This is a genomic window from Cohnella soli, assembly GCF_042655525.1.
GTDB classification, from domain to species: Bacteria; Bacillota; Bacilli; order Paenibacillales; family Paenibacillaceae; genus Cohnella; species Cohnella soli.
On sequence record NZ_JBHSMI010000028.1, the window covers coordinates 670,550 to 785,892 of the forward strand.

The 115,343-nt window shown below is 52.3% G+C and carries 87 protein-coding genes and 4 riboswitches (1 of these 91 cut by a window edge); of the genes, 66 read left to right on the plus strand and 21 right to left on the minus strand.

Going from position 1 to position 115,343, the window contains the following annotated elements; all coding sequences use genetic code 11:
- The 4 genes from ACFPOF_RS18890 to ACFPOF_RS18905 form a co-directional block, all read left to right on the plus strand.
- On the plus strand, positions 1–241 hold a 241-nt coding region (locus ACFPOF_RS18890; RefSeq protein WP_378135438.1), incomplete at its 5' end, for an S-layer homology domain-containing protein.
- Positions 242–401: 160 nt separating this feature from the next.
- Positions 402–2,609: a cadherin-like beta sandwich domain-containing protein gene (locus ACFPOF_RS18895; RefSeq protein WP_378135440.1), complete on the plus strand. Its 2,208-nt coding sequence runs from the start codon at positions 402–404 to the stop codon at positions 2,607–2,609.
- Positions 2,610–2,614: 5 nt separating this feature from the next.
- On the plus strand, positions 2,615–5,917 hold the full coding sequence (locus tag ACFPOF_RS18900) for a cohesin domain-containing protein (RefSeq protein ID WP_378135442.1): 3,303 nt from the start codon (positions 2,615–2,617) through the stop codon (positions 5,915–5,917).
- Between the two features lie 172 nt (positions 5,918–6,089).
- A complete protein-coding gene (locus tag ACFPOF_RS18905; protein WP_378135444.1) occupies positions 6,090–6,413 on the plus strand; it encodes a DUF4870 domain-containing protein in 324 nt (107 codons plus the stop codon).
- Positions 6,414–6,468: 55 nt separating this feature from the next.
- Here the strand turns inward: ACFPOF_RS18905 and ACFPOF_RS18910 are convergent, their stop codons facing one another.
- From ACFPOF_RS18910 to ACFPOF_RS18930, 5 genes are all read right to left on the minus strand, one after another.
- Positions 6,469–7,080, minus strand: a complete 612-nt coding sequence (locus tag ACFPOF_RS18910) for an RNA polymerase sigma factor (protein ID WP_378135446.1) — start codon at positions 7,078–7,080, stop codon at positions 6,469–6,471.
- Entirely contained in the window at positions 7,077–8,270 is a 1,194-nt protein-coding gene (locus ACFPOF_RS18915) for an efflux RND transporter periplasmic adaptor subunit (RefSeq protein WP_378135448.1), read from the minus strand. Before ACFPOF_RS18915 ends, ACFPOF_RS18910 begins: the two co-directional genes overlap by 4 nt.
- A gap of 24 nt (positions 8,271–8,294) precedes the next feature.
- Positions 8,295–11,399: an efflux RND transporter permease subunit gene (locus ACFPOF_RS18920; protein ID WP_378135450.1), complete on the minus strand. Its 3,105-nt coding sequence runs from the start codon at positions 11,397–11,399 to the stop codon at positions 8,295–8,297.
- Positions 11,400–11,569: 170 nt separating this feature from the next.
- Complete coding sequence (locus tag ACFPOF_RS18925; protein WP_378135452.1) at positions 11,570–12,940, minus strand: sensor histidine kinase; 1,371 nt, start codon at positions 12,938–12,940, stop codon at positions 11,570–11,572.
- Entirely contained in the window at positions 12,937–13,623 is a 687-nt protein-coding gene (locus ACFPOF_RS18930; protein ID WP_378135454.1) for a response regulator transcription factor, read from the minus strand. Before ACFPOF_RS18930 ends, ACFPOF_RS18925 begins: the two co-directional genes overlap by 4 nt.
- A 214-nt stretch (positions 13,624–13,837) precedes the next feature.
- Between ACFPOF_RS18930 and ACFPOF_RS18935 the strand changes: the two genes are divergently transcribed.
- The 13 genes from ACFPOF_RS18935 (at position 13,838) to ACFPOF_RS18995 (ending at position 32,709) form a co-directional block, all read left to right on the plus strand.
- Positions 13,838–15,343, plus strand: a complete 1,506-nt coding sequence (locus tag ACFPOF_RS18935) for an alpha-N-arabinofuranosidase (protein ID WP_378135456.1) — start codon at positions 13,838–13,840, stop codon at positions 15,341–15,343.
- A 55-nt stretch (positions 15,344–15,398) separates the two neighbouring features.
- Positions 15,399–17,195, plus strand: a complete 1,797-nt coding sequence (locus ACFPOF_RS18940) for a cache domain-containing sensor histidine kinase (RefSeq protein ID WP_378135458.1) — start codon at positions 15,399–15,401, stop codon at positions 17,193–17,195.
- 16 nt (positions 17,196–17,211) lie between these two features.
- On the plus strand, positions 17,212–17,886 hold the full coding sequence (locus ACFPOF_RS18945) for a response regulator transcription factor (protein WP_378135460.1): 675 nt from the start codon (positions 17,212–17,214) through the stop codon (positions 17,884–17,886).
- 260 nt (positions 17,887–18,146) lie between these two features.
- The gene (locus tag ACFPOF_RS18950; protein ID WP_378135462.1) at positions 18,147–19,505 is read left to right on the plus strand and encodes an ABC transporter substrate-binding protein; all 1,359 of its coding nucleotides are present in this window, start codon (positions 18,147–18,149) and stop codon (positions 19,503–19,505) included.
- Positions 19,506–19,510: 5 nt separating this feature from the next.
- The gene (locus ACFPOF_RS18955) at positions 19,511–20,398 is read left to right on the plus strand and encodes a carbohydrate ABC transporter permease (RefSeq protein WP_378135464.1); all 888 of its coding nucleotides are present in this window, start codon (positions 19,511–19,513) and stop codon (positions 20,396–20,398) included.
- A gap of 1 nt (position 20,399) precedes the next feature.
- A complete protein-coding gene (locus ACFPOF_RS18960) occupies positions 20,400–21,215 on the plus strand; it encodes a carbohydrate ABC transporter permease (protein WP_378135466.1) in 816 nt (271 codons plus the stop codon).
- 39 nt (positions 21,216–21,254) lie between these two features.
- Positions 21,255–24,842 (plus strand): carbohydrate binding domain-containing protein, encoded by a 3,588-nt coding sequence (locus ACFPOF_RS18965; RefSeq protein ID WP_378135468.1) that lies wholly within the window; start codon positions 21,255–21,257, stop codon positions 24,840–24,842.
- 61 nt (positions 24,843–24,903) lie between these two features.
- Positions 24,904–25,332: a VOC family protein gene (locus ACFPOF_RS18970; RefSeq protein ID WP_378135470.1), complete on the plus strand. Its 429-nt coding sequence runs from the start codon at positions 24,904–24,906 to the stop codon at positions 25,330–25,332.
- A 4-nt stretch (positions 25,333–25,336) separates the two neighbouring features.
- A complete protein-coding gene (locus tag ACFPOF_RS18975) occupies positions 25,337–25,939 on the plus strand; it encodes a TetR/AcrR family transcriptional regulator (RefSeq protein WP_378135472.1) in 603 nt (200 codons plus the stop codon).
- A gap of 171 nt (positions 25,940–26,110) precedes the next feature.
- A complete protein-coding gene (locus tag ACFPOF_RS18980; RefSeq protein WP_378135474.1) occupies positions 26,111–26,467 on the plus strand; it encodes a BlaI/MecI/CopY family transcriptional regulator in 357 nt (118 codons plus the stop codon).
- 8 nt (positions 26,468–26,475) lie between these two features.
- Positions 26,476–28,137: a M56 family metallopeptidase gene (locus ACFPOF_RS18985; RefSeq protein WP_378135476.1), complete on the plus strand. Its 1,662-nt coding sequence runs from the start codon at positions 26,476–26,478 to the stop codon at positions 28,135–28,137.
- Positions 28,138–28,185: 48 nt separating this feature from the next.
- Positions 28,186–28,314 carry an S-layer homology domain-containing protein gene (locus tag ACFPOF_RS18990; protein WP_378136052.1) on the plus strand — a complete coding sequence of 43 codons (129 nt, stop codon included), beginning with the start codon at positions 28,186–28,188 and terminating at the stop codon, positions 28,312–28,314.
- 300 nt (positions 28,315–28,614) lie between these two features.
- Positions 28,615–32,709: an S-layer homology domain-containing protein gene (locus tag ACFPOF_RS18995; protein ID WP_378136054.1), complete on the plus strand. Its 4,095-nt coding sequence runs from the start codon at positions 28,615–28,617 to the stop codon at positions 32,707–32,709.
- A gap of 154 nt (positions 32,710–32,863) precedes the next feature.
- Here the strand turns inward: ACFPOF_RS18995 and ACFPOF_RS19000 are convergent, their stop codons facing one another.
- The 4 genes from ACFPOF_RS19000 to gcvT all read right to left on the minus strand — a co-directional run bounded on the left by ACFPOF_RS19000 (position 32,864) and on the right by gcvT (position 38,408).
- Positions 32,864–34,093, minus strand: a complete 1,230-nt coding sequence (locus ACFPOF_RS19000) for an aminopeptidase (RefSeq protein WP_378135478.1) — start codon at positions 34,091–34,093, stop codon at positions 32,864–32,866.
- 363 nt (positions 34,094–34,456) lie between these two features.
- The gene (gene gcvPB, locus ACFPOF_RS19005) at positions 34,457–35,935 is read right to left on the minus strand and encodes an aminomethyl-transferring glycine dehydrogenase subunit GcvPB (RefSeq protein ID WP_378135480.1); all 1,479 of its coding nucleotides are present in this window, start codon (positions 35,933–35,935) and stop codon (positions 34,457–34,459) included.
- 2 nt (positions 35,936–35,937) lie between these two features.
- Positions 35,938–37,293, minus strand: coding sequence for an aminomethyl-transferring glycine dehydrogenase subunit GcvPA (gene gcvPA / locus ACFPOF_RS19010; RefSeq protein ID WP_378135482.1), 1,356 nt, complete (start codon positions 37,291–37,293; stop codon positions 35,938–35,940).
- 5 nt (positions 37,294–37,298) lie between these two features.
- A complete protein-coding gene (gcvT, locus tag ACFPOF_RS19015) occupies positions 37,299–38,408 on the minus strand; it encodes a glycine cleavage system aminomethyltransferase GcvT (RefSeq protein ID WP_378135484.1) in 1,110 nt (369 codons plus the stop codon).
- A 90-nt stretch (positions 38,409–38,498) separates the two neighbouring features.
- Positions 38,499–38,604: riboswitch (glycine riboswitch) on the minus strand.
- A gap of 3 nt (positions 38,605–38,607) precedes the next feature.
- A riboswitch (glycine riboswitch) is annotated at positions 38,608–38,708 on the minus strand.
- Between the two features lie 141 nt (positions 38,709–38,849).
- A riboswitch (glycine riboswitch) is annotated at positions 38,850–38,957 on the plus strand.
- Between the two features lie 3 nt (positions 38,958–38,960).
- Positions 38,961–39,038, plus strand: a riboswitch (glycine riboswitch).
- 74 nt (positions 39,039–39,112) lie between these two features.
- On the opposite strand from gcvT, the gene gcvH reads away from it, so the two are divergent.
- The 7 genes from gcvH to ACFPOF_RS19050 all read left to right on the plus strand — a co-directional run bounded on the left by gcvH (position 39,113) and on the right by ACFPOF_RS19050 (position 44,734).
- On the plus strand, positions 39,113–39,502 hold the full coding sequence (gene gcvH, locus ACFPOF_RS19020; protein WP_378135486.1) for a glycine cleavage system protein GcvH: 390 nt from the start codon (positions 39,113–39,115) through the stop codon (positions 39,500–39,502).
- Positions 39,503–39,513: 11 nt separating this feature from the next.
- Entirely contained in the window at positions 39,514–40,182 is a 669-nt protein-coding gene (gene sdaAB / locus ACFPOF_RS19025) for an L-serine ammonia-lyase, iron-sulfur-dependent subunit beta (protein WP_378135488.1), read from the plus strand.
- Between the two features lie 19 nt (positions 40,183–40,201).
- Positions 40,202–41,092 (plus strand): L-serine ammonia-lyase, iron-sulfur-dependent, subunit alpha, encoded by an 891-nt coding sequence (gene sdaAA / locus ACFPOF_RS19030; RefSeq protein WP_378135490.1) that lies wholly within the window; start codon positions 40,202–40,204, stop codon positions 41,090–41,092.
- A gap of 29 nt (positions 41,093–41,121) precedes the next feature.
- Positions 41,122–42,564, plus strand: coding sequence for a dihydrolipoyl dehydrogenase (lpdA, locus tag ACFPOF_RS19035; protein ID WP_378135492.1), 1,443 nt, complete (start codon positions 41,122–41,124; stop codon positions 42,562–42,564).
- 6 nt (positions 42,565–42,570) lie between these two features.
- The gene (locus tag ACFPOF_RS19040) at positions 42,571–43,410 is read left to right on the plus strand and encodes a lipoate--protein ligase family protein (RefSeq protein WP_378135493.1); all 840 of its coding nucleotides are present in this window, start codon (positions 42,571–42,573) and stop codon (positions 43,408–43,410) included.
- 242 nt (positions 43,411–43,652) lie between these two features.
- Complete coding sequence (locus ACFPOF_RS19045) at positions 43,653–44,207, plus strand: DUF4256 domain-containing protein (RefSeq protein ID WP_378135495.1); 555 nt, start codon at positions 43,653–43,655, stop codon at positions 44,205–44,207.
- A gap of 95 nt (positions 44,208–44,302) precedes the next feature.
- Positions 44,303–44,734 (plus strand): MarR family winged helix-turn-helix transcriptional regulator, encoded by a 432-nt coding sequence (locus tag ACFPOF_RS19050; protein ID WP_378135497.1) that lies wholly within the window; start codon positions 44,303–44,305, stop codon positions 44,732–44,734.
- A gap of 66 nt (positions 44,735–44,800) precedes the next feature.
- Here the strand turns inward: ACFPOF_RS19050 and ACFPOF_RS19055 are convergent, their stop codons facing one another.
- Entirely contained in the window at positions 44,801–45,229 is a 429-nt protein-coding gene (locus tag ACFPOF_RS19055; RefSeq protein WP_378135499.1) for a cupredoxin domain-containing protein, read from the minus strand.
- A gap of 521 nt (positions 45,230–45,750) precedes the next feature.
- On the opposite strand from ACFPOF_RS19055, the gene ACFPOF_RS19060 reads away from it, so the two are divergent.
- The 8 genes from ACFPOF_RS19060 to arfA all read left to right on the plus strand — a co-directional run bounded on the left by ACFPOF_RS19060 (position 45,751) and on the right by arfA (position 56,193).
- Positions 45,751–47,487 carry a pyrroloquinoline quinone-dependent dehydrogenase gene (locus tag ACFPOF_RS19060; RefSeq protein WP_378135501.1) on the plus strand — a complete coding sequence of 579 codons (1,737 nt, stop codon included), beginning with the start codon at positions 45,751–45,753 and terminating at the stop codon, positions 47,485–47,487.
- A 68-nt stretch (positions 47,488–47,555) separates the two neighbouring features.
- Positions 47,556–48,725 (plus strand): carboxypeptidase-like regulatory domain-containing protein, encoded by a 1,170-nt coding sequence (locus ACFPOF_RS19065; RefSeq protein ID WP_378135503.1) that lies wholly within the window; start codon positions 47,556–47,558, stop codon positions 48,723–48,725.
- Between the two features lie 81 nt (positions 48,726–48,806).
- Positions 48,807–49,325, plus strand: coding sequence for a cupin domain-containing protein (locus ACFPOF_RS19070; RefSeq protein WP_378135505.1), 519 nt, complete (start codon positions 48,807–48,809; stop codon positions 49,323–49,325).
- A 173-nt stretch (positions 49,326–49,498) separates the two neighbouring features.
- On the plus strand, positions 49,499–50,179 hold the full coding sequence (locus ACFPOF_RS19075; RefSeq protein WP_378135507.1) for a response regulator transcription factor: 681 nt from the start codon (positions 49,499–49,501) through the stop codon (positions 50,177–50,179).
- Positions 50,176–51,564, plus strand: coding sequence for a sensor histidine kinase (locus ACFPOF_RS19080; protein ID WP_378135509.1), 1,389 nt, complete (start codon positions 50,176–50,178; stop codon positions 51,562–51,564). The genes ACFPOF_RS19075 and ACFPOF_RS19080 overlap by 4 nt, the downstream gene beginning before the upstream one ends.
- Before the next feature lie 71 nt (positions 51,565–51,635).
- Entirely contained in the window at positions 51,636–53,330 is a 1,695-nt protein-coding gene (locus tag ACFPOF_RS19085; protein WP_378135511.1) for a S41 family peptidase, read from the plus strand.
- A gap of 100 nt (positions 53,331–53,430) precedes the next feature.
- Positions 53,431–54,480: a LacI family DNA-binding transcriptional regulator gene (locus ACFPOF_RS19090; protein ID WP_378135513.1), complete on the plus strand. Its 1,050-nt coding sequence runs from the start codon at positions 53,431–53,433 to the stop codon at positions 54,478–54,480.
- Between the two features lie 171 nt (positions 54,481–54,651).
- Positions 54,652–56,193, plus strand: coding sequence for an arabinosylfuranosidase ArfA (arfA, locus tag ACFPOF_RS19095; RefSeq protein WP_378135515.1), 1,542 nt, complete (start codon positions 54,652–54,654; stop codon positions 56,191–56,193).
- A 147-nt stretch (positions 56,194–56,340) separates the two neighbouring features.
- Here arfA and ACFPOF_RS19100 read toward each other — a convergent pair whose 3' ends face one another.
- On the minus strand, positions 56,341–56,424 hold the full coding sequence (locus ACFPOF_RS19100) for a putative holin-like toxin (RefSeq protein WP_378136056.1): 84 nt from the start codon (positions 56,422–56,424) through the stop codon (positions 56,341–56,343).
- Positions 56,425–56,672: 248 nt separating this feature from the next.
- On the opposite strand from ACFPOF_RS19100, the gene ACFPOF_RS19105 reads away from it, so the two are divergent.
- The 3 genes from ACFPOF_RS19105 (at position 56,673) to ppdK (ending at position 60,027) form a co-directional block, all read left to right on the plus strand.
- Positions 56,673–56,921 carry a hypothetical protein gene (locus ACFPOF_RS19105; protein ID WP_378135517.1) on the plus strand — a complete coding sequence of 83 codons (249 nt, stop codon included), beginning with the start codon at positions 56,673–56,675 and terminating at the stop codon, positions 56,919–56,921.
- A 249-nt stretch (positions 56,922–57,170) separates the two neighbouring features.
- Positions 57,171–57,344, plus strand: coding sequence for a GapA-binding peptide SR1P (locus ACFPOF_RS19110; protein WP_378135519.1), 174 nt, complete (start codon positions 57,171–57,173; stop codon positions 57,342–57,344).
- 1 nt (position 57,345) lies between these two features.
- A complete protein-coding gene (gene ppdK, locus ACFPOF_RS19115) occupies positions 57,346–60,027 on the plus strand; it encodes a pyruvate, phosphate dikinase (RefSeq protein WP_378135521.1) in 2,682 nt (893 codons plus the stop codon).
- A gap of 127 nt (positions 60,028–60,154) precedes the next feature.
- On the opposite strand, the gene ACFPOF_RS19120 is transcribed toward ppdK, so the two are convergent.
- Positions 60,155–61,606 carry a sensor histidine kinase gene (locus ACFPOF_RS19120; protein ID WP_378135523.1) on the minus strand — a complete coding sequence of 484 codons (1,452 nt, stop codon included), beginning with the start codon at positions 61,604–61,606 and terminating at the stop codon, positions 60,155–60,157.
- A complete protein-coding gene (locus ACFPOF_RS19125; protein ID WP_378135524.1) occupies positions 61,603–62,289 on the minus strand; it encodes a response regulator transcription factor in 687 nt (228 codons plus the stop codon). Before ACFPOF_RS19125 ends, ACFPOF_RS19120 begins: the two co-directional genes overlap by 4 nt.
- Positions 62,290–62,693: 404 nt before the next feature.
- On the opposite strand from ACFPOF_RS19125, the gene ACFPOF_RS19130 reads away from it, so the two are divergent.
- The 3 genes from ACFPOF_RS19130 (at position 62,694) to ACFPOF_RS19140 (ending at position 64,176) form a co-directional block, all read left to right on the plus strand.
- Complete coding sequence (locus ACFPOF_RS19130; RefSeq protein ID WP_378135525.1) at positions 62,694–62,888, plus strand: hypothetical protein; 195 nt, start codon at positions 62,694–62,696, stop codon at positions 62,886–62,888.
- Between the two features lie 184 nt (positions 62,889–63,072).
- Complete coding sequence (locus ACFPOF_RS19135) at positions 63,073–63,777, plus strand: hypothetical protein (protein ID WP_378135526.1); 705 nt, start codon at positions 63,073–63,075, stop codon at positions 63,775–63,777.
- Positions 63,778–63,822: 45 nt separating this feature from the next.
- A complete protein-coding gene (locus ACFPOF_RS19140) occupies positions 63,823–64,176 on the plus strand; it encodes a hypothetical protein (RefSeq protein WP_378135528.1) in 354 nt (117 codons plus the stop codon).
- 557 nt (positions 64,177–64,733) lie between these two features.
- Here ACFPOF_RS19140 and ACFPOF_RS19145 read toward each other — a convergent pair.
- The gene (locus ACFPOF_RS19145) at positions 64,734–66,149 is read right to left on the minus strand and encodes a chymotrypsin family serine protease (protein WP_378135529.1); all 1,416 of its coding nucleotides are present in this window, start codon (positions 66,147–66,149) and stop codon (positions 64,734–64,736) included.
- A gap of 144 nt (positions 66,150–66,293) precedes the next feature.
- Here ACFPOF_RS19145 and ACFPOF_RS19150 point away from each other — a divergent pair, with 144 nt between their 5' ends.
- On the plus strand, positions 66,294–66,779 hold the full coding sequence (locus tag ACFPOF_RS19150; RefSeq protein WP_378135531.1) for a hypothetical protein: 486 nt from the start codon (positions 66,294–66,296) through the stop codon (positions 66,777–66,779).
- Between the two features lie 171 nt (positions 66,780–66,950).
- Here the strand turns inward: ACFPOF_RS19150 and ACFPOF_RS19155 are convergent, their stop codons facing one another.
- Positions 66,951–67,976, minus strand: coding sequence for an aldo/keto reductase (locus ACFPOF_RS19155; RefSeq protein ID WP_378135533.1), 1,026 nt, complete (start codon positions 67,974–67,976; stop codon positions 66,951–66,953).
- Positions 67,977–68,100: 124 nt separating this feature from the next.
- Here ACFPOF_RS19155 and sigZ point away from each other — a divergent pair, with 124 nt between their 5' ends.
- Positions 68,101–68,688, plus strand: coding sequence for an RNA polymerase sigma factor SigZ (sigZ, locus tag ACFPOF_RS19160; protein ID WP_378135535.1), 588 nt, complete (start codon positions 68,101–68,103; stop codon positions 68,686–68,688).
- 46 nt (positions 68,689–68,734) lie between these two features.
- Here the strand turns inward: sigZ and ACFPOF_RS19165 are convergent, their stop codons facing one another.
- Positions 68,735–69,640, minus strand: a complete 906-nt coding sequence (locus ACFPOF_RS19165) for an alpha/beta hydrolase (protein ID WP_378135537.1) — start codon at positions 69,638–69,640, stop codon at positions 68,735–68,737.
- A 337-nt stretch (positions 69,641–69,977) separates the two neighbouring features.
- Positions 69,978–74,873, minus strand: a complete 4,896-nt coding sequence (locus tag ACFPOF_RS19170; RefSeq protein ID WP_378135539.1) for a discoidin domain-containing protein — start codon at positions 74,871–74,873, stop codon at positions 69,978–69,980.
- Between the two features lie 266 nt (positions 74,874–75,139).
- On the opposite strand from ACFPOF_RS19170, the gene ACFPOF_RS19175 reads away from it, so the two are divergent.
- The 7 genes from ACFPOF_RS19175 to ACFPOF_RS19205 all read left to right on the plus strand — a co-directional run bounded on the left by ACFPOF_RS19175 (position 75,140) and on the right by ACFPOF_RS19205 (position 89,824).
- On the plus strand, positions 75,140–76,123 hold the full coding sequence (locus ACFPOF_RS19175) for an ABC transporter permease (RefSeq protein ID WP_378135541.1): 984 nt from the start codon (positions 75,140–75,142) through the stop codon (positions 76,121–76,123).
- 29 nt (positions 76,124–76,152) lie between these two features.
- On the plus strand, positions 76,153–77,034 hold the full coding sequence (locus tag ACFPOF_RS19180; protein WP_378135543.1) for a carbohydrate ABC transporter permease: 882 nt from the start codon (positions 76,153–76,155) through the stop codon (positions 77,032–77,034).
- Between the two features lie 56 nt (positions 77,035–77,090).
- Entirely contained in the window at positions 77,091–78,704 is a 1,614-nt protein-coding gene (locus tag ACFPOF_RS19185; protein WP_378135545.1) for an extracellular solute-binding protein, read from the plus strand.
- A gap of 78 nt (positions 78,705–78,782) precedes the next feature.
- On the plus strand, positions 78,783–80,186 hold the full coding sequence (locus ACFPOF_RS19190) for an extracellular solute-binding protein (protein WP_378135547.1): 1,404 nt from the start codon (positions 78,783–78,785) through the stop codon (positions 80,184–80,186).
- A gap of 37 nt (positions 80,187–80,223) precedes the next feature.
- The gene (locus ACFPOF_RS19195) at positions 80,224–82,068 is read left to right on the plus strand and encodes a sensor histidine kinase (RefSeq protein ID WP_378135549.1); all 1,845 of its coding nucleotides are present in this window, start codon (positions 80,224–80,226) and stop codon (positions 82,066–82,068) included.
- Between the two features lie 3 nt (positions 82,069–82,071).
- Positions 82,072–83,136, plus strand: a complete 1,065-nt coding sequence (locus ACFPOF_RS19200) for a response regulator (protein WP_378135551.1) — start codon at positions 82,072–82,074, stop codon at positions 83,134–83,136.
- 169 nt (positions 83,137–83,305) lie between these two features.
- Complete coding sequence (locus ACFPOF_RS19205; protein ID WP_378135553.1) at positions 83,306–89,824, plus strand: discoidin domain-containing protein; 6,519 nt, start codon at positions 83,306–83,308, stop codon at positions 89,822–89,824.
- 184 nt (positions 89,825–90,008) lie between these two features.
- Here ACFPOF_RS19205 and ACFPOF_RS19210 read toward each other — a convergent pair whose 3' ends face one another.
- Entirely contained in the window at positions 90,009–90,158 is a 150-nt protein-coding gene (locus ACFPOF_RS19210; RefSeq protein WP_378135555.1) for a hypothetical protein, read from the minus strand.
- 462 nt (positions 90,159–90,620) lie between these two features.
- On the opposite strand from ACFPOF_RS19210, the gene ACFPOF_RS19215 reads away from it, so the two are divergent.
- Genes ACFPOF_RS19215 through ACFPOF_RS19225 form a run of 3 tightly spaced genes read left to right on the plus strand, consistent with a single transcriptional unit; the run spans position 90,621 to position 92,047 of the window.
- Positions 90,621–90,992 carry a winged helix-turn-helix transcriptional regulator gene (locus tag ACFPOF_RS19215; protein WP_378135557.1) on the plus strand — a complete coding sequence of 124 codons (372 nt, stop codon included), beginning with the start codon at positions 90,621–90,623 and terminating at the stop codon, positions 90,990–90,992.
- A gap of 22 nt (positions 90,993–91,014) precedes the next feature.
- Positions 91,015–91,368: a CidA/LrgA family protein gene (locus ACFPOF_RS19220; RefSeq protein ID WP_378135559.1), complete on the plus strand. Its 354-nt coding sequence runs from the start codon at positions 91,015–91,017 to the stop codon at positions 91,366–91,368.
- Positions 91,355–92,047: an LrgB family protein gene (locus tag ACFPOF_RS19225; protein ID WP_378135561.1), complete on the plus strand. Its 693-nt coding sequence runs from the start codon at positions 91,355–91,357 to the stop codon at positions 92,045–92,047. Before ACFPOF_RS19220 ends, ACFPOF_RS19225 begins: the two co-directional genes overlap by 14 nt.
- 7 nt (positions 92,048–92,054) lie before the next feature.
- On the opposite strand, the gene ACFPOF_RS19230 is transcribed toward ACFPOF_RS19225, so the two are convergent.
- Positions 92,055–92,207 carry a hypothetical protein gene (locus ACFPOF_RS19230; RefSeq protein ID WP_378135563.1) on the minus strand — a complete coding sequence of 51 codons (153 nt, stop codon included), beginning with the start codon at positions 92,205–92,207 and terminating at the stop codon, positions 92,055–92,057.
- Positions 92,208–92,624: 417 nt separating this feature from the next.
- Positions 92,625–93,503: a helix-turn-helix domain-containing protein gene (locus ACFPOF_RS19235; RefSeq protein ID WP_378135565.1), complete on the minus strand. Its 879-nt coding sequence runs from the start codon at positions 93,501–93,503 to the stop codon at positions 92,625–92,627.
- Positions 93,504–93,632: 129 nt separating this feature from the next.
- Here ACFPOF_RS19235 and ACFPOF_RS19240 point away from each other — a divergent pair, with 129 nt between their 5' ends.
- From ACFPOF_RS19240 to uraA, 10 genes are all read left to right on the plus strand, one after another.
- A complete protein-coding gene (locus ACFPOF_RS19240) occupies positions 93,633–95,150 on the plus strand; it encodes an arabinose isomerase (RefSeq protein ID WP_378135567.1) in 1,518 nt (505 codons plus the stop codon).
- A gap of 20 nt (positions 95,151–95,170) precedes the next feature.
- The gene (locus ACFPOF_RS19245) at positions 95,171–96,337 is read left to right on the plus strand and encodes an autoinducer 2 ABC transporter substrate-binding protein (RefSeq protein WP_378135569.1); all 1,167 of its coding nucleotides are present in this window, start codon (positions 95,171–95,173) and stop codon (positions 96,335–96,337) included.
- The gene (locus ACFPOF_RS19250) at positions 96,327–98,186 is read left to right on the plus strand and encodes a cache domain-containing sensor histidine kinase (protein ID WP_378135571.1); all 1,860 of its coding nucleotides are present in this window, start codon (positions 96,327–96,329) and stop codon (positions 98,184–98,186) included. Before ACFPOF_RS19245 ends, ACFPOF_RS19250 begins: the two co-directional genes overlap by 11 nt.
- On the plus strand, positions 98,155–99,813 hold the full coding sequence (locus tag ACFPOF_RS19255; protein ID WP_378135573.1) for a response regulator transcription factor: 1,659 nt from the start codon (positions 98,155–98,157) through the stop codon (positions 99,811–99,813). Before ACFPOF_RS19250 ends, ACFPOF_RS19255 begins: the two co-directional genes overlap by 32 nt.
- Positions 99,797–100,168, plus strand: a complete 372-nt coding sequence (locus ACFPOF_RS19260) for an L-rhamnose mutarotase (protein WP_378135575.1) — start codon at positions 99,797–99,799, stop codon at positions 100,166–100,168. Before ACFPOF_RS19255 ends, ACFPOF_RS19260 begins: the two co-directional genes overlap by 17 nt.
- Positions 100,169–100,358: 190 nt before the next feature.
- Positions 100,359–101,894, plus strand: coding sequence for a sugar ABC transporter ATP-binding protein (locus ACFPOF_RS19265; RefSeq protein WP_378135577.1), 1,536 nt, complete (start codon positions 100,359–100,361; stop codon positions 101,892–101,894).
- Positions 101,891–102,928, plus strand: coding sequence for an ABC transporter permease (locus ACFPOF_RS19270; protein ID WP_378135579.1), 1,038 nt, complete (start codon positions 101,891–101,893; stop codon positions 102,926–102,928). Before ACFPOF_RS19265 ends, ACFPOF_RS19270 begins: the two co-directional genes overlap by 4 nt.
- Before the next feature lie 3 nt (positions 102,929–102,931).
- Positions 102,932–103,921 carry an ABC transporter permease gene (locus tag ACFPOF_RS19275; protein WP_378135581.1) on the plus strand — a complete coding sequence of 330 codons (990 nt, stop codon included), beginning with the start codon at positions 102,932–102,934 and terminating at the stop codon, positions 103,919–103,921.
- Between the two features lie 100 nt (positions 103,922–104,021).
- Positions 104,022–105,098, plus strand: coding sequence for a rhamnose ABC transporter substrate-binding protein (rhaS, locus tag ACFPOF_RS19280; protein ID WP_378135583.1), 1,077 nt, complete (start codon positions 104,022–104,024; stop codon positions 105,096–105,098).
- Positions 105,099–105,281: 183 nt separating this feature from the next.
- Positions 105,282–106,574: a uracil permease gene (uraA, locus tag ACFPOF_RS19285; RefSeq protein WP_378135585.1), complete on the plus strand. Its 1,293-nt coding sequence runs from the start codon at positions 105,282–105,284 to the stop codon at positions 106,572–106,574.
- 110 nt (positions 106,575–106,684) lie between these two features.
- Here the strand turns inward: uraA and ACFPOF_RS19290 are convergent, their stop codons facing one another.
- Positions 106,685–106,903, minus strand: a complete 219-nt coding sequence (locus ACFPOF_RS19290) for a hypothetical protein (protein ID WP_378135587.1) — start codon at positions 106,901–106,903, stop codon at positions 106,685–106,687.
- A gap of 121 nt (positions 106,904–107,024) precedes the next feature.
- Here ACFPOF_RS19290 and ACFPOF_RS19295 point away from each other — a divergent pair, with 121 nt between their 5' ends.
- From ACFPOF_RS19295 to ACFPOF_RS19320, 6 genes are all read left to right on the plus strand, one after another.
- The gene (locus ACFPOF_RS19295; protein WP_378135589.1) at positions 107,025–107,948 is read left to right on the plus strand and encodes an ABC transporter permease; all 924 of its coding nucleotides are present in this window, start codon (positions 107,025–107,027) and stop codon (positions 107,946–107,948) included.
- A 40-nt stretch (positions 107,949–107,988) separates the two neighbouring features.
- Positions 107,989–108,882, plus strand: coding sequence for a carbohydrate ABC transporter permease (locus tag ACFPOF_RS19300; RefSeq protein ID WP_378135591.1), 894 nt, complete (start codon positions 107,989–107,991; stop codon positions 108,880–108,882).
- 161 nt (positions 108,883–109,043) lie between these two features.
- Positions 109,044–110,681 (plus strand): extracellular solute-binding protein, encoded by a 1,638-nt coding sequence (locus tag ACFPOF_RS19305; protein WP_378135593.1) that lies wholly within the window; start codon positions 109,044–109,046, stop codon positions 110,679–110,681.
- A gap of 80 nt (positions 110,682–110,761) precedes the next feature.
- The gene (locus ACFPOF_RS19310) at positions 110,762–112,318 is read left to right on the plus strand and encodes a helix-turn-helix domain-containing protein (RefSeq protein WP_378135595.1); all 1,557 of its coding nucleotides are present in this window, start codon (positions 110,762–110,764) and stop codon (positions 112,316–112,318) included.
- Positions 112,309–114,069 (plus strand): cache domain-containing sensor histidine kinase, encoded by a 1,761-nt coding sequence (locus ACFPOF_RS19315; protein WP_378135597.1) that lies wholly within the window; start codon positions 112,309–112,311, stop codon positions 114,067–114,069. Before ACFPOF_RS19310 ends, ACFPOF_RS19315 begins: the two co-directional genes overlap by 10 nt.
- Before the next feature lie 212 nt (positions 114,070–114,281).
- On the plus strand, positions 114,282–115,343 hold the 5' portion of the coding sequence (locus ACFPOF_RS19320; protein ID WP_378135599.1) for a sensor domain-containing phosphodiesterase. It continues 1,743 nt past the right edge of the window; 1,062 of the gene's 2,805 nt are visible here — the first part of the coding sequence; its start codon is at positions 114,282–114,284; its stop codon lies beyond the right edge, outside the window.

A 115,343-nucleotide genomic window follows, 5' to 3' on the forward strand; every position in this document is an offset into this window, starting at 1 on the left:
AGCGATGAAGATTACAGGATTGAAGGCGAAACTGTCCACGCAATCGGAAGATGCAACACTTCAAGCGTATGCAGATGCATCTGACGTATCTGGCTGGGCGCGCAGCAGCGTTGCTGACAGCGTGCAGGCCGGTCTCGTATCCGGACGAAGCGCCACCGCGCTCGCATCGAAGGCGTTCATCACCCGTGCCGAGGTTGCGACGATTATTCAAAGACTCTTGCAAAAATCGGATTTGATTTAAGATGAGCGACAAAAGGAACCTATGATCCAAATGCGGATCGGGTTCCTTTTTGTTTTGCAACAAGTTTGCAACATCGCTCCAGTTATACTGTCACCGTAGAATAAATCATCATGAAAGCGAGTGACAGCAAACAATGCTAAAACGTTGGGTTTCGATCGTCATGGTTTTATTTTTAGTTACGGCCAATTTTTCTCAGTATGCATCTGCAGATCCCCTTGACGAGTGGAATATCCGCAGTCCGTTGCCTACGGATCGTTCCCTACTTGACGTCATCTACGGAGACGACACGTATGTGGCGGTAGGGGGAGATGGAACGATTGTGACCTCCGGCGATGGAACGAGTTGGACGAGCCGGTCGAGCGGCACTACGAATGATCTATATAGCGTCACCTACGGAAACGGCAAGTTTGTGGCGGTAGGTTCAGGCGGAACGATTGTGACCTCCAGCAACGGAGCGGACTGGACGAGCCGAACGAGCGGCATTACGGATGATCTGAATGCTGTCACCTACGGAAACGGCAAGTTTGTGGCGGTGGGTGGAGGGGACACGACAACGATTTTGACTTCCGGCGACGGAGCGGGCTGGACGAGCCAAACGAGTGCAATCGGATATACTCTAAATGGCGTCACCTACGGAAGCGGCAAGTTTGTGGCAGTGGGGGTATTTGGAACTATTGTGTCCTCCAGCGACGGAGTGAGCTGGACGAGCCCAGGGGGCGAAACTGCGTATCATTTATATCGCGTCAGCTATGTAAACGGCAAGTTTGTAGCGGTAGGGAACGGCGGAGCATTTATGGCGCCCAGCAAGATTATGATCTCCAGCGATGGAACGAACTGGACGGACGGAACGAGTAACACTACCGATGAAGTGTATGGCGTTGCCTATGGAAACGGCCAATACGTAGCGGTTGGGAACAGTGGAACGATTAGGGTCTCTACCGACGGAGTGGACTGGGAGAGCGAAACGAGCGGCACTACGAACGGTCTATTTGGCATCGCTTATGGGGACGGAACGTATGTGGCGATAGGGAGCATTGGCACGATTTTGACTTCCAGCGACGGGGAAAACTGGACGAACCGAATGAACGGTACTACAAATCATCTACATGGCATCGCTCACGGAAACGGCATGAACGTGGCGGTGGGTGCAGACGGAACGATAGTGACATCGAACGATGGAGCGAGCTGGACGAGCCGAACAAGCGACATAGAAGAAGATCTGAATGGCGTAGTCTACGGAAACGACCAGTATGTAGCGGTCGGGGACAGCGGAACGATTGTGACTTCTAGCAGCGGTGCGAGCTGGGAGATTCAAACGAAAGATGATTTGCCGACTCTACTTGGCGTTGCTTACGGAAACGGCAAGTTTGTGGCGGTGGGATACGATGGAACGATCGTAACCTTCAGCGACGAAGAGAACTGGAAGATCCAAACGCTAGACACTGGGGATGATCTTTACGGCGTCGCCTACGGAAACGGCAAGTACGTAGCGGTAGGTTTAAGAGGCAGCATTTGGTCCTCCAGCGACGGAGAGAGCTGGACGAGCCAAACGAACGGCACTGAGGATGATCTATATGGCGTCGTCTACGGTAACGGCAAGTTTGTGGCTGCGGGCTTAAGCGGAAGCATTTGGACCTCAAGCGACGGAGCGAACTGGACGAGCCGTACGAGCGGTGCTTCAGTCAATTTGCTTGGCGTCAGCTACGGCGGCGGCAAGTATGTGGCGGTGGGGGAGAGCGGAACGATTGTAACCTCCGCCGACGGAACGAGCTGGACGACCCGGGAGAGCGGCACTGCGTATGATCTGAATGGCGTCGCTTACGTAAATGGCACTTATGTGGCGGTGGGGTACAGCGGAACGATCGTGCAATCCGGAGAAATGACGTTAAGCAGTAATGCGAACTTGAGCAATCTGGAACTAAGTAAAGGGATTTTGTCTCCAGCCTTCGCGAGCGCAACGACAAGCTACACGACGGGCTTGGTCAACAGCGTGAGCAGCATCACGGTAACGCCAACGACGAGCGACAGCAATGCGACGGTGACGGTAAACGGCATGATGGTAGCGCGCGGCTCAGCATCGGGAGCGATTAACCTGAATGTGGGAAGCAACGTGACCACAATCGTAGTGACGGCGCAGGACGGAACGACGATGACGTATACGGTAACAGTAACGCGCGGGCCGAAGGGCGACGCGAACGGGGATGGCGCTGTAACTCCTGCGGATGCCCAGATCATCTACCTTTATGTGAAGGGGCAGGCTACCTTAACGAACGAACAATTGCAATCGCTGGACATGGATGGCGACGGTAAAGTCGATGCCAACGATGCCAAAATCATCATGAACATTTACTTAGGTAAAGGAGTCTGAGGTGCGTGAAACATTGGACATGGGCAGGACAAGCTTTTCATTTTAGACGGATCGTTTCGAGTATCTTAGTATTTTGCATGATGTTTTCATTCTGTGCGTTGGTCAGTGCCGGTCCAGCTCCCACGCCTGCTGCTGCGATTGAGGTGGGCAGCGTAGCGGGAGCTCGAGGGGACACCGTCAGTGTACCCGTCTATTTGGATCCCGGCAGTCATGAAGTCATTTACTACAAAATTAGATTAGAATTCGATTTTAACGTACTTGAAGTTTCATCGAGCAACCCTGTTACGGATCAAACCTCGACGGATCCAGATTTTGATTCATTTGATTACGAAACCACAAGCAGCGGTATCGTCAAAGTTGAGTTCTCAGGTGGACTAGCGACCACCATCACGCAGAAGCAGCAGGTGTTTACGATTAATTTTAAGATTAAACCTGGCGCCGCATCCGGAGATTCGATTGTGACTATCGATTATTATCAGATACAAGATGACAATGCCCAAATACTAACGGCGCAAACGAAGACAGGCAAAGTAACTGTAACCGTCAACACTGCGCCGACAGCAAGCGCTGTGAGCATTGCCGGAACGGCGAAAGCGGGTTATGAGCTGACTGGAAACTATACGTACGCCGACGCGAACGATGATGAGGAAGGAGCGACCACGTTCCAGTGGTATGCAGCGGATGACGCAAGCGGAACGAACAAAGCGGCAATCCCAGGCGCGACCAATGAGACGTTCGTACCTACGTTCGCTCAGCAGGGCAAGTATATTACGTTTGAAGTGACCCCGGTAGCTTTGACAGGCGAAACGACGGGGACGGCAGTTTCCAGCGCGGCGGTAGGGCCCGTGTCGATGAATACAGTAACAGTGGCCATCGGCAGCGTAAGCGGAGCAGTAGGGCAAACGGTCGATGTGCCGGTTTCCGTAACCGCCGCATCACCAGGCGTCGGTGCATACGGCATGCAAATTGATTTTGATAAGAACGCGCTTGAAGTGGCGAGTATTAGGCAAGAGTCTGGCGGGGAACTGTTTGGAACCAATTACAGCAACACTGGTGGGTCGTTGACAGTTGCTTGGGCGGACGCATCGGGCGGCGATAGCCCGATTGCCGCAGGACGGAAACTGTTTACGGTAACGTTCAAAATTAAAGATACGGCAACGCTTGGAGATAAAGCTTTGACAGTGGCGACTGAAGACGCGACTCATTTTACGTTCACGGATCCGGCGGCAGTTGAGATGGACAAAACGTTGAACCAGGGGAAAGTGACTGTAACGCTACCCGTCAACACCGCACCGACAGCAAGCGATGTGAGCATAACCGGAACTGCGAAAGCGGGCTACGAACTGACAGGAAATTATACGTACACCGACGCGGACGATGATGAGGAAGGAGCGACCACGTTCCAGTGGTATGCAGCGGATGACGCGAACGGAACGAACAAAGCGGCGATCGCGGGAGCGACCAATGGGACGTTCGTGCTTACGTCCGCGCAGCAGGGCAAGTATATTACGTTTAATGTGACGCCGGTAGCTTTGACCGGCGAAACGACGGGGACGGCAGTTTCCAGCGCGGCGGTAGGGCCCGTGTCGATGAATACAGTAGCAGTGGCCATCGGCAGCGTAAGCGGAGCAGTAGGACAAACGGTCGATGTGCCCGTTTCTTTAACAGCCGCATCACCAGGCGTCGGTGCATACAACATGCAAATTGATTTTGATAAGAACGCGCTTGAAGTGGCGAGTATTAGGCAAGAGTCCGGCGGTGAACTTTTTGGAACCCATTTCAGCAACTTCGACGGGTGGCTGGCAGTGGCTTGGGCGGACGCCGCAGGTGGCGATCACCCTATTGCCGCAGGACAGAAGCTGTTTACGGTAACGTTCAAAATTAAAGACACGGCAACGCTCGGAGATAAAGCTTTGACGGTGGCGACCGAAGACAAGACGCATTTTACGTTTACAGATCCGGCTACTATTGAAATGGGCAAAACGTTGAACACGGGAAAAGTGACTGTAACGCCTTACGTTCCGAGCAGTAATCCCAAACCCTCCGATAGCTCAGGCATCCGTGTCATCGTGAATGGCAAAGAGCAGGAGCAAATCGCCACTGGCGCAACAACGCAAGAAGACGGGAAAACAGTGTTGACGGTAACGGTGGATACGGCCAAATTAACGGCCCAGCTTGCCAAAGAAGGTGACAAACCGGTCATCGTCATCCCTGTAACGACGTCGGGCGCAGACAAAGTATCGGCCGTGCTGACCGGGGATGCGGTGAAAGCGCTGGAAAACAAGATGGCTATATTAGAATTGCAAACGCCTAACGGGAAATACAAGCTGCCCGCAGCGCAGATCGACATCGACCGCTTGGTCGCGCAGTTTGGCGGGAAAGTAAACCTGTCAGAGATCGTTGTCCACGTGGACATTGCGATAAGCAACGACGCTGCAGCAAAACTTGCGGAAAGTGCGGCGGAGAAAGGCAAGTTCAGCATCGTGGTGCCGCCTGTCGATTTCACGGTGACCGCTTCGTACAATGGAAAGACAGTAGAAGTGAACAAGTTCAGTTCTTACGTGGAGCGCGAAATACCGCTTCCTGAAGGAGTGAACCCGAACAAAATAACGACGGGCGTCGTCGTTGAACAGGATGGGACTGTTCGGCATGTACCTACGAAAGTTATCGTCATCAATGGCACGAGCTATGCCAGCATCAATAGCCTGACGAACAGCACATACACAGTCGTCTGGCACCCGCTCGAATTCCTGGATGTCGCAAACCATTGGGCGAAAGCTGCAGTAAACGACATGGGATCGCGGATGGTTATTGAGGGCACCGGAGAAGGTCTTTTCAGTCCTGATCGTGATATCACCCGCGCCGAGTTTGCAGCCGTTCTTGTGCGCGGCTTGGGTCTAAAAATGGAAAACAGCTCGGCGGAGTTCTCTGATGTGAACACGTCTAATTGGTTCAGCAGCGCGATTAACACAGCATATGCGTATAAGCTTATTAGCGGTTACGAGGATGGTACGTTCCGACCGAACGATAAGATTACGCGAGAACAGGCAATGACGATTCTAGCAAGGGCGATGAAGATTACTGGATTGAAGGCGACACTGTCTGCGCAATCGGAAGACGCAACACTTCAAGCGTATGCAGATGCGTCTAACGTATCCAACTGGGCGCACAGCAGTGCTGCAGACAGCGTACAGGCCGGCCTTGTATCCGGACGAAGCGCCACCGAGCTTGCGCCGAAGGCGTTTATTACACGAGCCGAGGTTGCGACTATTATCCAAAGGCTTTTGCAAAAATCGGACTTGATATAAGATAAGAAATCCCTTCCTGGCACGATCATTCGATGCTGGGAAGGGATTTCTATATGTCTCTCGAGTCAATTATTGATAATAACGAAAATCGTCAAAAGGACTCTATCGGAGCACGTATTGGCTAATATATAATAAAACTAATGACTAATAATCCCAAGGAGAGGTGCTGTTTATGCAACATTCCCCCTCATTCGATCCATCAGACGTTCAAACCAACAAAGGGATGGCGATCCTCGCATACATCCTGTTCTTCGTTCCATTAATTGCAGCGCCTAATTCGCCGTTCGCGAAATATCATGCAAACCAGGGGCTAACGTTGTTTCTGACTTGCGTCGCGCTTAACATCGTGCTCGGCTTCATCCCGTTCCTGGGTTGGGTGCTTCTGCCGTTCGCAAACCTGGGATGTTTCGTTCTCCTCATCATCGGTATTCTTAGCGCAGCTCAAGGCGGCGCAAAGCCTCTTCCGATCATTGGCAAGTACACGCTAATCAAGTGAAGACTGAAGAGCCGCGTCCTTCAAGGGATCGCGGCTCTTTTTACATTTATGAAAGTTAAGGTTGGCTTACGTAGATGGAGTGGGGGTGATCCAGCAATACCGCCGTAGACCACCGCTCCACTTCCGGGGGCAGCGGGCTGCGGCAGGCTTTGAGTTCGGGCTTTCTGCGCAGCATGTCCCTTGTACGGAACAGCGAAGACTTGACGGACGACACGGTAACGCCAAGCGCTTCCGCAACCTCCTGCATGGAATAACCGAAATAGTTGAACAGCAGCCACATTTCGATGCTTCGACGAGGAAAACGTTCAGCCAGCCATTCCAGTGAACCGCGGATTTCGGCGTAGTTGCTGTCCGTATGAGTCGTTTCGGGCACATCTAGTGCCATCGAGCGCTTGTTCTTGCGTCTCCGGTAATCGTCGATCCACAAATTACGCGCGATTCGGAAAATAAAGGGCTTCATGTTCGCCCTAGGTTCAGCCTGAACGATGTAGACGAGCGATTTCAGCAGCGTATCCTGAAGCAAATCCTCCGCATCCCATCTGGAGCCGGCCAAATAGTAGCAGTATTTTTTCAAATCGAGCAGGTGGGGACTCACCCAAGCTTCATACGCCGATGCGGCATCCAAACGATCGTCCCCATTCCCGGCATGGATGAACGCTCCGCTCATTGTTCTACGGTCTGCCCCTCTTTCAATGCGTGCTGGCCGCTTACGATGATAGACTCGCCTGCGGCTACCCCGCCGAGCACTTCCTGATAAGATCCGTTTACCCGTCCAAGTTCGATCTTTCGTTTGCTCGCTTTATTCCCGTTCAGAACGAATACGAAAGCGTCGGTTCCTTCCTTCAAAATGCTGAGCGTCGGAACGGCTACGACATTTTCCTCCTCCGATGTCGTCAGCTGAATGCGAACGCGCGAAGCAGGCTTCAGCGCTCCGTCGGCATTGTCCGCCTCAAGCTCAAGCGAGTAGAGCTTTGTGCTCGCATCGGGTATTCCGGCCAAATAAACGACTTTCGCTTTCTTCGGTTTACCTTTCCCGTTGGAGTCGATGTACGTCAGTTCCTTTTTGTTGCCGACGAGTTCTACTGCCGATCGTGTCAACTGCGCTTTCATTTTCACTTTGTCGGTGTTCTGGACGATGCCGAACATGCTGCCTTGCTGAATGCTCATGCCGATATCTGCGTTAACATCGGTTAATACGCCGTTCGCGGGAGCGACGATCTGGCCGCCGTTCCATGCCTTCTCCGCCTGTTCCAGCGCAAGCCTTGATGTTGCCACGTTTGCTTCCAAAGAAGCAAGAGATTTACCGGAGTTTAAAATATTCAGTTGTTGCACCGCAGCCTGGCGAGAGCGCTTCGTCTTGTCGATATCCGCCTCCGAGGCACCCTGTGCTATTTGCAGTTTCAGTTCATTTTCAAGATCCTTGATCGTATTCGTAAGCGTAACCTGAGTGGAAGAGACCTCCAGCCTTGTTTTCTCTAGCAACGCTTCGTCGGCAATCAGTCTCGCCTTGGCGCTCTCTCGCTCCAATTTCCCGTTCTTGCTTTCGAATTCGGCGATCACGTCGCCTGCCTTCACGAGCTCCCCGTTGCGCTTCGCCAATTTTAACAGCTTACCGCCGGCATCGGCTACGATCTCCGTCCTCGTCGAGGCGCTCACCTCCGCGATTTGCTCGCGCGGCTCGCCCATACTCTGCTTGGCGACCTTTTCCACTTTAATTGTCGCCTTCGCGTCATTTGCGGTTTCGGCAGCCGGAATAGGGGCTGCCGAGCAGCCAGCGATATAGGCCGCGCATATTAAAACGAATGAAATTCGCGCCGCTCTGCCGTAAACGGTTATTTTTGAACTTTTCGCATTCATGTACAATCGCTCCCGTATCTCGATTTATACGTTGATCCCTTGTTCTGGCGATGCTTTTCTTTTCCGATGAAGCAAACGGCCTGCGCGCGCCTTGAACGATTCGATCATCTCGTATATGATCGGCACGACGACTAGCGTCAAGACCGTAGATGTGATCAGGCCGCCGATGACGACAACGGCGAGCGATTTAGAGATCAACACGCCTTTGGTTAATCCAAGCGTTAATGGAACCATCGCAGCGATCGTAGCTCCCGCAGTCATAATGATCGGGCGAAAACGTACTTTGCCGGCTTCGATGAGAGCAGGCCGCGCCAAGTAGCCTTCTTTCCGCAACTGTTGGGCACGATCCAGCAACACGATTGCATTCGTTACGACGATGCCTATCAACATAAGGAATCCGATCATCGACGTCATATTAAGCGATTCCCCGGCCACGACAAGTCCCAGCAAGCCGCCGATGATCGCCAGCGGCAAGGAGAACAGGATGGCGAACGGAGTACCCGCATTGCCGAAGCAGAGAACCATGATCAGATAGACGATTGCAACGGCAACGCCCATGGCGGCGAACATCTGCCGGAAACCTGCCATCATATCGATGTTCGTTCCTCTAACCGTGTTCGTTACCCCCGGCGGAAAATCGACTTGCCGGATCGCGCTCATCACCGCGTTCGTGACCTCCGCTTTGTCGGCAGAGTCAATCTTGGCCGTCAACGATACCATCAGCTTCTGACTTTCCCGTTGGAAGCTCGTCGGGGCATCCACTTCTTCGAGATTGGCGACTTCGTTCAAATACACGATGCTGCCGTCGGCCGTCCGAATCGGCATTTGTCCGAGCTGCTCCAGCGAGTTTTTATCTTCCGGCGCGAGCTCAACGGCCGCCTGATACAACGTGTCGTCCAAGCGAACGTCGCCGAGCGGGGATCTGCCGATCCATTCGGCCGTCAAGCCCTGAATGCTCGTCACGTCCAACCCGAACTGACGCGCCTTGTTCGGATCGACCGTAATCTGTACTTCCTTTTTCCCGTCTCCCAAGTTATCCTTAATTTCTTTGAGCTCGGGAAATGATTTCATTTTGTCTTTGATTTGCCTGGCGACCTGTGCCAGCGTTTTCTGGTCGTCCCCGAAAATGACATACGTAAAATCGGGACCCGTCGGTCCGCTTCCTCCCTCCGAGAACGAACCGGGCATGACTTCCGTGCCTATCGGGAGTTGGGCAAGAATGAGCTTCTGATAGCGATCCTGAACGGCTTTCGTATCCGCTTCCGCATCGACCTCCGTAATGATCTGCAAATAACTCGGCACGCGTTCTTTCGCGTCGCCCGCATATCCGACGAGCGCCTCCACGAATGTAAATTGCGGTTCGCCGCTCTCGTCTTTGGCTTCGCGCAGCAGCGTTTCAATCTGCCTGGCCTGAAGATCGGTACTGGCGAAAGTCGTGTCGTTCGGCAGTTGGATCGAATAGTTCATTTGTTTCGGCGGCGGCGTGTACGGCAGAAGTTCCATCGGCAGGAATGGAATGGTGCCCGCGATCGTTGCGACTAGCAGGAATCCTGATAGAAGCAACGTGACGGCCCTATGCTTCAAGCTCCATAAGAGCGTCTTTTCATACCAACGCTCCATTTTACTCCCATCGTGTTCCTTGATGTCCGTCGCCTTGACATTGTTCAACACCATGAGCTTGGCCAACATCGGAATGACTGTTAACGAAACGAGCAGCGATGCCAGCAATGCGATCGACACCGTTATCGCGAACGGACGGAACAGGGCTCCGATAAAGCCGGTAACGAGACCGATTGGCAGAAACACGCCGACCGTGACTAACGTGGACGAACTGATCGCCATGGCCACCTGCTTCACCGCGAGAATAATGACCGACTCGTTTCTCTTCTGAGCCTTCTGTAAACTCGCGTATATGCTTTCGATGACGACGATGCTGTCGTCCACGACCCGGCCAACCGCAATGAACATGCCGCCAAGCGACATAATATTCAACGTAATGTTCATGTATTTCATCATGACTAGAGTCAGGAGGATGGATAACGGGATGGACACGACGACGATTAACGTCATCCTCAGGTTGCGCAAGAAAAACAAGATCATCAGCGCGGCCAGAACGATGCCCATAATCCCTTCCTTGACCAATCCTTTTATCGAGCCTTTTACTTCGCTGGCGCTGTCATAGAGCGTCTTGAACGTCACTTCCGGATTCGTCTGCTCCAATTCGCGGATCATAGTTCGAACGGCATCGGAAAATTCGGTAGCGTTCGCGTCGGCCGTCTTGAACAGATGGATGCCGATAGCGGGCTTATCGTCCAGACGGGCGACAAAGTTGGACTCGTTCACCGCTTCGATCTTCGAGATGTCCTTGAGCTGTACGATCGTTCCCGTAGCCGTCGCGATTTCCAGGTTTTCCAGCTCGTACAGGCTTTGCAGCTTTCCCGTGACGCGAGTCATTTGAGTGTTTCCGTTAAACTGCACGACGCCTACCGAACCGTTAGCCACGGCGGACTGGATCGAAGCGTTCACGTCCGAAGGGCGTAATTGATAAGCGGCTAAAGCGCCTGCGTCCAATTGAATATCCAGAGAAGATTTGCGTGCTCCTATCGCATCCATATGGTCGATTCCGCCAATGGCATCGAAACGGGGTTTCATTTCCCTCTCGAACAATCGATCCAACTCGGGTTGGGACATCGAATCCGTCGCATACATCGCCAAATAATACACCGGCTCCGATGACATACCGAATGTAGAAACTTTAGGTCTGCTTGCCGATTGCGGCAGACTTACGTCCTGAACGAGGCTCTCCAAATCCCGCTTCGTCTTATCGATGTCCACCTTTTCGTTGAACTGAAGAGAGATCGTCGAGAAATTATCGCTTGAAAAGGAGGAGAGCATTCTCAGTCCCGGGATATTCGCGATTTTGTCTTCAATCGGTTTCGTCACCTGGCTCATGACGTCCTGAGGCGAGGCTTGATATGTCGTCGAGATCGCGACGAACGGAAACGAAAATTCCGGCATGTTCTCTACCTTCAAGGAACTCCCCGAAAAGGCCCCCGCTCCGAACACGATGACGATCATAATGACCATTGCCGCTACTTTGTTCATGGAAAAATGAATGATTGCCTTCAATCGGCGACCCTCCTGCATGTACAAATTCGATCGATCCTTAGATCTCAGGTATAACTTTCCTGCGGTCTGATTCCAGCGTAATACACGAATATGAATAAAGTATGACGTAACAAAAAAAGCCAATGCGAAGGGAGTAAGACTCCCTTGCACATCGGCTTATTACTGTTCGATTAATTTTGGGGCAATGTGACGCAGACGGTCGTACCCCCTCCGGGACTATCTCCCAGAACGACGGAGCCTTGGTGTCTCGCGACGATTTTTTGGACGATTGCAAGGCCGAGACCGTTGCCGGCCTTCATTTTGTTATGGGAAGGATCCACCTTGTAAAATCTTTCGAACACTTTGGAACGTTCCGCAACCGGAATGCCGATTCCCGTATCCGAAATGAAGACCTCGATCAGTTCGGAGCGCTGAACGATGCGGATGCCGATCTTGCCGCCCTCCGGCGTGAACTTGATCGCGTTGCCGAGCAGATTAAACCAGACCTGATTGAGCTGGTCCTCGTCAGCCGCGATCTTCGTTAACGGAAGGTGAAGCTTCCATTCGATCGCCTTGGCGGACCATTGCGGTTCGCAGGCTACGACGGCTTTGCGAAGTTGCTCATCCAGATCGTATACGCGCGGCTCGAACGGATGGTGCTGGCTATCTAGGGACGCCAGCTTCAGCAAGTTATCGCTTAAACGGGATAGCCGCTCGCTCTCGTTTTGAATAATGGCTAGGTAACGGTTCTTCTCCTCCTCGGAAAGGCCGCTTTGCTGAAGCGCCTTGGAGAAGCCGGAAATCGAAGTTAGCGGCGACTGGATTTCGTGAGAAACGTTCGATACGAAGTTTTGCCGCATCGTCTCCAATTGTCCGACTTGGTTGGCCATGCCGTTGATGCTCTGCGCAAGCTGGCCGAGTTCGTCCTTGCGCTTGGCCCATTTCAGCTCGATATTGAACTCGCCCTTGGCCATTCGTTCCGCGGCGGCTTTCATGCCGAGCAAAGGTTTCACGATATAGCGGGCAGCCACCAGGATGATCAATCCCCCTGCGAGCAGGTTGATTGCCAATGCGAACAGAAGCAGCTTCGAGATCAGCGATATGGCCGTTTTCTCCGATACTTGCACGAACAACGCATAACGTTCGCCGTTCCGTTCGTACGGCAGCCCGACGAACAGTTCGTCCGCGGAAATGTCAGCACCGAGATAAGTCCCCCCGTCCAGCACGACGCGGATCGCCTGGTTGGATATGCTGTACAGCTCTCGAGGCGTTTTTCCGTCGGCATCCTTCATCAGACGGCTGGCCGAGTCGTAGAGCAGAATATCATACTTTTTCTCCAGATTCGTCTCCTTTAATTCCTCTTTGGCCTTTTCCATTCCGCTCGAGTTGTACAGTTCCTGAATCGCCTTGCTGTCCTTAAGCAAATGGTTTTGCAGCTTCTCGCTATACTTTTCTCCGAACGAGTCGATAAGCCAAAGCGTTAAAAAATACGTGGTTACCAAACCGATGATGACCGCGACCATATAAGAAAGAACGACTCTCACGTACAGAGATTTGATCATTCCGTGACCTCTAGCTTGTAACCAAGCCCTCGCTTCGTTTCGATGACGAACTGGCAGTTCAGTTCCACAAAACGGTCCCTGATCCGCTTGACATGAACGTCTACCGTCCGGTCGTCGCCTTCGAAGTCCGCTCCCCACACCTGCTCGATCAGATCGTTCCTCGTAAAAATTTGCCCTGGATGACTTGCTAGCTTAAACAGGAGATCGAACTCTCGCAATGGAAGTGAGAGAGGGTTGGCCTCCCCTTCGACAATTGCAGTGTAACGATGCTTGTCCAGCAGGACGTTACCGATCTGGATCTTCATTTGGGATTGAATGCGGTAACGCCTTAACAGCGAATTGACTCGGGCTGCCAGTTCCAGCGGCTCGAACGGCTTGGACAAGTAATCGTCCGCACCGAGATGGAAGCCCTTCAGCTTATGGCCGGTTTCTCCTTTGGCGGTCACCATCATGACGGGCATGTTAGGAAAGTCGGCTTTCAATTGCCGGCAAAGCGCCCACCCGTCCATTCGCGGCATCATAATATCGATGACGGCCATATCCACTTTCCCTGCCTCGGTAGCCTTTATCGCCTCAAGACCGTCGGCTGCCGCGATGACTGCGAGTCCTTCCCGCTGCAAGTAAAATCGTATCAACTCCAATATATCCGGGTCGTCGTCGACAATCAGGACGTTGGCAGTCATATAAGAAAACCTCCTAAACCGAATTACCCCTTCTTAATACGGCAAAGTTTGACAATCGGTTCCAGTTGGACCCGGCAAGGGCAATGGCGTCCCAAAGAAGTGGATTTGAGACTATAAAAGTACATACAAACTATTTAACCAAGCTTGGATTCTTTATAAAATATGCTCAAATGTAGCTGACAACTCTAAACCAATTAGAAAAGAGAGAACAGAAATGCATGAAATAAGCGTGATCGTTCCGGAAAAAATCGGCGTCATTAACCCGCACATTTATGGACATTTTGCCGAGCATATAGGCGGTGTCATTTATGATGGCATTTGGGTTGGGGAGGACTCTACAATACCGAATATCCGAGGTTTCCGCAAAGACTTTGTGGACATGTTCCGGAAAATCAAGCCCGCTGTACTCAGATGGCCTGGTGGAAGCTTTGCAGAGACTTATGACTGGCGAGACGGAATTGGGCCAAGGCATGAGCGCCCGACGACGGCGAACTTCTGGTATCCTCTGGACGGTAAATTGGAATCGAACGAAATGGGAACTCATGAGTTCATTGAACTTTGTCGCCTAGTAGGCGCAGAGCCTTATTTGGCCGCCAATGTGACAGCGTTAACGCCAATGGAAATCAGAAACTGGGTGGAGTATTGCAATTATCCGAAGGGGAGCACTTCACTCGCTAAGTTGCGAGGTGAAAACGGCAACCCCGAACCATTTCATGTGGCTTACTGGGGAATTGGCAATGAAAACTGGGGCAGCGGCGGCAACATGACACCTGAGGATTATGGATTTGAATTCAGAAAATACGCCAGTATCGTAAAATATCCTGATCAGAAACATACGCGAGTCATCGCTTGCGGTCCTAATGGAAATGACCTGAACTGGACACGGAGATTTTTCGACAAGATGAAGGACCGCACTCATCCTGCTTCTTTTGATATATACGGCTATTCCTTACATTACTACTGCATGACGTCAGAGGATCCTCTGGCATTTGATGCGGATCAATGGTACGCGCTTCTGGGGAAGGCCGCTTATATGGAGGATGTCATTTGCGGGCAGCGTGCGTTGATGGATGCCTATGATCCTGAACGGAAGATCGGCATCATTGTCGACGAATGGGGATGCTGGCACCCTCAAGGATCGGGGCCGTCCGCAAGTAATAATCTTTTCGAGCAACAAAGCACGATGCGTGATGCGTTAGTCGCCGCCACCACATTAAATATCTTTAACAATCACTGCGATAAGGTCGTCATGGCTAACGTTGCGCAAGCGGTGAATTGTCTTCACTCCTTGTTTCTGGCATCAGGGGACAAGTTTGTGGCGACCCCTAATTATCATGTGTTCGATATGTTCAAAAGCCATCAAGGGGGAGAGGCTGTCAAAGTACTAGTTGATGCAGGCAAGATCAGTTACCGCAATGCAGCAGATGAAGAGGGGCAATTGGATCGGGTATCCTGCTCCGCTTCTATTAAAGATGGCAAACTCACGCTTACTCTTGCCAACTGTCACTACTCGGAGGAAACTGAAGTCAGATTGACTTTTCATGGCGGGAAATTTGCAGGGACCTATACGAAAACGGTTCTTCATGCTTCCAGTCCGCAGTCGTATAACAGTTTCGAAGAGCCAGACACGATCAAACCTTATTCAGAAGAATGTAACTTTCCTGATAGGAAAGCTATTCTCCTCCTGCCGCCGGCATCTGTTGTCACAATTCAGGTTTGATTTTGCTTACGGATATAGTAGACTGTGGGCATATCGGACATAGGGTGTATTGAAAATGGGCGCGACGAATCGATGGGATAGATGGATGAAATGGATTACGATGCAAAATATGAATATGGCGAAGAAATTCATTATTGTTTTTCTTCTCTTATTCGTTGTACCTACTTTTATTATTGGATTGATTTCTTATCGGAACTACACGGCAACGATTAAGAAGACGACCACTGAATATACCGCCCAAATCTTCAGCGAAATGATGAATAAGCTTAATGGCTATATCAACGATATGAAATCGATCACGTTAATCCCGTATTACATACCGGATATGCAGAAGTTATTGCAGCAAGCAGGTAATAGTCCCGATAAGTCCCGCGCTATAGATGGTTATCTTCGTTTAATGAAAAGGGATAGGAAAAATAAGGGGCTCATTTACGTTTATGATGCTCAAGGGAAAATCTTTTACTACGGTATCCGAACGGAAGATATTCGAAGCGATATCGACTCCTTGTATAAGAAATATAAAGCGCTTACCGAACAATCGAAAGGCAGCCCTGTTTTGCTCGATACGCAAATCGTGACCGATATGGGAGGAAAGCAAAGGCGATTTTTGACTGTATTGAGGAACATAAAGGATTTGTCGGATTTTAATACCGTTGGCATTGCTTGCGTAGATATGGATATTGACGAAATGGACAGCATGGTGCAACAGTTGGAGACGTCTACGAAAGGAAAAATGTATATCCTTAATGAACGGAATGAGGTCATCTACGACAGAGGACGGACATTGCTGACGAAGAAGTTCGATGACCCTAAAGTTCTGGAAATGATGAAGGGAAATAGCGGGAATGTCCTGATGAAGCGTAGTGGAGAAAGTTTATTAACGATATATAAGGTGTCTCAAGATACAGGCTGGAAGTTTATCATTTCAATACCCACGAAGGAAATGTACAAAGATGCGGTAAAAACGACAAGATTCAATTTGATGATTTCTCTCCTTGCAGGAGGCGCTGCTTTAGCTATTTTTATCCTTCTGTCCTATTCGATTACGAAACCGTTAAGAAGACTTGTTCAACTCATGAAAAAAGTCCGGGGAGGAGACTTGGATGTCAGCTTCTCTATACGAGGCAACGATGAAGTAGGGGCAGTCGGATTGAGTTTCAACAATATGGTGAAAAATCTGAAGGCTCTCATCCAAGAGATTTATGTGACCAACCTGAGGAAGAAGCAAACGGAGTTAAATGCGTTACAAGGGCAAATAAACCCTCACTTTATTTATAACACATTGGAAACGATACGGATGATCTCTGTACTTCACAGGGTGAATGAACTTTCGGATTTGACGATCAAATTCGGTAAGCTTCTGAGGTACAGCATAAACGAGATGAATGAATTAGTTACCATTCAGGATGAATTCGATCATTTGAACAACTATATTTATATTCAGAACAAGCGATTTACGAATAAATTTACGCTTAACATCAATGTCGATCATTCCCTCACGATGATCAAGACGATTAAGCTTATTTTTCAACCGATCGTGGAGAACTCTATTTTTTATGGCTTGGAACATATCGATGATGCAGGAGTAATCACCATTACCGCAGAGCATGTGGACGGTTATGTTATTTTCAAAATCATCGATAACGGAAGCGGGATTGATGCCGAAAAATTAACGGAAATCAACCGCAGAATAGAAGAAAATAGCTCGAATTTGCAGGCAAAAGGAAGTATAGGCCTGACCAATGTCAATGAGAGGATCAAGCTCTTTTTTGGCGAGAAATATGGTTTAACGATAAGCAGCGAGTTGGGAAAAGGGACGGAGGTCACGCTGAGGCTTCCATTCATAGAGTGAGGAGAGGAACATACAAATGCTCAAGATTGCCATTGCAGACGACGAGGAGCTTGTCCGAAGAGGGCTGGAAGTCATTATTTCGGATTCAGGACGCGGCGATCGGGTAACCGGATGTTACAGTAACGGGGAAGAGGCTCTGGGAAACCTGCTGAGCGCCGACATAGATGTGTTGATTACGGATATTCGCATGCCCAAATTGGACGGCTTGGGGCTTATTAAAGGCTTGCGCGAAATGAATGTTGACATTCCATGCATCATTGTGAGCGGTTACAACGATTTCGAGTATGCAAGAAAAGCGATTCAATACGGTGTCTACGACTATCTGCTGAAGCCGATCGACCCCGATGAGATGTTTCAGTGCCTGGACGTTATTAGTGCCAAAAAGTACGGAGCAAAAGCAAAAAACGATTCCGATGACACGAATATGAAAAAAGTCGTTTTGATGGTAAAGCAAATTATTGATAAGGAATATATGAAAGAATTCAAGTTGCCGGAGTTGTCCCAGCAAGTTTATCTTAATCCCAATTATTTAAGCCGGCTTTTCAAAATAGAGACGGGTATCAATATTAGCGATTATTTGATTCATGTCAGAATGGAAAGAGCCAAGGAGATGTTAAGAAGAAATGTCGGGCAAAAAATTTATGAGGTAGCAGACGCGGTTGGATATACCGATTCTGTTTTTTTTCAATAAGCTTTTTAAGCGCAAAGTCGGAGTGACGCCTAAAGAATATCGTGATGGACTAAGAAGTTAACCGTCTTTCGGAGGGCTCCTTTAGCTTTCATTCGGGCATTTATGAAAGCGTATACAATTTGATGAATGTATGCCCTTTCAAGAAGTGAATATAAGACTATGAAAGTCAGTTGAGGCCATTTATATGAATGTTGATCCTCTATACAATGACGATAGTTACACGAACCGCTTTTCGACAATTCATCTTGGGGGTATGGAAAATGAAAAGGAAAGTCAGCGTTTTTGCAGCGATTTGTTTGATCTTTACGTTGCTCGTGACAGCTTGCGGCTCAAGTAAAAATGAACAGAATCAAGCTGCGACAGGAAGCTCGCCAGAGCCAAGCTCGGCACAACCTAGTACGGCCGCTGCAACCTCTGAAGCAACTCCGGCAACTCCGACGATCAAAGGCAAAATTACTTTTGTGAACAGCAGAGTCGATTTTGAAGACAAATTCAAGGAGATTGCCGCTGCCTTCAAGGCCAAGTACCCTGAAGCAGAAGTTGATGTTGAATTGGTAAAGGAAATAGACCAAGTCCTGAAAATAAGGCTCGCTTCGGATGAGGCTCCGGATGTGTTCCAATACACAACGAATATTATTCCAGCCGGCAGCGACAAATTGGCCGAGTATCTTCTTCCCTTGGACGATATGGGGTACACGAAGGATACGATTGCGTTCTATGATTTGCCGTACCATATGTACGAAGGCAAACATTACGGATTGACGGAGGGCGTATACGTTACCGGCATTCTGGCCAGTAAAAAAGTGCTGGAAAGCGTTGGAGTGACGACCTATCCGAAAACATTGGATGAACTGTACGCTCTAGCCGACAAGCTCAAAGCAAAAGGAATCGTTCCATTCGGCTCCATGCTGAAGTCGGGATGGCCTTTAGGGTCTTGGAATGCGGTTGCCTTTGCCAATCTTACGGGAACAGTCGATGACTTCTATAAGCAAATGAATGAAAGCGATACGCCTTTCGCTTTGGATACCCCTCTCGGCAAAGCTTTCTCATTCGTGCGTGCGCTTAAGGATAAAGGTTACTTCGATGAAGATTTGATGTCTTCCGACTGGGATGTACTGAGGCTGCACATGGATAAAGTCGGCATGCTGATGTTGGCGAACTACGGCATTGGCGCTCTGGAAGGACTGGACCCTAAAGATGTCGCCTTCTTCCCGCTGCCGATTGACAATAGCGGCACGCCCATTGCGCAAAGAAATTCAAGCTGGGACATCGGAATCAGCAAAAACACCAAAAACCCGGAGACGGCAAAAGCATTCGTCAAATTCCTGCTTGAGGAATCCGGCTACGCCGACCTTGTCGGAGAAGCGCCCTCGGTTGCTTCCGTAGGCTCCAAAAACCCTGCGCTAAATGAATTCCTGCAACAGAACATCAAATACGTGGATTCAACAAGCAGCGATTCGAAAATTTATGGCCGGTATCAAGAAATTATGAATAAGGCGCAAATTAACGAGGGCATGATCTACCAAGATGTTCTGATGAACAAGGACAGTGACATCAAGCCGGTCCTGGACAAATATAACAAGAAATTTGCGGATTCCCGAAAGGCTTCAGGGAAGTGAATATTGTGAAGGGGCTTACCTATCGTTCTCAGAAAAAAGCGATTATTTTCCTGTTCTTGCTGACTCCGGTGCTTTTGCTTCTGGCTTTTACCTACTATCCTGCGGTGAACTTGTTTTATTACAGTTTTACTTCATGGGACGGGGGGCTGAGCCGGAAGCTCTGGATCGGCTTGGATAATTACAAACAAATCTTTCGCGATCCGAGCATCTACAAAGTTTTTTACAATAACTTCATTTACTTGATAGTAGGGCTCGTTCAGGTTGCCATCGCTCTGTATTTTGCGGTCGTGCTCGATGCGAAATTGAAGGGCAAAAACTTTTTTAAGGTCAGTTTGTTTTTGCCCTATATTGTCAACAGCATTGCCATCGGTTACATGTTCAATTATATGTTCGACAATCAGTACGGAGCGATCAATGTATTTTTAAGAAATGCAGGGCTTCATGGCATGACGGTGAATTGGCTTGGCGATCCCAAGGTTGTCAATTATGTGCTGGCATTCATGGCGCTATGGAAGTACATGGGTTTCATGATGGTTATTTTCATCGGCGCCTTGCAGTCCATTCCGAAAGAAATCTATGAGGCCGCTGCAATCGATGGAGCCAACCGTATTCAAACTTTCAAGTCTATTACGCTTCCATCTATCCGGAAAGTGTTCGAAATGATGATGTTTCTGAATTTGAACGGAGCAATAGCGGCGTATGAATTTTCCTTTGCCATTTATCCGCAAGGATCGCCGCTTGGCATAAGCGATACGTTTGTCACGAAGACGCTGAACACTGCATTCAAGTTTCAAAACTTCGGATTGGCTTCCGCCATGGGAATTGTGCTCATGCTGATGACGGCCGTACTCGTGTTGGCGCAAAATAAAATATTGTTCAGGGGGGGAGATTGACATGCCCAGGATCGCCCGGTGGCTATCCCTGATTGTCGGCGTATTGGTCGTGTTCACCCCCCTGTATATTTTATTGGTAACCGCCTTCAAGACGAAAAAGGAGCTCTCGTCTTCCTTCCCTTACGAATTGCCCAACAGTTTCTTGAATATGGACAACTTTACGTTAGTGTTGGAGAAAGGGCATGTGGGGCTTGCGTTTCTGAACATTATTTACATTATTGCACTGGCCGTCATAGGGAACATGATGATCGGCACGATGGCGGGTTATGTGCTCGGCAGGTTTAATTTCCGGCTTAAAGCTTTAATCCTATCGGCGTATGTAATCTCTATCATTATCCCCAATGTCACCACTCAAGTTGCTACGTTTGGATTAATTCAATCGCTTGGACTTTTTAATACGCATTACGCCATGGTCGTATTGAATTTGGGCACGGATTTTATCCAGATTTATATTTACATCCAGTTCATACGCAATATCCCGTATGAGCTTGATGAGTCTGCAATCGTGGAAGGGGCTTCGCTCTTTAGAATATACAAGAGCATCATCTTTCCGTTGCTGACTCCGGCCATCGCTACAGTGGCCATCTTGAAAATCATCGGCATCTACAACGATATTTACAGTCCCTTTTTGTACATGCCAAGCTCGAAGCTGGCGGTGATCTCGACCATATTGATGAGATTTACGACGAACGTTGCGGTGGATTGGAATTCGGTGTCGGCTGCCATCATGATCATCTTGATTCCAACGGTAACCATCTTTCTTTTCATGCAGAAATATATCATCAGTTCAATCGCCGACGGGGCGGTTAAAGGCTGAACGTTGAAACGCAAAATCAGCGACAAGGAGTTGCAGGCTATGAGATTCCGAAATGCAATGATTGCGTTTATGGCTTTAACGTTGTCTTTCTGTTACTTCCCTCCTCAGGCAGTGCATGCTGCAGGCAATATTGCGTTTTCTTATGACCTTAACCATGTAGGGAAAGTCGTAACGAACAAATCAAGCAATGTAGACGCCTGGGGATTGGGAAAATGGTCGACGGTAGCAGCCGATTTGCCGCCCGACTCCTATTCTGCCAACGACCCCTACACCAAAACCGTTGAATTGATGATCGCGACGGGAGGCAGTACGGGAAGAGATCTTTTCGTAGACACGGACGATATCACGGATTTGACGGATTACAAATTCAAGGCTCTGGTTGAGGCATGCGCGAATATTCTCCGCCAAGGCTTAAAGCCGAAAATCAAACTGGGGAATGTGCCGCTCAAATTCAGTGCCGATCCCCTTCTGAAAATTTTCGAAGTCAATGTCAGACCGCCCGATGATTACAAAGCGTATTACAACTATGTAAAAGCGATCGCCGATCAACTGAAAAATCATTTTGGTATCGATGAAGTCAGAACATGGACGTGGGGCGTTCTTACGGAATACGATAACAGCGATTGGTTTGACGCCGGCGATGCCAACAGTACCAAAATCGCCTATTACAAGTTATACGACTATTCCGTGGCTGCGCTGGAGGACTCGTTAGGTGCCGAAAATGTTGACGTTGGCGCGCACAGTATGTTTCTTGGCGGAGGCTATTGGGATGCAAGAGATTTCCTTAACCATTGCAAGAACGGGACCAATTATGCCAGGGGAACGGTCGGCACGCAAATCGACTATGCTTCCATATCGTTCTATGATAATTATCCGATCGGGTTCGATACGCCGGTATTTCTGAATACGATCAACGCTATCCGGAATTATGCGAATTCCATTGGGCTCACCGGCATGAAGTTCGGGGTTGACGAAGGCAGAATCCTAATGGGATGGGACGGCAAAGGACTTCCAACCCGCGATGTGCAGCATCCTATGCAAGGTTCAAGCGATGCCAAAATGTTCAAAGTGCTGGTGGACAACGATGTGGATTGGTTTGCGCAATGGGATGGAGGAAACATAACGGATAATGGCGTGAGAACGCTATCCGGTAATATGCGCAACTTGCTGTATAAGATGACGAACGGCAGAGTTGCCGAGGTGACTCGCACAGGTACGCCAACCGGTTCCACGGACGAAGTCGACAGCATGGCGAGTTATAACGATACAACCCATTCCATTCATGTATTTGCGTACAATAATAATGCGGATAAGGATGCGAATACCGTTGAACCGGTTACAATCAACCTGAACCATATTGAACCTGTAAGCGGCAATACGGTCACTGTGAAGAAGTGGATTGTGGATGATACTCACGCCAACTGGTGGGCAACGTGGTGGCAGGATCAGACGAACCGCGGCCTGACGGATAGCGACTATCTTGCTGCCTGGTCCAAGTATTCAGGCTTGCCCTTTGTGTTATTGAACCAGTCCGACAAAGATTACTTTAATTCCAGAGGAAGCGTGTATAAGAGTTTGGGAGACTTGGCGTACACGACGCAAAATGTCGCAATTAACGGAAATGCGTTGACGTTTACCGACAATATCGAGCATCATGGCGTGGTGTTTTATGAAATTACGAATGTCAAGAATGCGCCGGTGAGTTTACCTGGACAAGCCGGGACGCCTAGCCCGGCCAGCGCAGCGACCAATGTAAGTACTGCGCCCCAGATTTCCTGGACAGCGGGTTCCGGGGCCGTCTCCCACGATATTTACTTTGGCACGAGCAGCACGCCGCCTTTTGTGCAAAACCAAACAGGCACGGTGTACAATCCGGGAAAATTAAAGGCTGGGACGACCTATTACTTGCGAATCGATGAAAGAGGTACTGGCGGGACCGCCCAAGGTGCGGTATGGAGCTTTACGACGACTGCCTATTCGGACGAGCTGTTAAACAATCCGGGATTCGAAAATGGAACGACTGGGTGGACCATAGATTCTTCTACCCTGACGAGCGTTACGAGTCCTGTGCATGGAGGAAGCAAAGCTGTCAAAGTAACAAACCGCGCTGACAGGTACACGGGGCCAAGGCAGAACATCAAAGATCTGTTGGCAGCTAGCGGGAAAGGCAATTACGCCGTATCGACCTGGCTTAAAGCCGGAACAGGCAGCATGGACGGTCTGATTCAAATCTGGATCAAATCCAATGGCGGTCAAGAATCCTATTATTATCAGGATTTGAAGAGCTTTAGCGATTGGACGCAGGTATCAAGCACGCTAAACCTGACTTGGACAGGAGCCCTTGAAGACGCCCAAATGCGGATTTTCACAGGCGACGGCCAGGTCGAAGACTTTTATGTGGATGATGCGAGCATGAAGAAAGTGGCAAGGACGTCGCCATTAATCAACAACCCGGGATTTGAAAATGGAACGACGGGGTGGCTCACCGATTCCTGCGTTCTGACGAGTGTAACCAGTCCGGTGCATGGCGAAAGCAAAGCTGTTAAAGTAACGGACCGCGCTGACAGGTATACGGGGCCAAGACAGGATATCAAGGATGTGTTGGCGGCCAATGGGAAAGGGTACTATACCGTATCCGCATGGCTGAAAGCCGAGACGGGCAGCATGGACGGACTCATTCAAGTCTGGGTCAAATCGAATGGCGGTCAGGAGAACTATTACTACACCCCGCTGACGAACTTTAAAGATTGGACAGAGGTTGCAAGCAGAATCAACGTGACTTGGACCGGAAACCTTGAAGCTGCCCAATTGCGGATATTGACGGGCAACGGTCAGACAGGCAATTTCTACGCAGACGATGTCGCTCTCAAGAAGGTCGGAGAGAAAGCGTCGCCCGACAAAGCGACGAACCCGTATCCGTCAACCGGCAGAACGCGTACAATTCTCGCGCCCGAGCTGACGTGGACAGCCGGCTCCAGATCTGCATCGCATGATGTGTATTTCGGCACGAGCAGTTCGCCGCCTTTTGTACGCAACCAGACAGGAACAACATATACACCCGGCACTTTGGAGGCAGGGACAACCTACTATTGGAGAGTTGACGAGAGGAACGATAGCGGCATTACGGTAGGCCCGGTATGGAGCTTCACAACGTTGGACGCAGCTCCCGAATTGCTGAACAACCATGGATTCGAGGCGGATACGAACGGTTGGGTAACGGATGGAGCAAGTACCCTGACCAGCGTCACTGATCCCGTTCATGAAGGCGCCAAATCAGTTCATGTTACGAGTCGACTGGACGAGTATGGAGGGCCAAGGCAGAATATTAAAGATATTTTGACTGGGAGCGGCCAAGGCGACTATGATTTGTCCGCGTGGCTTAAAGCGGGGACAGGGAATATGAACGGAGTCATTCAAATTTGGGTGCAGTACGACGGGGGCAAACAGACCAGCTACACGCAAGGCTTATCCGGATTCGGCGATTGGACAAAGCTATTTTACAAGCTCAATGTGACTTGGACCGGAACCCTGGAAGCGGCCCAACTGCGAATCTTTACGGGCTCGGGTCAATTGGGAGATTTCTATGTAGACGATGTAAGTCTGAAGAAAGAAGGGCCGACAAAGTAATCTTAGATGAGGTTAAGCAGCAACTGGCGTCTGTAATTTACGGGCGTCAGTTTTTGTCTTAATGAGAGTATCGAGTTTCTATCCGGTCATCCTAACGGAGCAAGTTGCGGCCACGGCTGCATTTTATGTGGAACACTTCGGGTTCGAGAAGGTTTTTGAGGCGGATTGGTATGTCAGCTTGAAAATGTCCGGCAGTGATATCCCATTCGAGTTGGCCATTCTCGATGCGGCTCATTCGACCATTCCGGGCGCGTACAGGACGCAAGTGAAAGGGCTCATCCTTAACTTTGAAGTAGACGACGTTGATGCTGATTACGAGCGATTGATTAGAGGAGCGGGGCTTCCTCTCGAACGAGAGATTCGAAGCGAGGATTTTGGACAGCGGCATTTCATCACTTCCGATCCGAACGGAGTGTTGATCGATGTTATTTCCATCATCCCTCCGACAGGGGATTTCAACAATCAGTATACCGAGGAAGTGTGGAAATAAGGGCATGAGAAGAAGCAAAGCGGACACAACGGAAACGATACGGAAATTGATCGAGATCGCTAGAGTCCATTTTACCGAGCATGGTTATGCGAATGCGGCGTTGGAGTCGATCGTTCATGAAGCGCAACTGACGCGCGGCGCTGTCTACCATCATTTTCGCAGCAAAAAGGAATTGTTTCGAGCTGTACTGGAGGATGTCCAGCGCGAGGTCGCCGAGCGAGTCGAGGGAGACGCTGCGACAAGCGAAGATCCATGGCAGCAGCTTTATTTAGGATGCCGAGGGTTCATTCTGGCTGCCGTTGAGGAGAGCAATCGGCGAATTATGCTGATAGACGGTCCGGCGATTCTCGGCTGGGAAACGTGGCGGGAGATGGACAAGAGCCACTCCATGCGTTTGTTGAGGGGGCAGCTTGAGATGATGCAGGAGCAGGGAAATATTCGAATGCTCCCCCTCGACGCTCTGACCCATTTTATATCGGGCGGCTTAAACGAGACGGCGCTTTGGCTTGCTAATGAATCCGCGAAGCCGGAAGCTTTGGATGAGACGATGAAGGTGCTTGATGCTTTCTTGGAGGGGTTTAGAACAGTCGAAATGGAGGCTAAATGAAGGGGGTTCACAAAATGCATTGATGATGTATTTCAGACGTCGGGTCACCCGGCGTTTTTTTGTTGGGGGAATAACAGTTGTCACTAGACAAGGTCGTTCTACTGAAGTAGAATATAATTGTATTCTAATGCAGTAGAATGACTGTTAATGTGAGTGGGAGGTTACCGTTTAATGATGAAGCTTTTCGACAGCGAGCTTAATATTATGGAAATCTTATGGAGGGATGGCGATACCGCCGCGAAGAGGATTGCAGAAATAACCAAAGAAAAAATAGGCTGGAGCAAAACAACAACCTATACCATTATCAAAAGGTGCCTTGATAAAGGGGCGATCGAACGGAAAGAGCCTAATTTTGTATGTCATGCACTGGTAACACGGGAGCAGGCGCAGGAGCACGAAACAACAGAACTTATCAATAAAATGTATAATGGGGCCCCTGACAGGCTGATTGCTTCGCTTCTAGGTCAGAAACGGCTGACGGCTGAGGAGATTACCCGCTTGAAGCAACTGATTGAGAGTTTGGAATGAGGTGGGGGATGCCGTTACTGGAAACAAGTCTGTCGGTTTCCATTTTAATTGTTGCGATCCTGTTTTTTCGTTGGATACTCCTTCACAAGTTGCCGAAAATGACTTTTATGTTTCTCTGGAGTGTTGCGTTAGTTCAACTGCTGGTACCTGTTTCCGTTCATTCGCAATTTAGCATCTTTACGGTGCTCGACTATTTAAGCGGCAGAATGTTTGCAGGAAAAGAAGGAACTCCCGTAACAGAAAGCCCCCTCCTTACTGATGGAGGCACGGTTAGCATGCCGCCGGTAAAAGAAAATATGACTTTTCCAACCGAGCCCTTGCAGATAGCTTCGCAGCTATCGCCTATTGTATGGGCATGGCTTATCGGCTTCACGTTATGTGCTTTATACTTTATCATCCCGCATTTAAGAAGTCGCAAAAATTACAAAATGTCATTGCCTATCAACAATAATTTTATTAGAGAATGGCAACAATCCAATCGTTTATGGCGAAAGGTTCAAATCCGGCAAGCGGATCACATTTCGACTCCGCTCACCTACGGGATTTTACGGCCGGTTGTCCTCTTGCCGAAAGCTTTAGACTATACCGATGAAAACCAACTTGCCCTTATCCTGACTCACGAATTTACGCACATTAAACGATATGACACACTTAAAAAGTGGCTGTTTGCCGCAGGCGTAAGTGTTCATTGGTTCAATCCTGTCGTGTGGGTGATGTACGTTTTCGCCAACCGTGACATCGAGCTGTCATGCGATGAAACAGTGATACGGACATTTGGGAATAGCACGAAGTCAGCTTACGCTTTGGCACTTGTCAGTTTGGAAGAAAAGAGAAGCGGGATGTTTCCAATGATGAGCCATTTTGCTAAAAAGCCGATCGAAGAAAGGATTATTTCGATTATGAAAACAAAGAAAACCTCCATTAGGACAATGCTGCTTGCAATTACAATTGCAGTTAGCGTCGTTACCGTCTTTGCGACTTCTGCACGGGACGAAACGGAAGCTGCAACGGGAGGCGACGAACCTGTAGCCGAAGTCGTACCCAACCTGTACCAAGGTCAATCCACGACAGTGCTCATGCCAATCGATTTAACCTTCAGGCAAGCCGATGTGCCGATGTTGATCGACAACCTTATTGCTTCCAAATATCGGGCAATATATATCGATAACGAGATATATGTGCGCGTCATGAATGATAACTCTGTAATGATTAGCAAGGACAATGGGAAGGCTTGGGGAAAATATGACACGGATGACGTCGAAACGAAAGATTTTGCTAAATGGCTTTTGGAAAATGATCCTAACCCGGGTTATTCGATGAAAGAAGTACAGAGCCGGTTGGCAAACGGGGCAGAAGTCAAACATATAGCGTTTGAAAACGGGAAGGAAATGTACTTTATTATGGACGCGAGGGGCGTACAGATTGAGCTTGTGCAACCTGCAAAACTAGCCTCCGTTCTGATTGACGGCCAAAGAATGATGATTACTTGCGAAAGACTTCCTATGTATATATCAGACCAGATACTGAGTATATCAGCCCCGATGCTGAGGACATTTTATGACTTGTTAGTTTCCAGTAACATATTGACGAAAGCCGATGCAGATCAAGACTATTCGCAGAGAATGAAGTATCTGAAAAAAAACGATACGATCTTTACGGTAACAGATTAAAAAAAATTCCGTGAACGAGGAAGAAGCATCGAAGACAGGACCGTCGCTCTGATTGTCACGCTGCAAATCATGTCCGGCACCAACGCGAACACGTTCAGCCCTCAAGGTAAAACAACACGCGCACAAGCTGCGGCCGTACTTGTAAGGACGCTGAAAACGCTTGGTTGGATAGATTGATGAATTGCTTTTATAGTAACAGGTTAAGGTGGGCGAAAATCGCCCTCCTTTATTTGTGTCAAAACAAAATGAAGATAGGCATCCCTTCTTTTTGCAACAAATTTGCAACATCGCACTGGTTATAATGTCGTATGTACCATCAATATGTCGAAAAATTCCAAGAAAGGCGGTCATGATGAGAATGATTACAGAAAGTCATCGGGGACTAGCAATTCCCATGATCGGCATTGTCGCGGTTCTTCCAACGGTGGTAATGACGGAAAAATCATACCTAGCAAAGGTGGGTTATAGGTGAAGAAAATGAACGGTACGAAGAGAATTGCGGTTTCGCCCGGCAGACAGCTTAAGTTCATGTTGTCCGGGTTGCTTCTGGTGTTGTCGTTACTCTCGCCATTGGCAGGAAAAGTGGCGTATGCAGCTCGTGATCCATTGTCAGGGGAAGGTACGGAGGAGAATCCGTGGAAAATCACCAAAGCGGCGGATTTGCATGCAATCGGGCAAGGTGATTATCTTTGGAGCGGTCATTATCTTTTGGTGAATGACATTATTCTTACATACGATTTCTATCCGATTGGTTTTGGAGACGACTCCGGCTTCTCCGGAACATTCGACGGAAACGGCAAAAAAATCAGCGGTTTGCAGATCAATAGGCCGGATGACGACAATGTCGGTTTGTTCTCCAAAATCGAAAACGGGCATGTTTTCGATTTAACGGTTGAAACCGGTAACGGAGGCATTATCGGTCACGATAATGTAGGCATCATTGCCGGGTTAATGGAACAAACGGAAGAAGACAGCTGGGCATCCTTGATGTTCGTTTCCGCCAAGGGAGACGTAAAAGGAAATAAAAATGTCGGCGGTTTGGTAGGCAGTGCCAGCGGAGTTGACGACAATTCGAATCTGGTATTCGCTTACAATCATATGGGTCGGGGTACCGTGACTGGTGCAAATTCGGTTGGTGGACTGGCAGGGTTTTTGATGACCGGAACGGTATATAACTCTCATGCCGAAGCTGCGGTTACAGGAGGAGGTTTGGATCCAGACGAAATAGGCGATTCTATGGGAGGGCTGCTCGGATATGCCGATGATGCGCAAATTCTCAGAAGCTATTCAACAGGGACAGTCGGATCGACCATTTTTACCATAGACAATATTGGCGGTCTAATAGGCGCGTCGTCAAATAGCAAAATCTATCATTCTTATTCCACTAGCAATATCATCGGCACACGTTTTGTCGGCGGCTTGATGGGATTCTCTTTCGAAGACTTTGTTCAGAATAGTTATGCCGCAGGTTATGTAGGCACCACGTTTGGTCCAGCGAACGGGTTAATTGGCATTAATTACAATGAACTTTCAAATGTCATCGCGTCCTATTGGGATACGCAAGCGTCGGGCCAACCGGATGGCGATGTGTCCGATGCCCATCTGTATGGCATTGGACGAAACACTAATCAGATGAAAAACAAGGCAACATTCACATCCGATTCGGAAGACGAAGACAACAACTGGGATTTCGAGCATGTGTGGTATATGGAGAACGGCCGTTATCCGCAGTTATACGCCGGCATGGACATCCGTTTTAATATGGAACCTTTATACGTATCCGTCAAGAACGTAAGCGAGCAAAATATTCAAATCAACATGGATTCCAGGTCGTTGGGCTACGGCCATAGGATTAGCGTATACCGAGCAGATAACAATGATACGCCTGTAGATACTTTTCACGCAGGAACATATGCATCCGCGTCATTCACACTCCATACGAGCGGCATAAACGATGGATGGCATGAATTAGACGACGGGTATTATTTCGTGAACCAGTACGGTAATCGAACTAGCGTCTTTTATCCTCGCATCTTCATCGACAGTACGTCGCCTGTATGGGGGAACGACGCTTCTATCACCCAAGATGAGGACAGCGCCGGTGATGTCGTTTTATCATGGGACGAGGCCACCGATGGCACGGGCAGCGGCGTTCGTTATTATCATATGTATGTCAATGGGGTGCCTGAGCTTAACCCGGTTTACGGTACGACATACACGCTAACCGCCCCCTCGACATCCGCCGCTTATGAGGTCGAGGCAGTTGACTGGGCGGGCAACAAAAGTACCACCAGGCTTTCGATCGGCGGAACGCCTTCGACGACATCGGTAAGCGGTACGAGGAATGTCGTAATCGGGACAATGAACATCCCAAGCTATACCGCGACCGTATTGGGTGCCCCATCCTATATGCAGCCGCCGTTTTCCTCGTCTGTATATGGGGGGACGCTGACCTTCTACGTTGACGGCGTTGTTAAAACGGACAACGTGCAGTTATCGTCGGTCATATCAGCACTACCTCCATACGGGATGTTTCCTTTAAACAACTACAACGATTTAACGGAAGGCGTTCATACCCTTAAAGCGGTTTACTCCGGTTATTCGGGTAATTTTCATGGAACCGATTATAAGGTCAATCCAAGCGAGGGAACCTTCGACATTACGGTAAGCGGTTTGAATGTAACGTCGAGCGACCCGAGCGGTGCGGAGAACGACGGCAAGACGAAGCTAGTAGTGGCGCCCGCCGTGACGACGGGTCACAAGCTGGTGTATCGCAACTTCGGCAGCAGCGATGTGATTGTGCCGAACATAGGAGACGTTCTCGATCTGACCGATTATACGGATCTCCCTGAAGGCGGTATCGTTTCCGCGACGAGCTTCGATAAGATCGGAGTCGTGGAGCTGGATACGGGTACGGGAAAAGTGATTCATATCGGTCAAACGTTTGCTATTGTGATGAATGAGCCTGAGGGACCGGGTGCGGCAACGGGCTTGACGGTCACGTCCAGCGACCCGAGCGGCGCGGCGAATGACGGCATGACGAAGCTGACGGTGACGCCGGGTGCAACGACGGGCCATAAGCTGGTATACCGTAATTTCGAGAGCGGGAACGTGATCGTGCCGAACGTGGATGAGGTGCTAACAGGATACGCGAACCTTCCTGCCGAAGGTCTTATTCCGGCTGCGAACGGCGATAAAATTGGCGTTGCGGAGGTCGACACGTTAACAGGCAAAGTGGTCCGCTTCGGACAGACAACGGCTGTGGTGGCAGCAGAGCCACCGGTAATAACGCCAGGACCTTCAACATCTATACCAGTCACGAATGATATTGAAGTTCTCGTTAATGGCAAGGTCGAAAATCTGGGCAAGTCAAAGACGTCCGAGTTCGGCGGCGTGAAGACGACGACCGTGACCATTGATCCTGTCAAGCTGCAAGCGAAGCTGGATGCGGAAGGCAGCCATGCGGTTGTGACTATACCGGTCAAAACAGCAGCGGATTCGATCATCGGCGAGTTGAATGGACAGATTGTCAAAAGTATGGAGAAAGCATCGGCTACGCTTGTTCTCCAGACGGAAAAAGCGACTTACACGCTGCCTGCGCAGCAAATCAATATCGACGCGCTTTCCGAAAAATTAGGTAAGTCGGTGGCGCTGGCAGACATCAAGGTACAGATCGAAATTGCCGTTCCGGCCGCAGATCAGATCAAATGGGTGGAAAATGCGGCAGCGAAAGGCACATTCACGCTTGTCGCTCCGCCGGTTGAATTTACGGTGCGCGGGACTTATGGGGACAAGACAGTTGAAGTTACCCATTTCAACGCATACGTAGAGCGGACGATTGCGATTCCGGAAGGTGTCGACCCGAGCAAGATTACGACGGGCGTCGTCGTCGATCCGGACGGTACGGTACGCCACGTTCCGACGAAGGTGGTCGTCATCGACGGCAAATCTTATGTGAAGATCAACAGCTTAACGAACAGTACGTACTCCGTTGTCTGGCACCCGCTTGAATTTGCCGATATGACAAAGCATTGGGCGAAGGATGCGGTCAACGATATGGGATCGCGGATGGTTATCGAAGGGACGGGCAATGGTCAATTTAGTCCCGACCGCACGATCACGCGCGCAGAGTTCGCTGTAATTGTCGTTCGCGGTCTTGGACTGAAGCTGGAGAGCGGAGCATCCGCCTTCCCGGACGTGAAAGCTTCGGACTGGTACGGCAGTGCTGTGAACACTGCAGTCAAGTATGGGTTAATCAGCGGCTTCGAAGACGGCACGTTCCGTCCGAACGAACAAATCACGCGGGAACAAGCAATGTCGATCATCGCCAAGGCGATGAAGGTTACTGGTTTGAAAGGCAAGCTGCCGGCACAATCGGTAGACGCGGTGCTTCGTTCGTTCGCGGACGCGGCTGCGGCATCCAATTGGGCGAAGAACGGCATCGCCGATAGCGTACAAGCCGGCATCGTATCGGGCAGAGGCGAAGCAGGTTTGGCGCCGAAAGCCTTTGTTACGAGAGCCGAAGTTGCGATGATGGTTCGAAACCTGCTTCAGAAGTCCGATTTGATTTAATTTAAGGAGCAAGGGGATGTACTTCCCCATGGCCTAGAGGCCGCCACTATGAATGAAAATGTAATAGGCCTGTGTATCTGCATACTCCTTAATGGAGTTGCAGGTCACAGGCCGTTACTTTTTTGCTCACTATCTACCTTCCTCAACCACGATCCTAGAACGCCCAATTACCCTTGCGGAACACCGGCTCGACCCGGCCATCCTCTGTGATGCCGTCGATATCCATATCGGCCGAACCGATCATGAAGTCGACATGGAGGATGCTTTGATTCAGTCCGGCTTGTTCCAGTTCCTCGCGAGACATGGTCGTGCCGCCTTCCACGCAGGTTGGGTACGCGTTACCTAAGGCTAGATGGTTGGAAGCATTTTCGTCGAATAATGTGTTGAAGAAAATGATGTTCGAATCCGAGATCGGAGACTGGTGCGGAACGAGTGCGGCTTCTCCCAAGTATCGCGAGTGGTTGTCCAAGTCTAACATTTGTTTCAGGGAATCGTATCCCTTCTCGGCTTTGAAATCTACTACGCGACCGTTCTCGAACGTAAGGCTGAAATTCTCGATCAAGTTCCCTTGATGGCTCAGCGGCTTGGTGCTGCGTACGACTCCGTTCGTGCCGTCTCTATGCGGCGCCGTATAGACTTCTTCGGTAGGCACGTTCGGGTTGAACGTATTGCCGTGTTCGTTCTTCGAGATGCCGCCGTTCCAGAGGTGATAGTCCGGCAGCCGGATAACAAGATCTGTACCAGGGGCTCTGTAGTGGAGCTTCTTGTACTGTTTGTCATTCAGATAAGCGCGCTTGGCGAGCAGGATGCGATTATGCTCTTCCCAAGCTTGGACAGGATTGTCGGCTTTGACGCGAACAGCTTGGAAAATCGCGTCCCACAACGCTTCGACGGCTGCTTTCGTATCGAGCTCGGGGAAAACGAGCTTGGCCCAACTGTCCGAAGGAGCGGCAACGAGAGACCAGGTCATTCTCTTCGCAGACATGTATTTTCTGAAAGTGGCAAGAGCGGCCGAAGAGACTCGCGAGTAATCGGATAACCGCTTAGGATCAATCTCCTTGAGCAGCTCAGGGTCGTCGGAAACGATGAACAGATAAGCCCCGCCTTGCTCCGCCAACGACGTCATGGCCTGCGCCCGCCAAGCCGGATACTGCTCTAACGCTTCGTCCGGCGCAAGGCTGTACATTAGCTTTGTCACCTGCTCGTCTCGCCATTCGACATGGACTTGTTTCGCTCCCTCTTCATAGGCGCGTTTAACGATCAGACGAACGAGTTCCGGGTTATGGATAGAGGCGTTGATCCACAAATCCTGACCCTGCTGAATATGTACAGCCGTTCTAACAATAAGGTCGGCGTATTTGGCCAAGTCAACCATTGTAGGCATTATTTATTCCTCCTGGGCTAATTTGAGTTTGTTCAAAGGGGCTATCTCATAAGTAAGTGGCGTATTATCTCGGTTCTAGAGGTGCTTTGGTCGCTCGATTTAATGCGTTTGGCGCACTATCTCCAGCACGGAGGCACCTTGTGAGCTCGAGTGAATGCATTTGGCGCACTATCTCCAGCACGGAGGTGCCTTATGTGCTCGATTTAATGCGTTTGGCGCAGTATCTCCAGGCTGCAACTGGCAACCGGGCTGGAGTTGCAGCCGGAAAAAGATACATTTCCGCAAGATTTATATCGTGAGCACAAAACAAGGGATGCCCCATCAGTCATCTCGTATGACTTATGGGACATCCCCCATCGGGTATCAACCGCAGGCGCAGTTCAGCACCGGCTTTCGAGCCGCCGTCGTTTCGTCCAGCCGTTGCACGACTGTCGTATACGGAGCATTAAGAACAAGCTCAGGATTCGTCTTCGCTTCCTCGGCGATCTGGATCATCGTGTCGATGAAGCCATCGAGCGTTTCTTTGCTTTCCGTCTCGGTCGGCTCGATCATGATGCATTCCTCAACGTTAAGCGGGAAGTAGATCGTAGGCGGATGATAGCCGAAATCGAGCAATCGCTTGGCGACGTCGAGCGTGCGGACGCCGTAAGGCTTCAAGCCGCGCCCCGACATGACGAATTCGTGTTTGCACACGCCGGGATATGGAATTTCAAAGTGCGGAGCGAGCCTATGCATCATATAGTTGGCGTTCAGCACTGCGCATTCGGATACGCGGCGAAGCCCTTCCGGACCATACGTAAGAATATACGTATACGCCCGAACGAGAATGCCGAAGTTGCCGTAGAACGCCTTCACCCTGCCGATCGATTCCGGACGGTCGTAATCGAAGAAATACGTCCCGTCTTCGCGCTTGCAGACGACCGGTTTCGGCAAATAAGCGATCAGCCTGCTCTTAACGCCGACCGGCCCGGCTCCGGGACCGCCGCCGCCGTGAGGGGTACTCATCGTTTTGTGCAAATTCAAGTGTACAACGTCGAAGCCCATGTCGCCAGGACGGGTAATGCCCATGATGGCATTGGAGTTCGCCCCGTCATAATAGAGCAGCCCGCCAGCCTCATGGACGATCTGCGCGATCTCTACAATTTGTTCTTCGAAAAGGCCGAGAGTGCTCGGGTTGGTGAGCATAAGCGCGGCCGTGTCGCTGCCGACTGCGGCGCGGAGCGCGTCTAGGTCGACGTGTCCTCGCTCGTTCGACTTGATCGTAATCGTATCGAATCCGGCGATCGTAGCGCTCGCAGGGTTCGTTCCGTGCGAGGAATCGGGGACGATGACCTTGGTACGCGTCTCTCCGCGGCTTTCGTGATAAGCACGAATCATCATCAATCCTGTCCATTCGCCGTGCGCTCCGGCGGCTGGCTGCAGCGTTACCTGATCCATACCGGTCAATGCAGCTATGTCGTTTTGCAAGACGTATAGCAGCTCAAGCGCGCCCTGAATGCTTTCTTCCGGCTGATAAGGATGGATTTTGGCGAAGCCGGCGAACCGGGCAGTGTCTTCGTTGATTTTCGGATTGTATTTCATCGTACAGGAGCCGAGCGGATAAAATCCGTTGTCGACGCCGAAGTTCCGTCGGGACAGCTCCGTGTAATGGCGGATCACGTCCACTTCGTACACTTCAGGTAATGCAGCGGGCTTCTGTCTCAGCATAGCCGCCGGAATGTATTCGGAAGGCTCCACCTCAGGTACGTCGCAGGGAGGAAGCGCGTAAGCGACGCGTCCGGGTTTGCTTAATTCGAAAATGAGCGCTTTTTCCGGTTTGGCGGTAGTTGTAGCGGTCGTCATGCCTATTCCCCCAGTCTGTTCGCGAAGCTGTCGATTTCGGCTTTGGTGCGTTTCTCGGTGACGGCGACAAGCATATGGCCTTTTAGCTCGGGATATGCGACTCCCAGGTCGTAGCCGCCGATGAACCCTGCCTCCAGAAGCTTCAAGTTGATGTCCTTCGCGGAAACACCATCAGGAAGCCGAACGACGAATTCGTTGAAGAACGGTGCGTCGAATGCAAGCGAGAAGCCGTTCAGATCAGCAAGCTGGCGGGATGCATAGTGCGCTTTCTGCAAATTCAGGTTGGCAGCTTCCCGCAAGCCCTCCTTGCCCATCGTCGATAAGTAGATCGAAGCGCACAGAGCGAGCAGAGCCTGGTTAGAGCAAATGTTGGACGTGGCCTTCTCGCGCCGGATATGCTGTTCGCGGGCTTGAAGCGTCAGCACGAAGCCGCGTTTGCCGTTGATATCGGTCGTCTGGCCGACGATTCGGCCGGGCATCCGGCGCATGAGCGGTTCCGCGACCGCGAAGAAACCGCAAGTCGGACCGCCGAGCGATTGGGAGATGCCGAGCGGTTGCGCATCTCCGACAACGATATCGGCGCCGAGTTTACCTGGTGGTTCAAGCAAACCGAGCGACATCGGATTCGTGCTGACGACGAGCAGTCCTTTGACACCATGAATGAGAGGTTCAATCGCGGCAATATCTTCGACGCAGCCGAAGAAGTTCGGCGATTGGACAAGCACAGCTGCCGTCTCGCCGGTTACGGCTTCTTTCAGAGCGTCCAGATCCGTCACGCCGTTCGCATAGCCGACCTCGACAAGCTCAAGGTTCAAGCCGTGGGCCATCGTCCGCAGAGTTTCACGTGCTTCCGGGTGAAACGTGCGGGAGACGACGAGCCGTTTCCTTTTCGTCGCACCGGCCGCCAATGCCCCTGCTTCGGACAGCGCGGTTACTCCGTCGTACATACTGGCGTTGGCGATCGCCATGCCGGTCAGCTCGCAAATATAAGATTGAAATTCGAAGATGGCCTGTAGTTCGCCTTGGCTGATTTCCGGTTGATAAGGCGTGTAAGCCGTATAAAATTCCGATCTGGAAATCATGTGATTAATAATGACGGGAATATGATGATCATAGATTCCGGCGCCGAGGAAGCTGGCATACCGATCCGTGTCCGCGTTGCGACCGGACAATTCTTTCATATGCTGCAGCAACGAAATCTCGTCAAGCGCGGATGACATCGGCAGGACGCCGCGATAACGAATCGATTCGGGAATATCACGGAAAAGATCTTCGGTCGACTCGACGCCGATCGTCCGGAGCATGTCGATCTGGTCTTGCTCGGTTACGGGGATGTAGCGATGTTGTTTAACGGCCACCAATCTCACTCCTTAGGCATTCTTTTGTAAAATGGCGTCTTTACGACTTCGGCTTTCAGCCGTTTGCCCCGAATTTCGACCCAAAGCTCGGTACCGAGCTCGGCATAACCGGCATCGATCAAGGCGAGACCCAGATTGCGCTTGAGCGTCGGGGACTGTGTTCCCGTAGTCACTTCGCCGATCAGCTTGTCGTCCGCATAGACCGGATAATGCGTACGCGGGATACCGCGGTCGATCATCTCAATGCCGACCAATTTGCGCGGCACGCCGTTCGTTTTCTGCGCCAGCAGCGCGTTGCGGCCGACGAAATGTTCCTTGGTCAGTTTCACGAAAAAGCCAACGCCCGCCTCGAGCGGAGTAATCGTCTTTGACAGCTCCTGACCGTACAACGGCAGCCGCGCTTCGAAACGCAGCGTATCCCTGGCGCCAAGTCCTGCCGGTACGAGTCCGAACAGTTCACCGGCAGCAATCAGAGCGTTCCAGACGTCCCGAGCTTGGTCCGCAAGCACATACAACTCGAAACCGTCCTCGCCGGTATAGCCGGTTCGCGAGACGAGCGTTTTAACGCCTGCGACGGATACGTCCGAGGCGAAATGAAAAGGCTGAAGCTCGCTTGCTTCAGGATATGATCCAAGCGCATTCATGACCGCAACGGCGTTAGGCCCTTGCAAGGCGATCAGCGCCAGCTCGTTCGAGATATTTTCCAGCAGGACGTCCCCGACCAGATGCTCGCGCAGCCATTCGTAGTCTTTGTCGATGTTGGAGGCGTTAACGACGAGCATATACTGGTCGGCGGTAATCCGATACACGAGCAGATCGTCGACTACGCCGCCGTCCGGGTAACACATAAGCGAATATTGGGCCTGACCGTCCGTCAGCTTCGAAACATCGTTCGTCGTCATTTTTTGCAAGAAATCTTCCGCGAATTTGCCAGTCACCCTGAACTCGCCCATATGGGAGACGTCGAACAAGCCGGCCTGCTGGCGTACGGCGTCGTGCTCTTTCTGAATGCCCGAAAATTGGACGGGAAGCTCCCAACCGCCGAAGTCGATGCAACGAGCATCGGGATAATCGGCATAGAGCGGGTAAAGTGGGGTTCTTTTTAATTCGGTCACCGGGTTCTCCTCCTTGTGAATGATAGAAAAAAGGACAGCAGCAAAAAGGCCATACGCAAGCAGCATGTTGCCGCCTACGTATCCTTCTCGCTCTGTCCTTTGTACCTGAGAGTTGCCCCGAACCGAAGCCGGTGTCCGGGTTTCCCCTTGGGTGACGCCGCTTACGCCTTAGGCGTACCGATCGTGCTCTCCAGAGGTGCGTCCGGCAAAGGTCCTTTTGCCTGAGAGATTCACCCGTTGCCGGGTTTACTCCTTCGGCGCCGCCAACTGTGTCTTGGCAGTCTCTCCCGTTGCCATCATCCGCATTTTCGGTTGTTATCCTCTATTAAGGCATGCCAATGGAAGCGATGTCAACCCACAAATGGAGCCCTTTTTTTATTTTCAACGCATATTGACACGAGGGCAAATCCTGAATTACGCTTGGTGAAGTATATGCTGCGGATGACGATGGCAGGGAGAGACCTGGGAACCGCCAGGCACCGAAGGAGCAAGTCGACGGCCAGCCAGCCGGAAGATTAATCTCTCAGGTACAAGAACCGCCATCCGACGCGACTCTGGAGAGAGCGAACAGCCACCAAAGGGGTAACGGGGTCGCAAGACCGCTTAAACTCTCAGGTACCAAGGACAGAGATCATGGCGCTTAGCCAGATCTCTGTCCTTTTTTGCGTACAATATGTACAATACGAGCCGAAAGGAAGATGGAAATGAGCGAAATTAAAGCGGGATTGGGATATTCGGAGGAGCATGAATGGGCGGAGGCCAAAAGCGGCGTAATCCGGATCGGCATTACAGATTACGCGCAACATCAGCTTGGCGACATCGTTTTCGTCGAGTTTCCCGAAGTCGGAGCGACGCTCGAGGCGAACCAGCCTATGGGAACGATCGAATCGGTCAAAACCGTATCCGACTTGTTCAGCCCCGTTAGCGGAACGGTCGTTAAAGTCAACGAAGCTTTGCTCGATTCCCCGGAGCAAGTGAATGCGGACCCTTACGGCGAAGGCTGGATCGTTGAAGTAGAAGTGGAAGGGGACGCGGCGGAAGCTGTAGCGGCTTTGCTTACCCCCGAGCAATACGAAGCGATTATTTCCCGATAGGAGTTATCTCCATGAGATTCAAGAACGTATTTTCCATCATCGGTCCGGTTATGGTCGGGCCTTCGAGCTCCCATACGGCGGGTGCGGTTCGGATTGGACGGGTTGCCCGGCAATTGCTGGGCCGAACGCCGGACCAGGCGGTCATTACCCTATACGGTTCTTTCGCCGAAACGTATTCGGGCCACGGCACGGACTTGGCTATCGTTGGCGGGCTGCTCAATATGGACACCGACGACGATAGAATTCCCGAAGCGTTCTCCGAAGCGGAGAAGGCGGGGATGCGATTCGAACTGCGTCGGGGGACGGGCACGGCTCCTCATCCCAATTTCGTGAAAATCGAGGCTGCCGCGGATGGCAAAGAAATTTCTGTAAGCGGCGCTTCGATCGGCGGCGGTAACATCGAAATTCATACGATGAATGATTTTGCGGCGGGCTGTTCGGGGTATTATCCGACGCTTGTCATTGCTCACGACGATCAGGTTGGCGTTCTGGCTTCCATCACGGCGGCGGCCAGCGATGCCGGTTTAAATATCGGTTTTATGAACGTGGATCGCAAGGAAAGACAAGGAGCGGCATTGACGGTGGTCGAATGCGACCGGCGGCCGGACGGAGCGTTACTCGATGCTCTTTCCTCGCTGCCGCATATTCATGGGGTGTCCGTCGTCGATCTGACTTCATGAGGACGAAGGGGTTGTAAGGATGCGATTCAGAACGCTCGCGGAATTGATGCGGATTTGCCGTCAGGAGAGTCTGACGATCACCGAACTGATGATCGCCGAGCAGGCGCATGAGACCGGGGAGTCGCGGGAAGCCATTGTCGGTCAGATGGCCGCTTATTATCAAGTGATGAAAACCGCCGTCCACAAAGGGATAGAGAGCGATGTTCAGTCGCGGAGCGGACTCGTGGGCGGAGATGCGCGCAAAGTGAACGAACATACAGCTGCAAGCGAACCGTGCGTCGGCGAATGGGCTGGCAAAGCGATGGCTTACGCGCTGGCCGTATCGGAAGTTAACGCTTCGATGGGACGTATCGTGGCGACACCTACTGCAGGCTCCTGCGGTATTATCCCGGGCGTATTCGTCAGCGCCCAGGAGCGATTCGGATGGACCGACGAGAAGATGGTGAACGGGCTGTTCTGTGCAGGTGCGATCGGTTATGTTATCGCCAATAATTCGTTTATTTCCGGGGCGGAAGGCGGATGTCAGGCGGAGGTTGGTTCCGCGATCGGCATGGCGGCCGGCGCTCTCGTCGAGCTGCGCGGCGGCAGTCCCGAGCAATCGGTTCACGCGGTCGGTCTTGCGCTTAAGAACACGCTCGGTCTGATTTGCGATCCTGTAGCTGGGCTAGTCGAGATTCCTTGCATCGTTCGCAACGGCCTTGGTGCAGTGAACGCGCTCGCCGCGGCGGATATGGCGCTTGCCGGCGTACGAAGCGCGATTCCTTCGGACGAGGTGATCGGCGTCATGTTGGAAGTCGGCTCGAAGATGCCCGGAGAGCTTCGCGAGACGGCGCTCGGCGGACTTGCTCAGACGCCGACCGGACGTAAGCTGACCGAGAAGATCAATGCGGCCAAGCCGCCATCCTTATAACATCCTACGCCATTCGTGGAGGTTGAACGATGAACACATACGATATCGTTATCTTGGGCGGCGGTCCGGGAGGTTACATCTCTGCGATCCGGGCCTCTCAGCTAGGTAAGCGGGTTGCGCTTGTTGAGCGGAACAAGCTCGGCGGCACTTGTTTGCATAAAGGATGTATTCCGAGCAAAGCGCTTCTTCGCTCCGCCGAGCTGTACGAGACAATGAAACGAAGCGAGAGCTTCGGCATTCGCGCCTCGGACGTATCGCTGGACTTCGGCGGCGTGCAAGCGCGCAAGAACGCTATTGTTAATCAGCTTCATACCGGCGTGCAGTTTCTGATGAAAAAAAACAAAATCGAAGTGTACACGGGAACCGGGATGATTGAGGAAGCTACACCGTCCAGCGATTATAACGGAATCATCCGGGTAATGGATGGCGATTCGGCGTCAGATGTCGATCCTGATGCTGCTCCTGACATCCAAATCGGTTTCCGCGATCTCATCGTCGCTACCGGCTCGCGCCCGCGACGCTTCTCGGATTTGCCGCAACATGAGAAAATCATGAGCAGCGACGAAGCACTGGACATGACGTCTGTTCCGGCTTCGGTTCTCATTATCGGGGGCGGTGTTATCGGCGTGGAGTGGGCGTCCATGTTGAACGACTTCGGAGCTCAAGTGACGATCGTCGAGGCGGCGAACCGGATTGTGCCGACAGAGGATGCGGACATCTCGCGCGAGCTGTCGCGGCTGTTCGCTAAGCGGCGGATTAAGGTGCTAACGGGGGCATCGCTTCTTGATACTGCTCTGCTGGAGGACGGAAGCGGAGTGACGGCGCAAATCGAACGCGGCGGCAAAACGGAGACGATAACGGCGGAACGAATGTTGGTGTCGGTAGGACGTGCGGCCAATGTGGAAGGGTTCGGTTTGGAGCGGACCGCTGCCCGCGTAGTGCGGGGCGTCATTGCGGTAAACGGCTTCATGCAAACGGACGATAAGCATGTATACGCCATCGGCGACGTCGTTGGCGGCCTGCAGCTTGCGCATGTCGCTAGCCATGAAGGCATTGTGGCTGTAGAGAGTATTTGCGGATTGGAGCCGCATACCCTCGATCCGGTGACCGTACCGAAGTGCGTATACAGCCGTCCCGAAATGGCCAGCGTTGGCCTGACCGAGCAAGCCGCTATCGATAAAGGTTATGAAGTGAAAACCGGAAAATTCTCGTTCAAGGCGATTGGCAAAGCGCTCGTATTCGGAGAATCGGACGGCTTCGTCAAAGTCGTAGCCGATAAGATAAGCGGTGCCGTACTGGGCGTTCATATGATCGGACCGCATGTAACAGACTTCATCGGAGAAGCGGCGTTAGCGCAGCTGCTGGAGGCGACCTCGATGCAGGTCGGCCGCATGATACATCCGCATCCGACGATGTCGGAAATTATCGGGGAAGCGATGCTGGCAGCCGATCTGCAGGCGCTTGGGATGTAACGGGCGATGTGGAGATTCGTTCACACAGGGGACCGTTCACCGGCGGAGAACATGGCGATCGACGAGGCTATTTTGGTAGCGCACCAGGAAGGGCTCGTTCCTCCAACCGTCCGGTTCTATGGCTGGAACCCCGCCACTTTGTCTATTGGCTATTTTCAACAAGCAAGTAAAGAGGTAAGTTTCGAGGCGCTTCTCGAACACGGCTTAGGCTTCGTTCGGAGAGCGACTGGCGGAAGAGCGGTGCTGCACGACAGAGAGTTAACCTACAGTATTGTCGTATCGGAAAATTATCCGGGCATCCCGACGAGCGTAGCGGAAGCCTACCGCGTGCTGAGCAAGGGGCTGCTGAACGGCTTCCGAAAACTGGGTCTTGATGCGGTCATGACAGGGACGGAGGCACGAAGCGATGAAGAGGCAGTCGCCGGTTCGCCGCTGTCAGCGGCCTGCTTCGATTCCCCTTCCAAATACGAGCTCGTCGTTGAAGGGAAAAAAATTGCCGGAAGCGCACAAATGCGTTCCGGCGGCGTTATTCTCCAGCATGGCTCCATCCTGTTGGAGCTGGACTCAGATCAACTGTTTGACGTTCTCCATTTCGAGGAACCTTCGGACAAGTTGAGGATGAAAAAGATATTCGAACGCAAAGCGGTTGCCATTAACGACTGTCTGCGCCGCAAATCGATGCCACCCGTCACCATTCGGGATCTGGAAGAGAGCTTCCGGGCGGGATTCTCGGAAGAGCTGGACACTGATCTCACTGCCGGAGAGCTAACCGACTACGAGATGGAGCTCGCCAGTAGGCTCGCCCGGGAGAAGTATGGCTCCGATAGCTGGAATTTGCGGAGATGATATTGTAATAATGCTACCCTCCTCCTTCAATAAGGACGGAGGGTTATTGCATACGAAGTTAACAAAGAGGATGCTACTGTTTGGATTGATGGGATTAAGCACCAGCGAGAAAATGTTTACTAGAAGCTGAAATGACCTATTTTTGACCTTCATGAAGATCGTTCTTTTACAGAGCGATCTTTTATTTTGCATTTCTTAAAAGCTATAATTAGAATCATCACTCACTGTACGGAGGAACGAACATGACAAAGCTTACGACGGAACAACAGGAAAAGCTGTTCCAAGTTTTAAAGGCCCGTTTTGAGAAAAACATGAACCGCCATCAAGGACTCGAGTGGGTTAACGTACGGGCAAAGCTCGAGGCTCGAACAGACAAACTGCGGTCGCTTCACGAAATGGAAGAAACCGGCGGCGAGCCGGATATCGTTGGTTATGATAGTGAGACGGACGAGTACATTTTTTACGATTGCTCGGCGGAAAGTCCCACAGGGCGCAGGAATATTTGTTACGACCGGGAAGCGTTGGAGTCAAGGAAACAACATAAGCCGGAAAATAGCGCGACGGAAATGGCGTTGGAGATGGGGATCGAGCTTCTGACGGAACAACAATACCGCGAGCTGCAGCAGCTTGGCCAGTTCGATTTGAAAACATCGAGCTGGGTGAAGACTCCTGCACCGATTCGCAAACTCGGCGGAGCGATTTTTTGCGATTGCCGCTACGATACTGTTTTCGTGTACCACAATGGAGCAGAGAGTTATTACGGGGCTAGAGGTTTCCGCGGCTCGCTGAAGGTCTAAATATTTGTTCGCTGTTACAAGATGTTTTGGCGGATAACATTCGGTATAATGACGAGAAGAGAACAGGATCTTCCAAGCAGAGGATGGACAAGGTCATGGATAGAGTGAAAATGCTCATGTCGTATTCGAACAAAGTTCAAATCCACCGGAGAATGTGGGAAACGGAATGGAACTTGCATAATCTGACCGACCTGTCCGTCAATCAGTTTCAAGTATTGAACGTGTTGGATCTGACAGGGCCTAAGCAATCCAAAGACCTCGTGCAAATTACGCTGATTACGTCCGGCGGCATAACATCGATCGCAAACAAGCTGCTTGAGAAAGGGCTTATTACGAGAACGCGGGATGACGTAGAGGATCGAAGGGCGATCACATTGGCCATTACCGACGAAGGGCGACAGGTGCTGTCGGGGCTGAGAAAGCTTCAGGACGATAATTTCGAGAGGCTGTTCGCTCCGCTGTCGAATGCGGAGATCGCTTTCCTGGATGAAATATACGGCAAGCTGATTGCAAGCGCTAAAGGCTAAGCGAATCACGCTAAAAGGACTTGAACGGGCGAACCGTTCAAGTCCTTTTAGCGTTCGATCATGCAATTATTCGACGATGATTTTACCGGTCATGTTATCGTGGCCGGAGCCGCACATGATCGAGCAATTGAATTCGAACGTGCCTGCTTTGTCCAATTTGATCGTCGTGGTTTCGCCGTTTTTGATTTTGACGCCGAAGTCAGCGAATTCGATGCCATGGTTTCCGTTATCATTCTGCAGCGTAATCACAAGCGTGTCGCCGACTTTTGCTTTGATCTCTTGTTGATCGAATTGGAAGTTCGACGCTTTGATCGTAATTTCTTTCGTTTCGCCGCCTGCCGCAGGAGCAGATGCTTCCGTAGAAGCGGAAGGGCTCGCAGCCGGGCTTGACGGCGCGCTGTCATTGTTTTTGCTTCCGCAAGCGCTCAGTGCCATTGTTGCCGCAAGTGCGGTAATCGCAAGAAATAGGGTGGATTTTTTCGTCATTTTTTTCATTAATAGACCCTCCTGATGATCGATTCTTGGTGATATATCTTACTAATAAGAAACCCGTCAACGAGATAGTATACGCCTCAAGGGGCAGGCAGTCAACTCTTGTACGCACAATCTTGGGCGAGAATGACTGGGGAATGTCTGGTTAACGGCTGGAAAATGCGATGAAAATTGCTTTATAAGCTGCAAATGGCTGGAAATAGTCATTTTTCATCATTGACGCCCGAACAATTGAGGCGTAATATCCCTTAATGAAATATATCTTATTAGTAAGATTATTTCCCGTCGATATGAAAAACCGCAGTACGGCTGATTAGCAGCTGTAAAGAATCGGTACATCTTAAGGCGTGTCTGAACACGCGCTCAGGGCATCTTTCACCGCCTTTTCGCCCCCTGCTTCGTCACTTTTGCTCGACGTACCCCCGGTACGCCTTCACAAAAGTTCCTTGCATGGAACGAAAATACGGCTAAATCTGCTGCCCTCGGCGTATTCAGACACGCCCTAGAAAAGGGAGCTGAGCGTTTTGAGTAAAAAAATGGCTTTATCCGGCGCAGCGTTAGCGGCAGTACTTGCCCTTACGGCCTGCTCGAGCAACAACAGCAATAGTGACAGCAGCGCTTCACCTTCGGCTTCATCATCCGCGTCGCCGTCGGCATCCGCACCTGCTTCCCAGGCGCCGGCATCGTTCGAGAACTTCCCGACGTACGGTTTTGATCTGGGCAACAATCGCCATGTCCCATTCAAAGAAATTACGGCCGACAACATCAACGATCTAGGCGTGGTCTGGTCGGCTGACCTGAAAACCCTGGATGCGGACGTGAAAAACGGTAACCAATCGTACCCGGTTGTTGTAGACGGCGTTGTGTACATCACGACATCCGGCAACCAAATTTTCGCGTTCGACGGCGTGACGGGCAATGTGAAATGGCATTGGAAGCCTGACGCGAAGATGGCTGAGGAATCGGCTAAAGCAGGCATCAACGCCAACCGCGGCGTTGCAATCGGCGAAGGCAAAGTATTCATGCTGACGACCAACAACCACATTATCGCAGTCGACCAGAACACGGGCGCGCTCGTAAAAGACGCGAATATCGCCGACTCTATCGAAGGCGTAACGGTTGAAAACGGCTATTACGAAACGACGGCTCCGATTTATTACAAAGGCAATATCTACATCGGCAGCAGCGGCGGCGACAACGGCGTTCGCGGCTTCGTGGCGGCTTACAAAGCAAGCGACTTGTCGCCGGCATGGGACGCTCCATTCTGGACTGTTCCGCCTAAAGGACAAGATTGGCTCGCGAACAGCAAATACCACGGCGGCGGCGCCGTATGGAACCCGGTTGCGATCGATGAAGAAACGGGTATCATGTACTTCTCGGTCGGCAACCCGGCACCAGACTTCTATGGCAAAGATCGTCCGGGCGCGAACCCGTATACGGACTCGGTCGTTGCGGTTGATAGCGCAACGGGCAAGCTGATCTGGGCGAAGCAAGAAATCAGCCACGACTTGTGGGACTATGATGCTGCGGCTTCTCCAATGATCCTCAAAGCGACGGTTAACGGCAAACAGCAGAAAGTCGTCGTCGAAGGCGGCAAGTCCGGCCAATGGTGGGCTTGGGATGCAGCAACAGGCGATGTCGTATGGGATGGCATCCCGTTTGCCAAAATCGAGCACCCGGAACCGACTCCGGAAGGCGTACTCGTCTATCCGGGCGTTCTCGGCGGCGAGAACTATGCGCCTGAAACATACGATCCGGCAACGAACTATGTGCTCATTCCAGGTATCGAATACCCTTCGCTGCTGAAGAGCGCGAAAAATCAGGACGAAGCATTCAACAAAGAATTCAACGGCGCTTGGGCGTTCGGTACGGCAATGGGCGAAGCGCCGGCGGATGTTGTTCCTTACGGAACGATCACGGCGATCGATGTGAACACGGGCAAACAAGTGTATCAGAACAAAACGAAGGACATGATGCGCGGCGGCTTGACGAGCACGGACACCGGCCTTGCTTTCTACGGCGAGCTTGACGGTAAAATCAACGCGATGGACATCAAGTCCGGTAAAGTACTCTGGACGTTCCAAACGGCTGGCGACAACATTCAAGCTGCCCCTGCATTCTTCACTGCAGACGGCAAGCAGTATCTTGTATTTACTTCCGGCGGCTCGAAACCGAAAGTTCACGTCTACGCGCTTGGCGGCGACAAAACGCAAGGAAGCGCGGGCCAGGCGAATAACGGCAACGCTCACGCAGCAAAATAATGAAATACATCACGATGCAAAAGCGGGTTCTTCAGAACCCGCTTTTGTTTCAGCGAGGTGAATTTGTAATGCGCAAAATATTGGCAAGTGCGACAGTTGCAGTATTGCTGGCAGCCACACTTGCTGGCTGTTCCAATTCAAATGAAAACGCGAGCTCGAGTCCGAATGCAAGCCCGATCGCCAGCCCAAGCGCAAGCCCGGACGGGGAAACGGCACCGGAAGGCGACTTCCGGATCGCATTGGACCAAACGGCTTTTACATTAAAGCAGTGGAAAACGGAAGGCACGCATCGTTCGAGCGTAAACGGAAAGCTGTTGATGAGCGGCAAGCCGGTCGTGGATGCGGTCATTCATGTGGGGACGAATAAGCGGGACATCGTTACCGGCGCTGACGGGGGATTTGATTTTCTGCTGGACCAGAGTTTGCTTAGCGCGACGGAGATCCACGTTGTTTCGACCGACAAGGCGAAGGTCGACGGCAAGCCGTTGTCGGCAACGTCCGCAGAGAAAGGCAAAGCCGCCTCGGCTCTTGTTAACGTCTATTACCCGATTCAAGTGCTATCCGTTGCAGACTCGGCCAAGCAAGCCGGCATGGTAGAAGTGAAGGCGAGACTCATTGCCGACAAGACGGCATCGGTCGCCTTTTTCCAGGAAGATAAATTCCGGATTGCAGGCGTAGTGAAAGATGCCGATGGCAGACCGGTGCAAGGCGCTGTCGTCTGGATTGACCGTGACAACGGCGAAGGTTTCGCCAAGTCGTTCGCGACGGACGAAAGCGGCCATTATGAGATGTACTATTTACCGGAAGATGACGAGGAAACGAACTTGTCTGTAACGTTAGGCGGAGTGAAGTATACGCTACCCGACAATCGCGTGTTCAATTTTCCGGAAGACACAAGCCTGCGCATCGACATTACGCTGCCGAAGGAAGGCACGGTCATCACGGATAAACCGCCAACGCTTGTCAGCGTGACGGAGCCGGGGGCGCTGTACATGGGCGTATTGGCCGGACTGGACTTGCCGCAAGACATCGAGTACAAGCTAACGATCCCGGATGCGAAAGGAAACTTCAAGGTGACGCTGCCGAAGGACGTATGGGAGCAGCATCCGACGTTCTTCGAGGCAGAAATGAAGAAATTCCTTACCGAGGAGTTGGGTGCAGGAAGCGAAGTGAAATCTTCGTTTATCGATATGGCGAATAGCGCCCCGCGCGGTATTAAGGGTGAAATTCAGGGTTAGGGTGCCCATTTTGCTTACCCGGAACTAGGCGGCTGCATAGGATAAAGGGTTGATTCGAAAATGACCGAGAGGAGCATGAGCGTGTATCCTTATTCATGCTATAGTTATCCATCGCCTAACCCTATGCAGGCTCGCTGGAATAATCAATGGTGTTACGGCTGGAATCCCCAGTATTACAATGGGTACAGGAACATCGTATTGCAAGATTATGGTCCTCGGCCATTTGTTGTGGATATTGATCAAGCAACGAAACAAAACACCAATTTCCGTACCGTATTATGGACGGGAAACCACCTTCAGGTGGCACTGATGAGCATTAATCCGGGCGAGGATATCGGATTGGAAGTCCATCCAAAGACGGACCAGTTTCTACGAATTGAAGAGGGGCAGGGCTTTGTTCAGATGGGGGGCAGCAAAGATAAGCTGGATGTTCAGGTTACGGCGCACGATGGCTATGCCATTATGGTTCCGGCAGGGACATGGCACAACGTAACCAACACAGGCAATCGTCCTCTTAAAGTGTATTCCATCTACGCTCCGCCCAACCATCCGCATGGCACCGTTCATGTTACGAAAGCGGATGCGCAAGAAGCAGAGTAGGATTAGCTTATGTTAGACCTGCTTCACTGCGCGTCTCTTGTTTATGCTTACAGTATTTTCTATAATAAAACCGGAGTGTAAAATCAGAAAAATAACGACGAGCATTTAAGAGGACGCGCTTCTGCACAGGAGCGACGTTCTTTTTTTAGAGCTTCCACCCAAGGAGTGGCTGAATGGTCAACATTCTGATCGCGGACGATGATCCGCATATTCGCGCGCTCATGCGCCTTTATTTAAGAAACCAAGGATTCGAGATCGCCGAAGCGGACAACGGCATCGATGCGTTTGCCATCGTCGAGGGCGCGGGGGTCGATCTGGTCATTCTCGATATTATGATGCCTGGGATGGACGGATGGGATTTGTGCGTGAAAATTCGGGAGAGCGATCCCGATATCCCGCTTCTGATGGTAACCGCTAAAGGAGAAAGCGGGCAGAAAATCAAAGGCTTTCGGCTTGGAACCGACGATTATTTGACGAAGCCTTTCGACCCGGTCGAGCTCGTGATGCGGGTGAAAGCGCTGCTGAAGCGCTACCGGATCGCCTCGTCCCAAGTCATCTCGTTAGGGGAGATCGTGCTGAACCGGAGAACGTACAAGGTCATGCGGGGAGGGGAAGAGCTAACGTTACCGCTGAAAGAATTCGAACTGCTGTTCATGCTGGCCGGCCATCCGGGGCAAATTTTTACGAGAGAGCAATTGATTGTCCAGCTCTGGGGGATGGATTACGAAGGAGACGACCGTACCGTTGATGTACATATCAAAAGGCTGCGGGAAAGATTCTCCGACGACGTCCGTCATTTCCGCATAGAAACGGCGCGAAGTCTCGGTTATCGTCTGGTGGTGAATCCGGGTTGAAAACGTTATACGTTCGCGTTGTTCTGACTTTCCTCGCCGTCATTCTCGTCAGCTTGGTATCCTCCCTTCTTCTTGCTTTGGCCCTCTTCCAACACGATCTGAACGACGCGGGGAAAAACGAAATGAGCGCGGCGGGAAATCGTGTAATTGGCGTGTACGAACAGACAAGTCCCCCCGACCTCGATGCCTTTATGACGGACATGGCCGGACTCGTTTCCTATACGATTCGGCTCTACGACGGCAATGGAGAGATGAAAGCCTACGGAAAGCTCGCTGGCAAGAAGCTTGCGGAGATTAAACCCGAAGCCGTTGACGCAGTGCTGAACGGAGGAACGTACCGTTCGGGCGGTTCGGACAACGAAATTTTCGTCGGCATTCCGTTCTTGGCCGAAGGGCACCGCTACGCTTTATTCCTGGAGGGCTCGTCCGAAAACGAAGGAACGATTATTCGCTTGTTCTTGACCATTCTGTTTCTGATGCTCGCGATCGGAAGCCTATGCATTCTCGTCGCCGGCAGATATTTGGTCAAGCCTCTTCGGGCGATGACGGAAGTGACCAAGAGGCTTGCCAAAGGCGACTTCGAGGCCCAATCGAAAATCAACCGCAAGGACGAACTGGGGACTCTCTCCCGGAGCATCAATGAAATGGCACGGGAAATCAAGCAAATGGAGAGCATGCGGCAAGATTTCGTATCGAACGTATCCCATGAAATCCAATCGCCGCTCGCGTCCATTTCCGGATTCGCGAAGGCGTTAAGCGATCGTTCGCTTGAGATGACCGAGGAAGATCGCGAGCAATCTTTGGCCATCATCGTCTCGGAGAGCGACAGATTATCCAGACTCAGCGATAATCTGCTAAAGCTCGTTTCCCTGGAATCGGATCATCATCCGTTCGAGACGGAAACGTATCATCTCGACGAGCAAATTCGTCGAATCGTCGTCGCCTGCGAGCCCCAATGGTCCGCCAAAGGGATTTTCGTCGAATTGGACCTTCTGCCCGGCATAAGCGTCCCGATAACGGCAGATCCGGATCAATTCAATCAAGTGTGGATGAATTTGCTCGGGAATGCCGTCAAGTTCACGCCTCCCGGCGGACGGATCCGCATCGCGATCGGTCAGCCTAGCCCGCGTACAGTCGAAGTTGCTATCTCCGATACCGGCATCGGCATACCGGCAGAGGATGTCCCTCGGATCTTCGAACGGTTCTACAAGGCGGATAAGTCGCGAAACCGCAACCATGGCGGTAACGGTCTCGGGCTCGCCATCGTTCACAAGATTGTTTCCCTCCATACCGGAGAAATCAAGGTGGAGAGCACCATAGGGAAGGGAACGATTTTCACCGTCGTTCTTCCCGTTGTTCCACCATCCGAAGCCACAGGTTCATAGTTCACGCTCCGTTCATATTTCTCTCTTAAGCTCAGGGCGAAATCCAATGAGCCGAACGGAGGAAATGAACGATGAGTTTTATTTTAGACATGATCGATTCTTTGAAATGGTTGACCGTATGGGAAATGGTGTTAGGCGCGATTGACTTCTTCGTCTTGCTCAGGTATGCCTTGCCTGTCATAGGGGATCGTCGGTGGTTAGATTTCATACCGGGTGCGGGAGTGCTAGTTGCGCTCCTTAGTTTCCTCAACGGCGATTCTTCCTTGCTGGCACTGTTGTTTTACGCATCCTCGGCTATTCTGTTTATCTGTACCGCTGGAAGGCTGCTCAAATCGACCAAGAAGCCAATGTCTCCGAAACGGAGGATTACGATGGCTGCCGTTGGCCTCCTGGGCGTGTCCCCTGTATTATTAGCGTTGTTCATGGCGGGTGAGGTAAGGTATAACCCGGTTAGCGATTTTAGCCATAAGAGTTATTCCGAAGCTTTCGTCGCGATGAACGAAAGGCTGTCCGTCGAATATCCGTTCGGCGATTGGAAGAAAATCGACTGGGAAGAGACGAGGAAGCGATACGAGCCCCTGTTCGCCAAAGCGGAAAAAGACAAAGATTCGACCCTCTACTATAAGACGCTAAGGGACTATCTTTTCTCGTTCCGCGACGGGCATATCCGAATCGAGAACGATAGACTGTACGAAAATAACGAGGCGTTCCGGAGGAAAGTCGGAGGCGGAGTCGGAATAAGCGCGCTTCGGTTAGATAACGGCAATGTGGTCGTTTGTCTCGTCTTGCCGGGCAGTCCGGCAGACAAAGCGGGCATCGAGCTCGGAGCCGTAATCGTCTCATGGGACGGAAAAGCAGCCCGGGAAGCGTTGGAACAGACGACGTGGAGCGAGAAACCGATGGCCACCGAAGGAGAAAAATTGTATCAGCAAGGCAGGTTCATGACCAGATCCCCGATCGGAAAACAAGTGCGCACGGAGTGGAGGAATCCGGGCAAAGACGACGTCGAGAGCGCTACGCTGACAGCGTATGACGATCAATATGAAACGCTGAAGAGAACGACTGTCAAGCTGAAGAAGGAGGAGCTTCCCGTGGAGGGCCGCATCGTCGGGAAAGACTATGGCTACATCAAGATTCGATACTTCCTCCCCGGAGAAAAACAATCCGATCCTGCCAAAGAGCTGGAAAAGCTGTTGCTGGAATTTCAAAAGAAAAAGATTAAGGGCCTGGTTCTGGATCTGCGGGACAATCCCGGCGGAGACGACGACATGGTCGCCAACATGGCCGGTCATTTCGTGAGCGAAAAAAGAATTTACGAATACGTCAGCTACTACAATCGCTATACGGGAGATTTCCGAATAAACCGTGTAGAGACCCGAACCGTGAAACCTTCAAAGGTTAATTATTCGGGGAAAATCGCCGTTCTTGTGAACCATAACACCGGTAGCTCGGGTGAAGGATTACCTTTGTTCTTGAAAGGGTTGCCGAATGTCAGAATCGTCGGCTTCACGTCGACGAACGGTTCTTTCGGGGTCGTGTCGGCTCCGATTGAAATGAAAATGCCCGGAGGGTTCACCGTTCGCTTCCCCGATGGAAGATCGCTAAACAGGGACAAGACGATTCAAGGAGACAGCGACGACCGCGGAATAGGCGGGGCGGCGCCCGATCTGGTTGTTCCGATGGACGATCGAACTTTCCGAACGACAGTGATCGATGGACAGGACGCGGAGTTAAACGTCGCGATGGCTTTCCTCGAAAACGGGTGATGGAAGTCTCCAGCGTCAAATGATTGACAACCAAGCTGCGTGTCCATAATATTTAAGCCATATGATCAAGTCAGCCGACACGCAGAATAGGAATGATGAGATGGGCGACGAAACCGAAATCGTACGGCATATCGTAAAGGCGACGACATTGAAGGATATTGCCGAGCAGACGGGATATACGGTCAATACGGTGTCTCGCGCTCTGAAAAACAAGTCGGATATTTCCGAGGCTACCCGCACGCTGATCCAACAAAAGGCGCAAGAGCTCGGTTATATCGGGAATACAATGGCCAGTTCGCTCCGATCGGGGATGACGAGGACGATTGCCGTGATCGTCGCCGACGTATCGAACCCTCACTTCTCCATTGCCGTTAAGGAAATAGAGAGCGCGGCAAGAAAACACGATTATACGACATTTATCTTGAACTCCTACGAGGATCAGGATTTGGAAGAGAAAGCGATCATCTCCGCCTTGTCCAAAAACGTGGACGGCATCATTATTTGTCCCTCTCAAGGCGGAGGCCAGAACATCGCGTTTCTGCAACGGACCGGCACCCCTTTTGTATTGCTTGGACGACGTCTGGACAACGACGACGTGATGGACTACGTCGTGAGCGATGACGAGAAGGGCGGCTATTTGGCTGCGATGCATCTGTTGGAGCTTGGTCATCGGGACATCTTGTTTCTTAATGCGCATCACTCGATTTCCAGCTCGAGAGAGCGACTGGCGGGCTACAAGCACGCGATGGAGGAAATGGGCGTTCCGATCCGAAATGAGCTGATTCGCGAAATATCCACGATTTCCGGCGGCGTTCGAAATGAGCTGAAGGAAATCATGGAATCGAAGCTCCCTTTTACGGCGATATTCGCATTTAACGACATGATGGCGTGGGAAGCGATTTTTACGCTTAACAAGCATCATATCCGAGTTCCGGAAAACATTAGCGTAGTCGGCTTCGATAATATCCAATCGCGAATGTTCATCCCCTTTCCTCTGACGAGCGTGAGCAATTCCAAAGGCAAAACTTCGCGCAAGGCGTTCGAAATTCTGATGAAACGAATCCATAAGCAAAATACCGAGCTTCGCTATCACGAGGTCGTGGATACAAGGCTTGTCATTCGTGAGAGCACAAGGGCGCTTCCGGAATGAGATTTTCTTCCGTGAAAAAGGCAATTTTCAAGCGGAATGTTCTGCCTGAAGATTGCTTTTTCATCTATCCGCGTAACGATTGACAGTGGTTATACTCTACCTTATGATAATAACATTAACGATAATGTTAACGTTAACGCAGTGAAATAAGCTGAGGGGTGATCACGCTTTATGACGTCGAATTTACAGCCAAAAGCAAAGATGATCGTCGATAAGGAATTTGTCATTGGCGCAATTGATCCCAGATTATACGGCTCGTTTATCGAGCATGTAGGCCGAGCCGTTTACGGCGGAATATATGAACCGGGTCATCCGGATGCAGACGAACAAGGCTTCCGCAAAGATGTGACGGCGCTGATCAAAGAGCTTTCCGTTCCGATCGTACGTTATCCCGGCGGAAATTTCGTGTCCGGATACAATTGGGAAGACGGAGTAGGGCCTGTTGCCGAACGAAAAAGAAGACTCGACTTGGCGTGGGCGGCCGTGGAGACCAACGAGGTCGGTACGAACGAATTTGCCGCCTGGGCGAACAAAATCGGCGCGGAAGTGATGATGGCAGTTAACCTGGGAACACGAGGGCCGGCGGAAGCGCGGGATTTGATTGAATACTGCAATCATCCGAAAGGCACATACTGGAGCGATCTCCGCCGATCGCACGGGTATGAGGCGCCGCACAATTTCAAAGTCTGGTGTCTCGGGAACGAAATGGACGGCACTTGGCAGATCGGCCATAAGACTGCCGATGAATACGGGCGCACGGCCGTCGAGACAGCCAAACTGATGAAATGGGTCGATCCGACGATCGAACTAGTTGCATGCGGAAGCTCCTCTCGCGGCATGCCTACATTTGCCGAATGGGAAGCAACTGTACTGGATCATACGTACGAGCATGTCGATTATATATCGCTGCATACTTACTATGGCAACCGTAGCAACGATACGGCCAATTTCCTGGCCAAATCGCTCGATATGGATGACTACATTCATTCCGTCATAGCGACCTGCGATTATATGAAAGCCAAGAAGCGCAGTAAAAAACAGATGATGCTGTCCTTTGACGAATGGAACGTATGGTATCATAGCGCGGCCGCCGACAAACAGCTCGAACGCTGGACGATTGCTCCCGCGCAGATCGAAGATATTTATACAATGGAGGATGCGCTGCTAGTGGGCTGTATGATCATTTCCATGCTGAAGCGCGCGGATCGCGTCAAAATCGGCTGTCTTGCCCAACTGGTAAATGTAATCGCTCCGATTATGACGGCCAATAACGGCGCTTCCTGGCGGCAAACGATCTTTTATCCGTATATGCATGCATCGATTTACGGTAGAGGGGTCTCGCTGAAGCCGGTCATTCGCAGTCCGAAATACGATAGCAAAGAATATACGGATGTCCCGACGCTCGAATCGGCTATTGTCTTTAACGAGGAGTCGGAAACGTTAACTATTTTTGCGGTCAATCGGGACCTGGCAGACGATCTGGACGTCGAGGTGGATGTACGGCAATTTGCCGGATATCGGGTAGTCGAACATATCATACTGGACAATCCGGATCCAAAAGCCAGAAATACGTTATCCGATCCATTGCGCGTCACTCCGCGTTCGGGAGGCGGTTCCGAGCTTAAAGACGGCTGTCTGCACACCAGATTGCCGAAGCTGTCATGGAATGTGATTCGGTTGGGGCAAGAAAGTCAGGTGGTTATGTCTTTTTAGTTCTGAACGTGTTATATTAGGGTTAGAAAATGAGTAAAATGCAAAGGAGCCGTGCGCTAACACGACTCCTCCGCACACAGCCGCTTCAAAGGCGGTCGGCTTCGGATATGTGATCAAGAAATGACCGTTATCCTAGGACAGGGGCGGTCATTTCCTGTTATGGAATGAAAGTATAAGTACAACCAAAGTCGCGAATGAAATCATTAGCGTCAATGCTTGGAATACTTCCATGGCATCACCTCCCTTCCGGGAGATTAGCCGACCGCCCTCGCAAGCCGTTCTCTGTGCTAGATCAATTATACCAAACACATGTTCCCTGGCAAGCGTTTGCCAGGGAGCTTTCTATTTTTACAGCTCAAGCAAATAATTCGTTATCCAGGGTACCGGCGAGGAAACGTATACACTGGGGGAACTGATTATTGCCAACGAATTGATTTCCTTGTTGGCCCGGATGCTAAACTTAAGCGAAGATTAGAAGCTTGAGCTTAGTCGCAAATCGGGTGCTGCAAAACGGCAAGGAAGGCCTCAGACGTCAGCAATTAGTCTCGGTTATCGCCGAGGCGGATGCGCTTAACAAGGGCATTGTGATTCCAGCTCAGAATAACGATTCTTTACTTCGTTATCAGGATGGCAACCGAATTGTCGAGTGCCCTCGCTTCTATGGCATGGATGGTCAACGAGGGAATTATCCAAGGCGAACGGGAAGCGGCTTTACCCAGAGAAATTGACCAACCGCGCCGAAGCAGCTGCAGTTATTCTGTTTAACTTGCTGCAAAAGCTTTATTAAATGTTTGCCTCCACTCGGAACTGTTTGCCGGATGGGGCATTTTTTTGTTAGGTCACATTTTATATGTGACGTAATAAATATAATTAATCGAAAATATACGGCAAAAATATGCGTAATATATATTGATATATGAGTCATATTGGAGTATCTTATTGTTAATCAGTACGATCTATAGAGGAGGGCGTTCCACTTGACCGTGAATCAACCGTCCGCAAAGAAGGAGCTGGATCTTGGCGTTATTGTCTGCAAGCATTGTTCGCAAGTCATCGGTACATTGCCAACGAACGGGTACAAAAAAATTTACGGTTTTTGCATGGATAAGGATTGCAGGCCAAAGGACGAAGCAGGCTTAAGGGGGAACTGAGTTGAGTCAGAAGCAAGTGTACGCTTTCCATGAAGGGAATGCAGAAATGAAAGCTTTGCTCGGAGGCAAGGGGGCCAATCTAGCGGAAATGGCGAAAGTAGGCCTTCCTGTACCTCCGGGGTTTACGGTCACAACAGACGCATGCAGAATGTTTTTTCAACAAGACCAACAGTTATCTGACGGCGTCTATCGTCAAATTACGGAAGCGATGACGGAGTTGGAGAAAGCGGCCGGACAACGATTCGGAAACGCGGATCATCCGCTGCTCGTATCCGTACGATCGGGCTCGGTCACGTCTATGCCAGGGATGATGGATACGATTTTGAACTTGGGGCTAAACGACGAGACAGTAGAAGGACTCGCTGAATCGACGGGCAATCCTCGCTTCGCTTATGACTGCTATAGAAGGCTAATGCAGATGTTCGGCAGTGTCGTGCTCGGCATCGAGGCGCATCATTTCGAGAAGTTGCTTCGTCGTCTAAAGGAGGAGGAAGGCGTCGAGCAAGATCAGGACGTTTCGGCGGAAGGTTGGCAAAAACTTCTTTCCCTCTATGAGTCGTGTTATGCGAAACATGCAGGCCGATCCTTCCCACAGAACGTACACGAACAGCTTCGTATGGCGGTGGAGGCGGTATTCCGTTCATGGCACAATCCGCGAGCGCAATTTTATCGGAAAATCAATCATATTCCGGACGAACAAGGGACAGCCGTTAACGTACAGAGCATGGTTTTTGGAAATAAGGGCGGAGACTGCGGGACGGGTGTCGTGTTTACGCGAAATCCGTCTACCGGCGAACATGGTTTGTTCGGAGAATATTTGATCAACGCGCAAGGCGAAGATGTGGTGGCCGGTGTTCGCACGCCGCTTCCGATCCAGACGTTACAGGCTGAATTGCCCGCAATATACGAACAGTTGGTCGAGGCAGCGACTCGATTGGAGCATCATTACCGAGATATGCAAGATATCGAGTTCACGGTGGAGAGCGGGAAGTTATACATGCTGCAAACGCGCAGCGGCAAGCGGAACGCACAAGCTGCGCTTAAAATAGCGGTTGATCTGGTGAATGAAAATGTGATCCCGCGAGAGCAAGCCTTGCTGCGCATCGAAGCTGGGCACTTGGATCAGCTTCTGCACCGAGGACTTGACGAGACTGCGGTCACGGACATTATCGCTACTGGGCTACCAGCATCGCCGGGTGCGGCTGTCGGGCAAATTGTGTTTGACGCGGATACAGCCGAACAATGGGCGCGCGAGGGAAAATCCGCCATTCTGGTCAGACCGGAGACGACGCCAGAGGATATTCATGGCGTGCTGGCAGCCGAAGGGGTACTGACGAGCAGAGGCGGGATGACCAGTCATGCCGCTGTTGTAGCCAGAGGAATGGGCAAACCGTGCGTATGCGGTTGTGAGACTGTTCGTATTTCGGTAGAAGAGAAAAGGATGACAGCAGGGGAACGCACGCTGGAAGAAGGAGATTGGATCACGCTGGACGGGGCAACCGGGCGTGTCATTCCAGGCGTTATTCCGCTGCGCGAAGCGGAAATGACGACGGAGCTTCTTCAGATGTTGAAGTGGGCGGACGACATTCGTACTTTGAAGGTGGCGGCGAACGCCGACACCCCGCAAGATGCGCGAACCGCCCGAATGCTAGGGGCAGAAGGGATTGGCCTCTGTCGGACGGAGCATATGTTTCTCTCCCCAACGCGTCTTCCAATCGTGCGGGAGATGATTCTGGCAGAAGATACGGCTGCCCGACTTCAAGCGCTCGAGAAGCTGCTTCCGATGCAGCGTCAAGACTTTGAAGACATTTTCCGGGCGATGGACGGACTTCCGGTGACGATTCGTCTGCTCGATCCGCCGCTGCATGAGTTTCTGCCCAATATAGGGGAACTGCAGATGAAACATCTCGAGATGACCGTTCATCAGGAAGGGACGGAGAAGGAGAGAGCAGCGCTCAAGAAGCTGTTGGCCAAAGTGGGCGCTCTGCATGAGGCGAATCCGATGCTGGGCCAGCGGGGCTGCAGATTAGGGATCGTTTTCCCGGAAATATACGAGATGCAGATTGAAGCGATTTTCCAGGCGGCATTGAAGTGCACAGAGGAAGGCGTCGTTGTCCATCCCGAAATTATGATTCCTCTTGTAGGACACGAGTCGGAGTTAAAGCTGCTGAGGGCTCGCGTCGATGAAGTTGCGGAACGAGTGCTGGGCGAAGAGAGACAGAATCATCATTCTTATAAAGTCGGAACGATGATCGAGGTGCCGAGAGCAGCGCTTACTGCGCGCAAAATCGCGGCTTATGCGGATTTCTTCTCGTTCGGAACGAACGACCTGACCCAGATGACTCTCGGGTATAGCCGAGACGATGCGGAAGGAAAATTTCTGACGTCGTATATCGACCAGAAGCTGCTGCCGCACAATCCGTTCCAGGTGCTGGATACGGAAGGGGTCGGACAATTGATCGAAATGGCCGTGCTGAACGGGAAAATGGCGAAGCCTTCGCTACGGACCAGCATTTGCGGTGAGCATGGCGGGGACAAGTCGTCTATCCAATTCTGCCAGCGTGTCGGCCTGGATTATGTCAGTTGCTCCCCTTATCGCATCCCGCTGGCCAGAATCGCGGCTGCGCAAGCGGCGATCGAGTTACGGGCGGAGTCGGCAGTAGATCAAGCGGAAGCGGTGTAAGTTTGGAATGAAAAAGCGAAGGTATGCCCTGCTTAGGCAAGGCGAAGCCTTCGTTTTTTTGTCGTTATAGTTAATTTTCACGAGCCCGCGCTACCCGTCTGAGGAGTTGCAGTTGCTTTTCAGCAAACTAGCCGACTTTGTTATTTTCCTCGGATTCGAAAAAACCTGCTTCCTGCCGGCGAGGCAGCGTAATCCGAAACACCGTTTCTACGTTTGGCGTACTATTCATCTCTATGCTGCCTTTGTGGGCTTCCACAATGTCTTTGACAATCGCCAAACCGATTCCCAACCCATCCCCTTGTCTCCCGCTATCCGCTCGATAGAAGCGTTCGAAAACATGCGCTTGGTGTTCCTGCGGAATTCCTTTGCCTTTGTCCGTCACGCTGATGCTCACGGATTGTTCGTCCGCTGCCAGTTGAATGCCCAAATAGCGCCCGTCCTTCCCGTATCTGATCGCATTGTCCAACAGATTTCGCAAAGCCCTCTCCATGAGCGGAGCATCGATGTGAAGGTGAATATCCTCGTCCGGCGCATCGACATCCAGATCCACTTGTTCCCCGTCAAGCACCATAATATATTCGATCGCGACTTTACGAACGATTTCGGATAGATTGTGATCTGCCAGGCGAGTAGAGAAGTCGTCCGCATCCTGTCGGGAGATGTCCAGCATCTGATCCAACAGCTTGTCCATATATCTGCAACGTTGAAGAATGATTTTGGCGCGAGCCTGGAGTTCTACTTCATCTTGATAATTTCCGGTACGAATCATTTCCGCACAGGCAAGCATCGTTGTTAGAGGCGTGCGCAGATCGTGCGACAGATTGGATAACAGAAGCTTGCGTTTATTCTCGAACTGTTGGATTTCTGCGAATTGAGACCGGATCCGTTGCGTCATCGCATTGTAATGCTGCGTCAGTTGGCCAAGCTCGTCCTTGGAGGAATCCGTTAACGCCACTACGGGAGAATCGCTCTGGATGTTCAGTTGATTCAGGGCGTGATTGAGCTTGCGGATTCTTTTGTTAATCGAAGAGAATAACCATATGGCCAGTATAAAAGGCAACGAAAACGATAGAACTAGCGGGCCGATCAATGTAAACAACGACGAAAGCTTGCGGATGAGGAAATAGACTTCGCCCTGCTTCATGGCAGAGGCCGGTACGGTGAGGAGCAAGAAATACGATTGTCCGTCTTTTGTTGCCGGCGTGAGAATATGAACATCATCTTCAGTCAGGTAACTTTTGGGCAATTGTTGCATGAGTAGAGCCAAGTCCTTGAAAGATAAGGTTGGATTAAGCCCCGCCGTATCATAAATAGACCGACCTTTATCATCCAGCCACATCCATTGAATGTCTGGATGTTCCGCATGCATGCGATCGAGCTCAGATTTTACGGTATCCACGTCGAATTCAGGCTGTTGCTCAATCGAATCCACGACAGACTGTGCGAGCGGATTAAGCTGGAATAGCGCGTAGCCCTTGTTCGCGGCTTTGCCGATCCATACTGAACTGAAGCCAAACAGAATCATGCTCATAAACGTGCTCACGACAAGCAGCAGCCACAGCTTTGTACGCAACTTCATATGCCAGCCCCCGTTAATCGATATCCGACGCCGCGCACCGTTTGAATTTCCCAGGAAGATTGAGCACGTTCCAGGTATTTGCGCAGCCGGCTCATATATACGCTTAAATTGTTGTCGTCATATCGTTCATGCTGCCACACCTGTTGATAGATTTCGAGTTTCGTCATGACCTGGTCGGGATTTTGCATAAAAAGCTGCATCAGGCCGCACTCCACATGAGTGAGCGGTATTTTCTCGTTGTTGACGAGCAGCGTGTAGTTATCGACATCCAGTTTCATATGGTTTAATCGGATGACCGTAGCGGATTGGGAGGAGACCGGGTAACGTCTGCGTAGAACTGCTCGAATACGGGCCATCAACTCCATCGGGCTGAAAGGTTTGGTCATATAATCGTCGGCTCCAAGACCAAGCGTGTCGATCTTATCTTGTTCCTGTCTTCTTGCGCTGACTACGATCGTTAACGTGTCGAATCTGCGGCTTTTCAAATAGTGCAGCACCTCAAAGCCGTCGCGATCATCCATCATAAGGTCCAGAACGATCACATCTACATGCCCCGATTCCAATCGCTCGATCGCTTGCTGTCCGGACGCGGCTTCGAGTGCATTCATGCCTGCTTGTTCAATATGGGTGCGGATCACTTCGCGAATTTGCGGATCATCGTCCACGACGAGTATATGTTCCATAGTATTGTCGCCACCGCCAAAATGTCAGATTAACTCGATCATAGCATGGTTCATCCGGAATTTGTCTTTATAGAGTCGATGATGTCGAATCTTTTAAGATTTCATTAAGAGTTTCGGAATGCAAGTCTATGCCACGTATTTCACTCGCGCGGTGGTCCGTAAAACATTCCAATAATAGGAATCCAATGATACAATGTGGAGTCAATTGATCTTTTATTAGTGGAGGCCATCGACGGGATGTTCGGGATAGCTGTTTTGCTGGTGCTCGGTTCGGGATTTCTTCATTCGATGTGGAATATGTATACGAAGAAAAGCGTGAACAAAAGTGTATTCCTTTGGTGTTGTCAGCTAATCGCTGTACTTGTGTTTTTGCCATGGACGATGATCGAATGGGACAGTAGTCAATGGAGCGGGAAGCGCTCTTAATCGTCCTTGCATCGATGTTTCTGCACGGATTGTATGTGGTTTTGCTCGCGGCTGTGTATGCTTCTGGGGACTTGTCGCAAGTCTATTACATTATGCGGGGCGTGGGCCCGTTGCTGGTGCCGAAACTCGGAGTGACAGTGCTCCAAGAGAAGCTAACGTTAGCAATCTGCTGATTCTTTCTTAGGAGACGTTTCGTTCCGGTGCAGTACGTAATGAGTTTAGGGTTAATTGGAGGATTATGCTGCTTGGCGGAATTATCGCTCCGGGAGGTTATTTGCTCTTTCTGTACGCCCTGTCTCTCGCTCCAGTTGCACAACTTGCTCCGATGAGAGAGATCGGTACAAGTGGAACCGGTAAATGATCCCCAAACTCCGTGAAGCACTCCATCAATCCGTACCGGATCACAAGCCAATCTACATTGCGGATGCCGCAGCGGTGAATGAGGACAACCTGTGTGCGTTTGATGAACTGCATTTGTCGTTCGTCTCGCGTCTGCCGTCGACATACAACCTGTGTGAAAGCCTGAAGGAAGCGGCCTGGCAGAAACCACAGGCATGCCAGGACATCGGCGTTATCGCCGAGGGTCCGGACGGTTCTTCCAACCGACTGCAAGCGTTTCGTCGCGAGTTGTACGGGCGGATCTATCGGTTCTTGGTTGTTCGCTCGACGGGGCTCGAGGCGCTCAAAGCACGCAAGCTTGAAGATGTGATGACCCGAGAACACGCGAAATGGAGCAAAGCCGCCGAGCAGGCGAGCCGCGCCGTCTACGCCTGCCGCAAGGATGCACAGCGTGCTGCGAAAGCCTTCGAGAAGATGCATCAGGGCGGGCTTCATACCGTGCAAACGGTCATTACCGAAGAAAGCCAGCAAGCCAAACGCGCCGGGCGAGGCCGGCCGTCAAAGGATGCCCCGGAGCCGCCGAGCCAGACGGTCTATCGCTTGCACATCGAGATCGTGGCCCCGAACGAAGAAGCGCTGGCGCACTTTCGTCACCAGGAGTCGGCATTTGTGCTGCTAACGGACATTCGCGACGACCAACGACTGCCTGACGCACAAGTGTAGCAGCTTTACAAGGAGCAGCATGAGGTAGCGGGGCGGTTTCGTTTTTTGAAAAGTCCGTACTTCGTTGGCCCGGTGTTTTTGCATTCGCCGCGTCGGGTCGAGGCGTTCGCGTACGTGATGCTGCTGGCGCTGCTGCTCTATAGCGCGTTTGAGCATGTCATCCGCACGAAGATGAAAGGCCGAGTAGGAACCGCTCATTTTGCCGGGAGATCGCAAAGCTGGAAGCCGACAGGCAGCTCGGTGATGGATATGTTTGACACTGTGTTGACATCGACTGTTGAAATTGGCGGACAGGTGCACCGCGGGATTACGTCACGTCCTTATCCGCAGCGTGATCGGGTGCTTGGATTCTTCTGTTGGGACGCAGGCATCTATACAGAAGCGGCTTCGAATGTGTAGTCCGTTGCGTCAGCATAACGCGAGATCTCCATGTTTAAACATTTAAAGAGACGTGTGCCATTCTGGGTTGCCGTATGACGTACACAAGGCTTGCCGAATTTGGAGTCTGGCTCCTTCCCAATTTTTCAGAAGAAACCTGCGCGAAAATGAGATGTTAAACTAGCCGGCGATCCCACGATGGTTCCCAATTCAAAGCTTCGCTTGTGATACGAGGTCAAGTGCCTCAACCAGTTCAAACATGGTCATTGGGGTTAGTGGGAGAACAGTTTTTGTGACGGGGTAAGAGTCCCCAAAAAGAACCACGTTCTCCCAGCTACCGCCATCATAGAACGACCATAAAAATAGGCCAACCAGAAAGAAATCTTTGGCTGACCTGATAATACGAAAAGTATCGGCCTGCGATCTGTAGTTCCAGCATGAACATTCAGATTCACAGGCCGAGTTCAATTTCATTCGTGGTGGCTGCTATGCCATGGTGCTTTGAGACATCCTTTTTTTGGGGAATACTATTAGAATGTCAAGAATAAAATCAATTATAATTCTCTCAAGAGAATAATCTAATAACAAGGACACCCAGCATTAATGCTTGTTAAGTTTAAAGCTGTATTAACTGCCCATATCGGACTATATAGACCTTTTCCATCAGTATCAATAGCCGATATAACACCTGCAAGCTTAAATGTATAACCACCTTTTTGGTTAACCCAAAAGTAGTCAGTAACAACAACCCCACCACTATCTCCCGGACTTGGAGCAATATTAGTTTTGACAAGGTTTTTGATTTTATAAATCTTACACATCTGAGTACCGCAATTGTTATAATTGACATCTAGATTAGCAGCAGTAATTGTAGTAGTAACGAGAGAACCAGTAGTTGCTCCACGATAATAAACAACATGGCCCACTTGATCATTAACATAAGTCCCATTCATTGGGGTAAGACTGCTTCCATTCCCATTTGTATAAGGAACAGCTGCCCCGCCGCTTACTCCAGAATTTAACTTTATAGTTCCAACATCAGCGGCGATTGCAGGATCAGTAGAGTTATTAGTCGTTCGAAAATTCCAAGCACCTATTAACTGGGAAACTCCGTTTACTATTCCTTGGCCCCAATTTGAAGTAGATCCAGGTGTATCACAATGACCTGCAGTAACTAACAAATTATCAGAAGATTTAGTTCCAAAAAATCCAATGCTACAAGCACTAGAACTAGAGCTACCACCCGCAATCCGAATACCTGAAGGATAAGGTTGTGGATAATATGCATCATCAGCGGTAACCTTAACAGTTCCACTCTTTTCAAATGTAACTATATCAGGATCATTCAAAATTTTATAAACTTTATCTCTATTTTCTGTTGTATCATCAAATAAAGAAACTATAAATTTATTATTAATCACATCTATTCCTACAGATTGAGCAATATTTGTATTAAAGATACTGTCTTCTAACTTTTCTTGAAATTCTTTTAGTTGGTTGAAAGAATATTTTGCACTCTCAAAAACTATGCTTTCTGGATACTTTGCATTCATTTTAATTAATTTCTTTATATTAGCGTCATGAGTAGTTAGCTTGATGTGTAGTTGACCTAGATCTTGACGTGAATAAATTCCACCATAAATATCTTGAAAGTTATCTTCTAAATATTTTTTAATAATTGGCGCTTCATGTTCAATATTCATTCTAGAAATATACAAATCCTCTTCATCTTTCGTTAAGGGAGTGCCAAATGCATTTTCCATACTAGTTTCAATGCTTCGATTCACGATATCATTGATATGTGCACTAGAGGTATCCATTCCGAATGCTTTTCTAAAATTAATGGCATTTTCTAAAATTACTTCCTTACTAAGAGTGACAGTTGGTTCTGCATGGGCAACATTTTGTGTAGAAGAACCAAGATTTGAATTTACACCGGTAGAAATAAAAACTGCAGAAGTAAGGATTAAAATTGATTTTAGAGTTTTTTTCACAATTATTCTCCTTTGAGTCTTTTATAATGAATGCTGGCCAGCAATTCAAGTGATTTTGATCAATTTTTACCAGTGATTTCTTTTTTATGGTATCATAATACCAAATAAACTACAAATCAATGTTTTTTATGGGGGGTAATGGAAATGAATAAAATCTTGATAATTAGTTTATTTTTTGTATTTCTTAGCGCATGTATAAAGAAATTTCCCGAAGAAGACTCATTAATTGCTGAAATTAGTAGCGACAAGAAAATTTACCATGTTGATGATCTTGTAAGAATAAATATATTCTTAAAAAAAAATACCGATTCTGATCTGACGATTAAATATGAAAACTTATCCACACTGTATTATGTTGATCAAAATGGGAAAGTTACTCCAATCAGATTAGTTGGGATAAATGGTGAGCCAGTTGTAAATGCAGGTATTGGAGTAGAATCAACATGGAGCGGTAAAAGTGCTTTTTACGAAATAGATAGTTCTGGAGATCCGATAAAAAACAAACTTACTAAATTTAAGATTCCAGGTGAATATAAAATTTATAGTATTGAAACCTTCAGCTTAATTCAGAATAAAAGAGAAAAAAAGTATAGTATAAAATCGAATGAAATTACAGTATTAATAAAATAACATGACTTATGCACTTCGTTGAAATAACTGAAACTTCCTGAATCCTTCGTCACCGTAACATGCCACCGAATTGTGTCAATGGATCAACCAGGTGTCATTTTCCAGATCAAGAGAATGAAAAAAGGCGGGCGTAGAAGGATCAAACTCCTACGCTCGCCGGTAAATGAGTCATTAGGCCTGCGGATGTTTTCGGAAAATAGAGTCATTCTCTTTCAGGAACGGCCATTCCGGATATTCGATCGGCAGGCGGCTCACTTCTTCCAATCTGGCCAGTTCATCGTCGGTTAATCGAATACCGCTCGCAGAGAGATTATCCTGTAATTGATCCGGACGCTTCGCTCCTACAATAACGCTTGTCACGGCCTGCTGATTCAGCACCCATGCCAGAGCGATCCGCGCAACCGTCGTTTCGCGCACTGCGGCGATGTCTTGCAGCACATCGAGGATCGGGAACGCCTTATCTTTATCGACAGGCGGAAACGATACGGTGGCGTGGCGATCATTGGCGCCGCCCTGATTGTCGCGCGAGTATTTGCCGGATAAGAAACCACCCGATAGCGGACTCCATACGATCAAACCCATGTTCTGATCTTTGAGTACCGGAATGACTTCCCGTTCGATATCGCGGGCTGCGAGCGAATAGTAGGATTGGCTGCTCTTGAAAGCATGGAGCCCGTGCAGTTGAGAAAGGCCACGGGTTTTCATAATGCTCCATCCGTTCATATTGGAGGACCCGATATAACGGATTTTACCGCTTCGTACAAGATCGTCGAGCGCGCGCAGCGTTTCTTCCCAATCCGTTAACTGGTCCGGATTATGGATTTGATACAGGTCGATGTAATCCGTGCCGAGACGTTGCAGACTTTCTTCTACTTGTCGAATAATATGGAGGCGGGATAAACCGAGTTCATTCGGTCCAGGACCCATGCGCGATCTTACTTTAGTTGCAATAATGGCCTGATGGCGTTTTCCTTTTAAGGTTTTGCCGAGAATTTTCTCGGAGTTGCCTTCTGCGTATACGTTGGCGGTGTCGAAGAAGTTCACGCCCGCATCCAATGCCTGATCTACGAGAACGCCTGCCTCTTTCTCGTCGAGCCCGCCGAAAGCGCCCCAGTTGTCGCTTTTGCCAAATGTCATCGTCCCCAGACCGATTTCGGAAACAAGTACCCCAGTGTTGCCTAACAGATTGTATTTCATATTCTTTTCTCCCTCCAGATTTTGGTTTATATTTAGGGAGACGGCAGCTTAAAGAAAAAGACGCAAAATGACGCGATATTTTTTTTGAAAGATTGGAATCCGCAATTGGAAGGGGAACGATGCATTGGAGTTTGCTCAGCTTTGGGAACAATACTTCGATGAAATTAGACGATTTGTTTATCGTAAGACGAATTCCCATCCGGACGCCGACGATATCGTACAAACCGTATTTATGAAAGCTTACAATCACCAGTCGGATCTAAACGACGAGGACAAGAAGCGCGCCTGGTTATACCAGATTGCCCGCAATAGCATCACGGATCATTTTCGCAAAACGAAACGGACTGAAGAGTTAACGGAATTTATACCGGACGATCAGGAGCCTGAGGAAGTCAATTACTCTGAAGAGGCGCTCGAAGGATTGAAGTCGGTCATCACACAATTGCCGGGGAAATATCGGGAAGCGATTGAGCTTTCGGAATTGACCGGAATGTCCCAGAAGGAGCTGGGCGAGCATTTAGACATCTCCTATTCAGGTGCGAAGTCCAGAGTGCAGCGGGGCAGAGAGATGATTAAGGAAATCATGACGACTTGCTGCCAGATCGAAGCCGACAGTTACGGGAACATTGTGGACTATCAGGTTATTGGAGAGGAAGCGGTGTGTACAAAAGGTAACAAAAAAGCGACTTCCGGACGTACGTCCAATCTATAATCGCCCAAAAACACGCCAGTTGGCGTGTTTTTTAATGTAGCGCATATTATTGCTGCAATCTGTCGCGAACAAGCTCATATACGTCATGGCCGTCTTCGAAAATGTCCGTCAATGCGTAGAAGGTGTGGATCATGCCGGGATAACGTTTGAGCACGACATCGACTCCGGCAGCTTGCAGTTTGTCGGCATACCGCTCGCCTTCGTCGCGAAGCGGGTCGTATTCGGCGGTCACGATCAGCGCGGGAGCAATGCCGTCTACTTGGCCGTGGATCGGGGAGGCGAGTGGGTTCGCTCTCTCCGCGTCGTCGTTCAAATAGTAACCGGCGCAAGCTTCGAGCAACGCGGTTTCAAGGTAATAGCCAGCGCCGTACGTCTGTTTCGATTCGTAATCCGTCGACCAGTCCGTTAGCGGATTCAGCAAAATCTGATGCGCGATCGCAGAGGCACCATTCTTCCGAGCTTGTTGCGCGACGACCGTCGCCAGCGTAGCGCCGACGCTTTCTCCGGCGACGGAGATCCGCTCTGGGTCTATGCCGATTTCGGCTGCATGGTCGAATACCCATTGCGTCGCATAGATAGCCTCATCGACCGGCACCGGAAATTTATGCTCAGGCGCCAGCCGGTAATCGACGGAGATGACCGCATGTCCCGTCGTCACCGCGAGTTTGCCGCTCATCGGATCGTAATGTTCCATCCGGTTGAACAGAAATCCGCCGCCGTGGAAGAAAACGATTGCCGGTAACGTCAGATTTGCGGTTGGCCGGTACATTCTTACCGCGAGCTTGCCGTGCGGACCGTCAAGCTCGAAGTCGACCATCCCTGCTAAGGGGGCATCGTCCGAAATCATGTTGGCGACGACGACTTGACGGATTTGTTCGGGAGTCATTGTATGCAGGGCGGGAAACTCGGAAATATCAGCGAGAAATTTTTGCGTTGATTCGGGCATTGTCATTTGAAATTCCTTCTCTCGTATAGGTTTGGAGTGTCTATCGCTTCCGTGATTTCAAGATAAACCATCTTCCGAACGATTGTAAGAAGGCACTTTAAAGTGGCTTGCACACTTGAAAGTACATTTTTGGACATACCAGAAAGTATAAAATTACCGCTAGGTGTCGTGCGGAATTTGACCGAATAGATGGGGAAGATGCTGTCGTCAAGGCGATTGACGGCTTCGTTGACAGTACGAACGAGGTGGTTTCCGAGGATATCCTCTTCTAAATCCATTGCCAAAGAGGCTGCTCATAAGTTTTCACTTTTGAGACAGTCTCTTTGGCATTGCCGATTAAAAGTTACCGCAGCACTTTCAACTCGCGAATCTGGCTGGCGTTATCCCAACCGCTGGTAATGACAAGCCGGACGTATTGCGCCGACTGCTGCGGGAAGTGGTATTTGACCGCGTTCTCATTATTGTTCTGGGCCGTATACACCCTCGTCCAGTTCACATTGTCCGTCGACACCTGGATCTGAAAATCTTTCGGCCCCAGTCCGCCCGCATGACCGGCCGGGTTCCAACGCGGGAACAACTGCACCGCCTTGAACGTCTGCACAGAGCCTAGGTCCAGCTTGATCCAGTTCGGACTGCCGGAACTCGGGCTGCCCGCAGGCGCCCATAGATTGCCATCCGCATCCGATATGCCGTCGATCGCTTTGGCCGCACCGTATCCCGATTGCTCCGAATTCGCGGTTGCGGCAACGACCGGAATTTCGCTATAAGGACTGTACCAGACGACTTCGCGCAGCCCCGAATGGATGTCGCTGTACCCGCCCGTCACCTGGATCCGCGCATATCGCGCATTGACGGCAGGGAACGAATACTGCGCGCTTTGATTGCCCTGATTGGTTACAGCGAGCACTGGGGAACCGAACGTAACGCCATCCGTCGAGGTCGATACCGTAAAGCTCTTGGGTCCTTCTCCTCTCCATTCCAGATCGTCAATGGCAATCCAGGCATAAGCGGAGGCTGAATTGTTGTCCACCGCCTCGAAGTATACAGACTCGCCCACATAGCTTGAGACATCCCACTCTTGCCGGACGAATGCATCGTTCAGCGGCGGCGGACTTGAGAGCAGAATTGCGTCGTCGGATACCCGGCGCAGCCGGAAAAAGTTGCTGCTGCCGCCGGTATGACCGTCCCAGCCCGCCTTCAGAAAGGACATGCGCGAGCTTGCGACGACGAACGGCTGAGATCGCAGCGTACCGGTGGCCGATTCGCCCCCGGTGAACGAATCCGCCCACCAGGCGCCATGCTGACCGCTTATGCCGCCATGCGCGGTGTTTAGTGGCCCTGTCCCCCAGGCTGTGCCCGTCGTTGTCCAGCCTGTATAGGTGTTGGTCGCGAAATCGCGATTGTCGGCCTGGCGAATGTTGTTCAGCGCCATCCAGGCGTATCCCGAGCCGCTGTTATTGTCCGCCATCTCGAAGTAAACGGCTGTGCCCACATAAGGAGACACATTCCAGATTTGAGTCGTGAACTGATCGCTCTGCGGCGGGGAATCGCTCATCAGAATCGCGTTGTCGGACGCTCGCTTCAAATAATATTTGTTGGAAGTTCCGCCAGATGGACCATCCCAGCCCGCTTTGTCGAATAGAAGCAGATTTTTCTCCACCACGAAAGTCTTGGAACGCAGTTTGCCCGTCCGCGACTCCCCGTCGATGGCCGCCTGGTTTTCTTTGGCCCCGAGCGCCCGGGAGTCGGCAAAATATTGTCCCTGCACATTCCCGACATGCCCCCAGTTCGTTCGCACGGAAGACGGCGAAGCCATAAAGGCGTTGCCGGTTACCGTCCAATCCTGGAAGTTGCCCCGTTCGAAGTCCAGGTTATCCGAATAACGCAAGTCGTCCGCAGCGAGCCAAGAGAAACCGCTCGATCCGTTGCCGTCGACCAGTTCGAAATACACCTCCTGACCGATATACGCCGATACGTCCCAACGCTCCAGAACGAACGCGTCGCTTTGCGGCGGCTTTGCCGTGAACAAGATCGCCCCGTCGGACGCCCGCTTCAGGTAATAGAAATTCTGACTGCCTCCGGAGGAGCCGTCCCATCCGGCTTTGCGGAACGTCAGTTCCTCCTTGCCGATGGTGAACGCCGGGCTGCGCAGCGTACCCGTAGCGGACTCGCCTCCTACGGAGGAATCGGCCCACTTCGCCCCGCGCCATCCTTTCACCCCGCCGTGCGGCGTTCCGCTTGGGCCGCTTCCGAATGCCGTGCCGGTTGCCGTCCATGACATTCCGGCATAGGCGCCGAACTCGAAATTGACGTCTGCGATCGAACTGTCCGGGTCCCTGTCCGTCTCGGGAAACAAGTCGAATACACCTACGTTTCTTGCCTTGCCGAAATCGAACGTAATCTGCGCCGGATCGCCGCTCGTCGCAGGTCCGCCGTCCCATCCGTCACCTTCCGTGTTGAGTCCATTGATCACCTTCTTGGCGGCCGTCGGCTTATCCGCACGATTCGCCGTAGCCGACTTGACCGGGATCGAGGAATTCGGATAACTATGCAAGCTCAACTCCGAACCCGACGAAACGGAATAATCTATCCTCTTCTCATTCCCTGACAACGACGTTTCCGTAATCACCCCGCCATCCACGTTGCGCCATGGAGAGACGACGAACGCTTCGGCTTCTTTGCCGTTGAAGCTGGCCGGGTGCGAGAAAAACAAACTTTGCCCGCTAGTCGAATCGGCTGTGTTGGCGACAATTGTCAGCGGTTTTCCCGTCACCTCGTTGATGCCCGCGTAAGCGACGTTAAAGCGGTCGGCGTCGAACAGAACAGGCCGGTATATGCCTTTGCCGTCCAAGTAATTGCCGAGCAGATTGCCCATGACGCTGTCCTGGAACAGCTCCGATTGATTGACCGGAATCGTACCGAACAGCACGTGCCCGGAACCATAGGCATTCTCGACCATCAAAGCATTCCCGTTCGTATCCGTAAGCACCGGCGTAGCCGAAGACGCGAGCGTGCTTAACGCCATTTTCTGGTCCGAGGCCGCCGCATAGGTGAACGCTTGCCCCGCGTAGAACGTGTCGCCCATCCACGCCGGCTTGGGCGACACGATGCGCGCGTAGTCGCCGGACGCCGCGACGGCGGCTGTGCCTCCGGTCAACCCGGCCAGCCAATTCGAAAGCCCCGTGCCGCCCGAGATGCTGCGGTCGTTCTCGACCGTATAGCTGAGAGAGCCTTTGCCGAACGCGATCAGAATGCCCCCGTTGGATACCCAGGTCTTGATGGCGTCCACGGCTGCGCGGGAAGTGAGGGTATAACCCGAGTTCGGAAGGATGAGCACCTTGTATTGATCCAAATATCCGTCCTCGATGAAGAAATCGTCCACGATATCCGGCTGCGACAAATATCGCGCCCAGTTGGTCCAGCGCGTAGTAACGTAACCCGGCGAGTAGTCCGCATTGTAGATATCCATATAGTCGCGATTGCGATAACCCTTGCGATAGTTGGATGTCAGAATCGAGTTGAAAATCGCCGTTTCGGTCTGTCCGTCATAAGCGGGAACCATGTCCGTCAGTCGGTGCGCGCGATCCGCAAACTGGGTATAGTGGTCGTTGCCGTTGTAATCGGTGCCGCTCCACGTCCCCGTCGACATATTGTAGGCCGCGAAATCCGAACCGACATATACGCGATGATACGAACCGACGCCGTTAACCAGCTTGTTGAAGAATGTGTCTTCCGCCATTTTGTCCGTTTGAAGATTCGTATTGTCGCTCGTTGTCTCCAGGCTATAGGCCCGCTTGTAGCCCGGAAGATGCGCCGTGCCGAAGTTCTCGTCCATAATGCTGTCGCCGAGCACGCCGGGCCGATGGTTGGCCAGCAAGCGGGCGGTCAGGCCGATGGAAGCCCCGGTCTCCATCGGGTTGTGAATAAAACCGCCGTCCGTCTCCAGCTTGATCGGTTTGTTCGTCCACAGCCTCATCTCTGTCAATAAGGGTTCCATGAAGGCGGTTAACGAGTCCCGGTAAAAATACATCAGATCTGACCAACTGTGCCTCACATCGATATCCGTGCTCATGCCGCGATCCGGCAGCGGCGGCTGGACGTTCGTCCAGGAAGCGTAAGACGAATCCCACGCCGCATTCAGCGCCGTCAGACTGCCGTACTTGGCCTGCAGCCAGGTACGGAACTTGGCTTTGGCGTAATTGTCGTACAGGTACAGCTTCGGGTCCGTCGCCGAGTTCCCGGGAAACCCTTCCACGCCGCCATAATAGCCGGGACCGCTTATATCGAACATTTTGACATAAGGGTTGCTGTCGTAGTGCTGGGTGACGTTCTTGATGAACGCCTTATACTTAGGGATTGTGTCGTCGTTGAAGAAATTAATGGTGATTTGACTCGATGCGCCGTCTTCATTGACCATCTGGGCGTAAACATCGGGCCACAGCGAAGAGGGCAGCCCCGGAATGCCCAGATGGACATCCAGGCCATGAGAAGCGAAGCGCGCGATCAAAGCGTCCAAGTTCGTGAAATTATAGTTGCCCGGCACCGTCAGATCGCCGCCGCTCGGCATGACGCCGCTGTCCCCTTGGGCGGCCAGGAACAGGTTGACCACCTGCGATCCGGTCGCCTTGATTTTATCGAAACCCTGGCTCGTCGTCGTGGAGAAGTTCATCATATTGCCGGCCGTGCCCGCATAATCGATCGTCGGTGAGAAAAAGCTCGGGTACAGCATGATTTCCTGCACGCCGCCGCTTCCATACGCCTCCGTCACATTGAGCTTCACGTACCTTGCCTTGAGCGGCTGAAATTCGAAATAGTTGTGCCCGTCTTTGTTCCCTGTCACCGTAAGCATGGTCGCGTACGTACTGCCGTCCGTCGACGTCAGAATCGTGAACGATTTCGGGCCGTTCCCCGTCAGAGGCCATAGCTCCATGGCGCCGACCTTCTGCATCGAGCCCAGATCGAATACGAGCGACTGCGGCGAGGCCGCCGTCGGCGGCGCTGCGGGCGCCCAGTAATTTGAAGCGCTTGCATAAATGCCGTCGGAAGCCTGAACTGCCGTATGCCCGGTTGCAGCGCTTGAAGCCGATATCGAGGCCACGGCCAATTTGAAATTCCCCGCGTATACTCGTGCTCCTTCCAAGATCGGGATATAGCCGCCAATCGCGAGAGCAACAGCCAACAGCAAGATGAATCCGCGTTTCCGGCTCCTCTGCCGGCCCGGATCCCATTTTCCGCTCAATCTCATCATAATCCCCCTTTCGTATTGAAGCTCCACGAGCGAACCTCGACGGCTTCAACTCCTATGATGTACCGCCCGATTGCCATCTTCAATGGACATTTCTTTAGAAAAGATCACCTGTTTTGAGTTATGGAACGAACCTGCGGCCATTCTCTTGAAACTCCTCAAAAAAGGAGCACCAATCAAAGGAAATGTCAATTGAAGTCGCCAGGGCCGCGTTGCACCATTAAGAGTAGTCAACATGACAAGCAAGGAGGTGAATCTCAATGAGCGCAACGAGCCCTGCAAACTTGAATCCTGCCAAACGCAGTACATTTCGCCAGGGGCTCCTCCGATTCCGGAAAGAAGCGTTCTTTCAATACATGGCGTTAATGGGCGGCGTCTTCCTTCTGGTCTTCAGCTACCTGCCGATGTTCGGCATCGTCATGGCGTTTCAGGATTTCGATCCGTCCAAAGGTTACATGTTTAGTAAGTTTGTCGGCTGGCATCATTTCCGCATGCTGTTCAGCGACGACGCTTTCTGGGTGTCCGCCCGGAACTCGGTTATTCTGAGCGTGGCGAAATTCGCGCTGACCTTCGTGAGTCCGATTGTCCTGGCGCTTCTCCTTAACGAACTGAAGCCGACCTTCTTCAAGAAGTTCGTGCAGACAGCCAGCTATTTGCCTTACTTTATCTCCTGGGTCGTCATCGCGAGTATGGCTACGACATTCTTCAGCGGAGGATCGGACGGCATTCTGAATCCTCTCCTGATCAAGTTCGGCATGTTGAAAGAGGCCATACCATTCTTGACGTATCCGGGTTACTACCAAGTGATTACCGTTCTGCTGGACGTGTGGAAATTTACAGGGTTCTCCGCCATTATCTACATCGCCGCGATGGCCGGCATCGATAACGAGGTGATTGAAGCTTCGATCGTCGACGGAGCGACCCGCTTCCAGCGCGTCTACAAAATTACGCTGCCGATGATTCAGAATACGATCGTCGTGCTCTTGATCCTTGGCATCGGCTCCATGTTCACCGGTGGGCTCGGCGGCTCCAACTTCAACTATGGCTATTTGCTCGGCAACACGTTGAACATGAGCGCTTCCGATGTCATGGATACATACATCCTGCGCATGGGCTTGCAGCTCGGCCGTTTCTCATTCGCTGCGGCTGCCGGCCTGCTGTTGTCCACGATCAGCCTGATTCTGGTATTCCTCGCGAACTGGGTGGCCAAGAAAATCGATCGTGACGAGCAGGCTATTTTCTAAACCGTGTCAATGCAGCAAGGGGGGACGACGTGAAAAAAAGCCTAGGAGAAAAATTAGCGGATGTCGTGATCTATGCCGTGCTGATCCTGATTCTGATCGTTACGCTATACCCGTTCTACAACAGCCTGGTGCTGTCGTTCAACAACGGTCACGATTCGAACTTGGGCGGCGTGTACTTCTACCCGAGAATGTTCACGCTGGAGAACTACCGCCGCGCAATGGATAACAACCTCATGGGCGGCGCCATGATGGTAACAGTCGCAAGAACGCTCATCGGCGCCGCAACGAGCGTCCTGTTCACGGCTGCGGTAGCCTATGGGCTGTCGAAGCAAGATTTGATGTTCAGACGGACGTATATCGTGATCGGCATCATTACGATGTACTTCAGCGGAGGCATTATCCCGTTTTATTTCGTGCTGAAGTATCTGGGACTTCTGAATACATTTATGGTCTTTATCATTCCCGCGCTATTAAGCTTCTGGAATGTCATCCTGTTCATGTCCTTCTTTCGCACGATCCCGGCTCCGCTCCTGGAGTCGGCGCGAATCGACGGGGCGCACGAAGTATTCATTTTCGCCAGAATTATCCTTCCCTTGTCCGTTCCGATCATTGCCACTATCGCACTCATGAACGGCATCGGGCAGTGGAGTTCCTGGTTCGACTCGCAGTTCTTCACCACGAACCCGCACCTCAAGACGCTGCAGCTCATTCTCTACGAGATTATCGCGCTCGCAGCGGGGCAAGAACGATTGAAACAACAGCTCGGCATTACGAATGACACGGCATCCTATACCATCGAATCGGTTCGTTACGCCACCATGATGATTTCGATCGGACCTGTCATTCTGATCTACCCCTTTGTTCAGAAATACTTCGCCAAAGGCATGCTGATCGGGGCGGTCAAAGGTTGAAGAGCGTTACGCCAAAGGGGTTTCCGAATCATTCAAACTATCGAGGGGGCTGTTCCATGAGCAATCGAAAACGTTTATTGTCGAGTATGGCCGCCGTGCTTCTGTTGGGTTCCGTATTAAGCGCATGCGCGAAAGAAAACAACGGGTCTAACGCCAGCCCCGGCTCAAGCTCCACGGCAAGCACCGGTTCCAGCAACGGCAGCAGTAATGCCGGAAATCCGGTCGAGTTGGGACTTTTCTACAACGGGGCTTGGTATACGTTCCCGGAATGGGGGTCCAACACCATCTCCCAAATGGTTACAGAGAAAACCGGCGTCACATTGAAGTTCACCAAACCGAACGCCGACGACAATCAGCAGTTCAACCTGATGATTGCCAATCGCGATTTGCCCGATTTCGTCGTGAACGATATGAAAAACCCGACCTATAATAAAGCGATCGATGCCGGTCTCTTCGAAGACTTGGGCCCGCTCATGGACCAGTACGCACCGGAGCTGAAGCAGCGGATGGGCGACGATTATTGGAAAATGAACGCGGCGGCGGACGGCAAAAATTATACGATCAACAGCGCGGAGATCCGACCGAGCAATCTCGACAGGTTCTTGCCGGTCGGTCCTTGGAATCCCGCTCCGCTTATTCGTCAGGATATCTATGAAGCATTGGGCAAGCCGAAGATCGATACGCCGGACGATCTGTACAATGTCCTTCTCCAGGTGAAAGAGAAGTATCCGAAGATTTCGCCGCTTGTCATCGGCAATTCGAAGTTTCCGTTTACGGCTCAGCCGTTCGGCTACGAATTCTTCATCGCCAGCTTCGGCGTCGAGATGTATTACGAGAAGGATAACAAGATGTACGCGAACTACAAAAATCCGAAATACCTGGATGCGCTCAAATGGCTGAACAAGCTGTACACGAGCGGAATTATTACTCGCAACGACATTGCCCTGACCGACGAACAGCGCAAATCCATTATCGACTCGGGTAACGTCTTCTATCAGGTAGGTTCTGTCGGGACAGGCTACCAGTTCCCGGAGAACGACAAGAGCATCAAGTATGTGTACGCTCCGATGTTCCCCGACGCCACGATTTTGCAGCAGAACAGCATCGGCTGGGCGGGATGGTCCATCTCGAAGACTTCGAAGCACAAGAAAGAAGCGATCCAGTTCATGTCCTACATGATGTCGGACGAAGGCGAGAAGCTGACGCACTTCGGTATCGAGGGCAAGGATTGGAAAATGGATAACGACACGCCCGTGAGAACCGACGAATACAACGAAAATATCAAGAACGATCTCGAGTATACGAAGAAGCTCGGCACGGGCGCCTATTGGTTTAACCTTGACCTCTACGACCATTGGATCGAGGGCGGCGAAATGAAGAAAAATCCGGAGCAGAAAGAAGCGCTGGATCTTTATTTGCCGCATAAGAATCTGAAGCTGTATATGCTCAGCATCGAGCCAGGGCCGGAGTCGGAAGAGGCAACGATTCTAGCGAAGGCAACCTCCGATTTCAACGCGGCCTTCCCGACCTTCCTGATGGCGAAAGACGAGGCGGAGCTGGAACAGCGCTACGCCGATTTTATCAAGAAAATGGATGATATGGGCATGCCGAAACTGGAGGCGCTGTGGACCGAGAACGCTAACAAGATGAGAAAATCTCTGAATATGTAACCGTCCGTCGCGAGCTGCCGATTTTATCGGCGGCTCTTTGCCATCACAATCGTTCCTGCTCCATCGCAGACTTCCCTTGTGGCCCTTTTGTCCAGGTGTCATAATAAAAGCCATAGGAAAACGCTTACACTCTTTTTCGGGTTGGAGGGAACGACGATAAGCAAAGTCGCTGCACGCAAACGAATTTTCACTCCATTCGTCTTTATGCTTGTCATGGCGCTCGCCGGCGGATGCCTGCAACCGGACATCGATCCGGAAACTCTCGCCACGAGCGCCACTCTATCTGCCAAATCCGACGTCACTTTGAGTATCTTGATGGATACGACCAACCGCGAACAGAATAAATCCATTTTGGATCAAGCGGCTGAGCTGGCAACGCGGAATAGCGCCAAGTACAATATCAAAGTTCGGCTCGATGGGGTGCCTCAGGCTGAAATGGCGCAGAAGGTGGACGTGCTGTTCGCCGGAGCAGACCTGCCGGATATGATCGCAGACGCTCCAAACCCTTTGTGGATGCGCAACGGCCTTATGACGGATATCACCGATTGGTTCAACGGGTCCTCTCTTAAAGGCGACTATATGTATCCGAACCTGCTGTCGGAAGGGATGAGCGACGGCAGGATTTATTCCGTTCCGATCAAGGCCGACTCGATTTTCCTGATTTATAACAAGGACCTGCTTCGCAAAGCCGGCATTGCCAATACCAGCTTTACTTCGCTAACTTGGGACCAATATGAGCAGATGCTGGAGCAAATCAAGCAGGCCAAGCTTCACTCAAGCAATGGACAGCCCGTAACCGGCACGACATTGCGCATCAGTACCTACGAGGCCTCTCCTTTCATCTTCAGCGCCGGCGGGGAGATGTTCAGCGATGACGGCAAACAAGCGCTGTTCGATCGTCCGGAAGCGGTGCTCGGCATGTTGAAGTTGAAAAGCCTCGTCACAAACGGTTATGCCTCCAATCCTGAATCGGACTATGTCAACTGGGTAGATGCCTTCGTCCGTGAGGAGGCCGCTTTTATTACGACGGGCGGGTGGTCCTTGATTTCCTTTACCAACGGCGGCATGGACATCTCCAAGCTCGGGTTCTCCATCGTTCCGTCGATGCAAACAAGCACATCCATCCTCGCGCCCGGACTCTCGTTCTCCATCTTCCGTTCAAGCGCGAATCAGGAGGCGGCGAAGGAATTGCTGACGGCTCTGTATTCACCGTCCATTTATAAACAATGGATCAAGCTAACGGAAGGAATTCCCGTCCTGCGATCGGTTGTCGACGATCCGATGTTTGCCAACAACCCCGCAAAGACGGTTCTGACCGCGCAATTGCAAAATACGAAACCGCTGCATGCCGACTATGCGCCGAGCTTCTGGAGCGAATATAACAAGCTGCTGCAGAATGTGTTGTTTTCGGATGTGAATGTCCCTGCCGAGCTCAAGCGTCTTCAAGATGAGATTCAAGCGGAGATCGACGGAAACTTGTAAAAACGTCCGCAGACGGGACTGGAGAGTGCCGCAGAACATGTTGAAATCCATTCGAAGCCGAATCATCCTGCTTATCCTGGCCGTAAATGTTTCCTTAACGGTCATTCTGACCTTCGTGACGCTGAGATATAATCACATCAAAACCGAGCATTCCGATGAGCGGTATATTGGTCAAATCACGAAAGATACGATGGAAGCGTTAGAAATCAACAATAAGAAATATAGCCAAATCTCCACCCAGTTGATGATAAACAAAACCATACAAGCCTATATCCCGGCGGTTAACGAGATTCTTCAAACCAACAACAATAATATTTCGGATACTCGACTGACGGAGTATAAAGCCGATATGGTTAGTCTCTTGAACAGCTACTACGACAGCACCACCGAGATCGACAGCATCCGCATCTGGTTCGGCCATCGCCAGGTCGTCCTAGTTGGCCAAGGAGTACCCCAGAGCGAGCGCAAGTATGAGGAACAGGTGGGATACATCGCCGCAAAGAAAAAAACGCCGCTCCTTGTGTGGGTCGCGAACGGCGACGGCTCGATCTCGCAATGGCAAATCATGAAAGATTTTAATATATCCAAAGTAACCAGGCTTAACACTTCGTCTTCGGCTCCCATGATCGGCGCAATCGAGATCCGTCTGAATCCCGAACGGCTCTCTAGCGTTACCAAGAAGCTGAACGTCGTTCCCAACGTTAATTTTGCCTACACGACAAGCGATCTTAAGCCTCTGTTTCTGTTTCCCGCGACTCCCTGGTTGGACGCCTACGCCGATTTGCTGCGAACCCGGGCGCTCGATAGAGACGTTAGCCAGCTGGAAACCAAAGATCATATTTTCTTTATCGAAAAATCGCTGGCAGGCTCCTATCTGATTACGATGTACACGAGAACGAGTCTGGTGCAATACATGCTGGAAACCGGCAAATCAATCGTCATCGTTCCCATTCTAACTCTGATCATATCGATTCTGTGCGTCATGTATATCTTTCGCTTACTGACTCGCTTCTTTTCCCCGGTGCTGCGCGGGATCAACAAGCTGTCGGCCGGCGCTTTCCATACGCGGATTCCGTTATCGGGCGCCCGGGAGATTGATGAGATTAGCTCTTGCTTGAATCGAATGGCCGTGCAGATCGGCGATTTGTTCGTGAAGATGAACGAGGCGAAGCAATTGGAAAGCCAGATCATACAGGAGAAAAACCAGGCCGAGATCAAGGCGTTGTACAACCAGATCAATCCGCATTTTCTGTTCAACACCTTGCAGTCGATCAACTCTGTCGCAATCCGGCGAACCGGCGGCGAAACCGAGATCAACGATATGATTATTCATTTATCCCGGTTGCTCCGCGAGAGTATTTATCGCATAAGCAATTTTGTAACCTTAGAGAGCGAGCTCAATCTGTTATGGTCGTATGTGCATCTGCAGCAAATTCGTTATGACGACTTGTTTCAGGTGAAATGGCAGATCGATTACCATTCGCTCAATAAACAAGTACCGAACTTGATCTTGCAGCCCATTATGGAAAATGCCATCAAACACGGCGTATTTAACTCCAGTAAAGATCGTGTGCGGATTACGGTGACGAGTGCTTGGGAAGACGGCGTGCTGCGAATCTCCATTGCCGACGACGGAAACGGTATGGATGCGGCGCAGTTGCAAGAAGTAAAGGAAAAGTTGCAGGGAACCGATTCGCAGTCCGGCGATTCATCCGGTGTCGGGTTGTACAATACGCATCAGCGGATGCTCCATCGGTTCGGAAACGACTATCGCATGGAAATCCGCAGCAGCGGTGAGGAAGGCACGGAAGTCGCGCTGCTTATCCATTATTCGCCTGAATCGGCAGATTCGATCGAACAGACTCCTGAAGAGAGGCGATGACTGATGTACACAGCGTTAATCGTGGATGACGAGCGGATGATCCGCGAAGATTTGCGAGCCTTCGTCGATTGGGATATCAACGGATTTACGCATATTCGCGAAGCAAAGAACGGGATCGAAGCGATAACCCTGATGGAAACGGATATTCCCGATATCGTCCTGATCGATATTAATATGCCGCGAATGAATGGGCTGGAGTTGATCGAACGGATACGCGCGGCGGGGATACAATCGCAGATCGTCATTATCAGCGCGTACAGCGAATTTCAATATGCCCAGCGAGCCATCTCCTATGGCGTCAGCGAATATGTGCTGAAGCCGATCGTGTACCGCGAGATTAATCAAATCATTCAAAGCGCGTCGAAGCGGCTTCAGCAACAGGCGTTGGAGCAAACAAGAAATCGCATCAGGGAGACAACCAAGCAAGCTGTGGAAAGCTTATTGCCGCTTCTCTGGCAAGGGAACCGCAGCGAGGCGCATCAAAGCGCAAATCGTATGTTCGATGATCTGCTTGCGTTTCAGCGCGATAGGGAGGCTCCTGCGGAGTCGATTGTCTTATTTCTAAGAAATCTCGTTTTCGAGATCGAAATCCATTTGAACGACTCCAGCTCGTCGCTATATGCGGCAAGACAGACCGAATTTCTGGATTTAATCAAACGATTCAAAGCCGCCCCCAGCACGAACGACCTGAACAAGCTGATGCATCACACAATCGACCTTTCAATTGATTTGCAAGAAAAGTTGCAAGCATCGCAAGGAAACAAGGAGTTCAGCAAGCTGCAATCGATCGTTCGCGCGCACTTGGCGGAGGAGTTATCGCTGGAGTGGCTGGCGAACCGCGTACATATGAACGCGAACTATTTGAGCGTGTTGTTCAAGAAAGAAACCGGGGAAAACTTTAATGATTTTCTCATTCGCGAACGGATGATGCTCGCCAGAACGCTGATCGTGAGAGAGGAGCATAAAATCAACGAAGTCAGCGCAATGGTCGGGTACCAGAACTACAGGAGCTTTAGCCGCGCTTTCAAGCGGTACTTCGGTTTCACGCCAAGCGAAGCGAATTTATAAGCTTGTTCAATTCGAGAACAACCGGTCAATCGGCGAACTGCTTACAAAATGTCCTGTATTCTAAAGAAGTGTCAATTGAAGCTCCCGGACAAGGATGCGATCATATTTGTATGCGCTTTCAGGCGCTTTCAAGTCGTGCCAAACGCACAGCGAAAGGAATGGGTAGATTATGGCAACAAGGCAACTGAAAAAGAGAGGGGCATTAAGTAAAGGGGCTTTTGCGGTATTGTTGGCGGCAGCCTTGGCCGTCAATCCGCCTCTGTTCTCCGCTCCCCCTAATACGGCATCGGCAGCGGGTGCAGCAGGTGCGACGGATGTGCGGATAACCGCAACTGCGATTACCGCCTCCTCCAGCAAGCCCGGACACGAGCCGGAGAAAGTTCAGAACAGCATATACAATGTCGATGCCGACAGTTGGGAGCCCGCTGCCAAGCCGACGGCCGGCTCCCCGCAATGGATCATGCTCGACTTCGGTCGTTCTGTCCGCGTAGGCGCGCTGGAAGCAGCCGTTACCTCGAGCGAAGGGCCGAAATCGTACGAGATTCAAACATCCGACGACGGTTCCCATTTTCGCACCGTAGCGTCGAAAAGCGTCCAGAGCAGCAGAACGTTGTTCAGTGCCTGGGACGCCGTGAACGCCCGATACGTCCGGCTATCCATCACTGACAGCTTCGGCGCTGACAGCGCAATTAACGAGATCACCGTCTATCCGGACATTCTTCCGCACCGCGTAGGCATTTTATCGTGTTTTCCGGACATGAAAAATTTCGGCGACAAAGGCTTCGACTCGCTGCGAGAGCAGGATCAGCAGTTGGCCAACCTGTGCGTCAGCATTGCCGATCCGGGGAGCCCCGGCATTAACATCATGCCGGAGCTGATCGACGATGCCGCATTTCCGAACGGCATATCCGATCAGGACGCAGTTGCTTATGTAAGCGACCCTAGCCACTATTCATGGAGCTATGCGGATAACTTCTTGAATCGATTTATCGACAAAGGGCTCGATATTTGGTTAGGATTTCAAGGGTTTACCCAACGCGCTTTTCCCGACTTCTATTCCGACGTAATCGATGAATCAGGCAGAAAAGTCGAGTTTAGAGATTTTTTCAACGATACAAACAATCGTTCTGTCATCGAGGTCGCCAAGCAGACGATGCGGCACTTCGACAGCAATCCGTATATCCGGATGTTTTCCATCCTCGGTCCGGGCTGGTACGGCGGTATCGAGTATTTTTCGGGGAGCAACCCGGAACTCCTTGCCGTATACAGCGACAGCGCGCAGAACAATTTCAGAAATTGGCTGGCGAATAAATATACGACAATTGAAAAATTGAACGAAGCCTGGGGCAAACAATACGCCGACTTCGACGAGATCCATTCTCCCCTGCCCAACCGGACGAATACGAGCGCAGTGGACAACAGGCCGGAATGGGCCGATCTGATGTTCTGGAAGATCGAATATATGGATAAGTATACCAACGACTATATGACCGCCATGCGCTCGGTCACGGACAAGCTCATTACGGTGGAGGTAGACGGCGGGTATCAGAGCGCGCCGATGGAAACCGGTGAAAGTATGGGCAAGATTGCGCGCGATTTCAGCAAATACGGCAACGTGATTTTGGGCAACAGCAATCTGGATGCGCCGTATGGCGTCGCCCAGTACACCGCAACCGCGAAATTTTATGGCCTGCAGGGCACGATGGACGATACGGCACAGCCCTTCGAGAAAGAGCAAGCCGACAATGCCTTCAACTTCTTGAGCCGCGGCGCCGGCACGCTGGCGCATTCCGCCCTCGGCTGGGATTATAGCGAGTTCAACAGCTCTTCGGGCACCTGGGACCCGAATGGCGATTATAAGGGCAACGATTTGTACCGGTATACCAAAGACAACGCGAAAAAAATGAAGGAGATCAATCCGAAGCCCGACGGGTCTGACGTACTCGTCTTCAACCCGTGGTACGCCAATCTGTTCCGTAAAGGGTACGACCGCAACGATCACAATTTTATTTTCGATGCCGATCACGGCATTTCCTGGTACGGCTCGGCTTTCGCGAGTTGGACGCATTATCTCGATTCGCCCGATCTGCTCGACGACTTCCCCATCGAGGACGGCGCGCTCAAAAACTATAAAGTTTTCATCAGTCCGAACATGGACGTAACGTTGACCTCCGACAAGGCGGAAGCGCAAATCAAGGATTGGGTAAACAAGGGAGGAGCATTCGTCAGCTTTGGCAAGGACAGCTTCAACTACCGTCTGAATCTGGATACGCAGCGCGTGACGGGCAGCGACGATGTAAGCTCATGGATGATGGGAATGTCGGGCGGAGCCGAGGCGACCGATCGGGTGGGCACAACCGTCAAGGTTTCGGCCGGAGCGCCGGCGTGGCTCAAATCTCTCTCGGCAGGCCAGACGGTTAACGTAAGTCTGGAAGGTGGCGCGCAGGGGAAAGCGTTCAAGCGGCTGGTGCCCGGAGCGGTTCCCGTGCTGGAGGATGAGGACGGCAATGTCATCATGTCCGAGCTGAAGGTCGGCAAGGGCAGCGTGCTGTTCAGCACACTTCCCATCGCCAACAATGCGATGTTCAAGGACGCGTTCATGAGCCGCCTGCTTTCCGATTACTCGGATTCACGCGGCATCCAACGTACAGTTACTTTTGATCCGGACAAATTCCATGTCGTTGATGCCGGCAAAGACGCTTACAGCGGCAAAAGAGTCATCGAGGTGGCGAGAAACGACAACGCAAGCGCGAGTGACGTGCTGGTCATCAAGCATGCCCCGTCTCTGGACAATGTCGATGCGGTCATCGATCTCAATTGGGAAAAAGACAGCATGATCAACTATACCTTCAAGCCGGGAAAAGCGTTCATTTACATTCCTAGTCCGCAGGGTGCAGTCTCCGGATCCGGCACCATCGAGGAGGTCGACGGCAAACAAGTCATTACAATGGATTTGGGCAACAGCTATAACATCAAAACGATTGCGCTGGACGGGGAACATCGGATACAGGGAATATCCTTCGATAATGGGAGTTACGGAAACGGTTGGAAAACCTTCGGGCCGGCTTTCGGCAATGCCCCTTTGCAAGCGGCAAACGGCGAATTTATGGCGAATTCGTCTGCGGGCGGAGCTGATGCGCTGGGCAAAATGACGAGCAACCTGTTCACGATAACGGATGACGTGCTGGCGTTTCGCTCCGCAGGGTATAAAGGCGTCGTCTCCCAAGGTCCGCCGCCGGCTACGGAACCCAAGCTTATTGCCGGTTTCGAGACCGGCGACTGGAGCGAGCTCGCTTATATCGATACAAACGTGTTCGGCAGCGCTCCGGCAACCGGCGGGGCCGGATGGGTCGGCAATTGGAACGGGCATTATGCCGCTTCGTCGATAGGCGGACAGCTGAAAGGCCGGCTCCAAACCAAAAACTTCGTCATCGATCGGCCTACGCTGACGTTCAAAGGCGCCGGCTGGAATGGCACATCTTACGGGAGCGGGCCTTGGCCGTACTCGCTGAATAACCGGTATTATCTAAAGGATGCGGCAACCGGCCGGGTGCTGATTGAGCAGGCGCCCGAGAACCGAGTTGGCGACAGCGACAAGTTCAAGGATTATGCCTGGGACGTATCGGCTTATGCCGGACAGGAAGTTTATTTCGAAATGGTAGACGCGGTCGGCGAGCAGGAAGCGGCACAGTACGGCGGCGGCTTCGATTGGCTTGCGGTCGACGACATCAGGCTGACGGGCGAGCCGTTCGACGGCGCAGCCGAATCAACGGGATTCAATGCTTTCTACTTGAAGGCGGTAGACGGGACAGTGCTTCGCACCGCCTACCCATCGGACGACGGGAGCGTAAATCAAACGGCATGGGACGTATCGAATTTGAAAGGCCGACAAGTGTATTTCGAAGCTGACGACGGGATTGACAGCTCGAATGACGGTTGGCTGTCTTTCGGAAATCTGTTCGGCTACAACAACAAAGATCATACCGAGGATCCTTATTGGTCGTTCGAATCCGGAACTTATGACGGCTGGGAGCGCAACGGGAACGCCTTCCCTGCCGAGCCGAGTTCGCAGAAGGCGGGCCGGCCGCTCGGTACGGACAACGGCAAATACTGGGCGGATTCTTTGGTAAACGGAGAGAGTGCGACAGGAACGTTAACCTCGAAGGAATTCGTCATCGAAAAACCGCTTTTGACCTTCCTCGTCGCTGGTTGGAATGGACAAAACGGTTGGAATCCGCCTAAAAACGACTATGAGTTGATCGGTCAAGACGGTGAGCGTCTTCGCATCGCCACGCCGCCCGGCATGGAATCCCAGCCCTTGAACCAATTCATTAAACGGTTCTGGGACGTCTCGGATCTGATTGGACAGACGGTCCGCTTTCGCATGGTCGACGGGGATTCCGGAGGCGGCTACGCCTGGATGGCGCTGGACAGCATCGCTCAAGAAGACAACTTCAACTTCGAGAACGGCAGCTATTCGTCCTGGACGCCAACCGGAGCGTTCGGCAGCGCTCCTTCCGGATCCGCACAGCATCCGGGCGCAACGGGAGCGCGGGGCTCGAAATGGGTGGACTCTTATGACGGCGGCGCGGGTTCCGTCGGCACGATAACAAGTGCACCATTTACGCTCGAATCGGGCTTTATTCGATTCCTCGCTGCCGGATTTGGCGATAACGGGAACAATTATTACCGTCTGGTAGAGGAGAACGGCAGCGAGATCGGAAGAGTCGCTCCTCCCGATGACGCAAACTTCAAAATGTTGACGATCGATGCGACAGGTCACGCCGGCTCCAAGGTTTATTTTGAAGCGGTGGACGGCAGCACAGACACAAATTCGGGATGGCTTGCTTTCGACGACTTGAATGAACGGAAGCTGCTTCCGGAAAGAGCGTTATTGAGCGTTTCAAACGATGGTTCGGTATGGACGGCGCTTGCGGACTTGGACGGTAGGGAAGCGACCCGTCTTGCTTACTCGATACCTGGAGGAGCAACGCAACGTTATGTGCGGTTCGAACTGCCCGACGACAAGTTCGACCGCGGGATTCTGGATCTGATCAAAATCGAGCAGAATGTCGAAACGGTCGCGTCAGGCCCACTTTCGTCCGAGGGCTTGCTGGACTTGGGAGCCGAACGGCAACTCAACGGAATCAAACTGGATTTCGATGACAATTCGGAGGAAAAGAGCTTCACCATCGAGGTTTCACCTAACGGCCAAGATTGGTCTCTAGTGTACAAGGCGATAGGCAGCAAGAGCAGCAGCATCCAGGCCATGATTCCCGCCACTGCCGCCAAATTTATTCGTGTTAGCGGGCTTTCGGCTTCGACTGCAATTCATGCAACGGTCTATAACATCCCTGAGCCGGAGATATCGCCCGATTATGTGAGCGAGCCGACCGACGGTACGGGCAAAATCGACATGGGCAACCCGCCGACGAACGGCGGTCCGACAACGCCAACTTCGCCGCCTTCGACTTCTGAGCAGGAGCCTGCCGTTACTCAGAAAGGGACTGCCGCGACCGTGTCTGTTACCGTTAAAGCAACGGTCGATCCGGCAACCGGAAGAACCGAGGTCCAGATAAGCGAAAGTCTGATTAAGGCTCTGATCGACAAGGCGAAGGCCCTCAAAGCCGAAGGATTGCAGGTGGATATCGAAATCAAAGTCGAAGGCGCGGAACAGGCCAATGCGGTGACAATGGAAGTCCCAAGGGACTCCTTCCGATCGGTGGCCGAGATTGTGAGGTCCTTAAAGGTAAATGCTGGCATCGGAACGATTACCTTCGACGCCAAGGCCGTTGCTGCGATCAACAGCGCCGGTAATGCCGGGAACGTCAGTATCGGCCTCTCCAAGATGGAGAAAAGCGCATTATCGTCAGAGAATCGGACGAAGATCGGAGACCGTCCCGTTTATGGGTTCTCCGTTACGGCGGGCGGTAAGAAGTTGGCCGATTGGGGCAGTGGCAGCGCGGTTCTCAGCATCCCCTATCCGCTTAAGACCGGCGAGAAGAAGCACGCCATCATTGTCTACTCTATCGACGATGCCGGCAAGCTTCGCATCATCAAAGGCAAATATGACGATCTTGCGGGAGTCGTCAGTTTCAAGACCGGGCATTTTTCGGTGTTTGCCATAGGCTATAACGAAGTCATTTTCAGGGATGTGGCAGAAAAAGCCTGGTACAATGAAGCCATAGGGTTCCTGTCGGCCAGAGATCTTATCAAAGGGGTGGGTGGTGAACGATTTGCTCCCGACCGCAACGTCAGCCGAGCCGACTTCCTGATCATGGTAATGAATGCCTATGGAATTGGAGCCGATGCGGCTTCATCAGGTAATTTTACCGATGCCGGAAACAAGTACTACACCCCGTATCTGGGAACGGCTAAACGCCTTGAACTTATATCCGGAACGGGCGATAACCTCTTCGCGCCGGAAGCTTTCATAAGCCGCCAGGACATGATGGTCGTTCTGTACCGGGCGTTGGACAAATTGGGCGAGCTGCCGACAGGTACGAGCGGGGCCGCGCTTGAAAGCTTCAAGGATGCGGTAGCCGTTGCGGATTATGCCAGAACCGCCGCCGGATTGTTTGTGGAAACGGGTATCGTACGGGGCACGGGGACAAGTCTCGATCCGCAAACAGCCCTAACGAGGGCGCAGGCTGCCCAAGTGCTTTACGGCTTGCTCTTGAGGGAGTAGCGATCCCGAATAACCGAATCAACACTTCAATTTACGTCGAAAGCACCCGTAAGCGATGGCCTGAACAGGCCTTGCTTGCAGGTGCTTTTTTGTTGTCGCGCGTTTCTCCCGGGGCCGGACGGATGGATTGTTGATGGATGAGCGGTCTCATGCCGTGGGGAACATCTACGTGCCCTTTTATACACTATTCCGGCGCCGTCAACCGCTCCAATTGCTCCAAGTAGCGGTAAGAGTACGCGTCGGTCTGTCCGCACATTTCCTCGGAAGCTTGGAGGCTGCCGCAAAAGCAAGCAGTAACGACCAAACGTTCCGGATCTCCGGAAGAAACATTCATCTTGCCCAACCCGATATTGTCGGCGAAGAGAATCCGATCGTTTTGAAGCTTCGGTGAATACCATATCGTTCGGAAAATGTAAGAAGTACCCTTGGGTCAAAGCCAACCTCCCCCAAGGGTTTTTCTCGTTTTCCGCTCACGCAATTTTATCCGCGAACAACGATTGCATTTTTCAGAAAACGGCGTAACCTCCAAATCCGTCGAAGTTCCTTTTGGATGGCGTCAGAATTGAGTGCTGGAAACATGTAATGATTGCGCTCGTGCGGACAAGATTTCACGTTTCTCACGAGTTCCAATTCATCATTCATTTGTAAATTACGCGCCCTTTTTACCTCTCTAGGGAGTGTCAGGGGGCTGAAAAAACGCAATAGTCGCGAGACGCGGAGAGGTGTCGAAGGGAACCGTGCATATGATAAAATAAATGGATCGAATTTCTATTTTTACTGTTGGGGGAATTAACTTATGAATGAGTTCGAAATCGTCGTCGAAACGGAATCGCCTTGCCATTATCGCCGTGCGCTCGAAGTCGTATCGAGCAAATGGACTGTCCTTGTCTTCTATGAGCTTGAAGAAGAGAAGAAAAGATACAGCGACTTGAAGCGGCGGGTGGAAGGCGTGACCCAGAAAATGCTCACGCAGACGTTGCGTCAACTGGAACGCGATGGTCTGGTCGAGCGCTTCGTCTATCCGACGGTGCCTCCCACGGTAGAGTATGCGCTGACCGAGCTTGGGAAGTCGCTGATCGAGCCGATGAGGGTGCTTCACCGATGGACCGATGCGCATTACGACAGCGTGCTCGAAGCAAGGAAAGTGTTCGATCAGGCGAATGGGTGATTGACGGAGAGGAGATTCCCGCATGCTTGGGCTTGCCATATTATTCGGTTACGAGCTGCTAGGTTACGGTATCCATGAGTTTCTTGGCATGCCGTTGCCAGCAAACGTCATTGGCCTGATTTTATTGTTCGTCAGTTTGACAAGAGGGTGGGTAAAGCTCGAATGGATCGAGCAGCCCGCCCGTTTTTTGCTTCGGCACATGATGATTTTTTTCGCGCCGACGATCGTCGGCGTACTCGTTTTCGCGGACAGGCTTGGCGAGGAGTGGGTCGCGGTGACGGCGAGTTTGGCCGGCAGCGCGTTCGTCGTGTTGCTCGTAACCGGTTGGATGACGACGCGGCTGGCGAAAGAGGGGCGACGGGATGACGAAGCTTGATCTGATGGTGTCGTCGCCATTGTTCGGCGTTGCTTTGACGGTCGGGTTCTATGCGATCGCGCAACTGCTCAACAGACGCTGGACTTGGTTGCATCCGCTGTTCTTGACCGCGGGTGGAATGATCGTCTTCTTGGCGTTGACCGGTATTCCATATGCGGACTATAAGGCGGGCGGAGATATTGTCGGCTTCTTTCTCGGCCCGGCGACCGTTGCTTTGGCGGTGCCGCTCTACGAATCGATGAAGCGGCTGAAAGGCAAAGTGCGCGCGGTAATCGTCGGCGTGACGGTCGGTTCGGCCAGCGGCATGCTGGCCGTCTACCTGCTGACGTTGGTGCTGGGCGCGTCGCGCGACACGCTGCTGTCCATGCTGCCGAAGTCGGCAACGTCGCCGATCGCAATCGAGCTTGCCCGCCAACTGGGCGGCACGCCGGAGCTCGGCGGCGTTTTCGCCGTGTTGACTGGCCTGCTCGGCAGCATGCTGGGCCCAGCGTTTTTGCGTTTCGCGCGAGTGAGAAGCGACATCGGCATCGGCACGGCTGTAGGCACCGCTTCACACGGAATCGGGACGGCGCGGCTGATTCGGGAATCGGTGGCGCAGGGTGGCATCAGCGGCTTTGCGATGAGCTTGTCGAGCATCATTACGCCGATACTATGCATCCCGGTTCAATGGTGGCTCTAACGACCGGTCATTCCCGGCATATCGACTTATAGCCTTCAGCCTGCTTTTCGACGTTTCCGAGCATTTCGCTCTCGTTTACGGATTCCGAGCGAACGTCCGGCTCGTCGCTGCGGTCTTGGGGTTTGATCGGCGGATCGAGAAATTGATTGTTTTCGGTCATCGGTCAGTCTCCTTGCAATGGGATTGATTTCCGAAAAATTATTCGCAAAAGGTACGCGCTTTATGCACGAACGCGGACGTTTCGCTTAACCCGTCGCCACACAAGCTTTCGGCTTGGCGTTCGCGGCGGTTTTTATGTGGGAATCAACTAGATTCCTCGCGTCATTGCAGCCGCGAGCCAGTATATGCCGAGGGAAGATGCGAATCCGCAATCAGGTTTGACCTGACTACGGTGTGATGAATCCCTGATTGCGAAGCTGTAACTGGGTTTGACCTGACTGTAGGACGAAGAAACGTAGAGTGCGAAGGTGTAACTGGGTTTGGCCTGACTGCAGCATGCAGAAGCGTAGAGTGCGAAGCTGTAACTGGGTTTGACCCGCAAGCCGGAATCTCGCGCCTCCCGAGACTTCGGCTTTTTTCACATGCGCTGCTCCCGCCACCGCTTGCGGTAGACGAGTGGCGTACAGGATTCTCGCTCGCGGAACAAGTTGATGAAGTGGCTGACGTTGTCGATGCCGACGTCGGCGGCGATTTCCGCGACGGGCATGTCGGAATAGCGCAGCCGTTCCTTCGCCCGGGTGATTCGCACGTTGATGAGATACTCGTTCGGCGAAAATCCGGTATAACGCTTAAACGCCTTCGACAAGGCGTATTTATCAACGGCGAACGCGGCCGATACGTCGTCCAGCGTCAACTTTTCGGCGAACCTGCGGTCGTACAAGCGGATGACGTCCCGCACGACGGACGGGATGCCGACCTCCGGCGTGTCCCGTTGCTGGACCGCGAGCAGCAGCTCCGTCAGCACGTCGACGATCAGCCGCGAGCCGCGAAGCTCGGTTTCGATCGTGCGCATGCGATGCAGCTCCACGAGCTCTATCAGCAATTCCGGGATGCGCGAGCCCTCAGCCAGCGTCAGTACGGGACTGCCCTCCGTCGCGAAACGGTCGTAATAAGCCCGCGACGAGCTGCCGTCGAAATGGAGCCACACGATCTCCCAGGGCTCTTCCGATTCGGTGCGGTAATACTGGTATTTTCGGCAGTCAATATAGAAGATCTGACCCGGCGACAACCGATAGGATCGGTCCCCGTACACGAGAGTACCCGATCCGCCCGCCGAATACACGACCAAGTAGGAGTCCAGATTTTCGCGCTCGGTGTAGTACGAAGAACGGGCCCGGAACACCCCCGCCTCCTGCGCGTAATAAAGCGACGATTTCGCGAACGCGGAAGGCGTCGCCATGATCCTCACCGAATCGTCCGACCAATCGTAGGACGCTTTCTCCCGATATTTTCGCACTCGCAGCCGCCCTCCTCGCTATGCAAGATTCTATGATTTTCAACCAAGATCATTGGATGTCTTCCGGATTGAAAGCATTTACAATCGAAGCATAGAACCATTATTCCATAGAACGAAGAGGTGGTAAACATGACGAATCCGACGAATCTCGATCCGATCAAACCTTACCGCAAGGCGAGAATCGGCTTATACAGCGTTGGCCTTCAAGCTTATTGGGAGCAGTTTCCGGGGCTTCGGGAGCGGTTGATCGAGTACGGCAATTTTATCGAGAAAAAAATGCAATGGGCGGAGGTATTCAATTACGGTCTCGTCGATACCGAGGCGGAAGGCCGGAAAGCCGGGGAGTGGCTGAACGCGAACAACGTCGACTTGGTGTTCTGCCACGCGGCGACCTATTCGACGAGCTCGACCGTGCTTCCGGTGCATCAGGCGTGCAAGGCCCCGGTCGTGTTTCTGAATCTGCAGCCAGCCGATCGGATCGACTACGAGCGGACGACGACGGGCGAATGGCTCGCCCATTGCGGCGCGTGTCCGGTGCCGGAGTTCGCGAACGTGTTCAATCGCGCGCGCATTCCGTTTCGCGTCGTGAACGGCATGCTGGGCCTGGATTATACGCCTGCGATATCGCTTACGAACGAGAAGACGAACGACAGGCCGGAAGCGATCCGGGCCTGGAGGGAAATCGAGGAATGGATTCGCGCCGCTTCCGTGTCCCGCACGCTGCGAACGAGCCGGTTCGGTTTCCTTGGCAACACGTACAGCGGCATGCTCGACATGTACAGCGATTTTACGATGATTCAAGCGCAAACCGGCCTGCACGTCGAAGTGCTGGAAATGTGCGATCTTGACCGGATGCTGAGAGACGTGACGCCGCAAGAGGTTAAGCAAAAGCTCGAAGAGATTCATGGCATGTTCCGGATCAGCGGAGACTCGCCTTCCGATCCGATCGCGCGCAAGCCGACCGACGAACAGCTCGATTGGTCGTGCAGGGTGGCGGCGGCGCAAGAGAGGCTCGTTCGCGAGTACGACCTCGACGCGCTCAGCTACTATTATCACGGCGCTCCTGGCGGGGAATACGAGAAGCTGCAAGGCGGCTTTATCGTCGGACACTCGCTGCTTACGGCGCGAGGCATCCCTTGCTCGGGCGAAGGCGATCTGAAGACGGCGGTCGCGATGAAAATTTGCGATATCCTCGGCACGGGCGGCAGCTTCTGCGAAATCGTCGTCACGGACTATGTCGACGGGACGATTTTACTCGGTCATGACGGTCCGTTCCATATCGCCATCTCCGAGGGTCAGCCGGTTCTCCGCGGGATGGGACTTTACCACGGCAAGCAAGGCACGGGCGTGTCCGTCGAGGCGAAGGTGAAAACGGGCCCGATCACGACGCTGAACGTGACGCAGACCGGGGACGGGAAGCTGAAGCTGATCATCAGCGAGGCGGAATCGACAGACGGACCGATCATGCGCATCGGCAACACGCAGACGCCGGTGAAGTTCAGGATGCATCCGGACGACTACATGGCCAAGTGGTTCGCCGAGGCGCCGACGCATCATTGCGCGATGTCGATCGGGCACAACGGCTCTTTGTTCGCCAAGGTCGGAGAATTAATGGAATTGAATTATGTTACGATAGGAGAAAGATAAGAACGAAAGCGGGGAGTCGCGTGTACCGAGCATCCGCACCATCCGCATCATCCGCACCATCCAATACCGGTCCGGCCTCGGCGCCGACCGCCGCGCGTCGCCGGTCGCGTATCGCCGCCGTCGCGGCGATCGCTATGCTGCTTGCGTTCGCGTTGCTTGCGGCGTCATGCGGCTCCGCATCGGATAAGCAGTTCGAACTCATTTATTCGCTGGAGAAAGAAACGAAAGCTCCGGGTCCTGCCGGCTCTCCCGGACAGCCGCAACCGACGGCCGGCCCGCTCAAGCCGTACAAAATCGCTTTCGTGCCGAAGGGCACGGAGCTCAACGATTATTTCAAGTATGCGGCCGAGGGGGCGCTGGAAGCCGGGCGAAGCCTCGGCGCCAACGTCATCGTCGCCGGTTCGAAAACGGCGGACGCCGACCTTCAGATCGCCGCGGTGGAGAAACTGATCGCGGACAAGGTCGACCTGATCGCGATTTCGGCCAACGACCCCGTCAAGCTCGTGCCGGTGCTTCGCGAGGCGAAGAACAAAGGCATCAAAGTCATCACTTGGGATGCGGATACGGAGCCGCAGGGCAGGCAGTTTTTCGTGAACATGGTCGACCCCGAAGTGCTCGGGAGGCATTTGCTCGATACGCTGGCGCTCGCCGTCGGGGAGAAGGGCAACTACGCGATCATGACGGGTTCTTTTGCCGCGGCCAACCTGAACGAATGGCTGAAATGGATCCATATCCAGCAGAAGGAGTATTATCCGGACTTGAACCTCGTGGCGACGGTCGCGACGGACGACGATCTCCAGACGGCGCACGAAGTCGCCAAACGGCTGCTTGCGGACTATCCGGATCTCGACGGCATTCTCGGCAATTCGTCGGTCGGCCCGCCGGGAGCGGCGAAGGCGGTGCGGGAAGCGGGCAAGTCGGGCAAGGTGAAGGTCGTCGGTCTGTCCAATCCGAACCTGATGCGGCCTTTCCTCCACGACGGGTCGGCGCAAATCTCCACGCTGTGGAGTCCGAAGAAGCTCGGCTTCCTCACGATCGTGCTCGCGAGCGATTATTTGAACGGCAAGCTGCCGGCGGACGGCGATGAAGTGGAAGGCGTCGGGAACATTAGGGTGAACGGGGATATGGTCATTATGGGCGAGCCTCTCGATTTTACGCCGGACAACGTGGATCAGTATGATTTTTAGAAAATGGCGCGGATTGAAATTCCGCAACTACCCGCTCGTGTACAAGCTGATCGTCACGTATATTTTGCTGACCGTCTTGCCGATGGCGCTGCTCGTCTACTTGTCTTACACCCAATATGCCCGCTCGGTCGAGGAGCAAATCGGCGAATACATGCCCAAGTTCCTGTACCAGGCGAACGCCGACATCGAGAAACACATCAAGGAACTGACGACGCTCCCGGAAATGCTTTTTAACTCGGAAAACATTTTGAGCATCCTTAGGCGCGAGTCGTACGCAAGAAGGTCTGATCTGAACAAGGACCAATACAACATGAACAGCTATTTGGCCCGGACGTATACGAACGGCAGGAACGCCGACGTGTTCGGCGTTTTCGTCCTGTCGAACGATCGCGTCTTCTACAGCTCGAAGGCGGGTTTCAAGGAATCGGGTTGGGCGGAGACGATCAAGGAATACGCCCTTGGCGGAGAGAAAGAGGATCAAGCTTCGTCCGGCATCCTCCTTCCCGCCGACTTGAAGCTGCACCTCGACAGCGATATTCCGCACGTGTTCATTCGCAAACCGATCAATGATAACGATAACCGCAGGACGCTCGGCACGATGCTGATCGCCGTCGATCTGACGTTCATCGGGGACATCGTGCGCAATTTCGAGACGAACGAGCGTGCCGACCTTTGGGTCATGGAGCCGTCCGGTCGAATCGTCTACCATACGAACCGGGCGCTCATCGGTACGGTCGATCCGGATCGAAGCCGTTATCCCGTTCTGAACGGCAGCTTCCGCAAAAAGGTCGACGGGGAGCCGGCGAAGCTCGTCAGCGCCAACCAGACGGACAAGCTTGGCTGGATACTCGTACACAGCATTCCGCTTCGCGACTTGACGCAGCGGGCCGATCTCGTCCGCAACGTGACCGTTTTCGTCTTCGTCGCGATCGTGATCGCCGCGTCTCTCATCGCGGTCGTCATTGCGTATAATATGACCCGTCCGCTTAAGAAGCTTAGCGGGCTCATGAAGACGGTCGAGAGGGGAGATTTCCAGGTCGACCTCAAGGTACAGAGCGGCGACGAGGTCGGCACGCTCGCCCGAAGCTTCAACTCGATGATCGCGACGATCCGGGAGCTGATCGAGAAAAACTATCAGATCGAGATCCGGCAGAAGGAAGCCGAGCTGTACGCGCTGCAATCGCAAATCAATCCGCACTTCATGTACAATACGCTGGAGACGATCGGCATGGCGGTCGAGGAAGGAGATACCGGGCAGGTCGTCGACATGGTCACGCTGCTCGGGCGCATGCTGCGTTTCTCCGTATCCAGCCAATCGAAATCGGTGACGATCGCGGAAGAAGTGCAGCACGTGAAGGATTATTTGACGATCCAGAAGTTCCGCTTCGAGGATCGCGTGCATTTCGATATCGCGCAGATGATGGATGACCGGGACTTGCAGACTTTTTACACGCCGAAATTTATCCTGCAACCGATCGTCGAGAACGCGATCAAGTACGGTCTCGAGACGCGCAAGGCGCTCGATCTGCATATCGCGGTCACGGAGGAATTCGGCGCGAGATCCGGCAAGCGCGACGTCGTGCTGCGCGTCCGCGACAACGGTCCGGGCATCGCTCCGGATCGGTTGGAGGAGCTCGAGCAATCGCTCAAGAAAATCAGCTTCGAGGGACGGGATTCCCATTTCGGGCTGATCAACGTAAACGCCCGCATCGTCATGATGCATGGCACCGATTACGGCTTGCAGCTGCACAGCATCGTGGACAAAGGAACCGAAGTGACCATTCGCATACCGAAAATCCGGGGAGAGGAGCTGCCCCATGCAGAAAATAAAAACGCTGATCGTGGATGACGAAGCCCGTATCCGGCGCGGCATCGAGCGGCTCGTCCTGAGCTGCGGCGAGGAATGGGAAGTCGTCGCGACCGCGAGCGACGGCTTGGAGGCGCTCGCGTTGTTCGAGGAGGCCGATGGCGACGTCGACCTGCTGATCACGGACGTGAAGATGCCCGAGATGGACGGACTGACCTTGATTAAGGAGGCGAAGAAGCGCTATTCTTTCTATCCGCTTCTCATCAGCGGCTACGACGATTTCGCTTACTTGCAAACCGCGCTGCGCGAAGGGGCGCTCGACTACTTGCTCAAGCCCGTCGATCGCGAGCAATTCCGTCAGCGCATGGCGGAAATCGCCCAAACGATCGACAGCGGACGCTACCAAAGGCACAAAAAAGGCGAGATGGAGCGCGGCGAGAAAAAGCTCGTGCAGACGAAGCAGACTCAGACGCTCAGTTACATCGCTTCGATGGATATCGATACGAGCGCGCTCGGCTACTGGGTGGACGAATTTCCGAAGGGGTCGTACACGCTGCTCGACGCGCGCATCGATACGATGCCGGTAAAATCGCGAAGCTACAAGCCGAACGACTGGAAAGCGTATTATTACGCGCTTGAGAATATATTGGGCGAGCTGATCGGCGATTACGCGGCGTCCGGCAGGCAGGGATGGAGCTGGCGCGGCGGCGAATCGGACTTCTGGGCGCTGCTGTACCGGCCGGCCGAAGATACGGAAGGCGAGGAAGATTGGGAGGCGGAGGCGGGCCGGATGGCCGAGCGAATCCGATCCGCCATCGGGCGGTTCACCCCGTTTACCGTATCGGTCTCTTACGGAGAGCCGATCGAGGACTTGTATTTGCTTCCGGAGGCGAAGCGCCGGGCGATCGGGCTGATGAACTACCGTTTTCTGTACGGAGGCAATCGGACTTTCGGTCCGACTTTCGCGCCGGAGGCCGGTCCGGGAATCGCGGGCAAGGAGCTGTCGGCCGTCGGACAGAAGCTGAAGCGCGCGGTCGAGCAAGGAAACGCGGAGCTGGCGGACGAGCAAGTGAAGTCGTTGTTCGAGCTGCTCGAGAAGTCCGACTCGCCGGCGTTCCTGCAATCGGCGGTGCAAAATGCGCTCGTGCTCGTCCACTCCGCGGGACTTGAGAGTGCGCCGGGCATTTCGGACGCCGCGCCGATCGAAGAGGAACTGGCGCGGGTCGGAAAAGCGGCAAACCTGAACGAGCTCAAGATGCGCGTGAAGCAAGCGACGGACGCGGTCGTCGGCCATATCGTCCGCTCGCGCGAGAGCGGCAACATAAAGCCGGTCGAGCTGGCGAAAACTTGGATCAAGGAGCATCTCGAGCAAGAGGTCACGATCAAGAAAATCGCCGACCGCGTCTTCATGAACCCGACGTACTTCAGCGAAGTGTTCAAGCTGCAAACCGGGGAGACGGTGCTCGATTACTTGACCCGTCAACGCATGGAGCGGGCGAAGGAACTGCTCGCGGATCCCAAGCCGAAGCTGCAGGAGGTTTCGGTTAAGGTCGGATACCAGGACGTCAAATATTTCGGCAGGCTGTTCAAGCAATGGACGGGACTCACCCCGTCGAAGTATCGGGAAAGATTACATGGAGGCGGTGACGGCAGTGGAAACGAGCAATGAGAGCAATGCGGTCGGTGCGAACGCGTCTGGCAACATGAGCAATAAGTTCGCTTGGACGTGGAGGGTCAAGGAAGAGTGCCTGGAGGAGTACGTGGCGATGCATTTGGATCCGTGGCCGGACATTATGGAGGAGCATCGTCGCGCCGGCATCCGCAACTACTCGATTTTCCAGAACGGCAACCAATTCTTCTATTGCTTCGAGTGCGACGACATCGAAGCCGCGTTCCGCTATATTGACGAAAGCGATGAGTGCAAGCGGTGGAACGAGATCACCTCGAAGATGGTCGAGGGCTCGTTCGATTTCTCGGAGGCGGAGCCGATCAAGCCGATGCGGGAAGTGTTTTACTTAAAGTGATTCGCGTTTTATGTCCAAGAGGCAGTCTTCCACGGTTCTAATAGAACCCGGAGGGCTGCCTCTTTTTTCGCAATGTCCGAAAGTTCTCCCCCCTACCCGAAAGCTGTCGCCTATTGACGTCGCCCGTTCGCCTGTATCTTTAATTTATCGGTTTTGGATATTTAAGAGATAGACAGGGAGGAGAGCGGAGATGGCGGAATCCGAATACGTGCTCGAGCTGAAGGGCATTACGAAAATATTTCCCGGCGTCAAGGCGCTTGACGACGTTTACTTCAAGCTGAAGCGCGGAGAGATCCATGCCTTGATGGGCGAGAACGGAGCTGGGAAATCGACCTTCATCAAGGTCATTACCGGCGTTCACGCTCCCGAAGAGGGCGAAATGTTCCTGAACGGCCGGAAGGTCGACTTCACGCACCCGACGGACGCGCAGAAAGCGGGCATCGCGGCGATCTATCAGCACGTTACCAATTACCCGGACCTGACGGTCACGGAAAATATTTTCATGGGTCACGAGAAAGTGCAACGAGGCACGGGACGCATCAAGTGGAGCGAAATGCATCAAGAGGCGGGGAAACTGCTCAAGGAGCTGGGAGCAAGCTTCAGTCCTAAGACGCTGATGGGCGCGCTGAGCGTCGCCGAGCAGCAAATCGTGGAAATCGCGAAGGCGCTGTCCGTGGACGCGAAAATCATCATCATGGACGAACCGACGGCGGCGCTTACGAAAAACGAGAGCGAAGAGCTGTACCGGATCTCGGAACGGCTGCGGGATAACGGGGCGTCGATCATTTTCATCTCCCACCGATTCGAAGATATGTACCGGCTGGCGAGTATGGTCACGGTATTCAGAGATTCGAAATATATCGGCACATGGAACGTGAACGAGATTTCGAACAACGATCTGATCGTCGCGATGGTCGGACGCGAAATCTCGCAGCTGTTTCCGAAGAAGGAAGCGCGGATCGGCGAGGAACTGCTGCGCGTCGAAGGGCTCGGCAAAACCGGTTACTTCGGCGATGTCGGCTTTACGTTGAGAAGAGGCGAGATTCTCGGCCTGACCGGTCTCGTCGGCGCGGGACGGACGGAAGTGTGCCAGACGCTCGTCGGCGTCGAGAAGTTCGACAAGGGCAAAGTGATCTATAAAGGCAAGGAGCTGAAAGTGCGAGGGCCGCGCGAAGCGCTGCGGCACGGCATCGGTTACTTGCCGGAGGACCGGCAGAAGCAAGGGCTCGTGCTGCAATGGAGCATCGGCCGCAACATCACGCTGCCGACGCTCGAGAAGTACGCCAAGAGCGGCGCGATCAACACTCGTAAGGAGCTCGATATCGCCAAGCGGCTCGCGGAGAAGGTCAGCGTTAAGGCGAAGAGCGTGTTCGATCTTGTCAGCTCGTTGTCCGGCGGCAACCAGCAGAAGGTCGTGTTCGCGAAGCTGCTGACCGCCGAACTTGACGTGCTCATTCTCGACGAACCGACGAAAGGCGTCGACGTCGGAGCGAAATCGGCGATCTACGAAATGATCAGCGATCTTGCGGTCGCGGGCTACGGCATCATTCTCGTCTCTTCCGAGATGCCGGAAATCATCGGCATGTGCGATCGGGTCGCGGTCATGCGCGAAGGCCGGATTACGGCGACGCTCGACCGCAAGGGCCTGACGCAAGAAGCGATCCTGCAGGCGTCCATGGACGACTCGGGAACGCGCGACCACGCGGCAAGGGGGGCGAGAGCATGAGCGCTCATGCGCAATCGGTTAAACAGGCCGAACAAGTAGTTAACGGCGGGCGTTCCATGAGCGCCTTTATCGCGAAATTCAGAGAATTGGGTTTGTTGGCGTTCATCGTCATCCTTGCGGTCGGCGTGCAAATTCGCAATCATAGCTTCCTGACGTGGGAAAACTTGACCGACATCGCCACGAACACGGCCATTCTAAGCATTCTGGCCGTCGGCATGATGCTCGTTATCATTACGCGGGGAATCGACTTATCCATCGGCGCGACGCTCGCGTTCGCCGGCATGGTCGCCGCGCTCACCGTCAAGCATAATCCGGGCCTTCATCCCGTTGCCGCCGTGCTCGTCGGCGTCGGCATCGGCATCGGGTGCGGACTCGTCATCGGCTTTCTCGTATCGTGGATGAAAATCCTGCCGATCATCGCCACGCTCGGCATCATGAACGTGTTTCGCGGATTTACGTTCGAGGCGAGCGGAGGGAAATGGGTCAGTGCGCACCAGATGCCGGCAAGCTTCAAGGGCATCGCGACCGGCTCCTTCCTCGGCATCAACAATTTGATATTGATCGCTATCGTCATCTATATCGTCGCTTATTATTTCGTCAGCCATACGCGAACCGGCCGCCGCATCTACGCGATCGGAAGCAATCCGGATTCGGCGGAGGTAAGCGGCATTCGCACGGGCCGAATCCTGATGCTCGTATACACGATCATGGGGGGCTTGGCCGGACTCGCGGGCGTGCTGTGGGTATCGAAGTTCGCTTCTGCGCAAGGGGATACGGCCTCCGGCTACGAGATGAGCGTCATCGCGGCCTGCGTGCTTGGCGGCGTCAGCATCGCGGGCGGCGTCGGTAAAATTTCCGGCATCCTGCTCGGCTCGATTCTGCTCGGCATTCTGAACAACGCGCTGCCGATGATCAACGTGTCCGCGTTCTGGCAGATGTTCATTCAAGGCGCGATCATTCTCATCGCTGTGCTGGTCAACGCGCTCGTGAAGCGGGGCATCGACCGCAATAACCTGATGAGGAGGAAAATCTAAGCCATGGAACAGAGAGTGCTAACGAACAAAAAAGAGTTTTCGGCCAAGAGCTTTATCCTCCAATGGGAATGGCTGCTCGTCGCCCTGATCGTCTCCGTGTTCGTCATGAACGCCAATTTGTCCGAGTATTTTCTCGATTACGATAACCTGCGCGATGCCACGATGGGTTTCCTCGACAAAGCGTTCATCGTGCTGCCGATGGTATTCATCATCATGATGGGCGACATCGACATTTCCGTCGCCTCGATCGTCGCGTTGTCATCGGTCGTAATGGGCGACCTGTACAACCACGGGGTGCCGATGCCGCTAGCGATGGCGATCAGCTTGGCCGTCGGAACGTTATGCGGTTGGATCAACGGCATGCTCATCGTCAGGTACAAGGAGCTGTCGGCGGTTATCGTGACGCTGGCGACGATGACGATCTACCGGGGCATCGCCTACATTTTGCTGAAAGATCAATCGGTCGGCAAGTTCCCGAGCTGGTTCAAGTTCCTCGGCTGGGATTACGTCGGAACGATTCCTTTCATTCTGATCGCTTTCGCCGTTTTCGCGATCGGCTTCTGGTTCTTGCTTCACAAGACGCCGTTCGGCAGAAGGGTATATGCGATCGGGAACAACCCGACCGCGGCCCGATACTCCGGCGTTCGCGTGGACCGGATCAAAATCGTCGTGTTCACGCTCGCCGGGTTCATGTCCGCGGTGACGGCGCTATTCCTGACGTCGCGGATGGGCAGCACTCGACCGAATATCGCGACCGGCTACGAGCTGGAAGTGATCACGATGGTCGTACTCGGAGGCATCAGCACGGCCGGCGGCAAAGGCCGGATGCTCGGCGCGATTCTCGCGGTGTTCTTGATCGGGTTTCTGCGCTACGGTCTCGGCCTCGTCAACGTATCGGCGCAAATGATGCTCATCATCATCGGCGGCTTGCTGATCGTCTCGGTCGCCATCCCGCAGCTGAAAGGCCGGTTCGCTTTCAAGCGAAAGGCTTAACCCGTCCTATTATCGTTACATCACGGTTGCCTTGCCGTTTTGTATATTGCTTTAATGCAGTTCATTACAAATCAAGGGTCAATTAAGGGAGGAAAAGAAATTGAAAAAGTTTCTGGTTACTTGCCTTGCCGTCGTCATGCTGATGACCGTTCTCGCCGCGTGCGGCAGCAACGACAGCAACAAAAACGGAAGCTCCGCAAGCCCGCAAGCGAGCAACGCCGCTTCGCCTTCCGCCGATAACGGCGCGAAGAAGAAATTCGCCATTATTTTCAAAAATACCGGCAACCCATACGGCGAGAAGGAAATGGAAGGCTACAAGAAAGCGGTCGAAGAGCTCGGTTACGAGGCGATCTTGAAAGCGCCGGACCAACCGACGGCGGAAGCGCAAATCGCCATGATCGAAGAGCTGATCTCCCAGAAGGTCGACGCGCTCGCGATCGTCGCGAACGATCCGGATGCGCTGCAGCCGGCGCTGGAAAAAGCGATGAAAGCCGGAATCAAAGTGTTGTCCCTCGACTCCGCGGTTAACGCGCAAAGCCGTCTCGTGCATGTAAACCAAGCGGATCCCGAGCGCATCGGCCGCACGCTGATCCAAGGCGTAACGGAAATGATCGGCGGCTCCGGCGAAATCGCGATCCTGAGCGCGACTTCCCAAGCGACGAATCAAAACCTGTGGATCGAATGGATGAAAAAAGAGCTCGAAGATCCGAAGTACGCGAACGTGAAATTGGTGAAAGTGGCCTACGGCGACGATCTTCGCGACAAGAGCGTATCCGAAACGGAAGCGTTGCTGAAATCGTATCCGAACCTGAAGGGCATTATCGCTCCGACGACCGTAGGCATCGCGGCTGCGGGCAAAGTATTGACGGACAAAGGCCTCAAAGGCAAAGTGCAGTTGACGGGTCTCGGCTTGCCGAGCGAAATGGCCGAGTACATCGAAAGCGGCGTATGCCCGTGGATGTACCTGTGGAATCCGCTTGACGTCGGTTACCTGTCCGGCTACGCTGCCGATGCTCTCGTGAAAGGCACGATCACCGGCAAAGTCGGCGACAAAGTCACGGCCGGCACGCTCGGCGAGAAAGAAGTCATCGCGGACGGAGAAGGCACGCAGATCATGCTCGGCGATCCGTTCAAATTCGACGCTTCCAACATCGCGGAGTGGAAAGCCGTCTATTAATCGGCTGACCGGATAGAAAAGGGAGCCGTTCCGAAGATCTGTCCAGATCTAAGGAACGGCTTTTTCTGCTGTGAGGGCGTGTAAGCGATTGCTCGATTTCTCTTGTCTAACGATGTCGATTGTGGCATATTAACAAACGACGCATATTCATTTATCCAACATAAGAGGAGAGTCATCATTACGATGCGACGCGAAATCGGAGTTCATGAAAGACCGCCGCTTGGCAAGAGTACGATGCTTAGCTTACAGCATTTGTTCGCGATGTTCGGCTCGACGGTGCTCGTGCCGTCTTTACTGGGCGTAGATCCTTCGATCTGCTTGCTCATGAACGGAATCGGCACGCTGCTTTATATTCTGATCACGAAAGGCAAAATCCCTGCGTATCTCGGCTCCAGCTTTGCTTTCATCGGCCCGGCGACCGCTGTCATTACCGAACATGCCGCTCCCGACGCGGGCTACTCGGCTGCGCTCGGCGGTTTTATCGTCGCCGGACTCGTGTTCACGGTCGTTGCTCTGGTCATCCAGAAAGCCGGAACGAACTGGATTCACGTCATTTTCCCGCCGGCCGCGATGGGCGCGATCGTCGCCGTTATCGGGCTTGAACTTATCCCGGTCGCCGCGCGGATGTCGGGTTGGATCTCCGACGGCAAGCCGGAATGGCACCCCGATTTCAATACGATTTTCGTCTCGACCGCGACCGCCCTGATTACCGTTCTCGGTTCCGTGCTGTTCCGGGGCTTCGCGCGCATCATTCCGGTGCTGATAGGGATCGCGTCCGGCTACGTCATCGCATGGCTATTCGGCATGACGAAATTCGCGGACGTGAAGGCGAGCTCGTGGTTCGACGCGCCGACGTTCACGACTCCTTCCTTCGAATTGACTGCCATCCTAACCATTTTACCCGCGGCGCTCGTCGTCATCGTCGAACACGTCGGGCACTTGATCGTAACGGGCAATATCGTGGGCAAAGACTTGTCCAAGGATCCGGGCCTCAGCCGCTCGCTTCTCGGCAACGGCTTGTCGACGATGCTGTCCGGCTTCGTCGGCTCCACGCCGAACACGACCTACGGCGAAAACATCGGCGTTCTCGCGATCACGCGCGTATACTCGACGTTCGTCATCGGCGGCGCGGCCGTCTTCGCGATCGTCTTGAGCTTCATCGGCAAGTTTTCCGCGCTCGTCTCGGGCATCCCGCAGCCGGTCATGGGAGGCGTTTCGCTGCTCTTGTTCGGCGTCATCGCGGCATCCGGTTTGCGCATGCTCGTCGAATCGAAGGTCGACTACAGCAAGCCGACGAACATGTTCTTGACGACCGTCGTTCTCGTGACCGGGTTGTCGGGCGTCGCGATCAAAATCGGCAACTTCTCGATTTCCGGCATGGCACTCGCAACCATCGTCGCCATCGTGCTCAGCCTGCTGTTCAAGCTGTTCGAGGTAACGGGACTGTCGAACGACGACGAGAAAACGGCGCACTGAAGCAATGAAATGCGCGAAAAAGAGGCGAAACCGTACACCGCGTACGGTTTCGCCTCTTTTGGTTTGCTGTTGCGATGTTTTTCATCGCACCGCTAGGGGAAATGGCGAGTTCAGCCGCCGTTACGATGTTTTTCATCGCAAGAGACGTCGAAATCGGCGAAATTGGCTAGATTCGCCGTTGTTGCGATGTTTTTCATCGCACCGCGAGCGGAAAGGGCGAGATTAGCTGCCGTTATGATGTTTTTCATCGTAAGAGAGGGACAAGTACTACGCGACAAGTACCGCGCAACAAGGACCGCGATCTCCTCAATTGGAGACTGAATGGTCACGAGAGTTTTCTCGTTTTTATCGAATCCCCATCCAAAGTATAACTTTTCGTTTCTCAGTGCGGTAGTTGGCCCCATGCCCTCCTCTGTAAGATAGAAGCAAGGAGAAAGGAAGTGAACCGGCATGCCAGTCCGCACGACAAGTCGATGGGTCCGCCTTGCGAAGCAATGGGACTTGCAACTGATGGTGTTCCCCGCAGTGCTGTTTATTATCGTTTTCAGCTATTTTCCGATGTACGGGGTGCTGATGGCGTTTCAGGATTATGACATCTTCCAAGGATTCACGGCGAGCCCGTGGGTCGGCTTCAAGCATTTCGAGCTGTTTTTCCACTCGCCCGAGTTCTGGAATATTATGCGCAACACTGTCGTTATTAGCGCACTCAAGCTTCTTATCGGTTTTCCCGCCCCGATCTTCCTGGCGCTCTTGCTCAACGAGATCAGGCATGCGGCGTACAAACGAGTCGTGCAGACGATCAGCTATTTGCCGCATTTTCTATCATGGGTTATCGTATCGGGATTCGTCGGATCGATTCTTGCAACCGACAACGGAAGTTTGAACATGCTGCTGCAGAAGCTCGGGCAGGTCGACGAGCCGATTAACTTCCTGTCGATCCCGCATTACTTCTGGGCGATACTTGTAACGACGAACGTCTGGAAGGAAATCGGATTCGGCTCGATCGTCTACTTGGCCGCCATTGTCGGCGTCAACCCGGAAGTATACGAAGCGGCTTCGATCGACGGAGCGAGCAGGTTCAAGCAAATTTATCGGGTGACGCTGCCCGCGATTAAGCCGGTCATCATCTTGTTCTCGATTCTATCGATCGGGGATTTGCTGAACGCGGGTTTCGAGGACATCTTGCTGCTAGCCAAAAACCCGATCCTGCTGGACATCTCGGACGTAATCGACACGTACGCGTATCGAGTCGGCATCGGTTCCTATCGATACTCTTACGGTACGGCGGTCGGCTTGTTCAAGTCGATCATTAGCATCGCCTTGCTCTTCCTTGCGAACAGATGGGCGAGAAGATCGGGACAGAGCTTATGGTAACGATCGCTTCCCTGAAAATGAACATACGGAGAGTGAGACGATGAGACTTTCGATGTCGGAACGGTGGATGGCCGGTACGATTTATATTTTGTTAGGGCTAATGTCCTTCGTCATGCTGTATCCATTCTGGAATTCGGCGGTCATTTCCTTCAACAAGGGAATGGACACGGCGCTCGGCGGCATTACGTTCTGGCCTAGGGCGTTCACGCTCGCTAATTACGAGATCGTGTTTCATGACAAACGGCTTGTAACGAGTTTTGTCATCTCCGTGCTTCGGACGGTGATCGGCACAGCTACGGCGATATTTTGCACGGCGGTATTCGCTTACGGCATGACGAAGAAGGAACTGCTCGGACGCAAAACGTACATGCTGATCTGCGTCATTACGATGTATTTCGGCGGCGGGTTGATCCCTACATTTATGGTGATTCGGTCACTCGGCTTGATGGATACGTTCTGGGTCATGATCATTCCAAACATCATCAGCGTCTGGAACATGATCGTTTTCCGCACCTTTTTCCTGGAATTGCCCGAAGGCCTCGAGGAATCGGCGAAAATAGACGGCTGCGGCTACTGGGGTACGTTTCTGCGAATCGTCATCCCGGTGTCCGGTCCGGTCATTGCGACGCTGTCGCTGTTCGCGGCCGTCTGGCACTGGAACGAATGGTTCTCGCCGGTCATCTACATTATGAACGAGAAGCTGCTCCCGATTCAGACGGTGCTGCAGCGCATTCTGAATTCCAACATTATGTCCGAGCAGATGATGCAGACGAACGCGGCGGCGCAGAACGCCAGAGCGGCGGTACAGTCGGTGACGACGAAGTCGCTGACGATGGCGACGATGATGGTGGCGACCGTGCCGATTCTGGCGGTGTACCCGTTCGTGCAGAAGTATTTTACGAAGGGCGTCCTGATCGGATCGATCAAAGGCTAGGGCGTGTCTGCAAACCCACTCAGGGGCATCTAACATCTGCTCCCATCGGAGTATGCAGACACACCCTAGACGAAGCAATCTGCGCAAGCGCAACTTCGAAGTGAGAACCGACAGGTTCTGACGATATAATGAACACAAGGCTGAAAGGGGCATTATCATCGATGAAAAAGAGAAAAACGCTAGTATTGCCTGTTGTGCTAAGTGCAGCCATGCTGTTGGCTCTCGCGGGGTGCGGCGGAGGCAATAACGACAAAGCACCTGCAGCTTCGGCGGCGGGCAGCGGCCAAGCAAGCTCGTTCGAATTCGGCAAGACGCCATTATCTTTCTCTTTCTACGGCAACTACGACTGGTATACGATGAATCCGTGGGGCGGAGATCCGGCAACGAAGTGGATCAAAGACAACTTGAAAGTGGACGTCGAATCCATTCCTTCGAGCGGCGCTTCGTCGCAGAAGTTCGCCACGATGCTGGCATCGAAAAATTTGCCGGACGTCATCTGGCTCGATCGCGGTCCCGACGTCGAGAAGCTCGTGAAAGCGGGCATGGTCGTTCCGCTTGATGCCTATTTGGACAAGTATCCGAATTTGAAGAAATACGCGGGAGAAGCGACGTTGAACATGCTGCGCGCAAGCGACGGCAAGCTGTATCAATTCCCGAACTGGTACACGAATCGCCCGATGGGCAACGGCGGCTATGCCGTCAATATCGAGATTTACAAGGCGCTCGGCGAGCCGAAGCTGGAGACGTTCGACGATCTGTACGCATACTTGAAGCAGGTGAAAGAGAAGTATCCGAAAGTCGTTCCATTCGAGACCGGGCTGTCGGGCAACGGCATGGACATGCTCTATGCGGGCATGGCTGCCGACCACCCGATCCAGAACCTCGTGATGCGCGGCGTGCCGCAAGGCGACAAGCTCACTTCCTTGTTTACGGACCCTGTCTATCGGGAGACGATGAAGTACTCCAGCAAGCTGTTCCGCGAGAAGCTGATTACCCAGGATGCGCTCACGCAGACGTGGGATCAGGTGAAAGAGAAGCTTAACAACGGCACGGTCGCCGTGTACGGTTCCTACGATACGGCTGGCGTTGTCCCGAATGCGGACGAACTGGTTAAACAGAAAAATCCGGCCGGCGGCTACAAGTTCATCTGGCCGATCCACAAGGAAGGCGTCGATCCGAACAAAGTATGGGTGAACCAGTACGATACGCTCGGTTGGAACGTCAGCCTGATTACGAAGTCGGCGAAAAATCCGGAAGGGATTTTCGCTTACCTCGACTGGCTGACGAGCCCTGAAGGGGAGCGGGTTATTTTCTGGGGGCCTGAAGGTATGTATTGGAAAGGCACAGATGAGACGGGCGCTCCGATCTACACCGATAAGTATATCCAAGATAAAGAAGAGCGTACGAAAAATATGGCGATCTGGGATACGTTCCAATGGGCGGGGAACACGAGCTACATTGACGGCTCCAAGGCAGCGAACGAGCTTCGTCTGCCGGCGGACAAGCAATCGTGGGATACGGTGTTCCAGACGCAAGTCGCTTGGAAGACGTCGTATGATGCGACCGAATACAACGGCATCGAGCCGATCCAAGAGTCCGAAGAAGGCGTAATCGCCCAGCAAGTCGGGCAGATTACCGAGCAGTCCCGCGCGAAAATTTTGTTCGCCAAGAGCGACGAAGAAGTCGACGCGATTCTCGACAAAGCGGAGAAGGACGCACAAGCTGCAGGCTACGCCAAACTGCTGGAGTTCAAAGCGAAAATTTGGCAGGCGAACCTGCAAAAACTGAAAGGCAACTGACGCAAAGCTTCAAGCCGGGTATACTGAGCATAGTATACTCCGGCTTTTCAGCATTGAACCGACATGATGGGGTGGACAAGATGTACCGTGCGCTGCTTGTTGACGACGAAGATTTGGATTTGTACGGCTTGACTCATTTTATTCCGTGGGATCGCCTTGGCATCGTTGTGGCCGCTTCGGTAAACAGCGGATACGCCGCCATGAGCGTGCTGGAGCATGAGCAGATCGACATTCTCGTCACCGATATCCGTATGCCGAATATGACCGGTCTGGAGCTTGCGCGCAAGGCATCTGCGCTATGGCCCAACATGCAAACGATATTCGTCAGCGGCGTACAGGACTTCCACTATGCGAAAGAAGCGCTAACGTTAAATGCGGCGAATTATGTGCTCAAGCCTGTGGACGACGATGAACTGACTCGTTCGCTGGAGCGGGTCGTCGATGCGTTAAACTTGTCCAAAGAGCGTGATCGTATGGAAACCGCTTATATGCAGCTTGCCCCGATGGCGCATCGGCAATGGCTGCTCGAGGCGCTGGAAGGCTCGGCGGACGTGAACGACGCCGGGAACGAAGCGGGAGGCGTCGAACCGCCGATGCTGAACGGCCGAATCGCCGTCGTGGAGATCGATGACATCGCTTGGAAAATTGCGGGGTTGTCCGAAGAAGAGCGAAGCAGTTTATCTGACAGCATTGGCTATTGGGTTGAACGGAGCAAAGAAGCGGGATGCGTTCACTTATGCCGAATTGCGCCTCATCGGCTTGCCGTCGTGCTGGAAGAGGCTCCGGCGTGGCTGAAGCTGGCGATCGAAGGGCTTGGCCATGCGTTTCCTGTTACCGCGACTGTCGGTATCGGAGGTTCGTTCGAGCGGCTTGGCGACATCGGCCGATCGTACCGGGAAGCGTTAAAAGCGTTGTCGTGCAAATGGTTCGAAGGCAAAGGCCGGATCATCGAGATCGGCAACATTCGGCATATGGAGCTGGAGAATGCTCATCGCATCGACATCCGGCTCGATGCGTTATTTACGGCGATTACCCGGCATGAGCCGGAACGGATTCGTATGGAAGTCGACGATCTGTTCGGCCTCGCGCGGCGATCCGGGTCGAAGCTGGCCGTGAACCATTTTGTCGCCCGCGTGCTGATCAAGCTCGATGATTATTTGGCCGGCCTGAATACGGATTTATTCGCGCTGCTCGATATCGATGCGGAGCAACTGGACGAATTGAATCATTATGAGACGGTCGAAGATTTACGGACGTGGTTTCTGGAGCGGTTTCTGACAATTGCCGACTTGCTGAACGCGAGAAAACAACGCAAAAACCGCAAGCTGATCGAGGAAGTGATGGCTTACGTGACGGAGCGGATCGGAGAACAGTTGACGCTCCGCGATGTCGGCAATCATTTTTCCTATTCGCATAACTATATCGGCCAACTGTTCCGCGAAGAGACCGGCAGCAGTTTCACTGACTTCGTCATTCAAGTCCGACTTGAGAAGGCGCGCGATTTGCTTCAGCATTCGAATCTCAAAATTTACGAAATTTCCGAGCGTGTCGGATACAGCAATCTGACCTACTTCAGTAAGCAGTTCAAGGAATGTTACGGCGTGTCCCCGGGGGAGTATCGGAAACAATGCGGGTAACGAGACGCGAATACATTCCTGTCGGATACAAGTTGATGGCGACGTACATTTTCGTTATTCTGGCCGCGCTGCTTACGGTCGGAGCGTTCTCGTACATGACGTTCCTCAAGTCGATTCGCGAGCACTCCGAAAGCAATATGCAAGGCATTTTGCGTCAGATCGCCGACAACGTGAACTACAAGCTGAAAGATACGGTCCGGATCACGAACCTGCTGTATTCGGACCTCGATCTCGCCGCTCACCTGCGCAATTACAAAGAAGGGTGGAGCAGCTACGAGACAACGACGGAATATTTGTTTCCGAAAATGCAAAACACGATCAAATCGACCGACAGCAACATTTGGCTGAGCGTGTATTTGCGCAACGAGACGCTGCCCGAACTGTTTTACGAGAAAAACGACAAAGAAGATTTCCTCGATAGAAAAGGCAAAATCTACGAGCTTTATCATTTGAGCCGCATCGTGTCCAAGCCGTGGTATTCCGGGCTGCCTCCGGAGCAATACGGGGAGACGATGGTGTGGGAGCAGATCGAGAACGATGCCGCTTTCAATCACATTTCGCTCGTGCGGCGGCTAGTCGATACGTACGACCCGCTGAAGTTGACCGAGATCGGCATGATGCGCCTAACTGTGAAGCTGAGCGATTTGTTCGACAGCGTCGATTATTCGAAAATCGGCGACGGCACTTCGATATTCGTCATTAAAGAAGACGGAGCGACCGTGTATGCGTCCGGGGAAGGCACAGCCTGGACGGAGCAGGAGCGCGAAGAAACGTTCCGCCGCGGACATCTCGTCATTCGCGAACCGCTAGCCGGACTGAATTGGGAGATTGTCGCGGCTGTGCCGAACGGCATACTGGAGCAGGATGCGAAACAAGTATGGAAGCTGACGGTTGGCGTCATCGTGATCGGTCTTATCGTGTTGTGGCTGATCGCCGTGCTGATCAGCAAATATTTCTCTCGCCGCGTCGGACGCATCGTATCCGTGCTCGGCTCGTTCCGGGAAGGCAACTTCAGCAAGCGGATGCCGGTCAAAGGAAAGGACGAATTTGCCGTCATCGCGGGTGCGCTGAACGAGATGGGCCAGAACACGGAGAAGCTGATCGAGGAAGTGCTGCTCACGCAAATCCGGCAGAAGGAAGCCGAATTCGAAGCGCTTCAGGCGCAGATCAACCCGCATTTTCTATACAATACGCTCTCATCGATCAGCCGCTTGGCGAAGATGGGAGAAAATCAGAAAATCCATGCCATGATTATGGAGCTCGCGAAGTTTTACCGATTGACGCTTAATGATGGCAAGACGTTTATCCCGATCGAGAAGGAGATCGAGCATGCCCGGGCGTATCTAGCAATCAAGCAAATCCGATACGGCAAAAGGATGGAAGTCGGCTATAACATCGATTCGGCCGTCTTCGCGTACGGCACTGTTAAGCTGATTTTGCAGCCTTTTCTCGAAAATGTGCTGGAGCATGCCTGGTTCGGGGACCGTATTTACTTGCGGCTGGAAGCCGGTATAGAAGGCGACACCATCGTCTTCCGAATTATCGACGACGGGGTGGGGATGAGCGCAGATACGATCAAGCGCATCTTCATGTCGACCGACGGCAAAGGTTACGGCATTCGTAACGTCGACCGGCGGATCAAGCTGCATTACGGCAAAACTTACGGCGTCTCCCTGTTCAGCCGGCCGGGTATCGGGACGACGGTGCGCATTGTCATTCCGACGGATCAAGGAGGCAGTTCCGGTGCATGAGCTGTCTGCTTTCCGGAGATTGCGAATGTCTTATAAGCCTACAGCTGGCTGCAAATCGCTGTATTTCTTTTCAGTTGTCCATTGGGCAACTGATTTTTTTCATCCCAACAAGGAAATTGTCATTAATTGTAGAATTCTGATAGGATATAGACTCTTTAAAGAAAAGCGGAAACTTGATAGGGGCACATTTTTCGGGAGCGGGGTCTTAATCCATGTTCAAAGAACAAATGAGGTATTCGCGTCTGGCTCATCTTACGAAACTAATCAATACGAAGCTCGAATTGCGCGAAGTGTTGGAGCATGTGACAGCCGCCATCTCCGAGGAAATCGTCCAATGCGATTCCGTAGGCATTTATTTGCCTCAAGAGGATGGAAATTTCAGAGGATACGTAGGCAAACCGCAAGTGATTAACGGCTGGACGCTGGATATGCACGTCATCGATACCGAGATGGACTTGCTTGCGAAAGAAGTCATCGATACGAGAAGAACGATCTATATCCCCGATACGTCCAGGGATAAACGTCCTGACCCCCGGGCGGTGGAAGGGTTTCAGATCAAGTCTTTGCTCGTTCTGCCGATCTCGTACGAACAGGAACTATTCGGTCTTGTTTTTTTATTCGATTACGGCACTCCGATGAACTTGACCGAATCGGAGATCCAGACGGTCGAAGCGTACGTGAACATGGCGGCTGTCGCGATCCAGAACGCCAAAAATTTAACGTATAAAGAAAATCTCCTTGTCGAGAAGCAGTTGTTGCTCGATGTTACTCGTGATCTGGCGATGTGCTCCACGCTGGAGGAAAGCTTGGACCGTAGTTTTTTCTACCTCGGCAAAGTGTTGAGCAACGATAATATTGGCGTTCATCTGCTCGACCCGATTACCGAAGGCAGAATTAAGCCGGCGAAGCTGAGCAAAGATAGCGACTGGTCGGAAGAAGATTGGATGAAGACGCACGGCAGGATCAAGATCGATGAGAGCAACGATGCCGTGTTTCAGGAAGTCATTCGCACGAAAAAGGCGGTTCTGATCCCGGATGTATTCGCGGATGCGCGGCCGAATCACGATCTGTGCCGGGATTTTGGAATCAAAGGGTTGTTTATGCTTCCTCTCGTGTCCATGGGCGAGGTTCTTGGCGTCATCCCCGTCGTTGATCTCGAACACGGCAATCTTAACTACTCGATCGCTACGATTCAATTTGCCCAATCCATTGTGGACGCTACGGCATCGACGTTGTCGAATCTGCTGTACATGGAGAAACAGGAGATCATTATC

Coding starts and splice junctions, on each gene's coding strand:
- ACFPOF_RS18895 (WP_378135440.1), top strand. CDS start 402: ATGGTTTTATTTTTAGTTACGGCCAATTTTTCTCAGTATGCATCTGCA.
- ACFPOF_RS18905 (WP_378135444.1), top strand. CDS start 6,090: ATGCAACATTCCCCCTCATTCGATCCATCAGACGTTCAAACCAACAAA.
- ACFPOF_RS18910 (WP_378135446.1), bottom strand. CDS start 7,080: ATGAGCGGAGCGTTCATCCATGCCGGGAATGGGGACGATCGTTTGGAT.
- ACFPOF_RS18915 (WP_378135448.1), bottom strand. CDS start 8,270: ATGAATGCGAAAAGTTCAAAAATAACCGTTTACGGCAGAGCGGCGCGA.
- ACFPOF_RS18925 (WP_378135452.1), bottom strand. CDS start 12,940: ATGATCAAATCTCTGTACGTGAGAGTCGTTCTTTCTTATATGGTCGCG.
- ACFPOF_RS18930 (WP_378135454.1), bottom strand. CDS start 13,623: ATGACTGCCAACGTCCTGATTGTCGACGACGACCCGGATATATTGGAG.
- ACFPOF_RS18935 (WP_378135456.1), top strand. CDS start 13,838: ATGCATGAAATAAGCGTGATCGTTCCGGAAAAAATCGGCGTCATTAAC.
- ACFPOF_RS18940 (WP_378135458.1), top strand. CDS start 15,399: ATGGGCGCGACGAATCGATGGGATAGATGGATGAAATGGATTACGATG.
- ACFPOF_RS18945 (WP_378135460.1), top strand. CDS start 17,212: ATGCTCAAGATTGCCATTGCAGACGACGAGGAGCTTGTCCGAAGAGGG.
- ACFPOF_RS18950 (WP_378135462.1), top strand. CDS start 18,147: ATGAAAAGGAAAGTCAGCGTTTTTGCAGCGATTTGTTTGATCTTTACG.
- ACFPOF_RS18960 (WP_378135466.1), top strand. CDS start 20,400: ATGCCCAGGATCGCCCGGTGGCTATCCCTGATTGTCGGCGTATTGGTC.
- ACFPOF_RS18965 (WP_378135468.1), top strand. CDS start 21,255: ATGAGATTCCGAAATGCAATGATTGCGTTTATGGCTTTAACGTTGTCT.
- ACFPOF_RS18970 (WP_378135470.1), top strand. CDS start 24,904: ATGAGAGTATCGAGTTTCTATCCGGTCATCCTAACGGAGCAAGTTGCG.
- ACFPOF_RS18975 (WP_378135472.1), top strand. CDS start 25,337: ATGAGAAGAAGCAAAGCGGACACAACGGAAACGATACGGAAATTGATC.
- ACFPOF_RS18980 (WP_378135474.1), top strand. CDS start 26,111: ATGATGAAGCTTTTCGACAGCGAGCTTAATATTATGGAAATCTTATGG.
- ACFPOF_RS18985 (WP_378135476.1), top strand. CDS start 26,476: ATGCCGTTACTGGAAACAAGTCTGTCGGTTTCCATTTTAATTGTTGCG.
- ACFPOF_RS18995 (WP_378136054.1), top strand. CDS start 28,615: ATGAACGGTACGAAGAGAATTGCGGTTTCGCCCGGCAGACAGCTTAAG.
- ACFPOF_RS19000 (WP_378135478.1), bottom strand. CDS start 34,093: ATGCCTACAATGGTTGACTTGGCCAAATACGCCGACCTTATTGTTAGA.
- gcvPB (WP_378135480.1), bottom strand. CDS start 35,935: ATGACGACCGCTACAACTACCGCCAAACCGGAAAAAGCGCTCATTTTC.
- gcvH (WP_378135486.1), top strand. CDS start 39,113: ATGAGCGAAATTAAAGCGGGATTGGGATATTCGGAGGAGCATGAATGG.
- sdaAB (WP_378135488.1), top strand. CDS start 39,514: ATGAGATTCAAGAACGTATTTTCCATCATCGGTCCGGTTATGGTCGGG.
- sdaAA (WP_378135490.1), top strand. CDS start 40,202: ATGCGATTCAGAACGCTCGCGGAATTGATGCGGATTTGCCGTCAGGAG.
- lpdA (WP_378135492.1), top strand. CDS start 41,122: ATGAACACATACGATATCGTTATCTTGGGCGGCGGTCCGGGAGGTTAC.
- ACFPOF_RS19040 (WP_378135493.1), top strand. CDS start 42,571: ATGTGGAGATTCGTTCACACAGGGGACCGTTCACCGGCGGAGAACATG.
- ACFPOF_RS19045 (WP_378135495.1), top strand. CDS start 43,653: ATGACAAAGCTTACGACGGAACAACAGGAAAAGCTGTTCCAAGTTTTA.
- ACFPOF_RS19050 (WP_378135497.1), top strand. CDS start 44,303: ATGGATAGAGTGAAAATGCTCATGTCGTATTCGAACAAAGTTCAAATC.
- ACFPOF_RS19055 (WP_378135499.1), bottom strand. CDS start 45,229: ATGAAAAAAATGACGAAAAAATCCACCCTATTTCTTGCGATTACCGCA.
- ACFPOF_RS19065 (WP_378135503.1), top strand. CDS start 47,556: ATGCGCAAAATATTGGCAAGTGCGACAGTTGCAGTATTGCTGGCAGCC.
- ACFPOF_RS19075 (WP_378135507.1), top strand. CDS start 49,499: ATGGTCAACATTCTGATCGCGGACGATGATCCGCATATTCGCGCGCTC.
- ACFPOF_RS19085 (WP_378135511.1), top strand. CDS start 51,636: ATGAGTTTTATTTTAGACATGATCGATTCTTTGAAATGGTTGACCGTA.
- ACFPOF_RS19090 (WP_378135513.1), top strand. CDS start 53,431: ATGGGCGACGAAACCGAAATCGTACGGCATATCGTAAAGGCGACGACA.
- arfA (WP_378135515.1), top strand. CDS start 54,652: ATGACGTCGAATTTACAGCCAAAAGCAAAGATGATCGTCGATAAGGAA.
- ACFPOF_RS19100 (WP_378136056.1), bottom strand. CDS start 56,424: ATGGAAGTATTCCAAGCATTGACGCTAATGATTTCATTCGCGACTTTG.
- ACFPOF_RS19120 (WP_378135523.1), bottom strand. CDS start 61,606: ATGAAGTTGCGTACAAAGCTGTGGCTGCTGCTTGTCGTGAGCACGTTT.
- ACFPOF_RS19125 (WP_378135524.1), bottom strand. CDS start 62,289: ATGGAACATATACTCGTCGTGGACGATGATCCGCAAATTCGCGAAGTG.
- ACFPOF_RS19130 (WP_378135525.1), top strand. CDS start 62,694: ATGGAGCGGGAAGCGCTCTTAATCGTCCTTGCATCGATGTTTCTGCAC.
- ACFPOF_RS19135 (WP_378135526.1), top strand. CDS start 63,073: ATGATCCCCAAACTCCGTGAAGCACTCCATCAATCCGTACCGGATCAC.
- ACFPOF_RS19150 (WP_378135531.1), top strand. CDS start 66,294: ATGAATAAAATCTTGATAATTAGTTTATTTTTTGTATTTCTTAGCGCA.
- ACFPOF_RS19155 (WP_378135533.1), bottom strand. CDS start 67,976: ATGAAATACAATCTGTTAGGCAACACTGGGGTACTTGTTTCCGAAATC.
- ACFPOF_RS19165 (WP_378135537.1), bottom strand. CDS start 69,640: ATGACAATGCCCGAATCAACGCAAAAATTTCTCGCTGATATTTCCGAG.
- ACFPOF_RS19175 (WP_378135541.1), top strand. CDS start 75,140: ATGAGCGCAACGAGCCCTGCAAACTTGAATCCTGCCAAACGCAGTACA.
- ACFPOF_RS19185 (WP_378135545.1), top strand. CDS start 77,091: ATGAGCAATCGAAAACGTTTATTGTCGAGTATGGCCGCCGTGCTTCTG.
- ACFPOF_RS19195 (WP_378135549.1), top strand. CDS start 80,224: ATGTTGAAATCCATTCGAAGCCGAATCATCCTGCTTATCCTGGCCGTA.
- ACFPOF_RS19200 (WP_378135551.1), top strand. CDS start 82,072: ATGTACACAGCGTTAATCGTGGATGACGAGCGGATGATCCGCGAAGAT.
- ACFPOF_RS19205 (WP_378135553.1), top strand. CDS start 83,306: ATGGCAACAAGGCAACTGAAAAAGAGAGGGGCATTAAGTAAAGGGGCT.
- ACFPOF_RS19210 (WP_378135555.1), bottom strand. CDS start 90,158: ATGAATGTTTCTTCCGGAGATCCGGAACGTTTGGTCGTTACTGCTTGC.
- ACFPOF_RS19215 (WP_378135557.1), top strand. CDS start 90,621: ATGAATGAGTTCGAAATCGTCGTCGAAACGGAATCGCCTTGCCATTAT.
- ACFPOF_RS19220 (WP_378135559.1), top strand. CDS start 91,015: ATGCTTGGGCTTGCCATATTATTCGGTTACGAGCTGCTAGGTTACGGT.
- ACFPOF_RS19225 (WP_378135561.1), top strand. CDS start 91,355: ATGACGAAGCTTGATCTGATGGTGTCGTCGCCATTGTTCGGCGTTGCT.
- ACFPOF_RS19230 (WP_378135563.1), bottom strand. CDS start 92,207: ATGACCGAAAACAATCAATTTCTCGATCCGCCGATCAAACCCCAAGAC.
- ACFPOF_RS19240 (WP_378135567.1), top strand. CDS start 93,633: ATGACGAATCCGACGAATCTCGATCCGATCAAACCTTACCGCAAGGCG.
- ACFPOF_RS19250 (WP_378135571.1), top strand. CDS start 96,327: ATGATTTTTAGAAAATGGCGCGGATTGAAATTCCGCAACTACCCGCTC.
- ACFPOF_RS19255 (WP_378135573.1), top strand. CDS start 98,155: ATGCAGAAAATAAAAACGCTGATCGTGGATGACGAAGCCCGTATCCGG.
- ACFPOF_RS19265 (WP_378135577.1), top strand. CDS start 100,359: ATGGCGGAATCCGAATACGTGCTCGAGCTGAAGGGCATTACGAAAATA.
- ACFPOF_RS19270 (WP_378135579.1), top strand. CDS start 101,891: ATGAGCGCTCATGCGCAATCGGTTAAACAGGCCGAACAAGTAGTTAAC.
- ACFPOF_RS19275 (WP_378135581.1), top strand. CDS start 102,932: ATGGAACAGAGAGTGCTAACGAACAAAAAAGAGTTTTCGGCCAAGAGC.
- uraA (WP_378135585.1), top strand. CDS start 105,282: ATGCGACGCGAAATCGGAGTTCATGAAAGACCGCCGCTTGGCAAGAGT.
- ACFPOF_RS19295 (WP_378135589.1), top strand. CDS start 107,025: ATGCCAGTCCGCACGACAAGTCGATGGGTCCGCCTTGCGAAGCAATGG.
- ACFPOF_RS19300 (WP_378135591.1), top strand. CDS start 107,989: ATGAGACTTTCGATGTCGGAACGGTGGATGGCCGGTACGATTTATATT.
- ACFPOF_RS19305 (WP_378135593.1), top strand. CDS start 109,044: ATGAAAAAGAGAAAAACGCTAGTATTGCCTGTTGTGCTAAGTGCAGCC.
- ACFPOF_RS19310 (WP_378135595.1), top strand. CDS start 110,762: ATGTACCGTGCGCTGCTTGTTGACGACGAAGATTTGGATTTGTACGGC.
- ACFPOF_RS19315 (WP_378135597.1), top strand. CDS start 112,309: ATGCGGGTAACGAGACGCGAATACATTCCTGTCGGATACAAGTTGATG.